This window comes from Bradyrhizobium sp. CER78, assembly GCF_029846235.1.
Lineage (GTDB): Bacteria > Pseudomonadota > Alphaproteobacteria > Rhizobiales > Xanthobacteraceae > Bradyrhizobium.
In genome coordinates, this window is the sequence record NZ_JARVWP010000008.1 from 283,725 (window position 1) to 381,669 (window position 97,945).

General features: G+C 65.3%; 95 protein-coding genes. 50 read left to right on the forward strand and 45 right to left on the reverse strand.

The genetic code is table 11. The features are described 5' to 3' along the window. Positions 1–49: 49 nt before the first annotated feature. A complete protein-coding gene (locus QDT69_RS19795) occupies positions 50–445 on the reverse strand; it encodes a response regulator (RefSeq protein WP_016844467.1) in 396 nt (131 codons plus the stop codon). Between the two features lie 214 nt (positions 446–659). Here QDT69_RS19795 and QDT69_RS19800 point away from each other — a divergent pair, with 214 nt between their 5' ends. The 8 genes from QDT69_RS19800 (at position 660) to arfB (ending at position 10,642) form a co-directional block, all read left to right on the forward strand. Next, entirely contained in the window at positions 660–1,643 is a 984-nt protein-coding gene (locus QDT69_RS19800; protein WP_279708136.1) for a bifunctional riboflavin kinase/FAD synthetase, read from the forward strand. A gap of 17 nt (positions 1,644–1,660) precedes the next feature. Then, positions 1,661–2,197, forward strand: a complete 537-nt coding sequence (locus QDT69_RS19805) for a sugar O-acetyltransferase (RefSeq protein WP_279708230.1) — start codon at positions 1,661–1,663, stop codon at positions 2,195–2,197. A gap of 447 nt (positions 2,198–2,644) precedes the next feature. Beyond that, positions 2,645–5,659, forward strand: coding sequence for an isoleucine--tRNA ligase (gene ileS, locus QDT69_RS19810; protein WP_279708137.1), 3,015 nt, complete (start codon positions 2,645–2,647; stop codon positions 5,657–5,659). Continuing rightward, positions 5,632–6,153 carry a signal peptidase II gene (gene lspA / locus QDT69_RS19815; RefSeq protein ID WP_279708139.1) on the forward strand — a complete coding sequence of 174 codons (522 nt, stop codon included), beginning with the start codon at positions 5,632–5,634 and terminating at the stop codon, positions 6,151–6,153. Before ileS ends, lspA begins: the two co-directional genes overlap by 28 nt. A gap of 100 nt (positions 6,154–6,253) precedes the next feature. Beyond that, positions 6,254–6,985, forward strand: coding sequence for a hypothetical protein (locus QDT69_RS19820; protein WP_279708140.1), 732 nt, complete (start codon positions 6,254–6,256; stop codon positions 6,983–6,985). Positions 6,986–7,140: 155 nt separating this feature from the next. After that, a complete protein-coding gene (locus tag QDT69_RS19825; RefSeq protein ID WP_279708141.1) occupies positions 7,141–8,529 on the forward strand; it encodes a pitrilysin family protein in 1,389 nt (462 codons plus the stop codon). 26 nt (positions 8,530–8,555) lie between these two features. Further along, entirely contained in the window at positions 8,556–9,890 is a 1,335-nt protein-coding gene (locus QDT69_RS19830; protein WP_279708231.1) for a pitrilysin family protein, read from the forward strand. Between the two features lie 332 nt (positions 9,891–10,222). Next, positions 10,223–10,642 (forward strand): alternative ribosome rescue aminoacyl-tRNA hydrolase ArfB, encoded by a 420-nt coding sequence (arfB, locus tag QDT69_RS19835; protein WP_279708142.1) that lies wholly within the window; start codon positions 10,223–10,225, stop codon positions 10,640–10,642. Positions 10,643–10,823: 181 nt separating this feature from the next. Here arfB and QDT69_RS19840 read toward each other — a convergent pair whose 3' ends face one another. Beyond that, positions 10,824–11,135, reverse strand: a complete 312-nt coding sequence (locus tag QDT69_RS19840) for a hypothetical protein (RefSeq protein WP_279708143.1) — start codon at positions 11,133–11,135, stop codon at positions 10,824–10,826. 402 nt (positions 11,136–11,537) lie between these two features. Between QDT69_RS19840 and QDT69_RS19845 the strand changes: the two genes are divergently transcribed. The 4 genes from QDT69_RS19845 to QDT69_RS19860 are packed head-to-tail and all read left to right on the forward strand — an operon-like array spanning position 11,538 to position 14,428. After that, positions 11,538–11,858, forward strand: coding sequence for a c-type cytochrome (locus QDT69_RS19845; RefSeq protein WP_279708144.1), 321 nt, complete (start codon positions 11,538–11,540; stop codon positions 11,856–11,858). Continuing rightward, entirely contained in the window at positions 11,859–12,254 is a 396-nt protein-coding gene (locus QDT69_RS19850; protein WP_279708145.1) for a VOC family protein, read from the forward strand. It begins immediately after the preceding gene. A gap of 32 nt (positions 12,255–12,286) precedes the next feature. Continuing rightward, on the forward strand, positions 12,287–12,835 hold the full coding sequence (locus tag QDT69_RS19855; protein WP_279708146.1) for a gluconate 2-dehydrogenase subunit 3 family protein: 549 nt from the start codon (positions 12,287–12,289) through the stop codon (positions 12,833–12,835). Between the two features lie 24 nt (positions 12,836–12,859). Next, positions 12,860–14,428 (forward strand): GMC family oxidoreductase, encoded by a 1,569-nt coding sequence (locus QDT69_RS19860; RefSeq protein ID WP_279708147.1) that lies wholly within the window; start codon positions 12,860–12,862, stop codon positions 14,426–14,428. A 71-nt stretch (positions 14,429–14,499) separates the two neighbouring features. Here the strand turns inward: QDT69_RS19860 and QDT69_RS19865 are convergent, their stop codons facing one another. Further along, the gene (locus tag QDT69_RS19865; protein WP_279708148.1) at positions 14,500–14,811 is read right to left on the reverse strand and encodes a ribbon-helix-helix domain-containing protein; all 312 of its coding nucleotides are present in this window, start codon (positions 14,809–14,811) and stop codon (positions 14,500–14,502) included. Positions 14,812–15,037: 226 nt separating this feature from the next. Here QDT69_RS19865 and mutL point away from each other — a divergent pair, with 226 nt between their 5' ends. Continuing rightward, on the forward strand, positions 15,038–16,855 hold the full coding sequence (gene mutL / locus QDT69_RS19870) for a DNA mismatch repair endonuclease MutL (RefSeq protein WP_279708149.1): 1,818 nt from the start codon (positions 15,038–15,040) through the stop codon (positions 16,853–16,855). Between the two features lie 137 nt (positions 16,856–16,992). Here the strand turns inward: mutL and QDT69_RS19875 are convergent, their stop codons facing one another. The 3 genes from QDT69_RS19875 to QDT69_RS19885 form a co-directional block, all read right to left on the reverse strand. Next, a complete protein-coding gene (locus QDT69_RS19875; protein ID WP_279708150.1) occupies positions 16,993–17,568 on the reverse strand; it encodes a hypothetical protein in 576 nt (191 codons plus the stop codon). A gap of 77 nt (positions 17,569–17,645) precedes the next feature. Continuing rightward, positions 17,646–18,203, reverse strand: coding sequence for a 16S rRNA (guanine(966)-N(2))-methyltransferase RsmD (gene rsmD, locus QDT69_RS19880; protein ID WP_279708151.1), 558 nt, complete (start codon positions 18,201–18,203; stop codon positions 17,646–17,648). Positions 18,204–18,209: 6 nt separating this feature from the next. Then, on the reverse strand, positions 18,210–20,237 hold the full coding sequence (locus tag QDT69_RS19885; RefSeq protein ID WP_279708152.1) for a pseudouridine synthase: 2,028 nt from the start codon (positions 20,235–20,237) through the stop codon (positions 18,210–18,212). 131 nt (positions 20,238–20,368) lie between these two features. Between QDT69_RS19885 and QDT69_RS19890 the strand changes: the two genes are divergently transcribed. Continuing rightward, entirely contained in the window at positions 20,369–20,827 is a 459-nt protein-coding gene (locus QDT69_RS19890; RefSeq protein ID WP_279708232.1) for a nucleoside deaminase, read from the forward strand. A 138-nt stretch (positions 20,828–20,965) separates the two neighbouring features. On the opposite strand, the gene QDT69_RS19895 is transcribed toward QDT69_RS19890, so the two are convergent. Further along, the gene (locus QDT69_RS19895) at positions 20,966–21,871 is read right to left on the reverse strand and encodes an alpha/beta hydrolase (protein WP_279708153.1); all 906 of its coding nucleotides are present in this window, start codon (positions 21,869–21,871) and stop codon (positions 20,966–20,968) included. A 115-nt stretch (positions 21,872–21,986) separates the two neighbouring features. Here QDT69_RS19895 and QDT69_RS19900 point away from each other — a divergent pair, with 115 nt between their 5' ends. Beyond that, positions 21,987–23,219, forward strand: coding sequence for an acyl-CoA dehydrogenase family protein (locus tag QDT69_RS19900; RefSeq protein WP_279708155.1), 1,233 nt, complete (start codon positions 21,987–21,989; stop codon positions 23,217–23,219). A 122-nt stretch (positions 23,220–23,341) separates the two neighbouring features. Here the strand turns inward: QDT69_RS19900 and purD are convergent, their stop codons facing one another. Beyond that, positions 23,342–24,619: a phosphoribosylamine--glycine ligase gene (gene purD, locus QDT69_RS19905; protein ID WP_279708156.1), complete on the reverse strand. Its 1,278-nt coding sequence runs from the start codon at positions 24,617–24,619 to the stop codon at positions 23,342–23,344. 166 nt (positions 24,620–24,785) lie between these two features. Between purD and xseA the strand changes: the two genes are divergently transcribed. Then, a complete protein-coding gene (gene xseA / locus QDT69_RS19910; protein WP_279708157.1) occupies positions 24,786–26,402 on the forward strand; it encodes an exodeoxyribonuclease VII large subunit in 1,617 nt (538 codons plus the stop codon). On the opposite strand, the gene QDT69_RS19915 is transcribed toward xseA, so the two are convergent. Beyond that, positions 26,399–27,229 carry a dienelactone hydrolase family protein gene (locus QDT69_RS19915; RefSeq protein ID WP_279708233.1) on the reverse strand — a complete coding sequence of 277 codons (831 nt, stop codon included), beginning with the start codon at positions 27,227–27,229 and terminating at the stop codon, positions 26,399–26,401. The genes xseA and QDT69_RS19915 overlap by 4 nt on opposite strands. A 202-nt stretch (positions 27,230–27,431) precedes the next feature. Between QDT69_RS19915 and QDT69_RS19920 the strand changes: the two genes are divergently transcribed. Next, the gene (locus QDT69_RS19920; protein ID WP_279708158.1) at positions 27,432–27,659 is read left to right on the forward strand and encodes a DUF2093 domain-containing protein; all 228 of its coding nucleotides are present in this window, start codon (positions 27,432–27,434) and stop codon (positions 27,657–27,659) included. 14 nt (positions 27,660–27,673) lie between these two features. Here the strand turns inward: QDT69_RS19920 and lpxK are convergent, their stop codons facing one another. The 6 genes from lpxK to QDT69_RS19950 form a co-directional block, all read right to left on the reverse strand. Continuing rightward, positions 27,674–28,696, reverse strand: a complete 1,023-nt coding sequence (gene lpxK / locus QDT69_RS19925) for a tetraacyldisaccharide 4'-kinase (RefSeq protein WP_279708159.1) — start codon at positions 28,694–28,696, stop codon at positions 27,674–27,676. Next, positions 28,689–30,023 carry a 3-deoxy-D-manno-octulosonic acid transferase gene (locus QDT69_RS19930; RefSeq protein ID WP_279708160.1) on the reverse strand — a complete coding sequence of 445 codons (1,335 nt, stop codon included), beginning with the start codon at positions 30,021–30,023 and terminating at the stop codon, positions 28,689–28,691. Before QDT69_RS19930 ends, lpxK begins: the two co-directional genes overlap by 8 nt. After that, entirely contained in the window at positions 29,986–30,699 is a 714-nt protein-coding gene (locus tag QDT69_RS19935; RefSeq protein ID WP_279708161.1) for a lysophospholipid acyltransferase family protein, read from the reverse strand. Before QDT69_RS19935 ends, QDT69_RS19930 begins: the two co-directional genes overlap by 38 nt. Continuing rightward, a complete protein-coding gene (locus tag QDT69_RS19940) occupies positions 30,696–30,944 on the reverse strand; it encodes a DUF4170 domain-containing protein (RefSeq protein WP_050628541.1) in 249 nt (82 codons plus the stop codon). The genes QDT69_RS19935 and QDT69_RS19940 overlap by 4 nt, the downstream gene beginning before the upstream one ends. A gap of 160 nt (positions 30,945–31,104) precedes the next feature. Continuing rightward, on the reverse strand, positions 31,105–31,914 hold the full coding sequence (locus QDT69_RS19945; protein WP_279708162.1) for a 3'(2'),5'-bisphosphate nucleotidase CysQ: 810 nt from the start codon (positions 31,912–31,914) through the stop codon (positions 31,105–31,107). Then, positions 31,901–33,289, reverse strand: coding sequence for a TldD/PmbA family protein (locus tag QDT69_RS19950; protein WP_279708163.1), 1,389 nt, complete (start codon positions 33,287–33,289; stop codon positions 31,901–31,903). The genes QDT69_RS19945 and QDT69_RS19950 overlap by 14 nt, the downstream gene beginning before the upstream one ends. 276 nt (positions 33,290–33,565) lie before the next feature. On the opposite strand from QDT69_RS19950, the gene QDT69_RS19955 reads away from it, so the two are divergent. Further along, positions 33,566–34,090 (forward strand): DUF6101 family protein, encoded by a 525-nt coding sequence (locus tag QDT69_RS19955; protein ID WP_279708164.1) that lies wholly within the window; start codon positions 33,566–33,568, stop codon positions 34,088–34,090. Between the two features lie 553 nt (positions 34,091–34,643). Here the strand turns inward: QDT69_RS19955 and ubiA are convergent. Together ubiA and QDT69_RS19965 are read right to left on the reverse strand one after the other, a co-directional pair. Next, the gene (gene ubiA, locus QDT69_RS19960; RefSeq protein WP_279708165.1) at positions 34,644–35,576 is read right to left on the reverse strand and encodes a 4-hydroxybenzoate octaprenyltransferase; all 933 of its coding nucleotides are present in this window, start codon (positions 35,574–35,576) and stop codon (positions 34,644–34,646) included. Positions 35,577–35,586: 10 nt separating this feature from the next. Beyond that, the gene (locus QDT69_RS19965) at positions 35,587–36,318 is read right to left on the reverse strand and encodes a hypothetical protein (RefSeq protein WP_279708166.1); all 732 of its coding nucleotides are present in this window, start codon (positions 36,316–36,318) and stop codon (positions 35,587–35,589) included. Between the two features lie 487 nt (positions 36,319–36,805). On the opposite strand from QDT69_RS19965, the gene QDT69_RS19970 reads away from it, so the two are divergent. The 6 genes from QDT69_RS19970 (at position 36,806) to QDT69_RS19995 (ending at position 43,167) form a co-directional block, all read left to right on the forward strand. After that, a complete protein-coding gene (locus QDT69_RS19970) occupies positions 36,806–37,603 on the forward strand; it encodes a 16S rRNA (uracil(1498)-N(3))-methyltransferase (protein WP_279708167.1) in 798 nt (265 codons plus the stop codon). Between the two features lie 373 nt (positions 37,604–37,976). After that, positions 37,977–39,155, forward strand: coding sequence for an ATP phosphoribosyltransferase regulatory subunit (locus QDT69_RS19975; protein WP_279708168.1), 1,179 nt, complete (start codon positions 37,977–37,979; stop codon positions 39,153–39,155). Further along, positions 39,152–40,129, forward strand: coding sequence for an ATP phosphoribosyltransferase (hisG, locus tag QDT69_RS19980; protein ID WP_279708169.1), 978 nt, complete (start codon positions 39,152–39,154; stop codon positions 40,127–40,129). The genes QDT69_RS19975 and hisG overlap by 4 nt, the downstream gene beginning before the upstream one ends. 163 nt (positions 40,130–40,292) lie before the next feature. After that, complete coding sequence (locus QDT69_RS19985; RefSeq protein ID WP_279708170.1) at positions 40,293–41,339, forward strand: glycosyltransferase family 2 protein; 1,047 nt, start codon at positions 40,293–40,295, stop codon at positions 41,337–41,339. Further along, positions 41,336–42,178 (forward strand): ChbG/HpnK family deacetylase, encoded by an 843-nt coding sequence (locus tag QDT69_RS19990; RefSeq protein ID WP_279708171.1) that lies wholly within the window; start codon positions 41,336–41,338, stop codon positions 42,176–42,178. The genes QDT69_RS19985 and QDT69_RS19990 overlap by 4 nt, the downstream gene beginning before the upstream one ends. A 146-nt stretch (positions 42,179–42,324) precedes the next feature. Continuing rightward, positions 42,325–43,167 carry a DUF2076 domain-containing protein gene (locus tag QDT69_RS19995; RefSeq protein ID WP_279708172.1) on the forward strand — a complete coding sequence of 281 codons (843 nt, stop codon included), beginning with the start codon at positions 42,325–42,327 and terminating at the stop codon, positions 43,165–43,167. Between the two features lie 152 nt (positions 43,168–43,319). On the opposite strand, the gene QDT69_RS20000 is transcribed toward QDT69_RS19995, so the two are convergent. Together QDT69_RS20000 and QDT69_RS20005 are read right to left on the reverse strand one after the other, a co-directional pair. Continuing rightward, the gene (locus QDT69_RS20000) at positions 43,320–44,129 is read right to left on the reverse strand and encodes a L,D-transpeptidase (RefSeq protein WP_279708173.1); all 810 of its coding nucleotides are present in this window, start codon (positions 44,127–44,129) and stop codon (positions 43,320–43,322) included. Positions 44,130–44,198: 69 nt separating this feature from the next. Then, complete coding sequence (locus tag QDT69_RS20005) at positions 44,199–44,456, reverse strand: hypothetical protein (RefSeq protein WP_279708174.1); 258 nt, start codon at positions 44,454–44,456, stop codon at positions 44,199–44,201. Between QDT69_RS20005 and QDT69_RS20010 the strand changes: the two genes are divergently transcribed. After that, positions 44,440–45,216, forward strand: coding sequence for a protein phosphatase CheZ (locus QDT69_RS20010; RefSeq protein ID WP_279708175.1), 777 nt, complete (start codon positions 44,440–44,442; stop codon positions 45,214–45,216). The genes QDT69_RS20005 and QDT69_RS20010 overlap by 17 nt on opposite strands. Before the next feature lie 409 nt (positions 45,217–45,625). On the opposite strand, the gene QDT69_RS20015 is transcribed toward QDT69_RS20010, so the two are convergent. Then, positions 45,626–46,141, reverse strand: a complete 516-nt coding sequence (locus QDT69_RS20015) for a hypothetical protein (RefSeq protein ID WP_279708176.1) — start codon at positions 46,139–46,141, stop codon at positions 45,626–45,628. A gap of 318 nt (positions 46,142–46,459) precedes the next feature. On the opposite strand from QDT69_RS20015, the gene QDT69_RS20020 reads away from it, so the two are divergent. From QDT69_RS20020 to QDT69_RS20030, 3 genes are all read left to right on the forward strand, one after another. Further along, positions 46,460–46,756 carry a co-chaperone GroES gene (locus tag QDT69_RS20020; protein WP_018269780.1) on the forward strand — a complete coding sequence of 99 codons (297 nt, stop codon included), beginning with the start codon at positions 46,460–46,462 and terminating at the stop codon, positions 46,754–46,756. Between the two features lie 162 nt (positions 46,757–46,918). Continuing rightward, the gene (gene groL / locus QDT69_RS20025; protein ID WP_050628570.1) at positions 46,919–48,562 is read left to right on the forward strand and encodes a chaperonin GroEL; all 1,644 of its coding nucleotides are present in this window, start codon (positions 46,919–46,921) and stop codon (positions 48,560–48,562) included. 94 nt (positions 48,563–48,656) lie between these two features. After that, the gene (locus tag QDT69_RS20030; RefSeq protein WP_279708177.1) at positions 48,657–48,947 is read left to right on the forward strand and encodes a hypothetical protein; all 291 of its coding nucleotides are present in this window, start codon (positions 48,657–48,659) and stop codon (positions 48,945–48,947) included. A 116-nt stretch (positions 48,948–49,063) separates the two neighbouring features. On the opposite strand, the gene QDT69_RS20035 is transcribed toward QDT69_RS20030, so the two are convergent. After that, on the reverse strand, positions 49,064–49,432 hold the full coding sequence (locus QDT69_RS20035; protein WP_279708178.1) for an antibiotic biosynthesis monooxygenase: 369 nt from the start codon (positions 49,430–49,432) through the stop codon (positions 49,064–49,066). Between the two features lie 97 nt (positions 49,433–49,529). Here QDT69_RS20035 and QDT69_RS20040 point away from each other — a divergent pair, with 97 nt between their 5' ends. Together QDT69_RS20040 and QDT69_RS20045 are read left to right on the forward strand one after the other, a co-directional pair. Then, a complete protein-coding gene (locus QDT69_RS20040; protein ID WP_279708179.1) occupies positions 49,530–50,006 on the forward strand; it encodes a MarR family winged helix-turn-helix transcriptional regulator in 477 nt (158 codons plus the stop codon). A 151-nt stretch (positions 50,007–50,157) separates the two neighbouring features. Next, on the forward strand, positions 50,158–51,357 hold the full coding sequence (locus QDT69_RS20045) for a hypothetical protein (RefSeq protein ID WP_279708180.1): 1,200 nt from the start codon (positions 50,158–50,160) through the stop codon (positions 51,355–51,357). Here the strand turns inward: QDT69_RS20045 and QDT69_RS20050 are convergent. Continuing rightward, a complete protein-coding gene (locus QDT69_RS20050) occupies positions 51,314–51,574 on the reverse strand; it encodes a hypothetical protein (RefSeq protein WP_279708181.1) in 261 nt (86 codons plus the stop codon). The genes QDT69_RS20045 and QDT69_RS20050 overlap by 44 nt on opposite strands. Before the next feature lie 248 nt (positions 51,575–51,822). On the opposite strand from QDT69_RS20050, the gene QDT69_RS20055 reads away from it, so the two are divergent. Continuing rightward, positions 51,823–52,287 carry an ester cyclase gene (locus QDT69_RS20055; protein ID WP_279708182.1) on the forward strand — a complete coding sequence of 155 codons (465 nt, stop codon included), beginning with the start codon at positions 51,823–51,825 and terminating at the stop codon, positions 52,285–52,287. A gap of 84 nt (positions 52,288–52,371) precedes the next feature. On the opposite strand, the gene QDT69_RS20060 is transcribed toward QDT69_RS20055, so the two are convergent. Beyond that, positions 52,372–52,851, reverse strand: a complete 480-nt coding sequence (locus QDT69_RS20060; RefSeq protein WP_279708183.1) for a PaaI family thioesterase — start codon at positions 52,849–52,851, stop codon at positions 52,372–52,374. Next, entirely contained in the window at positions 52,791–53,519 is a 729-nt protein-coding gene (locus QDT69_RS20065; RefSeq protein WP_347952050.1) for an Ada metal-binding domain-containing protein, read from the reverse strand. The genes QDT69_RS20060 and QDT69_RS20065 overlap by 61 nt, the downstream gene beginning before the upstream one ends. Before the next feature lie 178 nt (positions 53,520–53,697). On the opposite strand from QDT69_RS20065, the gene QDT69_RS20070 reads away from it, so the two are divergent. Beyond that, positions 53,698–54,375 carry a hypothetical protein gene (locus QDT69_RS20070; protein WP_279708184.1) on the forward strand — a complete coding sequence of 226 codons (678 nt, stop codon included), beginning with the start codon at positions 53,698–53,700 and terminating at the stop codon, positions 54,373–54,375. A gap of 28 nt (positions 54,376–54,403) precedes the next feature. Here QDT69_RS20070 and QDT69_RS20075 read toward each other — a convergent pair whose 3' ends face one another. Both QDT69_RS20075 and QDT69_RS20080 read right to left on the reverse strand, forming a co-directional pair. Then, complete coding sequence (locus QDT69_RS20075) at positions 54,404–54,820, reverse strand: META domain-containing protein (protein WP_279708185.1); 417 nt, start codon at positions 54,818–54,820, stop codon at positions 54,404–54,406. A gap of 147 nt (positions 54,821–54,967) precedes the next feature. Next, the gene (locus tag QDT69_RS20080) at positions 54,968–56,638 is read right to left on the reverse strand and encodes an L-lactate permease (protein ID WP_279708186.1); all 1,671 of its coding nucleotides are present in this window, start codon (positions 56,636–56,638) and stop codon (positions 54,968–54,970) included. Positions 56,639–56,947: 309 nt separating this feature from the next. Between QDT69_RS20080 and QDT69_RS20085 the strand changes: the two genes are divergently transcribed. Further along, entirely contained in the window at positions 56,948–58,690 is a 1,743-nt protein-coding gene (locus QDT69_RS20085; protein ID WP_279708187.1) for an ABC transporter ATP-binding protein/permease, read from the forward strand. A gap of 247 nt (positions 58,691–58,937) precedes the next feature. Here QDT69_RS20085 and QDT69_RS20090 read toward each other — a convergent pair whose 3' ends face one another. The 5 genes from QDT69_RS20090 to QDT69_RS20110 form a co-directional block, all read right to left on the reverse strand. Further along, a complete protein-coding gene (locus QDT69_RS20090) occupies positions 58,938–59,927 on the reverse strand; it encodes a TorF family putative porin (protein ID WP_279708188.1) in 990 nt (329 codons plus the stop codon). A gap of 382 nt (positions 59,928–60,309) precedes the next feature. Further along, the gene (locus tag QDT69_RS20095; RefSeq protein ID WP_279708189.1) at positions 60,310–60,681 is read right to left on the reverse strand and encodes a histone; all 372 of its coding nucleotides are present in this window, start codon (positions 60,679–60,681) and stop codon (positions 60,310–60,312) included. A gap of 243 nt (positions 60,682–60,924) precedes the next feature. Next, the gene (gene glcF / locus QDT69_RS20100) at positions 60,925–62,241 is read right to left on the reverse strand and encodes a glycolate oxidase subunit GlcF (RefSeq protein WP_279708190.1); all 1,317 of its coding nucleotides are present in this window, start codon (positions 62,239–62,241) and stop codon (positions 60,925–60,927) included. Beyond that, complete coding sequence (locus QDT69_RS20105; protein ID WP_279708191.1) at positions 62,238–63,476, reverse strand: FAD-binding protein; 1,239 nt, start codon at positions 63,474–63,476, stop codon at positions 62,238–62,240. The genes glcF and QDT69_RS20105 overlap by 4 nt, the downstream gene beginning before the upstream one ends. 32 nt (positions 63,477–63,508) lie before the next feature. Beyond that, positions 63,509–64,198, reverse strand: a complete 690-nt coding sequence (locus tag QDT69_RS20110) for a helix-turn-helix transcriptional regulator (protein WP_279708192.1) — start codon at positions 64,196–64,198, stop codon at positions 63,509–63,511. Between the two features lie 186 nt (positions 64,199–64,384). On the opposite strand from QDT69_RS20110, the gene QDT69_RS20115 reads away from it, so the two are divergent. Continuing rightward, entirely contained in the window at positions 64,385–64,870 is a 486-nt protein-coding gene (locus QDT69_RS20115; protein WP_279708193.1) for an antibiotic biosynthesis monooxygenase, read from the forward strand. A 47-nt stretch (positions 64,871–64,917) separates the two neighbouring features. On the opposite strand, the gene QDT69_RS20120 is transcribed toward QDT69_RS20115, so the two are convergent. Together QDT69_RS20120 and QDT69_RS20125 are read right to left on the reverse strand one after the other, a co-directional pair. Then, the gene (locus tag QDT69_RS20120; RefSeq protein ID WP_279708194.1) at positions 64,918–66,087 is read right to left on the reverse strand and encodes an acyltransferase; all 1,170 of its coding nucleotides are present in this window, start codon (positions 66,085–66,087) and stop codon (positions 64,918–64,920) included. A 185-nt stretch (positions 66,088–66,272) separates the two neighbouring features. Further along, positions 66,273–67,766: an FAD-linked oxidase C-terminal domain-containing protein gene (locus tag QDT69_RS20125; protein ID WP_279708195.1), complete on the reverse strand. Its 1,494-nt coding sequence runs from the start codon at positions 67,764–67,766 to the stop codon at positions 66,273–66,275. A gap of 247 nt (positions 67,767–68,013) precedes the next feature. Here QDT69_RS20125 and cycA point away from each other — a divergent pair, with 247 nt between their 5' ends. Beyond that, positions 68,014–68,409, forward strand: a complete 396-nt coding sequence (gene cycA / locus QDT69_RS20130) for a cytochrome c-550 CycA (protein ID WP_279708196.1) — start codon at positions 68,014–68,016, stop codon at positions 68,407–68,409. Between the two features lie 60 nt (positions 68,410–68,469). Here cycA and poxB read toward each other — a convergent pair whose 3' ends face one another. Together poxB and QDT69_RS20140 are read right to left on the reverse strand one after the other, a co-directional pair. Then, positions 68,470–70,206 (reverse strand): ubiquinone-dependent pyruvate dehydrogenase, encoded by a 1,737-nt coding sequence (gene poxB, locus QDT69_RS20135; protein ID WP_279708197.1) that lies wholly within the window; start codon positions 70,204–70,206, stop codon positions 68,470–68,472. Between the two features lie 83 nt (positions 70,207–70,289). After that, a complete protein-coding gene (locus tag QDT69_RS20140) occupies positions 70,290–71,279 on the reverse strand; it encodes an alpha/beta hydrolase (RefSeq protein ID WP_279708198.1) in 990 nt (329 codons plus the stop codon). A gap of 390 nt (positions 71,280–71,669) precedes the next feature. Between QDT69_RS20140 and QDT69_RS20145 the strand changes: the two genes are divergently transcribed. Beyond that, positions 71,670–71,846: a hypothetical protein gene (locus QDT69_RS20145; RefSeq protein WP_021080994.1), complete on the forward strand. Its 177-nt coding sequence runs from the start codon at positions 71,670–71,672 to the stop codon at positions 71,844–71,846. A 96-nt stretch (positions 71,847–71,942) separates the two neighbouring features. On the opposite strand, the gene QDT69_RS20150 is transcribed toward QDT69_RS20145, so the two are convergent. Together QDT69_RS20150 and ykgO are read right to left on the reverse strand one after the other, a co-directional pair. Beyond that, complete coding sequence (locus tag QDT69_RS20150) at positions 71,943–72,533, reverse strand: tetratricopeptide repeat protein (protein WP_279708235.1); 591 nt, start codon at positions 72,531–72,533, stop codon at positions 71,943–71,945. Between the two features lie 171 nt (positions 72,534–72,704). Further along, positions 72,705–72,830, reverse strand: a complete 126-nt coding sequence (ykgO, locus tag QDT69_RS20155) for a type B 50S ribosomal protein L36 (protein ID WP_002718645.1) — start codon at positions 72,828–72,830, stop codon at positions 72,705–72,707. A gap of 493 nt (positions 72,831–73,323) precedes the next feature. Here ykgO and QDT69_RS20160 point away from each other — a divergent pair, with 493 nt between their 5' ends. From QDT69_RS20160 to QDT69_RS20175, 4 genes are read left to right on the forward strand one after another with little or no spacing between them, the layout of a single operon-like run. Beyond that, positions 73,324–74,208 (forward strand): amidohydrolase family protein, encoded by an 885-nt coding sequence (locus QDT69_RS20160; protein ID WP_279708200.1) that lies wholly within the window; start codon positions 73,324–73,326, stop codon positions 74,206–74,208. Between the two features lie 36 nt (positions 74,209–74,244). After that, on the forward strand, positions 74,245–75,087 hold the full coding sequence (locus QDT69_RS20165) for a dienelactone hydrolase family protein (RefSeq protein ID WP_279708201.1): 843 nt from the start codon (positions 74,245–74,247) through the stop codon (positions 75,085–75,087). After that, entirely contained in the window at positions 75,084–75,827 is a 744-nt protein-coding gene (locus tag QDT69_RS20170; RefSeq protein WP_279708202.1) for a haloacid dehalogenase type II, read from the forward strand. The genes QDT69_RS20165 and QDT69_RS20170 overlap by 4 nt, the downstream gene beginning before the upstream one ends. 20 nt (positions 75,828–75,847) lie before the next feature. Then, positions 75,848–76,315, forward strand: coding sequence for a YbaK/EbsC family protein (locus QDT69_RS20175; protein ID WP_279708203.1), 468 nt, complete (start codon positions 75,848–75,850; stop codon positions 76,313–76,315). A 56-nt stretch (positions 76,316–76,371) separates the two neighbouring features. Here QDT69_RS20175 and QDT69_RS20180 read toward each other — a convergent pair whose 3' ends face one another. The 4 genes from QDT69_RS20180 to QDT69_RS20195 all read right to left on the reverse strand — a co-directional run bounded on the left by QDT69_RS20180 (position 76,372) and on the right by QDT69_RS20195 (position 80,614). Next, positions 76,372–76,746: a hypothetical protein gene (locus QDT69_RS20180; protein WP_279708204.1), complete on the reverse strand. Its 375-nt coding sequence runs from the start codon at positions 76,744–76,746 to the stop codon at positions 76,372–76,374. A 151-nt stretch (positions 76,747–76,897) separates the two neighbouring features. Further along, positions 76,898–77,044, reverse strand: coding sequence for a hypothetical protein (locus QDT69_RS20185; RefSeq protein ID WP_279708205.1), 147 nt, complete (start codon positions 77,042–77,044; stop codon positions 76,898–76,900). Positions 77,045–77,047: 3 nt separating this feature from the next. Next, entirely contained in the window at positions 77,048–79,495 is a 2,448-nt protein-coding gene (locus QDT69_RS20190; protein ID WP_279708206.1) for a hypothetical protein, read from the reverse strand. A gap of 204 nt (positions 79,496–79,699) precedes the next feature. After that, positions 79,700–80,614, reverse strand: coding sequence for a LysR family transcriptional regulator (locus QDT69_RS20195; RefSeq protein WP_050422831.1), 915 nt, complete (start codon positions 80,612–80,614; stop codon positions 79,700–79,702). Between the two features lie 125 nt (positions 80,615–80,739). On the opposite strand from QDT69_RS20195, the gene QDT69_RS20200 reads away from it, so the two are divergent. The 3 genes from QDT69_RS20200 (at position 80,740) to QDT69_RS20210 (ending at position 83,271) form a co-directional block, all read left to right on the forward strand. Further along, positions 80,740–81,438: a pirin family protein gene (locus QDT69_RS20200; RefSeq protein ID WP_279708207.1), complete on the forward strand. Its 699-nt coding sequence runs from the start codon at positions 80,740–80,742 to the stop codon at positions 81,436–81,438. A gap of 91 nt (positions 81,439–81,529) precedes the next feature. Beyond that, positions 81,530–82,129: an NAD(P)H:quinone oxidoreductase gene (wrbA, locus tag QDT69_RS20205; protein ID WP_279708208.1), complete on the forward strand. Its 600-nt coding sequence runs from the start codon at positions 81,530–81,532 to the stop codon at positions 82,127–82,129. Positions 82,130–82,323: 194 nt separating this feature from the next. After that, entirely contained in the window at positions 82,324–83,271 is a 948-nt protein-coding gene (locus QDT69_RS20210; protein WP_279708209.1) for a DUF5996 family protein, read from the forward strand. A 20-nt stretch (positions 83,272–83,291) separates the two neighbouring features. Here the strand turns inward: QDT69_RS20210 and QDT69_RS20215 are convergent, their stop codons facing one another. Both QDT69_RS20215 and QDT69_RS20220 read right to left on the reverse strand, forming a co-directional pair. After that, entirely contained in the window at positions 83,292–84,482 is a 1,191-nt protein-coding gene (locus QDT69_RS20215) for a GNAT family N-acetyltransferase (RefSeq protein ID WP_279708210.1), read from the reverse strand. A 27-nt stretch (positions 84,483–84,509) separates the two neighbouring features. Beyond that, positions 84,510–85,457, reverse strand: coding sequence for a cupin-like domain-containing protein (locus tag QDT69_RS20220; RefSeq protein WP_279708211.1), 948 nt, complete (start codon positions 85,455–85,457; stop codon positions 84,510–84,512). A gap of 242 nt (positions 85,458–85,699) precedes the next feature. On the opposite strand from QDT69_RS20220, the gene QDT69_RS20225 reads away from it, so the two are divergent. Together QDT69_RS20225 and QDT69_RS20230 are read left to right on the forward strand one after the other, a co-directional pair. After that, positions 85,700–86,809: a cellulase family glycosylhydrolase gene (locus QDT69_RS20225; protein ID WP_279708212.1), complete on the forward strand. Its 1,110-nt coding sequence runs from the start codon at positions 85,700–85,702 to the stop codon at positions 86,807–86,809. A 94-nt stretch (positions 86,810–86,903) separates the two neighbouring features. Continuing rightward, the gene (locus QDT69_RS20230; protein ID WP_279708213.1) at positions 86,904–88,406 is read left to right on the forward strand and encodes a hypothetical protein; all 1,503 of its coding nucleotides are present in this window, start codon (positions 86,904–86,906) and stop codon (positions 88,404–88,406) included. Positions 88,407–88,468: 62 nt separating this feature from the next. Here the strand turns inward: QDT69_RS20230 and QDT69_RS20235 are convergent, their stop codons facing one another. Continuing rightward, on the reverse strand, positions 88,469–89,068 hold the full coding sequence (locus tag QDT69_RS20235; protein ID WP_279708214.1) for a DUF1080 domain-containing protein: 600 nt from the start codon (positions 89,066–89,068) through the stop codon (positions 88,469–88,471). A 218-nt stretch (positions 89,069–89,286) separates the two neighbouring features. On the opposite strand from QDT69_RS20235, the gene QDT69_RS20240 reads away from it, so the two are divergent. Together QDT69_RS20240 and QDT69_RS20245 are read left to right on the forward strand one after the other, a co-directional pair. Further along, a complete protein-coding gene (locus QDT69_RS20240) occupies positions 89,287–89,757 on the forward strand; it encodes a cupin domain-containing protein (RefSeq protein ID WP_279708215.1) in 471 nt (156 codons plus the stop codon). Between the two features lie 68 nt (positions 89,758–89,825). Next, positions 89,826–90,167, forward strand: a complete 342-nt coding sequence (locus tag QDT69_RS20245) for a hypothetical protein (RefSeq protein ID WP_146986789.1) — start codon at positions 89,826–89,828, stop codon at positions 90,165–90,167. Here the strand turns inward: QDT69_RS20245 and QDT69_RS20250 are convergent. After that, positions 90,141–94,256 (reverse strand): GAF domain-containing protein, encoded by a 4,116-nt coding sequence (locus tag QDT69_RS20250; protein WP_279708216.1) that lies wholly within the window; start codon positions 94,254–94,256, stop codon positions 90,141–90,143. The two genes, QDT69_RS20245 and QDT69_RS20250, sit on opposite strands and share 27 nt — an antisense overlap. A gap of 401 nt (positions 94,257–94,657) precedes the next feature. Between QDT69_RS20250 and QDT69_RS20255 the strand changes: the two genes are divergently transcribed. Genes QDT69_RS20255 through QDT69_RS20265 form a run of 3 tightly spaced genes read left to right on the forward strand, consistent with a single transcriptional unit; the run spans position 94,658 to position 97,909 of the window. Next, positions 94,658–95,710, forward strand: coding sequence for an Ldh family oxidoreductase (locus QDT69_RS20255; RefSeq protein WP_279708217.1), 1,053 nt, complete (start codon positions 94,658–94,660; stop codon positions 95,708–95,710). 24 nt (positions 95,711–95,734) lie between these two features. Next, positions 95,735–97,099 (forward strand): LLM class flavin-dependent oxidoreductase, encoded by a 1,365-nt coding sequence (locus QDT69_RS20260; RefSeq protein ID WP_279708218.1) that lies wholly within the window; start codon positions 95,735–95,737, stop codon positions 97,097–97,099. 12 nt (positions 97,100–97,111) lie between these two features. Further along, positions 97,112–97,909, forward strand: a complete 798-nt coding sequence (locus QDT69_RS20265) for a fumarylacetoacetate hydrolase family protein (RefSeq protein ID WP_279708219.1) — start codon at positions 97,112–97,114, stop codon at positions 97,907–97,909. Positions 97,910–97,945 lie beyond the last annotated feature (36 nt).

Sequence of the window (97,945 nt, forward strand, 5' to 3'; positions counted from 1 at the left end):
CGCTGACGCGCTATGAGATGAGGACGAGTTGTGATGCGATGAACGGCGCTTACGCCGTCGCCATGTCCGGGAAGACCGCCTCGATCTTGGTCTTCAGCGTCGCCGCGTTGAACGGCTTGACGATATAGTTGTTCACGCCGGCCTTCTTGGCCGCGATCACGTTCTCGGTCTTGGATTCCGCCGTGATCATGATGAAGGGCGTGGTCGCGAGATTAGGATCGGCGCGGACTTCCTTGAGCAGGTCGTAGCCGGTCATCGGCTCCATATTCCAGTCGGAAATCACCAGGCCGTACTTCTTGCCGCGCATCTTGTTGAGCGCCGCGGAGCCGTCGGAGGCATCGTCGATATTTTCGAATCCAAGCTGCTTGAGAAGATTCCGGATGATGCGGATCATGGTGCTGTAATCATCAACCACCAGAACCGGCATGGACAAATCAACCGCCATCTTTTCCCCCAAAACGCCTGACGCAACTTGGCTTCTGCACGAACGCAGCTTTCCGGCAACGAGTAACAGCAGGCGTTAAACAGCGCGTTAACCGGCTGAATCCGGATTGTTACGGATTTGACGCGATTTTCGGCAAGCTTGACTTCCACGCCGCCGCCGCGTCACGGTCCGGCCCGCAACAATCATGCTTAAGAATCCTTGAAGAATACCTGACATGAGCACCGGCTTTACCGTTATCCGCGACAACACCCCCGAAAGCGCCATCCCGAAGGGCGCCGTGGTCGCGATGGGAAATTTCGACGGCGTCCATCTTGGTCACCGCGCCGTGATCGGTGCGGCGCTGGCGATGGGCAAAGCGCACGGCGTGCCCGCGCTCGCCGTGACCTTCGAGCCGCATCCGCGCAAATTCTTCAGCCCGAACACCCCGCAATTCCGCCTCACGGACGAGACCAACAAGCTGCGGCTGCTCGCGGCGACCGGCCTCGCCGGTGCCGTCGTCATGACGTTCGACAAGGCGCGTGCCGGGACCACGGCGCAGGATTTCATTCACCATGACCTGATCCGCCGGCTCGGCATCAGCGGCATCGCGGTCGGCTACGACTTCCATTTCGGCAAGGGCCGGGTCGGCTCGCCGAGCCTGCTCGTCAGCGAAGCGCCGCGGCTCGGCATCGAGGTCGATGTGCAGGCGCATGTCGACATCGAGGAGCGGCCGGTCTCCTCCAGCGCGATCCGCATGGCGCTCGCCGAGGGCGAGGTCACCGATGCCACCACGATGCTGGGCGGGCCGTGGTTCGTCACCGGCAAGGTGATCCACGGCGAGAAGCGCGGCCGCGACCTCGGCTACCCCACCGCCAATATCCGCCTCGACAAGCATTGCGGCCTGAAGCACGGCATCTATGCGGTGCGGGTCGGCAAGGCACAGGGCAACGACACGGTGCGGTTCGACGGCGTCGCAAGCTTCGGGCGCCGGCCGACCTTCGACAACGGCGCGCCGCTGCTCGAAGTGTTCCTGTTCGACTTCAAGGGCGATCTGTACGACACGGTCCTCGATGTCGCATTCATCGGTTTCATTCGCGAAGAGCTGAAATTCGACACCATCGAGGCGTTGATACGCCAGATGGATGACGACAGCGCCAAGGCGCGCGCGCAACTCGCCGCCGCGCCGGACGCGTTCCCGCAGCTCGGAGCGATTGGTTGAAGACAGAAAAAGAGAAAATGCTGGCGGGCGAGCTCTATCGCCCGGATGCGGAGCTTGCCGCCGACCATACCGCGGCGGAACGTTGGATGGCGCGCTACAACAGATCGGGCGCGTCCTCCGCGGGCGAGTTGCACGCGCTGCTCGCCGAGCGCTTCCGAAAGGTCGGCAAGGGCGCCGTGATCCGCCCGCCGTTCTTCTGCGACTACGGCAGCAATATCAGCCTCGGCGACGGCGTGTTCCTCAACTTCAACTGCGTCATCCTCGACGTGGTCACGGTCGTGATCGGCGATCGCACCCAGATCGGGCCCGCGGTGCAGATCTATACCGCCGACCACCCGCGCGATGCCGAAACCCGGCGCGCCGGGCTGGAATTCGGTCGCCCGATCCGGATCGGCAGCGACGTCTGGATCGGCGGCGGCGCCATCATCCTGCCCGGCGTCACGATCGGCGACGGCGCCCTGGTCGGCGCCGGCAGCGTGGTGACGCGGGACGTCGCAGCCGGCACCATCGTGGCCGGAAATCCGGCCCGGCGGCGGCTGCCTGGCGCAGGATGAGGTTAGGTTAGATCAGTTTGACCGCGGGTTCGGTCCACCTCTCCCCGGCGGGGAGAGGTCGGCGCACCCGGATCGGCGCTTTGCGCCGTCCGAGCACAGGCTCCGCGCCGGGTGAGGGCTCTCGTTCCCTCGATAGACCGCAACCCCTCACCCGATTTGCTGCGCAAATCGACCTCTCCCGAGGGAGAGGTGGCACCTCCGCCGCCGCTCCAGCTCAACCTATCTCGCTCCAGGGGCGGTCCCCCGGAACGGTCCGCCGGCCACCGGGGGCTTTGCGATTTGCCCGCTTGGCTGCTATGGAAACCCCATGTTTTCGCGGCGCATCATACGGATTAGCGGCCCGGCTTCCGCCTGAGCCTGAAGGCTCGGCGCAAGACCGGGACTTTCGCCGTTTTCACCCGCGATTGATCGCGTATCCGCGCCCGCACCTGCCAAATCAGAGCTTTCATGTCCGACAAGCCGCAAAAGACCGACGCCAAAAAGACTGACACCAGGGACTATTCCAAGACCCTTTACCTGCCACAGACGGAATTCCCGATGCGCGCCGGCCTGCCCCAGCGCGAGCCGGAAATCCTGAAATACTGGAACGAGATCGGCCTCTACACCAAGCTGCGCCAGGAAGCCGAGGGCCGCGCCAAATTCGTGCTCCATGACGGCCCGCCCTACGCCAACGGCAACATCCATATCGGGCACGCGCTGAACAAGATCCTCAAGGACGTCGTGACCAAGAGCCAGCAGATGCTCGGCTTCGACTCCAACTACGTGCCGGGCTGGGACTGCCACGGCCTGCCGATCGAATGGAAGATCGAGGAGGAGAACTACCGCTCCAAGGGCAAGCCGAAGCCCGACTTCCGCGACTCTGCCGCGATGGTCGCGTTCCGCCGGGAATGCCGCGCCTATGCGACGCACTGGATCAACGTGCAGCGCGAGGAGTTCAAGCGGCTCGGCATCATCGGCGACTGGGATCATCCCTACCAGACGATGAGCTATCCGGCCGAGGCGCAGATTGCCCGCGAGCTGATGAAGTTCGCCGCCAACGGCACGCTGTATCGCGGCTCCAAGCCGGTGATGTGGAGCGTGGTCGAGAAGACCGCGCTGGCCGAAGCCGAGGTCGAATACGAGGACTACACCTCCGACATGGTGTGGGTGAAATTCCCGGTCACCTCGCCGGCGCATGGCGCGCTCGCCAATGCCTCGGTCGTGATCTGGACGACCACGCCGTGGACGCTGCCCGGCAACCGTGCGATCTCGTTCTCGCCGAAGATCGCCTACGGCCTCTACAAGGTGACGGATGCGCCCGCGGACAATTGGGCGAAGACCGGCGATCTGCTGATCCTGGCCGATGCGCTCGCCGCCGAGGTGTTCAAGCAGGCGCGCGTCACCTCCTATGAGAAGGTCCGCGATATCCCCGGCGACACGCTCGACGCCGTGGAATGCGCGCATCCGTTGAAGGGCTTTGGCGGCGGCTACGAATTCATCGTGCCGCTGCTATCGGGCGAGCATGTCACCGACGACACCGGCACGGGCTTCGTGCACACCGCACCGAGCCACGGCCGCGAGGACTTCGACGTCTGGACGGCCAACACCCGCGAGCTCGATGCGCGCGGCATCCCGACCGCGATCCCCTACACCGTCGACGAGAACGGCGCCTACACCGCGCAGGCGCCGGGCTTCACGGGAAAACGCGTGCTCAACGACAAGGGAGAGAAGGGCGATGCCAACGAGGCCGTGATCAAGGCGCTGATCGAGTCCGGCAAGCTGCTGGCGCGCGGCCGCCTCAAGCACCAATATCCGCATTCCTGGCGCTCCAAGAAGCCGGTGATCTTCCGCAACACCCCGCAATGGTTCATCGCGATGGACAAGCCCATCGCGATGAACGGCCATGCCAAGAAGGGCGACACGCTGCGCGCCCGCGCGCTGCACGCGATCTCGGTCACGCAATGGGTGCCGCCGGCCGGCGAGAACCGCATCAACGGTATGATCGCCAACCGTCCAGACTGGGTGATCTCGCGGCAGCGCGCCTGGGGCGTGCCGATCGCCGTGTTCGTGCGCGAGAACGCCGACGGCTCGGCCGAGATCCTGCAGGACGAGGTGGTCAACCAGCGCATCACCGAGGCGTTCATGGAGGAAGGCGCCGACGCCTGGTACATGGACGGCGCCCGCGAGCGCTTCCTCGGGAGCCGCGCGTCCGAGAACTGGAAGAAGGTCGACGACATCTGCGACGTCTGGTTCGATTCCGGCTCCACCCACGCCTTCGTGTTGGAGGACCGCCAGAACTTCCCGCAGCTCGGCAACATCGTCCGCAAGGTCGACGGCGGCAACGACACCGTGATGTATCTCGAAGGCTCGGACCAGCATCGCGGCTGGTTCCACTCCTCGCTGCTGGAAAGCGCCGGCACGCGCGGCCGCGCGCCTTACGACATCGTGCTGACCCACGGCTTCACGCTCGACGAGAACGGCCGCAAGATGTCGAAGTCGCTCGGCAACACGGTCGAGCCGCAGAAGGTGATCAAGGATTCCGGCGCGGATATCCTGCGCCTGTGGGTCTGCGCCACCGACTATGCCGACGACCAGCGCATCGGTCCGGAGATCCTGAAGAACACCATCGAGACCTATCGCAAGCTGCGCAACTCGATCCGCTGGATGCTCGGCACACTGCATCACTTCAAGCAAGCTGAGAAGGTCGCCTTCGCCGAGATGCCCGAGCTCGAGCGGCTGATGCTGCACGAGCTGGCCGGCCATACCGAGACCATCCGCAAGGCCTATGCCGCGTTCGACTACAAGACTGTGGTCGCAACGCTCGCCGCCTTCATGAACTCCGAGCTGTCGGCGTTCTACTTCGATATCCGCAAGGACACGCTGTATTGCGATCCGCCGTCCTCGCTGGCGCGCAAGGCGGCGCTGACGACAATCGACCTGCTGTGCGACGCGATCCTGAAATGGCTGGCGCCGATCCTGAGCTTCACCACAGACGAAGCCTGGCGGATGTACCGGCCGAACGCCGAGCCTTCGGTGCACCTCACGCTGTTCCCCGAGGGCCTCGAGCAGTTCCGCAACGATGCCCTCGCCGCGAAGTGGGACACGATCCGCAACGTCCGCCGCGTCGTCACCGGTGCGCTCGAGCTCGAACGCGCCGCCAAGCGGATCGGCTCCTCGCTCGAGGCATCGCCGGTGATCTACATCGCCGACCGCGAGATGCTGGCCACGCTGTTCGACATCGATCTCGCCGAAGTCTGCATCACCTCGAACTACGAGGTGCGCGAGGGCGAGGCGCCGGCGAACGCCTTCCGCCTCGATGCCGTGCCCGGCGTTGCCGTGGTGGTCGAGAAGGCGGTCGGCACCAAATGCGCCCGTTCGTGGAAGATCCTTCCGACGGTCGGCGAGGATCCTGAGTATCCCGACGTCTCGCCGCGCGATGCGCAGGCGCTGCGCGAATGGAAGGCGCTGGGGGTCACGGCTTGAATTCGCCCGTTCGCGCCGGCGTGCTGGCGGCGATCATCACCCTGATCGCCGACCAGGCCTCCAAGCTCTGGCTGCTCCATGTCCTCGACATCGCGCACCACGCCCCGGTGACGGTGACGCCGTTCTTCGACCTGGTGCTGGCCTGGAATCCCGGCATCAGTTTCGGCTGGTTCCAGAGCGAGACCCCGGCCGCCCAGATCCTGCTGATGGTGATCAAGGCCGCCGCCGTGATCGCGCTGGCGATCTGGATGGCGCGGTCGCGGACCTGGCTTGCGACGCTGTCGCTCGGCCTGATCATCGGCGGCGCCATCGGGAACGGGATCGACCGCTTCGCCTATGGCGCCGTGGTCGATTTCGCCCTGTTTCACGTCGAGATCGTCGGAAAAACCTATAATTGGTATATCTTCAACCTCGCCGACGTGGCGATCGTTGCTGGCGTGGCGGCCCTATTGTATGATTCCGTCGTGGGGACCCCCGCCGTAAAAGCGCCCTGATCCCGGCCGATACGAGCCGATCGGCGGTCGACCTGCACCCAGCGGAACTGAGCGGTAAGCCAGTGATCGCTCTGGCGAATTTTGAGATGGGAATAGCGCGATGCGCAACACCAAAGCCCGCGGAAATCTGATGGAGACCTCCCAGCTGTCGCTGCTGCGCGGCCTGCGTCTGGCGTTCGTTGTGGCCGGGATCGGCCTCGTGATGACCGCTGGCCCGGTGCGCGCCGGCGACGATGAAGATGACGGCGATGACGGCCTGACCTTCGAAGAGCGGATCATCGACAATCTAATGACCGGGCTCGGCGCCAAGAGCGCCGCCAGCAAGGGCATCGACTACCGCGAGCGCTCGCCGCTGGTGGTGCCGCCGAAGCTCGACCTGCCGCCGCCCGCCTCGACCACGCAGGTCAACGCGCCGAACTGGCCGAAGGACCCTGATATCGCCGCCCGCAAGGCCGCCATCGCGGCGCGCAAGAAAGAGGTCAAGAAGGAGCCGTGGCAGTCGGCGGTGGCGCTCACGCCGGCCGAGATCGAGGCCGGCCGCAAGCAGCAGACCGCCACCGAAGGCCGCAAGGAGCCGCTCGAGCCCGGCACGAACACCAATCCGTCGCTGATGCCGAGCCAGCTTGGTTACACCGGCGGTCTGCTCGGCATGTTCAAGGGCAACAGCAGCGAGTCCAAGCCGTTCAAGGGCGAGCCGACGCGCGAATCGCTGACCGAGCCGCCTCCGGGCTACCAGACGCCGTCTTCGGGCTTTGCCTATGGCACCGGCCCGATGCAGCCGGTGGCGAAGGAAGGCCAGTACGACGTCATGACCGGAAAACCGGTGCAGTGATCGCTTGGCCTCGGCGAACGAAGGCTGACATGGGCAAAGCTTAATGCGGGTGGACGTCCGTCTCTCCGCTTCGTGACGACGGGCACGGGAACGACCGTGTACGATGGCTTGCTTTCGCGCCCCGGCCGCATGTCCGGGCTTTCATAAGGACCGTGATGCGCTCTCGCCGATCGATTGCCCTGTTCGCCGCCGCATTTGTTTCAACGATCCCGCTGTCGGCGACCGGCCTCCGCGCCCAGACCACCGTCACCTCGGAACGCCCTGCCAGCTTCACGCTCGACAACGGCCTGCAGGTCGTGGTGATCCCCGATCACCGCACGCCGGTCGTGACGCAGATGATCTGGTACAAGGTCGGCTCCGCCGACGAGACGCCCGGCAAGTCGGGCCTCGCACATTTCCTCGAGCATCTGATGTTCAAGGGCACCGCCAAGCACCCGGCCGGCGAGTTCTCGCAGACCGTGCTGCGCGTCGGCGGCAACGAGAACGCCTTCACCTCCAACGACTACACCGGCTACTTCCAGCGCGTACCGCGCGAGCAGCTGCCCACCATGATGGAGTTCGAGGCCGACCGCATGACCGGCCTGATCCTGAAGGACGAGAACGTGCTGCCCGAGCGCGACGTCGTGCTCGAGGAGTTCAACATGCGGGTTGCCAACAACCCGGATGCCCGGCTCACCGAGCAGATCATGGCCGCGCTCTATCTCAACCATCCCTACGGCCGGCCGGTGATCGGTTGGCACCAGGAAATCGAGAAGCTCGACCGCGAGGATGCGCTCGCCTTCTACCGCCGCTTCTACGCGCCGAACAACGCGATCCTGGTCATCGCAGGCGATGTCGACGTCAAGGATATCCGCCCGCTGGTCGAGAAGAATTTCGGCCCGATCCCGGCGCAGAAGGCAATCGCCGAGAAGCGCGTCCGACCGCAGGAGCCGACACCGGCCGCCCCGCGCACCGTGACGCTGTCCGATCCGCGCGTCGAGCAGCCGAACCTGCGCCGCTACTATCTGGTGCCGTCGGCAACGACAGGGGCGGCCGGCGAGAGCCAGGCGCTCGACGTGCTGGCGCAATTGATGGGCGGCGGCGCCAACTCCTACCTCTATCGCTCGCTGGTGATCGACAAGGGCCTCGCGATCTCGACCGGCGCCGGCTATCAGGGCACCGCGCTCGATCCGTCGCAATTCTCGATCGCGGTGACGCCGAAGCCGGGCGTCGAGTTCGCCCAGATCGAGGACGCGATCGACAAGGTGATCGCCGACCTCGCGCAGAACCCCGCGCGCGCCGAGGATCTCGAACGGGTCAAGACCCAGCTCATCGCCGAGGCGATCTACGCCCAGGACAACCAGGCGACGCTGGCACGCTGGTACGGCGGCGCGCTGACCACCGGGCTCAGCATCGACGACATAAGAAGCTGGCCGGAACGGATTAGCGCCGTCACCGCCGAGCAGGTGCGCGCAGCAGCAGCCACCTGGCTCGACAAGAAGCGGTCGGTGACCGGCTATCTGATCAAGGATACTGCGCCGAAACGCGAGGAGAAGCGCTCGTGACCTATTCCCTCACCCGCCGCGCGGCGCTGATCGGCGGCGCCTGCGCCGCGCTGCTGACGCTGACGTCGGTGCCCTCGCAGGCCGCGGCCAAGATCCAGCGGCTGGTATCGCCCGGCGGCATCGAGGCCTGGTTCGTGCAGGACGCGACCGTGCCGCTGATCGCGATGGAATATTCCTTCGGCGGCGGCGCCAGCCAGGATCCGCCCGGCAAGTCCGGCGTCGGCAATCTGGTCGCCGACCTGCTCGACGAGGGCTCCGGCGATCTCGATTCCAAGACCTATCACGAACGGCTCGAGCGCCGCGCCATCGAGCTCAGCTTCCAGTCCAACCGCGATCAGTTCCGCGGTTCGCTGCGCATGCTCAAGGACAACAAGGACGAAGCCTACGACCTGTTGCGGATGGCGCTGAGCTCGCCGCGGTTCGAGCCGAAGGACGTCGAACGCATCCGCGCCCAGGTGATCTCGAACCTGCGCCGCGAATCGACCAATCCGTCCTCGCTGTCCGGCCGCAAGTTCCTCGAGCTCGCTTTCGGCGATCATCCCTATGGCAGGCCGGCGACCGGCACGCTCGAGAGCGTGCCCACCATCGAGATCTCCGATCTGAAGGACTATGTCCGCCGCATCATCGCCAAGGATACGCTGCGGATCGCCGTTGTCGGCGACGTCGACGCCGACACGCTCGGCAAGCTGCTCGACAAGACCTTTGGCGACCTGCCCGCCAAGGCCGAATTGACGCCGGTTCCCGACGTCGTGGCGACCAAGCCGCCGCAGCGCGCCTTTGTCCCGCTCGACGTGCCGCAGACCATCGTCACCTTCGGCGGCCCCGGCATCAACAGGCACGACCCTGATTTCATGGCCGCCTATGTGGTGAACCACATTCTCGGCGGCGGCGGGCTGTCGTCGCGGCTCTACAAGGAAGTGCGCGAGAAGCGCGGGCTGGCTTACTCGATCTATGAGGCGCTGCTCTGGATGGATCACTCCGCGCTGTTCATCGGCAACACCGGCACCCGCGCCGACCGTGCCGGCGAGACCATCGATGCGATCGAGGCGGAGGTCCGCCGCATCGCCGAGCAGGGTCCGACGCAGCAGGAACTCGACGAGGCGAAGTCCTATCTGAAGGGCTCGCAGATGCTGGCGCTCGACACCTCCTCCAAGCTCGCGCAGGCGATGCTGCAATACCAGCTCGACAAGCTGCCGATCGATTACATCGAGAAGCGCAGCGCCATCGTCGATGCGGTGACGCTCGACGACGTCAAGCGGGTCTCCAACCGGCTGTGGGGCAATGGCTTGCTCACCGTGATCGTCGGCCGCGCCCCGCAAGCCGCCGCGCAGCCGGTGTCGGCGCCGCCGAAGGCGAACTGAGGCGCTTCAGCGCGCCCCTACTTCATACACCACCGTCGTGGCCCCCCTCTCCCCACCCTCCCCCGCAAGGGGGGAGGGAGCCTGATGGGCGTGCTCACCTCACATGTATCCTCACCTAGATCGCGCAGATCGCGTCGAACGCTGACGTTTCGATTGTCAGGGACGCGCAAGCAGTAGGGCTCCCTCCCCCCTTGCGGGGGAGGGTTGGGGAGAGGGGTGAGCCGCGAGCTCAGACCGTAGACATCACAAGCGCTGCATCCACGCACCCCGAGCACACGCAACACAAACCCGCTATCCTGCGGCCGCCGATTCTTCCCTCCACGGGTGATGTCATGCTGCGGGTGTCCCGCGACCTTACGATCGACGAGAACGACATTGAGATCGTCTTTGTCCGCGCCTCCGGTCCGGGCGGGCAGAACGTCAACAAGGTCTCGACCGCAGCCCAGCTCCGCTTCGACACGACGAAGATTGCACTGCCGCCGGACGCGGCGCAGCGGCTGGCGCGGCTCGCCGGAAGCCGCATGACCAAGGACGGCGTGATCGTGATCCAGGCGTTCCGCTTCCGCACCCAGGAGCGCAATCGCGCAGACGCAATCGAGCGGCTGCTCGATATGCTCAGGGAAGCGATGGTGCGGCCGACACCGCGGCGGCCGACCAAGCCGACGCTCGGCTCCAAGCAACGCCGGCTCGAAGGCAAGAAGCGCCGCAGCGACATCAAGGCCGGCCGCGGCACGCGCCGCTTCGACGACTAGAGCGTCTTCGAGCGAAGCGCTCCAGCGAACGCCGGACACAGCGCACGCGCGGCGCTGCATCCGGGATCGATCATCGCGGCACTTGAGCAGACAAACGCGGGAAATGCGTTTGCGCGGAGATCATCGTCAAACAAGAAGCCGAAGCGCGCTAGACTAGCGCCTCAGCACATCTCATCGCGCCTTAGTACTTCTTGGTTCCCGGCGCCATCTCGGAACCGCCGGACTTCGGCGTCGTCGCGTGGCCGCTGCTGCTGCCGACCGTTCCCTTGTTGCCTGACTTGGCAGTGGCGCCGCCCTTCTGGCTCGGCGTCGGCTGCGCCGCCATTTCCTCATCGCCGCTGCCGGACATGCCGCCGCCCTGCTGCATCGTTCCTGCGCCCGGCGCGCCGCCGCGAAGCTGGGTGTTGGGTGTAGCCGCTCCCTGTGCCAGGACGGGGCCGGCCATCGCGGCCGAGATGGCAAGGGCGAGCACGCTGGTTTTTGCAAACGTCATCATTTCTCCTGGACTTTGATTGACGATGGAAGGAGCGACGCAGGTCGTGCGCCGTTTGCAGCGCCGACCCTAAAACCCCATCGCGCAAGACTGAATTTCCGCAAACGGCGCACACGCAATGCAAGCTGCGTCGTGTGGTGATCGTGCAGGGATTTCGCGGTCATTTTGCGGATTTGTCGTCCGCATATGCGGCAGCGACCGGTTCCGCGCCAAACCGCTGCCCAGCTTTGTTCTGCTGTGAAACAGCCCGCTACTACCAACGGCGGATTTCAGCCTCCTACAGTCACGGCACAGAGGGCGGTGATGTATATGACAAAGCTGCGCGCAGGGTGGGCTGCAGGATGGACGTCGGCGCTGGGATTTTGCAGCGCAATGCTTGCAGTGCAAATTGCGGCTGCGCAAATGCCCCTGCCCGCCGCCAAGCCGCCCGACGGGGCGACGCTGTTCAAGCAGCAATGCGCGACCTGCCACACCTCAAACGCGACAGATCCCGTCCGGCAAGGACCGTCGCTCTACAAGGTCGTCGGCCGCCATGCCGGCAAGGCTGACGGCTTCAAATATTCCGCAGGTCTAGCCAAGGCAGATTTCGTCTGGGACGACGCCAGGCTCGATGCCTGGCTGACCAATCCGCAAGAGGTGATCCCCGGCAGCGTGATGGCCTATCGACAGGCCAAGCCGGAAACCCGCGCCATGATCATCGCCTATCTGAAGGAGCTGAACTGAATGGCGAAACCCGTGCATTCGATGATCCGCGTGTTCGACGAGGCCAGGGCGCTCGACTTCTATCATCGCGCGTTCGGCCTCGAGATCGCGGACAATCTGCGCTTTCCCGATTTCGCGCTGATCTATCTGCGCCATCCGTCCTCGCCATTCGAGGTCGAGCTCACGGTCAATTTCGATCGCAAGGAGCCCTACGCGCTCGGCGATGGCTACGGCCATCTCGCCGTCGTCGTCGATGACGTCGATGCCGAGCACGCGCGCTTCGAGAAGGAGAAGCTGTCGCCCGGGCCGCTGCGCGACTTCAAGCATGACGGCCGGACGTTGGCTCGCTTCTTCTTCGTCACCGATCCCGACGGCTACAAGATCGAGGTGATCCAGCGCGGCGGGCGCTTTGGCTAATCCAATTACAAAAAATGTCTACGGAGGAAACCATGAGAGAAATCGATCGACGCAGCAAATATGACCGGCGTGTCTTTCTCAAAGGCGCGGCCGCCACCGCACCCGCCGTCGCGATCGCGACATCGACCGGGCTCGGCATCACCGATGCCTGGGCTGAAGGTGCCTCGACGCTGACGCCAGCGACCATGAAGACGCTCTTGAAGATGGCGCGCGACATCTATCCGCACGATTTCCTCGGCGACAGCTATTACATCACCGCGGTCAAGCCGTGGGACGACAAGGCCGCCAAGGACCCGGCGGTCAAATCGCTGATCAATGACGGCGTCGCGCGGCTCGATGCGGAGGCAAACGACCGCCACAAGATGCCCTATGCGGAGGTCGCCTGGGAGAACGATCGCGTCGCGCTGCTGCAACGGATCGAGACCAGCGCATTCTTCCAGAAAATCCGCGGCGATCTGATCGCCTCGCTCTACAACAACAAGGAGGTCTGGCCGCGGTTCGGCTACGAGGGCTCCTCCGCCGAGCATGGCGGCTACATCAAGCGCGGCTTCGCCGACATCGATTGGTTGCCGAAGGTTTGAACCGACAACGCCAAGGAGGAAGCCATGGCAAAATTCGATCTGAATGACAGCGGCGTTGTCGTGATCGTCGGCTCCGGCGCCGGCGGCGGAACGCTCGGCAATGAACTGGCGCAGAAGGGCATCAAGGTCGTGATCCTGGAAGCCGGCCCGCGCATCGAGAACCAGGATTTCATCAACGATGAATGGGACAGCTTCAGCCAGCTCGCCTGGTCCGACGCGCGCACCACCTCGGGCACCTGGCGCGTGCACAAGGACTTTCCCAGCATTCCAGCTTGGATCGTGAAGGCGGTCGGCGGCTCCACCGTGCACTGGGCCGGCGCCTCGCTGCGCTTCGACGAGCACGAGTTCAAGATCAAGTCGGCTTACGGCAATATCCCCGGCGCCAATCTGCTGGACTGGCCGATCACGCTCGCCGAGATGGAGCCGTATTACGCCAAGGCCGAGAACAAGATGGGCGTCACCCGCACCAACGGGATTCCGGGACTGCCCGGTAACAATAACTTCAAGGTGATGGAGGCCGGTGCCAAGAAGCTCGGCTACAAGGAGGTTCATACCGGGCGGATGGCGATCAACAGCGAGCCGCGCGACGGCCGCGGCTCCTGCCAGCAGATCGGCTTCTGCTTCCAGGGCTGCAAGTCGGGCGCCAAATGGTCGACGCTCTACACCGAGATCCCGAAGGGCGAGGCCACCGGCAATCTCGAGGTGCGCCCCGGCAGCATGGTGATCAAGATCGAGCATGATCAATCCGGCAAGGTGACCGGCGTGGTCTATGCCGATGAGACCGGCGCGATGCAGCGTCAGAAGGCCCGCGTGGTCGCAGTCGCCGGCAACTCCATCGAGAGCCCGCGGCTATTGCTCAACAGCGCGTCCAGCATGTTCCCGGATGGCCTTGCCAACTCATCCGGCCAGGTCGGTCGCAATTATTTGCGGCACATGACCGGCAGCGTGTATGCGACCTTCGAGAAGTCGGTGCACATGTATCGCGGCACCACGATGGCCGGCATCATCCGCGACGAGGCGAAGAACGATCCGAAGCGCGGCTTCGTCGGCGGCTACGAGATGGAAACGCTGTCGCTCGGCCTGCCCTTCATGGCCGCGTTCCTCAATCCCGGCGCCTGGGGCCGCAGCTTCACCAGCGCCATGGAAGGCTATCCGCGGATGGCCGGCATGTGGCTGGTCGGCGAGGACCTGCCGCAGGAGACCAACCGCGTCACGCTGGATCCGAACGTCAAGGACAAGTTCGGCATGCCGGTCGCGAGCGTGCATTTCGACGACCACCCGAACGACGTCGCGATGCGCGATCACGCCTACAAGCAGGGCGCCGCGGTCTATGAGGCGGTCGGCGCCACTGTGACCTATCCGACGCCGCCCTATCCATCGACCCACAACATGGGCACCAACCGGATGAGCGAGAAGCCGCGCGACGGCGTGGTCAACAAGTTCGGCCAGACCCACGACATCAAGAACCTGTTCGTCTCCGACGGCAGCCAGTTCACATCAGGTGCGGCGTGCAATCCGACGCTGACGATCGTGTCGCTGGCGATCCGCCAGGCCGACAGCATCGCCGGCGCGATGCAACGCAAGGAAATCTAGGTCCCTCAAACTGAAGCGGCCTTGTCCTCCCCGGACAAGGCCGCTCTTTTCTGCGCGATGCGTCCGAAAGCCTACTCCGCGGCGTCGAGGATCGGCTGGCCCTGGAATTCGGGAACTGCCGCTGCGCTCTGCGAGCGATAAATCAAACAGCAGCACCGCAACAGCGATGCGAAATTATTGACCTCGCCATGATGGTCGAGCACTTCGCCATACAGCGTGGTGACGAACTTGGCGACACTCATCCCCTCCTTGGCGGCGATCTCCTCCAGCGTGTCCCAGAACGACATCTCCAGCCGGATCGAGGTGCAATGGCCGCCGATCCGCAGCGACCGGGTCTGCGATTCATAATTGCGCTGCGGCTGGTGCGAGAACAAATGGCACATGGCTATCCTCCCGATCGGATTATAATTTTTCTAAACGATATACCCGCCCGTAGAGCCCCACAATCGCCACGTAGGACGTAGCCGGCGCACACGCGAAGGTGAGCGTCTTCAAGGCGATAGGCCGGCTCCATCCCCAGCTAAAGGCAGCCATTCGCGGACCGGCCCATGCATTTGGCCGGCGAGCCGACTAGAATGCCGCCCAACCTCGAATCCGATTACGCAGTCCATGCCCGTCCGCCAGCTTCCCGAACAGCTCGTCAACCGCATCGCCGCCGGCGAGGTGGTCGAACGCCCTGCGAGCGTGGTCAAGGAACTGGTCGAGAACGCGATCGACGCCGGTGCGAGCCGGATCGACGTCTTCACCGACGGCGGCGGGCGGCGCCGGATCGGCATCACCGACGACGGCGGCGGCATGACGCGGTCGGACCTTGCGCTCGCGGTCGACCGCCACGCCACCTCCAAGCTCGACGACGAAGACCTGTTGCGCATCCGCACGCTCGGGTTCCGCGGCGAGGCGCTGCCGTCGATCGGCGCGGTCGCCAAGCTCGGCATCACCACGCGTCATGCCAGCGAGCCGCATGCCTGGTCGCTCTCGGTCGAGGGCGGCGAGAAGTCGGAGATCATGCCGGCCGCGCTCGGCCAGGGCACCCGCGTCGAGGTCAACGAGCTTTTCTATGCCACGCCGGCGCGGCTGAAATTCCTCAAGACCGACCGCACCGAGGCGGAGGCGATCCGCGAGGTGGTGCGGCGCCTCGGCATGGCACGCCCCGACATCGCCTTCACGCTGGCGGGCGAAGAACGGGCGCCTGTCACCTGGGCCGCGGCGCTGCCCGGCGCGGCCGGCCGGTTGACGCGGCTCGGCGATATACTTGGGGCGGACTTTCGCGCCAGCGCGATCGAGGTGCGATCCGAGCGCGAGGGCGTCGTGGTCGAGGGTTTCGCCGCCGCGCCGTCGCTGACCCGCGCCAATGCGCTCGGACAATATCTGTTCGTCAACGGCCGCCCGGTGCGCGACAAGCTGATCCTCGGCGCGGTGCGCGCGGCCTATTCCGACTATCTGCCGCGCGACCGCCATCCCGTGGTGGCGCTGTTCGTGACCTGCGACCCGCAGGAGGTCGACGCCAATGTGCATCCGGCCAAGACCGAGGTGCGCTTCCGCAATGCCGGCCTGGTGCGCGCGCTGATCGTGCATGCGCTCAAGGACGGTCTCGCCCGCGAAGGCCGGCGCACCGCGGCCAACACCGCCGACGGCTCGACATTGCAGGCGTTCCGTCCGGCCTTCACGCCGCCACGCCCAACCAATTGGGACTGGCGCAGTTCGCCGTCCTATCCGGCTGGTCCGATGCGCGGTTTCGAGAGCGCCGCAGCGACGGCCTTCGCCGAGCCCAGACAGGCCGCCTTCGACGTCGGCGCGCCGACCGCCGATGTGCGCTTCGAGGCTGCACCCGCGCCCGATCTGCTCGACCGTCCGCTCGGCGCGGCGCGCACCCAGATCCACGAGACCTACATCGTCTCGCAGACCCGCGACGGCCTCATCGTGGTCGACCAGCACGCCGCGCATGAACGCATTGTCTATGAGAGGCTGAAGGCCTCGCTGGCGAAGAACGGCGTGCAGCGGCAGATCTTGCTGATCCCCGAGATCGTCGAGCTTGATGAGGCGACCGTCGAGAAGCTGCTCGATCGCGCCGAGGAGCTGTGCTCGTTCGGGCTCGCGATCGAATCCTTCGGCCCCGGCGCGGTCGCGGTGCGCGAGACGCCATCGCTGCTCGGCAAGGCCAATGCGGCCGGCCTGCTCCGCGACCTTGCCGAGCATATGGCTGAGTGGGACGAGGCGCTGCCGCTGGAGCGGCGGCTGATGCATGTCGCCGCCACGATGGCCTGTCACGGCTCGGTCCGCGCCGGCAGGCGCCTCAAGCCGGAAGAGATGAACGCGCTGCTGCGCGAGATGGAAGACACGCCGAACTCCGGCCAGTGCAACCACGGCCGGCCGACCTATGTCGAGTTGAAGCTGAGCGATATCGAGAAGCTGTTCGGGCGGCGGTAGGTGCCGCACACACAACTGTCATCGCCCGGCTTGACCGGGCGATCCAGTACGCCGCGGCCTCTCAGCTCAAGCATGGACGTCTCTGGAATACTGGATCACCCGCTTTCGCGGGTGATGACAGTAAGCCTGCGAATATCCTACCGCGCGAACACTTCGAGCGCAGTGCGCAGCTGCGCGATCCATTCATCGCCGTCCTTGAATCCGCCTGCCGCGATGCGGGCGCAGACCTGATCGAGATCGTTGCCGCCGGCCGTACGCTTGCCGACGTGCCGCACGATCGCGGAGTAGCCATCCACCAGCAGCACGAGACCGGGCGCGTTCGCCGCGCCGTACTGTCCGCGCGCATCGCCGAACAGCCGTGACGCCTCGTCGTATCGGCCGAGCGCCAGGTCAAAGGCGCCGACCAGCCAGATACCGGTTGCGACACGCATTGGCCCCAACTCGAGCCTCTCGACGAGACGCAGCGAGCGCTCCGCGAGCTCGCGCGCCGCCAGCAGATGATCCGGGTCGATCGGCCTGTCCGAAACGCTCCAGCCCGGCCAGCAATCCGCCGCCGCGTTGAACGTCAACCGCTGCGCCACCTTCAGCGCTTCGGTCCGGTCACTGTCCGGCGATCCAGGATGGCGCTCGATCTCGTCGGCGGCGTCGCGGGCCGCCGCGAGCAGCGCGGCGTCATCGCCCGTGCCGCGCAACGCCTTGACGCGCGTCTCCAATTGATTTGCGAGCATTGCAAGAGTGACGGTCATGCATTCAGCATAACGTCGTCAAATGACGCCGGCGCTGGTGCGCCCTACACTTTTTCGCGAAGGAAGACGAATTCGGTATCGTCGTAAGCCCGCCGCTCGATTTCCTCAAAACCGTTCGGCACCGCGAACGCCGCGGACTTTGCCTCCTCCACCACGAGCAGCGCGCCCGGGGTCAGCCAGCCGCCATTGCGCAGCGAGGCCAGCGCCTTGTCGGCGAGGCCCTTGCCATAGGGCGGATCGAGAAACACCAGCGAGAACGGCTCGACCGGATGCGCCGGCCCGAGGTCGGTGGCATCGCGGCGATAGACCTTGGTGGTCCCGCCGAGGCCGAGCGACTCGACATTGTTACGCAGCAGCGCCCGCGCCTCGGCGCCATTGTCGACGAACAGCGTGAATTTCGCGCCACGCGAGGCCGCCTCAATGCCGAGCGCGCCGGTGCCGGCAAACAGATCGAGCACGCGGGCGTCCTCGATCGGATTATCGTAGGCGTGCACCAGGATGTTGAACACGGACTCGCGCAGGCGGTCCGCGGTCGGCCGGATCTCGCGCCCCGAGGGCGACGCGAGATTGCGGCCCTTCAGCCTGCCCCCGACGACACGCATCGACGTTTACTCGTCCTGCGGCTTGAGATCGCGCTTGCCATGATAGCCGCGCTTGGGGCGGCGCGGCGGGCCGTAGCCGTTGGCCTCGTCCTCGTTCCGGGCGCGGGCTTCCTCGCTGCCGGTGCGCTGCACCAGCACGCGGCGGCCCTTGCGATCGTTGATGGTTTCGCGCTTGGCTTTCGGCTTCTTCGCGGGCGCATCGTCGCTAGCGTCACGCTGCTCCGGCCGCGTGAAGTCGGCACCTGCGATCTTGGCGATCTTCTCGCCGAGCTGTTCGCGCAGCACCCGCGTCTTGACCTCCTCGACCTTGCCCTCTTCGAGCTCGGCGAGCTGGAACGGGCCGTAGGAGATCCGGATCAGGCGGTTCACCTCCAGGCCAAGATGCGCCATCACGTTGCGCACCTCGCGGTTCTTGCCCTCGCGGATCGCGAACACCACCCAGACGTTGGAGCTCTGGTCGCGCTCCAGCGTCGCATCGATCGGCCCGTATTTGACGCCGTCGACCTCGACGCCGTCCTTGAGCTGGTCGAGCTGGGCCTGCGTCACCTCGCCATGCGCGCGCACGCGATAGCGGCGCAGCCATCCGGTGTCGGGATGCTCCAGCGTCCGCGCCAGCCCGCCGTCGTTGGTGAGCAGCAACAGGCCCTCGGTGTTGAAGTCGAGCCGGCCGATCGAGATCAGCCGCGGCAGGCCCTCGGGCAGATTGTCGAACACGGTCGGCCGCCCCTCGGGGTCGGCATGCGTCGTCATCAGCCCGCGCGGCTTGTGATACATGAACAGCCGCGTCCGCTCGCGCGGCGGCAACGGCTTGCCGTCGACCGCCACGATATCGTTGTCGGTGATATCCAGCGCCGGCGAGTTGATCACGCGTCCGTTGACGGTGACGCGCCCCTGCGTGACGATCTCCTCGGCATCGCGGCGCGAGGCAAGGCCGGCGCGCGCCAGCACCTTGGCGATGCGTTCGCCTGATTTCTTCGGCTTCGGCTCGGGACGCTCGCGGCGATCGTCATAGGAGCGCTCGCGATAGGCACCGCGGCCGCCGAACGCCGGGCGCTTCGTGAAGATCCTGCTGTCGTCCTCATTGTCGCGGCGCGGACGGTCGGAGAAACGGCCCTCACTGCGCGGATGCTCCTGCCAGTCGGTGCGGCCTTCGGGACGCTCGCGCCGGCGGCTGTCGCGGCGATCGCCACCGTCCTCCTCGCGGCCCCAGCGCGGCCGGCTGAACTTCGGACGATCGCCGTGCTCGCGATCGTCGCGCGATCGCGAAAAGCGCGGGCGCTCGTCACCGCCACGGTCGTCGCGCGGTTTGCGCTCGCGCTTCTGCCAGGGCTTCTCATCGCCACGGTCGCGGCCCTCGAAGTCGCGGTCGCGCTTGAAGCGCGGCCGGTCGCCGAAATCGCGGCGCGGTGCATCGCCATCCTCGCGGCGGCGGAACGGGCGGCCCTCACCCTTGTCGCGGAACGAGCCCTTGTCGCGATCGCCACGCGAAAACTTCCGGTCGTCGAACTTGCGCTCGGCGCGTTCGCCGCGCGGCGCATAGGTTCGCTTCTCGCCGTCGCGCTCGCCGCGCGGCGTATAGGGACGCTTCTCGCGATCGCCATAGGACCGCTTTTCACCGAACTTGCGATCGGATGACCGGCCCTCCGACCGCGGACCACGCTGCGGACGATCGCCTGCGTCGAAATCGCGGCGCTCGCCGCGCGGCTTGAACGGGCGCTTGCCGCCCTCGCCATCGCGCGCCGGCCGATCGCGGAACGGCCGGTCGCCACGGGGACGATCGTCACGGCTGAATCTGGGCTTGTCGCCGAAATCGCGGCGCGGCGGACGGTCTTCGCGGTCGCCGCGATAGGGCCGCTTCTCGCCATCGCCCTTGCCGGCGAAGTCCTTGCCGGCAAAGCCGCGCTTGGCGAACTTCTTGTCCGGCCCACGCGCGGCTCCGGAGCGGCCTTTGCCGCCGCCGGCGCGGCCCTGGCCGCCGCCGGGCCGATCACGCCGGCCGCGGGAATCGTTGTGTTTGTCGCTATCGCGGGGCATGAATGTTCTCGCCTGGGCGTTCAATTGGGGTGCAAGGGCCAACCGGTCGTGCGCGCCCCGTTGGCAGCGCGCTTGACGCAAAACCGGCATCCACTTTTGCTGAAGGCGAAGCTACTAGCAGGTTTCTTCGGATGATACGAGGCATGTCGGCCCCTTCTTTCATGGATTTGGCGCTGAAAACCGCCGAAAATGCCGGAAAATCGGGCGAAGTTCCGATCGGATGCGTCATTGTGCGGGGCTATGAGGTGATCGCCACCGCCGGCAACCGGACATTGACCGACCGCGACCCCACGGCGCACGCCGAGATTCTGGCGATCCGGCAGGCCGCCGAGGCCATCGGCAGCGAGCGGCTGGTCGACTGCGACCTCTATGTCACGCTGGAGCCCTGCACCATGTGCGCCGGCGCGATCTCCTTCGCCCGCATCCGCCGGCTCTATTACGGCGCCGCCGACCCCAAGGGCGGCGCGGTCGAGTCCGGCGTGCGGTTCTTCGCGCAGCCGACTTGCCACCATGTGCCGGAAATCTATGGCGCGGTGGGAGAGACCGAGGCGGCGACGCTGCTGCGCGAGTTCTTCAGGGAGCGCCGCTGACGAACACGGAATACAAACCCGTCATCCTGAGGAGCGCGCTCTTGCGCGCGTCTCGAAGGATCGACGGCCACCGGCCGGGCCGTGCATCCTTCGAGACGCGCGTTCCGCGCTCCTCAGGATGACGGGTCCAGGTTGCGGCTACCCCGCCAGGAAGAACTCCCGCAGCAGCTTCGCGGTCGCGTCCGGCGCCTCCTCGGGCAGGAAATGCCCCGACGCCACCGGCGCGCCACTGACATTGGTGGCCCAATTCTTCCAGGTGTCGAGCGGTGTCGTTGCCGCGCTGGCAACGCCGGCATCGCCCCACAGCGCCAGCATCGGGATCGTAATCTTCTTGCCGGCGTCGACGTCGGCCTTGTCGATCTCGTAGTCGGCATAGGCGCCGGCGCGGTAGTCCTCGCACATCGCGTGGATGCGGGCGGGATCGCGGAACGGCGCGAGGTAATGTTCGAGCGCGCGCGGATCGATCGCCTCCAGCGTCTTGGTCCTGGTCTGGCTCGCCATCTTCTCCTTGAGGAAGAATTCGCCGTTGTTGGAGATCAGCGTCTCCGGCAACGGATAGGGCTGCGCCAGGAACGCCCAGTGGTAGATCTTCAGCGCCGACAGCCGATTGAGCTTCTGCCAATAGTCATAAGTCGGCGCGATATCGAGCACCGCGAGCTTCGACAGCCGGCCGGGATGATCGAGTGCCAACCGATACGACACGCGGCCGCCGCGGTCGTGACCGGCGAGCGCGAAATGTACATGCCCGAGCTGCTCCATGGCCTCGACCAGGGTCTTCGCCCAGGCGCGCTTAGTGTAGGGCGTGTGATCCTTGTCGCTATCGGGCATGTCGGACCAGCCATAGCCCGGCAGGTCGGCGATGATCAGCGTGAACTTATCGTCAAGTTTCGGCGCAACGGTGTGCCACATCACATGCGTCGACGAGAAGCCGTGCAGCAGCAGCAATGGCGGCCCCTTGCCGCCGACGCGGGCGAAGATGCGGCCCTGCGAGGTGTTGATCCATTTCGACTCATAGCCGGGAAAAAGATCAGCGAGATCAGGCATCGGTAGCTCCTCCCGGCCGCGTGCGCCGTGCTTCAAACTTTGTTCGGCGTTGCCGCTGGCCTGGTTTATGCCATCCTGAGGTCCTGCCAACAACAACACGAAACGAGGAAGTGCCATGTCGATCGATTTCGAGATTCCCGCCGAGGCCAAGGCGATCCGCGAGAAGGTGCGCAAATTCGTGCACGACGAGTGCATTCCGGCGGAAAAGGAACTCGACACCAAGCCGCTTGCCGAGGTGCTGGGACCGCTGCGGAAGAAGGCCCGCGCGCAGGGCCTGTGGTGCCCCTTCGTGCCGAAGGAGTATGGCGGTATGGGCCTCGGCCCGCTGGCCAACGCGCTGGTGCAGATGGAGCTCGGCGAGAGCATGCTCGGCGCGCTCTCGATGAACACCCAGGGGCCGGACGATGCCTCGATGATGACGATCCTGGCGCACGGCACCGAGTACCAGAAGGAGAAATTCCTCAAGCCCCTCTTGAACGGCGAGAAGCGCATCTGCTTCTCGATGACGGAAAAGGCCGCCGGCGCCGATGCCACGGGCATGCAGACCACAGCGGTGAAGGACGGCAATGAGAACTACATCCTCAACGGCGAGAAATGGTTCTCCTCATCGGCGAGCGTCGCCGACCTCGCGCTTGTCATGGCGAAGACCGATCCGAACGCGCCGCGTCACAAGCAATATTCGACCTTCATCGTCGAGCTGCCCAATCCCGGCTACCGCATCAAGCGCAACGTCGCCAACATGGCGATCGAGGGACCGCATGACGACGTGATCCACGGCGGCCACTCCGAGATCGAGATCAAGGATCTGAAGGTGCCGGCCGACAATCTGCTCGGCGGCGAAGGCAACGGCTTCAACATGGGCCAACACCGCCTCGCCTACGGCCGGCTGCGCCACGGCATGCACAATGTCGCCAAGGCGCAGCGCGCGCTCGACTTGGCGGCAGCGCACGTCACCAAGCGCTCGACCTTCGGCCAGCTATTGGCCGATCGCCAGGCGGTGCAGTTCATGCTCGCCGACTGCGCGAGCGAGCTCTATATCGGCCGGCTGATGCTGCTGCACATCGCCTACAAGGCCGAGAAGGGCCTCGATATCCGCCAGGAGAACTCGATCGCCAAGATCTTTCACGCCCACATGGTGCACAAGGTGATCGACACCGCGATCCAGCTGCACGGTGCACTCGGCTTCAGCCAGGATACGCCGCTGGCGAAATGGTACACCCAGGTGCGCTCGCAGCGGCTGGTCGACGGCCCGGACGAGGTGCACAAGTGGAAGATCGGCAAGAACGTCATCAAGGCGTTCCGCGAACACGGCACCACGGCCAGCGCGGCGGGCGGGGATTTGCTGTAGCTCACGTCGTCATTCCGGGGCGGCGCAACGCGCCGAACCCGGAATCTCGAGGTATTGAGAGAAGCACCTACAACATCGAGATTCCGGATCGACGCGCGGTGCGCGTCGTCCGGAATGACGCGCTAGCCCTTCTCCGCCTCCACCGCCTGCCAGGCGATGTCGCGGCGGCAGAATCCTTCCGGCCATTTGATGCGATCGACGGCCTGATAGGCGCGGTCGCGCGCGGCGGTGACCGTCTTGCCCATCGCACAGACGTTCAGCACCCGCCCGCCATTGGCGAGAATTGCGCCGTCCTTCGCCACCGTGCCGGCGTGGAAGATCTCGACGCCCTCGACCTTGGCGGCGTCATCGAGCCCGTCAATGCGCGTGCCCTTGATGTAGTCGCCGGGATAGCCCTTGGCCGCCATGACAACCGTCAGCGCCGGGTCCGGGTACCAGCGCAGATCGAAATTCTTCAATTGCCCGTCGATTGAGGCGAGCAGCGCCGGCACGATGTCCGACATCATCCGCAGCATCACCACCTGGCACTCCGGATCGCCGAACCGGACATTGTATTCGAACAGCTTTGGGCCCTGCGCGGTCAGCATCACGCCGGCATAGAGCACGCCCTTGAACGGGATGCCGCGGCTCTTCATCCCGGCCACCGTCGGCAGGATGATCCGCATCATGATCTGGTCGTGGACCTCGGGCGTCACGAACGGCGTCGGCGAATAGGCGCCCATGCCGCCCGTGTTCGGCCCCTTGTCGTGATCGAACACCCGCTTGTGGTCCTGCGCGGTCGCGAGCGGAATCGCGGTCTCGCCGTCGCACAGCGCGAAGAAGCTGATCTCGCGGCCCGAGAGGAATTCCTCGATCACGACCTCGGCGCCGGCCGAGCCGAACGCGCCCTCGAACATCATCGCAATGGCGGCTTCGGCCTCGGGCAGCGTCTGGGCCACCACGACACCCTTGCCGGCGGCGAGCCCGTCGGCCTTGACGACGATCGGCGCGCCTTGGGTGCGGACATAGGCCACCGCGTCCTTCGCGTTGTCGAAGCGGCGATAGGCGCCGGTCGGAATGCTGAACTCGCTGCACAGGTCCTTCGTGAAGCCTTTCGAACCTTCGAGCTGGGCGGCCTGCTTGCTCGGCCCGAACGCCTTGATGCCTTCAGCGGCGAGATCGTCGACGATGCCGGCGGCGAGCGGCGTCTCCGGTCCGACCACCACCAGATCGACCGCGTTGCGCCGGCAGAATTCGATCACCGCGGCATGGTCGGCGACATCGAGCGCGACGCACTCGGCCTCGCGCGCGATCCCGGCATTGCCCGGCGCGCACCAGAGTTTCGTCACCAGCGGGGATGCGGCGATCTTCCACGCCAGCGCATGTTCGCGGCCGCCGGAACCGAGCAGGAGGATGTTCATCAGGTGTCGCCGATCAGAGGGGTTGTAACGCCGTTTGGTCCGGTTTAGCACGCTCGCCGACCGCGGCAACACGCGGTTCGATCAGATGTGGATATGTGATTCGGCGCTTGAAACGAGCCGTCCGGACCTTGCACACGGGGTCGAAAACCCCGATTCTATAGACCAGATGACCGCTGCTCCGAATCTCGTCAACGCGCCCGAATTCACCGTCTCGGAACTCTCCTCCGCCCTGAAGCGGACGGTGGAGGACCGGTTCGGCCATGTCCGCGTCCGCGGCGAGATCTCCGGCTTTCGCGGCCCGCACTCCTCCGGCCACTGCTATTTCGCGCTGAAGGACGAGAGCGCCAAGATCGAGGCGGTGATCTGGAAGTTCGCCCATGCCCGGATGCGCTTCAAGCCGCAGGAAGGGCTCGAGGTCATCGCCACCGGCAAGCTGACCACCTATCCGAATTCCTCGAAGTACCAGATCGTCATCGACTCGCTGGAGCCGGCCGGCGTCGGCGCACTGATGGCGCTGATGGAGGAGCGCAAGAAGAAGCTCGCGGCCGAAGGCCTGTTCGACGAGGCCCGCAAGCAGCTGTTGCCCTGGCTGCCCGAGGTGATCGGCGTCGTCACCTCGCCGACCGGCGCGGTGATCCGCGACATCCTGCACCGGCTGGAGGACCGCTTTCCCCGCCGCGTGCTGGTCTGGCCGGTCAAGGTGCAGGGCGACGGCTCGGCCGAGCAGGTCGCGGCCGCGATCCGCGGCTTCAACGCGCTGCCGGAGGGCGGCCGGATCCCGCGGCCCGATCTGTTGATCGTCGCGCGCGGCGGCGGCTCGCTGGAGGACCTGTGGTCGTTCAACGAGGAGATCGTGGTCCGCGCAGCGTCCGAGAGCCACATCCCGCTGATCTCGGCGGTCGGCCACGAGACCGATATCACGCTGATAGACTTCGTCGCCGACAAGCGCGCGCCGACGCCGACCGCGGCCGCCGAAATGGCGGTGCCGGTGCGGAGCGAGTTGTTCGTCGAGGTTCAGGCGCTCGCCCGCCGCACCATGGTGTGCTGGCAGCGCGCCCAGGAGGCCCGCCGCACCGAGCTCCGTGCCGCGGCACGGGCGCTGCCCGCGGCGAACGAACTGCTGGCGATCCCGCGGCAGCGGCTCGATCATCTCGCAGCCGGGCTGCCGCGCGCCCTGAAGGCCAATACGCACGCGCATTTCCGCCGCTTTGCCGCGTCGAGCTCGCGCCTCACCATCGGCGTGCTGCGCGGCCAGGTCGCGCATGCAAGGCAGCGGCTCACCGCATCCGGCGAGCGCATCACGCTGTCGGCGCGCGCGCTGCTGCATCGCAGGCGCGAGCGCTTCAGCGGGCTCGAGATCCGGCTCAAGGCCTCGAAGCTCGCCAATGCCAAGGCGCAGCGCAACGCGATCGCCCGCGATCTCGAGCGCACCCACCGCCTCGCCGAGCGCGCCCGCCGCGCGCTGCTGACGACGATGCAACGGCTCGAAGCGCGGGTCGCCCATCGCAGCCAGCTGCTATCGGCGCTGTCCTATCGCGGCGTGCTGGCGCGCGGCTTCGCGCTGGTGCGCGACGCGCAGGGACACGCGCTCCATTCCGCCGCGGCGGTCGGCCCCAGCGCCGACGTGTCGATCGAGTTCGCCGATGGCCGCGTCGCCGCCACCACGAATGCCGATCAGCCCGCGGCGACGGCGACGCCCGAGAGCCAACCGAAGCCGCGCGAGGCGAAACCGGCGGCGCCGAAGCGCGTCACCAAGCCGGTCGATCAGGGCAGCTTGTTTTAGCGCGACAGCCACTCCGCGACCTGTTTCTGCGCGTCCTTGCGCGCATCCGCATCGGTGCCGATATGGCCGCGCTCGGCGATCTCGGCGTCGGAGGCTGCGACCACATGCAGCGGCAGGTTAGCACGGTCGAAATCGTGATAGGCTTCGGGATAGACCACGATCCGCGCCAGCGCGCTGCGGCCGCGCGCGCCGTCGACCATCTGGTGGCAGGCCGATGATGAGGCGACATCGTCGCGCGCGCCGATCAGAACCAGCGTCGGCACCCGCGCGCTCCAGCCGAGGCCGAACGAGGTGCGGCAATCCGGATAGAACGCGACGGCCGAGCGGAAGTCCGGCTCGCCATTGCGCGACCACACCTGCGGCCGCACCGCCCACAGCAAGGCGGCCGCGCCGTTGCCCCAGCCGATCAGGCTGATGCGGCTCTTCGCCACCCATTTCTGCTGCACCAGCCACTGCCTCGCGGCGTTGATATCCGCAACCCGGGCACGGCGAGTCTGGACCTGATGCTCCTTGATGCGGCACTGCGGACCAAGCCCGCGCGAGCCGTAACTGTCCGGCAGCAGCACCGCATGCCCTGATGTGAGCAGCTGCTCGGCCCAATCGCGGTAGCGCGGCAGCACGGCCTCGGAACGGCCGGCGAGACCGCCGCAGCCATGCAGCGCCATCACCGTCGGGAACGGGCCGTCGCCATCGGGCCGGTAGAGCTGCGCGTGCAGCGTGACGTTACCTTCGGGAATCTCGACCTGACGCGGGGCCGGCAGCGGCGCCGCGGCCGCGGCCGGCACGGCAAGCATCGCGAGGCACATGAAAACTGACTTGAGGCGCATCCGATCCGGCCGGCTCGTCATGGCGCTGCAAAACACAGCGGACCACATCCGCAACGCTACCATGCGCTTTCGCCGCCAAATCATCACAAGTCGGTGGTTTAACGGGCGGACATGACACCCTATCTGTGATAGACGGCTTCATGAACATTAAGGCTGCCTCATCGGAGGCGCCTTTTTCAGAGGTAAGGCGGAGAGCTCAAACGTGCTGAACAAGTTCGGTCCCTCGGGCCATGGCGAAGCGCAGGTGCAATATCTCGACGGCGATTTCCGCGTGGTCTCGCCCGGCACCTTTGTGCGTTGTGCCATCACCGACGTCCGGATTCCGCTCGACGAGCTGAAGTACTGGAGCGTCGACCTGCAGGAGGCCTACGCCACGCCGACCGCCGTGCTGCAGCGCCACCATCCCGGCGTGCTCAAGCCGCAGGCCTGAGCTCAGGGCTGGGTTCATCTCCGCAACCTCCTGTCCCGCGCCTTGAACAGCTGATCGATCACGAAGCGCCGCAGCGCGGCAGCATCGTCGAATTGCATCCTCACTGCGAACGGCACGATCGCCTGTGCCGAGGCCGGCACCCCGTCCGGACCGCGCAACCGCGTCAGATCCTTTTCCGTCGTCACCAGCGTCAGCCCATCGCTTCGCGCGTCGGCCGCGAGCTGTTCGATCTCGTCCGCCGTGAAGGCGTGGTGATCGGGGAAAGCTCGGCTGCGCACGACGTCGACGCCGCTCGAACGCAGCGTATTGAAGAAGCGCGCGGGATCACCGATGCCGGCAAAGGCGAGCGTACGCGCGCCGCGCAGCGCCGCCAGTGAAGCCTGATCCGGCTTCAGACGCGCAGACAACACCGGCTTGCCACGCGATGCGAGATCGCCCGCGAACTTTGCTGCCGCGTTCCCCTCGCCGACCACGATCAGTGCGTCGGTTCGCGCGAGCTGCGGCGACAGCGGTGCGCGCAACGGGCCTGCCGGAATGACGCGGCCATTGCCGACGCCGCGCGTGCCGTCGATCACGATCAGGCAGGTGTCCTTGACCACGGATGGATTCTGGAATCCGTCATCCATCAGAATCACGCTCGCATCCTGCGCGCGCGCCAGCGCGAGGCCCGCGGCGCGGTCGCGCGACACCACGACCGGCAAGGTCGCCGCCATCATCAGCGGTTCGTCGCCGACATCGGCCGCCGTGTGGCTATTACGATCGACCTTGACCGGTCCGGCAAGCCTGCCGCCATAGCCGCGGCTGAGCACCACCGGCCGCTCGCCGAGCTCCTGCAGCAGCTTTGCGAGCGCCAGCACCGTCGGCGTCTTGCCAGCGCCGCCGACATGATAGTTGCCGACGCAAATCACGGGAATGCCGGCATCGGCGCCGGGTTGCCGCATCCGCCGCGCGGCGACCGCGCCGTACAGCGCGGCAAGGGGGCTCAACAGAGATGCGATCCGAGACGACGGCCGGTGCCAGAAGGCCGGCTCACGCATTGGCCGCTCCCATCTCGAGCCGCAACTGCAACAGATAAGGCTCGAGAGCGTTCACCGTGCGCTGCAGCGCACCACCGAGCTGTTCGACGACGCGCTCGGAGGCGGCGAGCGACGCATCACGCGACGCGGGATCGGCGAGAAACTGGCCGAGCTGCTTGACCAGCGCGTCCCGGTCGTCGGCGCGCCGCGCGCCGCCGCTACGATCGAGCGCCTCATAGACATCGGTGAAATTGAACACGTGCGGGCCGTGCACGATGGCAGCGCCAAGCTTGATCGCCTCGATCGGATTCTGGCCGCCATGCTCGACCAGCGAGCCGCCCATGAACACGATCGGCGCGAGGCGGTAGAACAGGCCGAGCTCGCCCATCGTATCGGCGACGTAGATATCTGTTGTCGCGACCGGCAGGTCCTCATGCGAGCGCAGGCCGGGACGCAGCCCGGCATCCGTCACGAGTTGTGCGACTGCCTCACCGCGATGGGCATGCCGCGGCACGATCACCGTGAGCAGCCCGGGGAAGAATTTGGCGAGCGATTTGTGCGCCTCGATCAGGATCTCTTCCTCGCCGGGATGGGTCGATGCGGCGACCACGATCGCGCGGCCGCGCGTCACCGACATCAGCCGCTCCAGCTTGGCCGGATCGGCCGGCGGCGCGGCGACGTCGAGCTTGAGGTTGCCGGTGACGACGACGTTGGGGCTGCCGAGCGCGGCAAAGCGTTCGGCGTCGGTCTTCGACTGCGCGAGGCAGATGTCGAACCGTCCGAGCAGCGCGCCGATGGTGTTGGAGACCCGGCGCCAGCGCGGGAACGAGCGCTGCGACATCCGTCCGTTGATCAGGACCATCGGCAGCCGCCGCGCGGCGCTCGACAGGATCAGGTTCGGCCACAAATCGGACTCGATGAACAGCGCCAGCGACGGACGCCAGTGATCGAGGAAGCGCGCGACATAGCGCGGCGAGTCATACGGCACGTATTGATGGATCACGTCGGGCGGAAAACGCTTGGCGACGATCGCGGCCGAGGTCACCGTCCCCGAGGTGAGCAGGATGCGCAGATTGAGCGCGCGCAGCCGTTCGATCAGCCCCACCGCCGCCAGCACCTCGCCGACGCTGGCGCCGTGAATCCACACCAGCGGGCCCTGCGGCCTGGTGTCGGCGCTGACGCCACGCCGCTCGCCGACGCGTTCGGGATCTTCCTTGCCGAGCTTGAGCCGCCGCTTGATCAGCGCAGGCGCGAGCGGCACCATCGCGGACGACAGCTTGCGGTAGACGCGCAACGTCATCGGTAGCGAGCTAGCCAAGCGTTGCCTCCGGCCGCCCGACCGCTGCATAAGCGCGCCGGGTCGCTTCGTTGAGCAAATTCTCCACGTGCTGCCGAAGCTTTTCCATCGTCGCGGCGTCGGCATCCGGCGGCACATAGACCGGCTCAATACCTACCACTGCGCCGCGCCCGAATGGCAAATTGATGGTGGTCGAATCCCAGTTTTTCAACCGGATGAATCGGCTGGTGACCATCGCAAAGGGGACGATCGGCCGGCCGGTTTCCCGCGCCAGCATGATGGCCCCGAGACCGGCCACCCGCGCCCGCTTCGGCACGTCGGCCGTGGTCGCCATGTTACAGCCGTCCTCCAGCGCCCGCACCATCTCGAGGAAGGCCCCGACGCCGCCCTTGCGATGGAACGCGCCGGAATGGTCGCCGGAACCTCTGATGGTGCCGATGCCGAGCCGCTCCACCGCGAGGGCGTTGAACTCGCCATCGCGGTGGCGGGAGATCAGGACCTTGGCGCGGTAACTTGCCTTGGTCTTGATGAACGGCGTCATGAAGTGCTGGCCGTGCCAGAACACGAAGATCGCCGGCATCAGGGGCTCGACGATCGCGTAGACGTCAGACGGCTGATAGATGAAGCGGTTGGTGTACCAGACCAGCCGCAGATATTCGGCCGCAAGCACACCCAGCGCGCGCTGCACGAAGCCGCTGCGCAGCAGATCGCGAAGAAGTCGTTTCAATGGGAATGCTTTGTGTCCTGCTCAGGATCGAGCAACCGGTGGAGGTGAACGACGAAATAGCGCATCTGGGCGTTGTCCACCGTCGCTTGCGCCTTCGCCTTCCAGGCCGCATAGGCGGTCGCGTAGTTCGGGTAGACGCCGACGATCTCGACTTCGTCCAGATTCTTGAAGGTGTTGTGCTCGAGATCGGTCAACTCGCCGCCGATAACGAGGTGAAGCAGCTGCGGCTGGGCATTGTCTGACATGATGGTGGCTTTCCTAACGAGATGCCCGGCAAAGAACTGAAGTCGTGGTCGTCACAGGTCGTGTCGTCGCAAGTCTGGTCGTCACAAGTCTGGTCGTCACAGGTCTGTCGTAACAAGTCTGGTTGTCACAATCGGAAGCGCGGAGCGGATCGGCGAGGCCTCACGGCAACGGACGGCTGCGAAAATGCTCGACAATGCGTGCATGACGTTCGCGTCCTGCTGCCACTAGCACCCCATGCGTCACCTCCCGGCGATTGTACTCAATCGCTTCCCCCGAGAGCGCGGTCATCTTACCACCCGCTTCCTGCACGATCAAATTCGCGGCGGCAAGATCCCAGTCGCGGCTTTGCCCGCCCGCGAAGGCCGCGTCAAGTCGACCTTGTGCTACGCGGCACAACCGCAACGCCAGCGATCCGATCCGCGGAAACAGCGTGATCTCGTCCGGCGTCGGGCTGAGCCGCTGCACCAGCGGTTTCGGTCCGGCCATGCGGGGAAAATTGAAATCGGTGCCTGTGGTCGCGTGCACGGCGGCGTCGTTCAGGGTTGCGCCCTGCCCGCGGGCGGCGAAGAAGAATTCCTCGCTCACCGGCGCATACACCGCCGCGAGCACCGGAGATGCGTTTTCAACCAGCGCCACACTGACGCACCAATCCTCGCGCCCGGCGAGATAGGCGCGGGTGCCGTCGATCGGATCGACGATCCAGGTGAAGCGCTTGCCGAGCCTGCTCTCGCTATCGGCGCTCTCCTCCGACAGCCAGCCATAGGCAGGCGTTGCCGAACGCAGCTGCTGCTCCAAGAGATCGTTGACCGCAATGTCGGCCTCGGAGACCGGCGAGGACGCGCCCTTGATCCAGTTCTTCAATTCGGTGCGGAACAGCGACAATGCGAGCCGGCCCGCTTCCTGCACCGATCTGGTCAGCAAGGCGGCATCGCGCGCCTTGGTCCAATCGTCCGTATCAGCGTCCGCCAAGCGTCAGACCCTCGATGCGCAGCGTCGGCGAATTGACGCCGTAGCGGAACTCCAGATCGTTGGCGGCGACCAGCGACTTGAACATCGGCAGCAGATGGCCGGCGATGGTCACTTCGCTGACCGGATAGGTGATCTCACCATTTTCGATCCAGAAGCCGGACGCGCCTCGGCTGTAATCGCCGGTCACGCCGTTGACGCCGGAGCCGATCAGGTCGGTGACATAGAAGCCCTGCTTGATGTCGGAGATCAGCTCCTTCGGCGTCACCGCACCGGGCTCGAGATGCAGATTGTATGTTCCCGGCGACGGCGAGGACGAGACGCCGCGATGCGCATGCCCTGTCGTGACCAGGCCGAGCTCGCGCGCGGTCGCGGAGTCCAGCACCCAAGTGGTCAGCACGCCTTCGTCGATCAGCGCGATCTTCTTTACCTTGACGCCCTCGGCATCGAAGGTCTGCGAGCGCAGGCCACGCACGCGCAAGGGATCGTCGATGATGCGGATGTCCTTGGAGAACAGCTGTTCGCCGAGCTTGTCCTTCAGGAAGCTGGTCTTGCGCGCGATCGAGGCGCCGTTGATGGCGCCGACCAGATGACCGACGATCGAGCCGGCAACCCGCGGATCGAACACCACAGGCACCTTGCAGGTCTCGACCTTGCGCGGGTTCGACCGCGCCACCGCGCGCTCGCCGGCCTTGCGGCCAACGGTCGTGGGTGAATCGAGATCGGAGGCATGCGGCGCGCTGGTGAAGTCGTAGTCGCGCTCCATGCCGGTGCCCTCGCCGGAAATCGCCGTCGTCGAGATGCCGTGGCTGGAGCGCAGATAAGAACCGTGGAAACCGGTCGACGTCACCAGCACCATGCCGCCGATGCCGGTCGAGGCCGACGCACCGCCGGACTTGGTGACGCCCTTGACCGCGAGCGCCGCAGCCTCGGCCGCGATGGCGCGCTGCTCAAGCTCGGCCGTGGTCGGAACATTGCGGTCGAGCAGATCGAGGTCGGGGAAATCATGCGCATGGAGCGCGGGATCGGCCAGGCCGACATATTTGTCGTCCGGCGCCACGCGCGCCATCGCGACCGCCCGTTCGGCGAGCTTTGCGATCCCGTCGCCGGTGACATCATTGGTCGACACCACGGCCTGGCGCTGGCCGACGAACACCCGCAGGCCCACATCATCGCCCTCGGAGCGCTCGGTTTCCTCGACCCGGCCATCGCGCACCTCGACGCCTTGCGAGACGCCGCGCACCGCGATGGCATCGGCGGCGTCGGCGCCCGCGCGCTTGGCGGCATCGACCAGGCGCTGCGCGAGGTCGCTGAGCGCGGATTGGTCGAACAGATCGGAGGTATCACCGTGTCGCGATGCAGATGGTGAAGAGTTCACGAACGAATTCCTGCGGATTGAGGGGGGCCCGGAACGAAGTCGACAGACCTAACCAGATGTGCCGGATTCACAGGGATTTCAAGCACTTTGCACCGGCAGGCAACAAAGATTTGAGTGATCGGTGCAAGGCTTCGTCAATCATGCGGGCCAACCTCTTGTCAATCATGGCGCCAGGTGAGGAGCGATTAACCAGGCTTTTTAAGCTGAAACGGCAATCGGTCGGCTAGGCTCTCACACATCGACCGGGAACATAATCCCGGCGGGGAGACTAGAGCTTTGAGGCGTCAAACACCAACAAGCGGAATCAATTCCGCCGGGTCGAGCTGCGCAATGCGGCTCGACCCACTTTCCCTTCCGCTCAGCTTCCACGCGCAGGATGCGCGCGCGGACGGCGGCATGCGGCAGGTCGAGCTTCATCGCGAACATGTCGTGCTACGCCGCGCCGTCCTCGGCATGCGGATGGCGGTCAATGTCCGCGTCAGCGATTTCCTCGGCGTCGCGCTGCGCGGCATCGACGACGCGCAGATGCTGGTGCTGGTGCACCGCGATCCCGCGCTCTCCATTCCGCTCGGCTCCAGTTCGGATGCCGATGAAATCACCTCCGCCTGGCAGATGTGGAGCGACATCTTCCGTTTGCCGCAACTGAGCGAGCCGGCACCGCGGACGCCTTCGGCGCGCCGCCGCCGCCGCAACGCGATCCGCGCGCGCCGCCCGAAATTCCTGGTCCGCCGCCGCGCCGGATTCCGTCTCAACGAAGCCAGCGTGCATCGCGACGAGCGCGAGATCATCGCGCGGGATTAGTCTCACCGTCTCACGCTCCATCTACCTCACCATCGGTGTCGTCCTGGCGAAAGCCAGGACCCAACCACCGAGTTTGATTGTGAACGGGATCGTGGCCCCGGCGTCGCGCAACGATGGGCAGCTGGGGTAATGGGTCCTGGCTTTCGCCAGGACGACGCTGGTGGATGGTTCTCGCTTCATCGTCTCACACCACGCGATTCACAGCACTCGATGTCATCACCCGCGAAAGTGGGTGATCCAGTATTCCAGAGACAGCAGTGATTGAGCCGAGAAGCCGCGGCGTACTGGATCGCCCGGTCCCGTCTCCGCCAAGGCTTCGACGAGGCCATGCATCCCAGGCGCGCCGAAGCTTTAGCGGAGGCGGCGAGCCGGGCGATGGACAGTTGAGGGTGGGGACGCAGCGTCGCATGCTCGCGTGAGGGACGCACCACCATCGCTCGTCATTCCGGGGCAGCCCGTAGGGCTGAGCCCGGAATCCATCACGCCACAGAACAAGTGGGGGAATGGATTCCGGGCTCGACGCTTCGCGTCGCCCCGGAATGACGAGAGCGTGCTACCCCGCCCGCATCACCGCATCGACGACCAGGCTCGCGAACAGGATGAAGCCGGCGTCGCGGTTGGATTTGAAGATGCGCAGGCAGAGCGCGCCGTCGCTGGTGTCGAGACGACGGACCTGCCAGCCAAGATGCAGCGCGAACGCCGCAAGGCCGATCCAGGCCGGCCAGCGTGCGCCTGCCAGCGCGAACGCCACGCCGATCAAGAACACGGCGAGACCATAGAAAATCACCAGCGCGCGATGGGTGCGCGCGCCGAACAGGCGCGCGGTGGATTTGACGCCGATCAGCGCATCATCCTCGGCATCCTGATGGGCGTAGATGGTGTCGTAGGCGATCACCCAGGCGATCGATCCGGCGTAGAGCGCGATCGCGGTCAGATCGATGCGTTCGAGCGTCACCGCAAATCCCATCAGCGCGCCGTAGGAGAAGGCGAGGCCGAGCACGACCTGCGGCCACCAGGTGATCCGCTTCATGAATGGGTAGATCGCGACGATCACCAGCGAGGCGATGCCGGTCATGACCGCGAAGCGGTTGAACTGCAGCAGCACGAGAAGCCCGATCAGCGCCTGCAGCACCATGAAGATCACGGCCTGCGTCACCGTCACCTGCCCGGCCGGGATCGGCCTCGACCGCGTGCGCTCGACCCTGGCGTCGAGATCGCGGTCGGTGATGTCGTTCCAGGTGCAGCCGGCGCCGCGCATCACGAAGGCGCCGATGAAGAACAGCAGGACTGTGAGCGGGAGCGAGCGAACATCATGCGCGACGCCGGCGGCGAGCGCCGCCGACCACCAGCATGGCATCAACAGCAGCCAGGAGCCGATCGGCCGATCGTAGCGCGCAAGCCGCAGATAGGGCCGCGACCAGACCGGCGCGTGCGTATCCACCCAGTTGCCTGTGGAGTCGGCAACGCGGGCGGATACGTCGCTCATCTGCGATCCATCATCGGGTCAGAACGTTGCCGTTCAGGGTGTCGAAGGTGCTGCCGCCCTTCTTGGTCGGGGTCGCTTCCGGCAGCGAGGCGGACGAGCCGAGCACGTCGCTGAGCGACGGCCCCGCGGGCCCGCGCGGCTGCGCCGCCGCCTGCTCAGCGACGTTGCAGACCTTCTTCAGCAGCGCTTCGGTATTCTTGTGACCGTCCTTGAGCTGGTTGGAGACCTGTGGCGGAATTCCGCACTTCGTCGCGTTGGTGTCGACGTACTTGATCATCTTGACTTCAGCCTGGCTGTAATTGCCGATCAGCTTGCAGGCCTCTTGCGGGCTGGCGTGCCGGTCGCTCGCCGCCTTGATCGCCTTGCCGCGCTTCTCGGTCTCTTCGCGCAGCGGCACGAAATCCTTCATGCAGGCGTCACCGGGACCCCCGCCACCACCGGCCCCCGGCGGAGGCGGTGGGGATGACAGACCGCCGCCGGCGATCGGAGCTGCACCATTGGACGGAAATGCCGACGGCGTAGCGCCGACCCTGGCCGCCGGCGCGCCGTTGACTGGCGGGAACGCAGGATCCGAAGCGGTGCCTGCCCGGCTCGGCCGCGCGCCGTTCACCGGCGGGAACGCGGGGTCGTTGACGGTGCCGGCCTGGCCAGGGAGCGGAGCCGGAAAAGCGCTCTGGGCAGCGGCCTGCCCCACGGACAGGGCGGTCGCAGCAACGGTCAGCACGATCAGTCGGCGGATCATCGAGGGTGTTTCTCCGGCAAAAGGTCCAGGCAACCCCAGCGCAACGAAAACGAAGCAACGAAATTTGGGGGCGTTTTACGATTCCTGTGAGCCCTTAACAACCCGTGGATTTGGGCGACAGCGCGGCGTAGGGCCACACCGGCCACATTAAATTGTTCCCGGATTCTAAGCCTTTAGGCTACGAACGGCGGTAAAACAGGCTTCAAATCTGCCTGAACAGGATTTTCGGGTCATGCGTCGCTTTGAATTTGCGCCCGCACCGACCGAACGACAAAAGGGGCCGCGTGCAAGCGACCCCTCGGACTTCAAAATGACTTGGTGACAGAAGCAATGTATCGACGCTTTCTTTCTACCCGGCCGGCGAGTTCATGGCGAGTCCGCGGGATTACGGTGTCGTTCAGTTTGGTAAACTTGCCGAGCTGCAGTGAAGCCGCCGCAGCGCTGGTGAACGATGTCCGTCAGGGAATTTGAAGATCCTCCCCGAAACATGCCCGAACACGATTTTCGCAGCCCCCGTCTGTTCGTCGATGCGCCGCTTGGCGCCGGTGCAACCGTTTCGCTCGAACGCGACCAGAGCAATTATCTCGGCAACGTGCTGCGGCTTGGCTCCGGCGACACCGTCCTGGTGTTCAACGGGCGCGACGGCGAATGGCGCGCGGCGATTTCCGGCCGCAAGCGCGCCGATACGCTGACGATCACGGCGCAGACCCGCGCGCAGGATCGCCTGCCCGACGTCGCCTATGTGTTCGCGCCGCTGAAGCATGCGCGGCTCGACTACATGGTGCAGAAGGCCGTCGAGATGGGCGCCGCGCGGCTGGTGCCGGTGCTGACCCGCTTCACCCAGGTATCGCGGGTCAATGGCGAACGGATGCGCGCCAACGTGGTCGAGGCCGCCGAGCAATGCGGCATCATCTCGCTTGCCGAGGTCGCCGATCCCCTTCCGCTCGAGCGCTTCCTCGCCGGCCGCGACCAGGCGCGGTTATTGGTGTTCTGCGACGAGGCGGCCGATGTCGAAAACCCGGTGCAGGCGTTGCAGGCGGCGAAGGCTGCGAATGCCGGGATCGATGTCCTGGTCGGCCCCGAAGGCGGCTTTGCCGAGGAGGAACGCGCGCTGCTGCTGCGCCAGCCCACCATCCTCCGCCTCGCACTCGGCCCGCGCATCCTGCGCGCCGACACCGCCGCCGTCGCCGCGCTGGCGCTGGTGCAGGCAGCGCTCGGGGATTGGCGTGGCAGTGATGGACGCACCAGCGGACGGGTTCCCTCCCCCCTTGCGGGGGAGGGTTAGGGAGAGGGGTGCCGCTTGCTCCGTCGTGTGACGGTTCGCGCGGATTCACGCTCGCGACGTTCGCGCGACAACGGCTGGATTGCGGAGAGCCATAAAAATCTCGACCGCTGGAGCCCGGGGCTTACCCCTCTCCCCGCCCCTCCCCCGCAAGGGGGAGGGAGCCTGAGAGGCGTGCTCACCTCACTCGCAATTCGGCGCGCCCGGCCCCTAGCCAAGCCGTCGCAAAATCGTTAACGAACCCAATCATTAAGCCACTTGGCTGATCTTTGGCTGATCCCTGTCGTAACCATGGATCGGCCATGCTAAGGGCTCCGCCAACACCACCTATGGAACCGGCCTCGAAACGCGATTGCGGGGCGAATTGGACCTCGAGATGACCGAAGCTGCCGCACCACGATCCGCCGCCGGATCCGCCCCAGGGGCAGCTTCCTGGGCGGATGCGCTGCTGGCCTCGTTCGCGCAGGCCGGTTACGTCAGGTCCGAACCCGCGATTCTGCAGCCGGCCGAGCCGTTCCTCGACCTCTCCGGCGAAGACATCCGCAAGAGCCTGTATCTGACGACCGACCCGAGCGGCGAAGAGCTCTGCCTGCGCCCGGACCTCACGATCCCGGTGGCGCGCGACTACCTCGCCTCGCCTCGCGCCGGCCAACCTGCCGGCTTCAGCTATCTCGGCCCGGTGTTCCGCTATCGCGGCGGCGCGCCGAGCCAGTTCCTGCAGGCCGGCATCGAATCCTTCGGACGGCAGGACCGCGCCGCGGCCGACGCCGAGATGCTGGCGCTGGCGCTGGAGGCGACCACCGCGTTCGGGCTGACGGACGTCGAGATCCGCACCGGCGACGTCGCGCTGTTCAACGCGCTGATCGATGCGCTGGAGCTCTACCCGGTGTGGCGGCGCCGCCTGATCAAGGATTTCAACCGCAAGGTCTCGCTGACCGACGACATCGAGCAGCTGACACTCTCGACCGCGCCGGGCCGCAACGAATATGAGGGCGTGCTCGCGGCGCTCGCCGGCTCCGACCGCAAGGCGGCGCTGGCGCTGGTCACCGACCTGATGTCGATCGCCGGCACCACCAATGTCGGCGGACGCACGGTCGCTGAGATCGCCGACCGCTTCCTCGAGCAATCGACCTTGAAGGCCGGCGCGCTGCCGCGCGATGCGGTCGCCACCATCAAGCGCTTCCTGTCGATCGCGGGCGATCCCGACGACGCGGTCGCGCAGCTGCGGGCGCTGGCCTCGGACGCCAAGCTCAACCTCACTGCTGCGATCGACCAGTTCGAGAGCCGGGTCGGCTTCATGGCCGCGCGCGGCATCGACATCAAGAAGACGCGGTTCTCCACCGCATTCGGCCGCGGCCTCGACTACTACACCGGCTTCGAATTCGAGCTGCACGCCAAGGGTAACGGCAGCGAGCCGCTGGTCGCGGGCGGCCGCTATGACGGGCTGATGTCGCAGCTCGGATCGGCCAATCCGATCCCCGCGGTCGGTTTCTCGGTCTGGATCGAGGCGATGACCCGGCATGGCAAGGCCGCCGGCCGCGGAGCCACCCAATGAGCACGCCCTTCGTTGTCGCCGTTCCGTCCAAGGGACGCCTGCAGGAAAACGCGGAAAGCTTCTTCGCCCGCGCCGGGCTGACCCTGTCGAAGGCCGGCGGCGCGCGCGACTATCGCGGCACCATCGCCGGCGTCGACAATGTCGAGATCGCCTATTTGTCGGCGAGCGAGATCGCGGCCAATCTGGCGCGCGGCACGGTGCATCTCGGCGTCACCGGCGAGGACCTGGTGCGCGAGAGCATTCCGGATCCCGACAAGCGCGTGCTGATGATCGAAGGCCTCGGCTTCGGCTATGCCAATGTCGTGGTCGCGGTGCCGCAGGCCTGGATCGACGTCCGCACCATGGCCGACCTCGACGACGTCGCCGGCGGCTTCCGCGAGCAGCACAATCACCGCATGCGGGTTGCGACCAAATACATCAACCTGACGCGCGGCTTCTTTGCGAGGCACGGCGTCGGCGACTACCGCATCGTCGAGAGCGCCGGTGCGACCGAAGGCGCGCCCGCGGCCGGCACCGCCGAATTGATCGTCGACATCACCACGACAGGCGCAACGCTCGCCGCCAACGGGCTCAAGGTGCTCGACGACGGCGTGATGCTGCGCAGCCAGGCCAATTTGGTGGCTTCGAAGGATGCCGACTGGTCGACCGGCGCCCGCGAGACCGCGCGCGTGATCCTCGACCACATCGCCGCGCGGGCCCGCGCAGCCAAGTACCGCGAGGTCCGCACCCGCTTTGCCGGCTGCAACGACGCGCTGCTGTCCGAGGCGCATCAGCGCTTCGGCGTGGTCGCCCCGTTCGGCGGGCCGACCTCGTCGGGCATGCTTACGCTGCACTGCCCACCGGGCAAGCTCTACGCGCTCGGCAGCTTCCTGCGCGAGCACGGCGCTGAAACCGTCTCGGTGGTGTCGCTGGACTATGTGTTCGACCGCGAGAATCCGCTGTTCGCCAAGCTCGAGGCGTTCCTGCGACAATGAGTCGGCCCGGCCGTTCATCTTGGCGACAGGCGGCCGCCGGTACCATATTGTGTTCATGATCGCTCGTTGTGACGCGTTTTTCTTGCCGCGAAGGCGAACCCCACCCCGCATCAAGCGCGGGGCAGGCTTCGCCCGAAAACGCTCTTGTTCTGGAACCTGACCGATGATGCTGGGCTCTGACGTTTCCAGCCTGACCACGACCGCCAAGACCGCTGCCGCGCAGGGTCTGTCGATCGTCGTGCCCGTCTACAACGAGGCCGCCGGGCTCAGTGCGCTGCACCAACGGCTGATCGACCTTGCAAGGTCGCTGCGCGCTCGCTACGGCCTCGCCTGCGAAGTGGTCTATGTCGACGACGGCAGCGCGGACGATACGCTTGCGATCGCGCGCGGCCTGCCCGCCGATGGGCTCGACCTGCAGGTGGTGTCGCTGTCGCGCAATTTCGGCAAGGAGGCGGCGCTGATGGCCGGCCTCGACCACGCCCGCCGCGGCGCGGTGCTGTTCATGGATGGCGACGGCCAGCATCCGCCCACGCTGGTCGAGCAACTGGTCGCGCATTGGATCGATGACGGCTACGACGTGGTCTACACGGCGAAGGCGCATCGCGACAATGAATCGGCGGCGCGGCGGCTTGCCGTGCGCGGCTTCTACGCGCTGATCAACTGGGGCGCGCGGCAGCAGATCCCCGAGGATGCCGGCGACTTCCGCCTGCTGTCGCCGCGTGCGGCGGCGGCCTTGCGGCAATTGCCGGAGCGCAACCGCTTCTTCAAGGGCCTCGCCAGCTGGATCGGCTTCAAGCAGATCCGCGTCGACTACGAGCCGGCGCCGCGTGCGCATGGCGTCACCACCTTCAATGCGGGACGGCTGATCGGCCTCTCGATCGAAGGCCTGACCTCGTTCTCGGTGGCGCCGCTGCGCTTCGCCAGCCTGCTCGGCGCGCTGCTCGCAGGCGCCGCCTTCCTGTTCGGCCTCTCGATCCTTTGGGAAGTCTTGACCACCGGCAAGCAGGTCCCCGGCTATCCGTCGCTGATGATCGGCGTGATGACGATCGGCGGCGTGCAGCTGATCATGATCGGCATCGTCGGCGAATATATCGGCAAGATCCTCTCCGAGCTGAAAGCCCGGCCGATCTACTTCGTCGCCGAGCATACCGAGAAGCACGCCGACGGCGGCGCGACGCAAGATGCCTCCGAGCGGACCGCCGCCGAATGAGCGAAATTGCGCCGCGTCGGATCTGGCTGTGCGCTGACGATTATGGCTTGAGTGACGGCGTCAACCGCGCGATCCGCGATCTGATCGAGCGCGGCCGCCTCAATGCGGCGTCGGTGATGATGGTGACGCCGGCGATCGGCCGCGAGGCTGCGGCCGCATTGCAGGAATCGGTCGCGAAAAGCCCGCGCTGCGCGATCGGGCTGCACGTCACGCTGACCGCGCCGTTCCGGCCGCTGACCATGCATTTCCGTCCACTCGACGGCGACATGTTCCTGCCGTTCCCACGGCTGTTGCGCGCCGGGCTGATGCACCGGCTCGACGCCGAGCTGGTTCATGCCGAGGTGCTGGCGCAGCTCGACGCCTTCCACGACCTGTTCGGGCGCGCGCCCGATTTCGTCGACGGCCACCAGCACGCGCAGCTGTTCCCGCAGGTGCGCGACGGCTTCCTGCGCGCTGTGAAGGAACGCGCGCCGGACGCCTGGGTGCGGCAGTGCGGCCGCGAAGATCCTCTGGCGCGTCAGCTGGCGGCGCCGAAGGCACTGGTGCTCAACGTGCTCAGCACCCAGTTCCGGATCAAGGCGCAGCGATCCGGCCTGCGCTTCAACCCGGCCTTCGCCGGCGCCTATGATTTTACACGCGAGAACGATTTCGCGGCGCTGATGCGCGGCTTTCTCGACGGCCTGCCGGAGGACGGGCTGGTGATGTGCCATCCCGGTTTCGTCGATGAAACACTGAAGAACCTCGATCCGCTGACGACGCAGCGCGAGACCGAGCATGCCTATCTCGCCAGTGACGATTTCCCGGCGCTGCTGGGCCTGAATAAAGTTACACTCGAATAAAGTTACACGAGCCTGACAAGGTTCATAAAGAAACCTGCGGTCGTATTGTCGCATACATAAATTTAATTCTGGGCCCCACTCCTTGCGCCACAAAGCCCGTCCTACATCAGCCGCGCGCCGATTCGATCGACGCGATGGAGAACGCCATGACACCGCAAGAACGCCAATTGATCGACGATCTCTTCGACCGGCTCGCCAAGCTGGAGAATGCCCCGCGCGACAGCGAGGCCATGTCCGCGATCATGCAGGGCCTGCGCAACGCGCCGAATGCGGTCTACGCGCTGGTGCAGACCGCGCTGGTGCAGGACGAGGCGCTGAAGCGCGCCCATGATCGGATCCAGGAGCTCGAGGCTGCGGTCAGCCAGCAGCAGCCCGCACAGCAGCTGGGCGGCGGTTTCCTCGATTCGATGCGCGATGCGATCTTCGGCCAGGGACAAGGCCAGCCGCACGGCTCGGTGCCGCCGGTGCGCGCGCCCGACATGGGCAACCGCGATCCGGGCGGCAGCCGCCCGGTCTGGAACTCGGGCCAGGCGATCCAGCAGGCGGGTGGCGGCTATGGCCAGCCGCCGCAGCAATACAATCAGCCCCAATACAACCAGCCCTATGGCGGCCCGCCGGCCTTCGGCGGCGGCGCGCCCGGCAGCGGTGGCGGCTCGTTCCTCGGCACTGCGGCGGCGGCCGCGGCCGGCGTGGTCGGCGGCGGGCTGCTGCTCTCCAGCATCCGCGGCATGATGGGTGGCGGTCACCAGTCGCTGGCCGATGCCGGCAGCCTCACTGGTGGTTCGCGTCCCTGGGGCGGCGACCAGTCGTCGAGCGATCTCGCCCGTGACGCCGGGATCAACGATGTCAGTTCGTCCGGTCGCGACAGTGATTACGGCTCGCGCGCCGGCGCGTTCGACCAGGCGCAGGCCGACCGGGACAGTGACGATGATCAAGATGCCGACGACTTCGATGACAACGGCGGCGACGACAACAGCGATTACGCGTAAACGCGGTCGCTGGAACAACAACGGCCGCTCCAATCGAGCGGCCGTTTAGTTTGATCAATCGTAGCCCGGATGAAGCGAAGCGCAATCCGGGGCAGGTCTATCCGCGATGAAGTCCGTCCCGGATTTCGCTTCACTGCATCCGGGCTACAATCTTACATCACGACGACCTTGGCGCCGACATTGACGCGGCCGTAGAGATCGATCACGTCCTCGTTGCGCATCCGGATGCAGCCGGACGAGACGTTGGTGCCAATCGTCCAGGGCTCGTTGGAGCCGTGGATGCGATAGAGCGAGGAGCCGAGATACATCGCGCGGGCGCCGAGCGGATTCTCCGGGCCGCCTTCCATGTGCCGCGGCAGGTCGGGACGGCGCGCCAGCATTTCCGGCGGCGGCGTCCAGGCCGGCCACTCCTTCTTGGCCGAGATCGTCTTGGTGCCGGCCCAGGTGAAGCCGGGCCGTCCGACGCCGATGCCGTAGCGCAGCGCGCGGCCGTCGCCCTGCACCAGATAGAGGAACTTGTTCGGCGTATCGACGACGATGGTGCCGGCGCCTTCCTTGCCGTGATAGTCGACCAGCTGCTTTTCATATTGCGGATCGAACGGACGCTGGGTCGGATCACCTGCCGCCTCTTGCTGCTGACGGATCATCTGCTGCTGCGGATCCATCGGCGGCAGCCCCCGGCGATTGCCGTAATAGGCTGGCTGCTGCTGATACATCGGCTGCGGCGCATAACCCTGCGACGATGGCGCATCGCCGAACAGGAATTCGATGAAGCCGCCGCCCATGTTGGAGCGTTGCGGCTGCACATAGGCGGTGCGCATCGGCGGCTGCGGTGCGCCCTGGTTGGCGTAGATCACGGCGGGCTCGGGCTGAGCCGACGCATCGATCGCCATGGCGGAATGGGGAATTGCAATAAGAGAAGACGCGCCGGCGAGCAGCGCAAGCGTGGTTTTCCTGAACATCGACGTACTCTGTACTGGTTTCGTCGTGACGTGATGCGCGAGGGCGCCGACTTGCGCCGTTGCACGTGGTCAATAAGCAATGAAAACCGCATCGGTTTGGTAAACGGAACGGCCGTTTGGATTCACCACGTCGGCAATGCGGCGCGGTTTTGCCCGGTAGCGTTTATTTTGCGTGAACGCAGCAGCGACATGGTTAATCGGCGGTATCGCGGCGGTCGCATGCTGTCGATGCAAACTGTTCCCGCGTGAACCTGACGTTAAATCCGCACTGTCTAGAACGGACTGCAGTGAAGGGGCGGGAATGAAAATCATGTCAGTGAAGCGCAAGCGTTTTCGTGTCGAGCAGGCGATGGGTGAGGTTGTGATGCCGGAGCCGGAAGTGACCGGTGGCGCCGACCTCGGTCCGATGCATCGCGAGATCATGGCCGAGCTTCGCTCGATCCGCTCCCAGATGGCCGCAGCACCGGCACAGCGCAACGGCGACAGCGTCGATGCCGCAGTTGCCCGCGAAGTCGCCGAAACGCAGGCGCTGCTCGAGACCTACCGCGCGCAGGTCGAACAGTGCGAGAAGCTCAAGGTCGAGCTCGACCTGATCCATGACGCGATCAGCCGCACCAAGCGCGAGATCGCCGTGCTGCACGGCAAGAGCTTCAACGGCGAGGAGATGGCCAAGGTCAATGGCGAGCTCGGCGCCGTGGTCGGCGGCACCGAACAGGCCACCCAGCAGATCCTCGAAGCGGTCGAGGCGATCGACCAGGCCGCGACCGCGCTCGCCAACAATGTCACGCCCGACCAGCAGAAGCGGCTCAGCGAAGACATCCAGGAGCGCGTGGTCTCGATCTTCGAGGCCTGCAACTTCCAGGACCTCACCGGCCAGCGCATCAGCAAGGTGATGCAGACGATGAAGTTCATCGAACAGCACATCAACGAGATGATGAACATCTGGGGCGGCGTCGACGCTATCAAGACCCACTCCCCGCCGATCGTCGACACCCGCGAGGGCGATGCCCGCCTGCTCAACGGCCCGAAGCTCGACGGCGACGCCGGCCATGCCTCGCAGGACGACATCGACGCGATGTTCAACTGAGCGATCGTCACATTACGAAAAACGCCGGCCCTCGGGCCGGCGTTTTTGTTTGGGCGGCAGTCCATCCTCGTCATTGCGAGCGAAGCGAAGCAATCCATCGTTCCGAAAAGGCGGCGGCATGGATTGCTTCGTCGCTTCGCTCCTCGCAATGACGGTGGATCTTCCCTTCTCCCCTTGTAGGAGAAGGTGGCATAGGCGGCCTTCCGGCCGCCGTTCTTAGAACGCCGATGCTTCGCATCGGCTATGGCGCCGGATGAGGGGTTGTCGCCGCATACTCAAATCGCGAGAGGGTCACTCGCGGAGAGATACCCCTCACCCGAGTTGCATCTGGCGATGCAATTCGACCTCTCCCACAAGGGGAGAGGTGCACCACTCGCGTGGCACTATCCGATGCTGAACAGCTGAGCCGTTACGCCCGCGGGGCGCAGCGGACGTAGACCATGTTGCCGTAGCGGGTGGCGGCGTCCTTGTCGACGAAGCGGGTGATCAGGACCCTTCCGTCGAACGAGATGATCTCGCGATCCTGCTCGCCGGGCACAGGTCCGGGCGGACCGATATAGTTCTTGCCGCTCGGGGAACCCTTCAGCCGCAATTCCTGCGGGGTGGCCTGGTCGGCCAGATGCATGATGACGCCGCCGTTCTGGCCGGCGCCGATCACGTAAGGCTGCTTGCACTGGCCGCGCGCGGCGGCCTCGGTGCGGGCGCGGTCGGCGGGATTCTGGAACGACGCGAGACCCCAGCGGCCGACGATCTCGTCGGGGCGGATGCTCGCCGGCATTTCCGGGGCGACCCCCGGTTCGGGCGCCGGCTCGGGGTTCGATGACAACGACGGCAGGCTCATGCTGCCGCACGCCCCCAAGAGTGTCGTCAGCGCCGAAACGGCCGCGAACCGTGCGACCAATCGCGCGTTGAGTGACCTGATCATATGTATCCCCCGACAATGTCCCGGCCGCACCCGTCCTGCAGCCAAGCGTAAAACTTAAGACGGAGCAATGACGTCTGACAAAATTACGTCATCGCTACGATTTGGTTTCTGGTCCACCATCCTATATTGGCCTCACCAAGGCCTTAACCCGTTTGCTTGACAGAAACTGCGCCAAGCCATATTTCCCGGCGCACAATTAGCACTCTCGCACCACGATTGCTAAATGCGTCGGGCGTCCTGCCCTGCGCCGACCGGGCCGGCATTCAACGCCGGTCCCGATGAACCGGACCTGAAACCGAGCCTCCAAGAGGGAACGTCATGGCTAAATCCACCTTCCGCCCACTGCATGACCGCGTCGTGGTCAAGCGTATCGATGCCGAGGAGAAGTCCAAGGGCGGCATCATCATTCCGGACTCGGCCAAGGAGAAGCCGTCGCAGGGCGAGATCGTCGCCGTCGGCCCCGGTGGCCGCGACGAAGCCGGCAAGCTGATTCCGATCGACCTCAAGGTCGGCGACCGCGTGCTGTTCGGCAAATGGTCGGGCACCGAGGTCAAGCTCGACAACCAGGAGCTCCTGATCATGAAGGAGTCCGACATCATGGGCGTGCTGGCCTGATCACACCTCTCTCCGTCACCCTGAGGAGGCAGCGCAGCTGCCGTCTCGAAGGGTGAGCCCCCACAACTCATCCTTCGAGACGCGGGCCAAGGCCCGCTCATCGAGCAATAACGGCAAAGGCCGTTATGCAAGGGATGACGCCTTTTCCAGGAGTTCAAATCAATGGCTGCCAAGGACGTAAAATTCGCCGGAGACGCCCGCGACCGCATGCTGCGCGGTGTCGACGTGCTCGCCAACGCCGTGAAGGTGACGCTCGGCCCGAAGGGCCGCAACGTCGTCATCGAGAAGAGTTTTGGCGCACCCCGCATCACCAAGGACGGCGTCACCGTCGCCAAGGAGATCGAGCTTGACGACAAGTTCGAGAACATGGGCGCGCAGATGCTGCGCGAAGTCGCTTCCAAGACCAACGACACCGCCGGTGACGGCACCACAACCGCCACCGTGCTGGCGCAGGCCATCGTCCGCGAGGGCGCCAAGTCGGTCGCCGCCGGCATGAACCCGATGGACCTCAAGCGCGGCATCGACACCGCGGTCGCCGCCGTGATCAAGGACATCGAGAAGCGCGCCAAGCCGGTCGCCTCCTCGTCGGAAGTCGCCCAGGTCGGCACCATCTCGGCCAATGGCGATGCCGCAATCGGCAAGATGATCGCGCAGGCGATGCAGAAGGTCGGCAACGAGGGCGTGATCACCGTCGAGGAGAACAAGTCGCTCGAGACCGAGGTCGACATCGTCGAGGGCATGAAGTTCGACCGCGGCTATCTCTCGCCCTACTTCATCACCAATGCCGAGAAGATGACCGCCGAGCTCGAGGATGCCTACATCCTGCTGCACGAGAAGAAGCTGTCCGGCCTGCAGTCGATGCTGCCGGTGCTGGAAGCCGTGGTGCAGTCCGGCCGTCCGCTCCTGATCCTCGCCGAAGACGTCGAGGGCGAGGCGCTGGCGACGCTGGTCGTCAACCGCCTGCGCGGCGGCCTCAAGGTCGCCGCCGTCAAGGCGCCGGGCTTCGGCGATCGCCGCAAGGCGATGCTGGAGGACATCGCGATCCTGACCGGCGGTCAGCTGATCTCCGACGACCTCGGCATGAAGCTCGAGAACGTCACGGTGAACATGCTCGGCCGCGCCGGCAAGATCGTGATCGACAAGGAGAACACCACGATCGTCAAGGGCGCCGGCAAGAAGAAGGACATCGACGCCCGCGTTGGCCAGATCAAGGCGCAGATCGAGGAAACCACCTCGGACTACGACCGTGAGAAGCTGCAGGAGCGCCTCGCCAAGCTCGCCGGCGGCGTTGCGGTGATCAAGGTCGGCGGCGCGACCGAGGTCGAGGTCAAGGAGAAGAAGGACCGTGTCGAGGACGCGCTGAACGCGACCCGCGCCGCGGTGCAGGAAGGCATCGTGCCGGGCGGCGGTGTCGCACTGCTGCGCGCCAAGAAGGCGGTCGGCCGTCTCACCAACCCGAATGCCGACGTCCAGGCCGGCATCAACATCGTGCTCAAGGCGCTCGAGGCTCCGGTTCGCCAGATCTCGGAGAACGCCGGTGTCGAGGGCTCGATCGTGGTCGGCAAGATCCTCGAGAACAAGTCGGAGACCTTCGGCTTCGACGCCCAGACCGAGGACTATGTCGACATGGTCGACAAGGGCATCATCGACCCCGCCAAGGTGGTGCGTACCGCCCTGCAGGATGCCTCCTCCGTGGCCGGCCTGCTGGTAACCACCGAAGCCATGGTCGCCGAAGTGCCGAAGGATGCGGCGCCGGCGATGCCGGGCGGCGGCATGGGTGGAATGGGCGGCATGGGCGGCTTCTAAGCCCCCTCCGCACATCCGCATCGCAATCGAAGGCCGCCTCCGGGCGGCCTTCTTTTTTGCGATTTGATCACGATCGAGATGTAAGGACGATCCGATGTCCCGCGACGCCAAATCATTGACGACAACGCTCGCACTGTTCTATGCGATCGGCGCGGTGCTCGCATTGGGCGCCTATGCCCAGGACCGAGTCGATGACTTTGCCGTCGTCTTGACGTTCTGGTTCAAGCAGACGCTGACGTTCGCCGTTCTCGGCGCAGGCTATGGCCTCTATTACGTCATCTTCGGTTCGATCGGTCATCGTCCAAAGGCGCCCCTGCGATTTCTCGACATCGCCTTTCTGACCGGTGTCGCCACGCTCGCTGTTCTCATGGCGATCCACAATTGAGCGATTTTGGCCTGATCGTAGGGCGGATTAGCGAAGCGTAATCCGCCGAGATCTCGCGCGTGATCGGCGGATTGCGCCTTCGGCTAATCCGCCCTACCGGCTAATTCGACGGCACGCTATGCGACGCAGATGTCGGCCACCGCGACCTTCTGGAACAGATGCGGCGATGCCACCGCCGAGGCCGGATAGGCCGAGAGCTTGGCCCTGAACTCCGGGTTCATGAAGGCGGCGCGGAAGGCGGCGGTGGATTCCCACACCGCGTAATTCAGATAGGCCGGGCTGTCGCCGAGCGCGCGGTGCAGCTGGGTCGAGATCAAGCCGGGCTGCCGCTTCATGATGGCGGCATCGTCCTGCCAAGCCCTGAGGAAGGTGTCCTCGTCAGCCGCATCGAGCGTGAAGAGGTTGACGAGCACGACGTTGGTGGCCTCGACCGCGAGCTGGCGGTCGATTGGGAATGCGGGGTCCAGGGGGCGCATATGCGGCATGGCTTGCTCCGTTGATATGGTGCTATGATGTCATTTCGATCAGATGGATACACATCAATATTGACATCACGATGTCAATATACACCTATGATGACAAATGCCCCAAACCAAGCGAACGCCGGCGGGTGAAGCCCTGAGCGGCCTGATTCTCGACCTGTTCAGGCTCAACAGCCTGCTGTTCACGTCAGGCGACCGGCTGGTGGCGGGGCTCGGGCTGACCAGTGCCCGCTGGCAGATCCTCGGCGCCATCGTCACCGCCGAACGCCCGCAACCGGTCGCGTGGCTGGCGCGCGACCTCGGCGCTGCCAGGCAGAACGTGCAGCGCATCGTCAACGACCTCGAACGGGACGGGCTCGTCACATTCGAGACCAATCCGCATCACCGCCGCGCCCAGCTCGTCGTGCTGACCGACAAGGGACGCCAGGCCTTCGATGCCGCCATGCGCCTGCAACTGCCCTGGGTGAACAATCTCGCGGACGGACTTTCGCTGAAGGATATCGAAACCATGGCCCACGTCGTCACGACGCTGCGCGGCCGGCTGGAGAACGGCGAGGAACCTGCCGAACGCGGATGATGCACGGCACATCTGCATTCGTCATGACAGTGCCAAAGGTCAGTTCGGTCCAAACGCGACAGCCGCCGTCACGCGGCCTTCTTTTTTGCGCAATGACACGGAGGTTTGCTAGTTACGACGGAACCGATTCTGCCCTTCGAGGACTCATCGTATGCGCGCGCTCCCGCTCCTGCTGCTCGGTCTTGCCGTCGCCTCGGCGCCTGCCCTCGCCCAGATGAAGCTGCAAACGAAGCCGGCGGCCGGTGGCGGCCCCGAGACGCGCTATTTCACCGCGATCGACGGCCTGATGGACGGCAACGCCGACGTCGTGCTGAAGGAAACCCGCCAGGGCAAGACCGTGACCGCGGCGGTGCTCGACGTCTGCTATCCCGCCGACAAGAGCTCCGACCGCAAGGACCGCTTCGTCGCCACCCTCACCGTCAACGGCCAGACCCTGTCCGGCAGCACCCAGAGCGTCGCCGACAAGCAGCCGGTCACCATCAAGCTGAACCGCAAGCAGACCGGCGACAGTTTTGAGTTCCGCGGCCAGATCACGATCGGCCAGACCGTGACCGAGGTCGCCTCGACGGATAATTCCGATCTCAGCGAGAAGGAATTCCAGGACAACCAGGCCACCGAGGACGGCATCACGCCGCAGCCGAAGGACTTCACCGACGTCTCGCCGGAATCGATCGGCGTGCGCGTGAAGCTCGATGCGGCGGCGGACTTCCTCAAGAGCCTGAAGGGCGAGGCTGTCGAGATCGGCACCTCCAGCCTTTCGGTGACCTGCGATGCGATGCGCTCCGGCGAGCAGACCATCAATCTCACCGTCGATCCCGAGCACGCCAGCGCGCTGCTCGCGAAGGTGAAAGCAGCGCCCGGCGTCACGGCGGCCGGCTGGACCAGCGGCGTGGTCGAGATGGACCGCACCATCCGCTTCGCGGCCGCCGACTGGCGCGACGGCGACAAGGTCAACAAGGACAAGCTCGCAACCGCGATCGCGGGCGTGCTGGCGAAGACACTTGCCGCAAAGCCGGCCTCCGCGACATGGAATGCGAACACCGGCAAGCTCAAGCTGGTGCTGAAGCGGCCAAGCTCCATCTACCCTGCGCTCGGCCTCACCCAGAACTACGAGGTCACCGCCCTCGTCTCGCCCGACAAGCCCGGCAGCTCCGACAAGCTGATGCTGTGGGTCTCGAGCCCCACCGTCTCGACATCGGACGACAGCGCCGGCGCCAAGCTGAATCTGTCGGACGATTCCAGCAGCGACGAGGAAGGCAGCGAGGCCAAGGACGACAACGGCGCGATCGACGCACTGCTCAAGGAGTTCAAGGGCCAGCGCTGGGACGCCGACAAGTCGGTGTGGAGGTAACGCCGGCACTCTCCTTCGGTGAGGCCGCCCTCGTCTTCAGCGGCACGACGTTGTCGCGCGCCGGCTTCGGGGTGGCGTCCGGACCGGACTGAAGCATTCCGTCGCTCCTGACGAACAATTCGGAACGAGGCTCGATCGCGGCGCGATCGAGCAGCGCCCGCAATTCGGGACGAAGCCCGTCGCCGCTCAGCACGGCGATCGCATCGAAGTTGCGCACGATGATCTCCCGTGTGATCGCGAAGATGGTCTCGCGCGCGTATCGTGCGAACCACCCGCTTTCCGATTCCGCGACGATGGTCGAGAAGCGGCGCTAAGCGCCATATCGACCAAGCGGAATCTCGTCTCGAACGCGGTCGCGCGCCCGATCTGAAATCGGGTGGCTCGATAGGCGCCTGCGAATGTTCACTGCGCGCATCGACACAACGCCGGCCGCGATACCGGCAACGCGCAAATGGAGACGAAGAGATGTCAGAGGAAAACAAGAACGTCGTGGGCCGGTGGTTCAAGGAGTTCTGGGGCAATCCCTGGAATCCGCGCGTCATCAACGAGCTCGCCACGGCCGACATTGTCGTGCACTACCCGATGCACGAACCGAAGAAGGGCCGCGCCGCGGTGACGAAATTCATGACCGAGTTTCGCGAGGCGTTTCCGGATCTGAATTTCTGGGGCGTCGGCGATCTCGTCGCGGAAGGCGACCTCGTCGTCGGCCGTTGGGAAGGCGGCGGCACCCACACCGGACCCGCATTCAACGACTTCCGGCTCGGCTCGCTGCCCGCAGCCTCCGGCCGCAAGATGACGTTCGCCGGCACGACCGTGCTGCGCGTGCAGGACGGACGGATCGCCGAAGAGCTCGGACAGGAAGACGCGATCACCGCCATGCTTCAGCTCGGGCTCATTCGCTTGCCCGAACACGCTGGCTACTCGGGCTGACCCAGTCCGCGCAGCTCGCTCTGGCTGAACCGGCATCGCGTCCCTCGATGCGATGTCGGCGCAGTCCCTCCGCGGCGGTCCGCGCTAGGCCGGGAAGATCAGGCACGTCGTCGTGCCATGCGCAAGCAGCCGTCCCTTCGCGTCGGTGACCCTGCCTTCGGCGGTGCCGACGCGGCGGCCGCAATTGAGCACATGGCCCTCGGCCCGGATCGGCCCGGTGTCCGGCGTGATCGGACGCAGCAGCGAGATCTTGAACTCGAGCGTGGTCTGGCTGGTGCCGGCGTCGAGCGTCGACTGCACCGCAAGGCCCATGCAGCTGTCGAGCAGCGTGGCGGTGAGCCCGCCATGCACGGTGCCGGCCGGGTTGAGATGCGCGTCGGTCGGCAGCAGCGTGACGACGACGCGGCCGTGCTCGGCCTCAGTGACGTCATAGTCGAGCGTCCGCGCGATGGTGTTGAGCGGCAAGTCGCCAGAGGCGAGCCCCTGGACGAAGTCGAGGCCGCTCATCCCGAGTTTCTGTTCGGCACTGACGGTGCCGTAGCTCTTGCCGTAGCTCTTGGCCATTGCTGGTCTCCGTTGGGTTGCATCGTGACGCCTGGCGGCCGTTTCCGTCGCAGCGAGGCGGGCGAGCGGCCGTAGAGTTTTGCGAAGGCGGCGTTCATGCGCCTTGCGCTGGAGAAGCCGGCGCGCTGCGCCACCTGCGCGAGCGGAAGATCGCCGCCGTCGATCAGGCACTTGGCGCGCTGCACGCGCCGTGACAGCGCGACCTGCAGCGGCGAGGCATCGAGATGCGAAGCGAACAGGCGCGACAGATGCCGCGCGCCGATGCCGAGCCGATCGGCCAGCGCGGCGACGTTGCCGTGGTCGAGCGCGCCGTCCTCGATCAGCGCCAGCGCGCGCTCGACGGTGGTCCTGGTGCCCTTCCACGCCGGACAGAATGGCGCCGCCTCGGGACGGCAGCGCAGGCAAGGCCGGAAGCCGGCGCGCTCGGCGGAGGCGGCACTGCCATAGAACCGCACATTGCGGGCGAGCGGCGTGCGCGCGGGGCATACCGGGCGGCAATAGACGCCGGTGGTCTTGACCGCCACGAACACGATGCCGTCCCAGGCCGGGTCGCGGCGTTGAAAGGCTGCGTATTGTGCGGCGAAATCGAGCATGCGTCCGCTATAGCCGCGGCCGCGCACCGCGACGACCCGCTTTGCGGAGACGACGTCCGGAAACGACCGCCGCATGCGGGGCGCCGAACCAAGGCTGCACAAGACTTCATAGCGCCCGTACTCATGCGTGCCCTGTCAATTTACGGGGGCCTGCGACCAAAAGACTTCGTGCTGCCGCAGTTCGGTCACCGAAAATTAAGGCTCGATTTAGTTTCGAGGATCATCCTTTGCGTCACCGAACACAGGTCACGCCATGCAAGACCGCGAGCCGATCAACCCTGAGAGCATCTGGCCGACAGATGTGACGGAGGGTCATTCGCCGGCGCAGACGGCGGACCTCTGGGACGTCTCAAACGAGAACCACGACGCCGCCCTGCTGCTGCGGGAGCCGTTCGCCGACCGCATCGGCACCGCGCTGCTGGCCGCCACCGCTCTCGCCGCAAGCTTCGTCCTTGGATGGACCGGCGGCGCCAACTGGCACGACTTCGCAAGCCCCGCCCCCGTCCCGGTGGCCCAGAAGGAAGCGCCCGCCCCGCACGTTGCGGAGGCACCGCCGAGCCGCAGAAGCGAGAGCCCGCGGCGGACCACGTCGAATGCCGAGCCATCGGTCACCGGCAGCATTCCGAAGACCACTCCCGCCGGCCCTCGCCCCCAAGTGCTGGGGGCCGCGCCGACGACGCTCGGCGCGCAAGCCGCCATGCTCGGATCGAAGCCGCAGCTGGCAGCGGGACCGGAGACGCGGCCGAGCACGATTCCCGGATGGTCGGTGGTCGAGGTCCGCGACGGCACCGCCGTGCTCGAGGGCCCGGAGGGCGTCAAGATAGCCGCGCGCGGCGACGTTGTCCCCGGCCTTGGCCGGGTCGATTCCATCGTGCGCTGGGGCAACCGCTGGATCGTCGCCACCGCGAGCGGATTGGTCGCGACGCCCTGAATGCCCACGCCGACGCGATCGACCGCGCTTAGTTGCCGTTGATCAGGAAGCGCAGCGACTTGCTTCCTGAGAAGATCACCTCTTCATTGTGCCGCCGCCAGCTCGTCATGTCGCCGAGCGCCGCCAGCAGATCCTTGTCGGCCTGCGCCCGCTCCGGCGAGCAGCTGCGGTTCTCCATCGCGCCAGGAACGAACACGATGGTGTTGCCGGCAACCGAGAACTGGCCCTTGCCGCCATCGCACCAGAGCTCGAGGATCACCTCGCCATTGTCACCGATCTCGATCGAGGGGATCCGCTTGGAGCCCGGCATGCGCGCGGCGTCGAGCGTCATCACGTCGCCGAACGGGAATCCTTCCTGAGCCTTGGCCGGAATCGCGACGAAAGCCGCAGCAGCCAGCACCAATGCGGCCATGCCGCCGTTCAGAATCCGCTTCATCGAGACCATGCCATTCCCAGCAATTGCGACGCCGTCCTTCTATGGGACGAGGCCGCGATTGGCCAGCTTGGCCGCGCGAGAAAAAGTGCTTGAAAATGCAAAATCCCCGCGGGCTCTCACCCACGGGGATCTTCGTTCGGGCGACGCCTCGCCGCGTTATTTCAAGACCAGCTCCGTGAACGGATACACATAGGCCTGCAGGGTCACGAACAGGCCGACCAGACACGCCAGCACGATCGAGTGCAGGAACACGTAGCGCAGGATCGAACCCTCGTGGCCGTACCAGTTGGTGGCGGTCGAGGCGACCACGATCGATTGCGCGTCGATCATCTTGCCCATCACGCCGCCCGAGGAGTTCGCCGCCGCCATCAGGATCGGCGGCAGGCCGAGCTGCTCGGAGGTGATCTTCTGCAGATTGCCGAACAGCACGTTGGAGGCGGTATCCGATCCGGTCAGCGCCACGCCCAGCCAGCCGAGCAAGGTGCCGAAGAAGGGATACAGCACGCCGGTCGCCGCAAAGGCGAGACCGAGCGTGGCGTCGACGCCGGAGAGCCGGGTCAGCGTGCCGATCGCCAGCATCGCCGAGATCGTGATCAGCGAGATCGCGCAGAGGCGGATGGTGCGGCCATACTCGGCGATCAGCTTGAGCGGCGAGAAGCCCATCAACAGACCCGAGATGATCGCGGCGATCAGCATGCCGGTGCCGGTGAACGACAGGTAGGTGAAGCTGAACACCGCGCCTTCCGCCGTCGGCTTGGCGGCCACCGGCGGCACCTTGAAGATCAGCTTGTCGAGCTCGGGGACCGCATAGTTCCAGGTGAAGTTGGCGTTGGCCCAGGTCTTGAAGGCGCCATTGCCCCAGATCAGCATCAGGATGCAGACGATGATCCACGGCAGCAGCGCGCTCCACAATTCGCTTTGGGTCAGCGGCGTCTTGTCGAGCGGCGGGGCGGAAGCCATCGTCGCCGCCGATTCATCGCGGCCGCGCAGTTTCGGCGACAGCCAGAGCTGCTGCGGCTGCCAGACCTTCAGGAACAGGATCAGCGCGCCCATCGAGATCAGCGAGGCGCCGATGTCGACGATCCAGGGATTGATGTGGTTCGAGATCACGTATTGCGGGACCGCAAACGACACGCCGGTGACCAGGATCGCGGGCCACACTTCCTTCATGCCGCGCCAGCCCGCGAACGCCCACACCACCCAGAACGGCACGATCAGCGAGAACAGCGGCAGCTGGCGCCCGACCATGGCGCCGAGGATGTAGGGATCCAGCCCTGTGACCGAGGCAAGGCCCTGGATCGGCGTGCCCAGTGCACCGAAGGCAACCGGGGCGGTGTTGGCGATCAGCGACAGGCCGGAGGCCGCGAGCGGCGAGAAGCCGAGCCCGATCAGCACCGCGCCGGTGATCGCGACCGGCGTGCCGAAGCCCGAGGCGCCCTCGAAGAAGGCGCCGAACGAGAACGCGATCAGCAGCAGCTGCAGGCGGCGATCCTCGGTGACACCGCCGACCGCGCGCTTGAGCAGCTCGAACTTCCCGCACCTCACCGTGACCTGGTAGAGGAAGATGACGTTGAGCACGATCCAGCCGATCGGGAAGAACCCGGTGATGACGCCGAGCAGCGTGGCGCGGATCGACATGCCGGCCGGCATCGTGAAGACGAAGATCGTGATCAGGTTGGTCACGATCACGGCGATGATGGCGGCGATATGCGCCTTCACCTTGCCGCTGGCGATCAGGACCAGCAGCGTGACCACGGGAACCGCGGCGGCGACGGTCGACAGCCCCGCATTGCCCAGCGGATTATAGATTTGATTCCAGGTGTTCATCTCGGGATCCTTCCCACATTTTTATGCAGCGCGCCGGCATCGGTGTGGCCAGACGCGCTGATGCGATTGCGGGAGTCCGTCGGAAAAGTCGTAGCCCCGGCTCGCGAATGAACGATCGGTAAGGATCGCTCACATCCTCGCGAAAAATCGAAGGTCCCCCGCCCCTCGCCGTTGTCGTCATGCTAGGGTTGACTCGATCGCCGGGACAAGCCAACGCTTGCATGCCAGACCTACGACTTTAGTCGAGGATCGCCCTGATTGTCCCGATTCTTCAGGCCTTTGCGGCCCCTTCCCTGGAGACGATAATCTGTGAAAAACATTCGCTCGACGCTCGCGACGGTGTGGCGCATCGCCTCGCCCTATTTCAACTCCGATGACAAATGGGCAGGCCGGGGACTGTTGGCCGCGGTGATCATCATCGAGCTTGCCAGCGTCTTTCTCACGGTGCTGTTCAACCGCTGGAACAATGTTTTCTACAACGCGCTGCAGGAGCGCGATCAGGCGGTCTTCACCTATCAGATCGGCTATTTCTGCGTGCTCGCGGCGTTCTGGATCGCGCTGAAAGTCTACCAGCTCTATCTCAATCAATGGCTGCAGATCCGCTGGCGGCGCTGGATGACCACCCGTTATCTCGGCGGCTGGCTGCACGATGCCAACCACTACCGCATGCAGCTGCTCGGCGATGCCGCCGACAACCCGGACCAGCGTATCGCCGACGACACCCAGCGCTTCGTCGAACAGACCCTGACGCTCGGAATCGGATTGTTGAGCTCCGTGGTGACGCTTGCGTCCTTCGTGGTCATCCTGTGGGGCCTGTCCAATCAGGCGCCGCTGCATCTGTTCGGCAACGACATCGCGCTTCCCGGCTATCTGGTCTGGGGCGCGCTGATCTACGCGATCCTCGGAACAACCTTGACCCATTTGATCGGCCGGCCATTGGTCGACCTGAACTTCCGGCAGCAGCGGTTCGAAGCCGATTTCCGCTTCAACCTGGTGCGCACGCGCGAGAACGCCGAGCAGATCGCCCTGCTTGAGGGTGAGCCGGCCGAGCGCACGCGGTTGCTCAATCGTTTCGGGTTCGTGGTCGGGAACTGGCTCGACATCATGCAGCGAACCAAGAAGCTGACCGCCTTCACCGCGACCTATTCGCAAGCCGCCGTGATCTTCCCCTACGTGCTGATCGCGCCGGCCTATTTCGCCAACAAGATCCAGCTCGGCGGCATGATGCAGACCGCCTCCGCCTTCAGCAGCGTGCAGGAGTCACTGTCCTTCTTCATCACGGCCTACCGGACGCTGGCCGAATGGCAATCGGTGGTCGCACGACTTGATGGCTTCGAGAGCTCGATCCGCGGCGGCGATGCGCTCGCGCAGCGGCAGGACATCATCCACGTCAAACCCGCCGGCGGCCGCGGCGTCGAGCTCGACGATCTCGTGATCACCCTGCCCGACGGCAAGCCGTTGCTCGCGGCTGACGGTTTCAGCCTTACCGGCAACGCACGCACCCTGGTCACCGGCCCCTCGGGCGCCGGCAAGTCGACGTTGTTCCGCGCCATCGCCGGCATCTGGCCGTTCGGCAAGGGCGCGATCAATGTCCCCCCCGGTGCCACGTTGATGATGCTGCCGCAACGTCCCTATCTGCCGATCGGGTCGCTGCACGACGCCGTGGTCTATCCGAGCGAGGCCACGCAATTCGACGCGGGGCGGGTGCGCGAGGTCGTCAGCGCCGTCGGACTGCCGCAGCTCGCGGCACGGCTCGCCGAAGAGGCGCACTGGAACCGGATGCTGTCGCTCGGCGAGCAACAGCGGCTCGGCATCGCCCGCGCACTGCTGCATGCACCGCAATTCCTGTTCCTGGACGAGGCGACCGCCTCGCTCGACGAGCCCTCGGAAGCCGCGCTCTACCGGCTGATCGCCGAGAGGCTGCCCGACACCACGGTGGTGTCGATCGGCCATCGCTCGACGCTCGATGCATTCCACCAGCGCAACGTCGCGCTGGTCCGTGACGGCGAGCGCTTCACCTTGCGCGATAGGGTCGAGGCTCCGGCGTCGTAGGCTAGCGGAGTCAGGGCCAAGGGTGCGGGTCACCTCTCCCTTGGGAGAGGTCGATTTACGCAGCAAATCGGGTGAGGGGTCACGGTCTATCGAAAGGGCAAGAACCCTCACCCGGCACTTCGCGCCGACCTCTCCCCGGCGGGGAGAGGTGAGATCGAAGCTGCGGCACCGGCCGCCGAAAACCAAGCCGCCAAAACAAAAGAGGCGGCAGATTGCTCTGCCGCCCCTCGATCCCCGGAAGAGGAGATTACTTCAGGTTGGACATCGCGGTCAGGTCGACCGAGAGCTTGGCGATACCAGCCGCGCCGCACCAGTTGGAGCCGGTGCCGCCCGGATTGATCGGGGTGACGTTGGTGGTGCCGCCCGCGGTGTAGTCGCTGGTGAAGGCGCTGCAGTTACCCTTCGACATGTCGGTGTCGGAGTAGCGCAGATCGAGCGTGAACACCTTGTAGGTGAAGCCGATGCCGATGTTCCAGGTGTTGTAGTCGGCATACTTGATGCCGTTCGGGAACGCCGGGACGCCGTAGAAGCTGTCGGAGGTGCCGAGCCACTGCCGGCCGAACTCACCCGACACGTACATGCCGACGCCGCTGGTGCCGAACAGGGTGCTGGGCGCGGTGTACTTGCCGATGATCGAGGAGTAGTTGCCCCAGGCGCCGGTGTTGAGGAAGTTCGGCGAGTAGTATTCGTTGATCGTGAACGCCCAGTTGTCGTTGATGGTCCAGGTCGCCTTGCCGTAGACTTCGAAGAACGAGACGTCCTTCTTCATGACGTTGCCGTTCGGCAGGAAGTTGGTGGCGCACTCCGCGCTGAGCGGCTTGCCGGCGGTGTCGAACGGCGCGCCGAAGTAGCAGGTTCCACCCGGATACAGGTAACCCCAGACGCCGATGTCGAAGGCGAAGGCGCCGAAGGTCGGGCGGATACCGCCGTAGACGTCGACTTCAGCCGCAGCGCGGTTGGCGAAGGAGATGCTTTCGGTCGAGGTGCCGATGTAGAGCTGCAGGTCCTTGTTGACGTTGTAGCGCGGCTCGAAATAGGCGGTGACCGACGGATTGTGGTTCGACTGGGTGACGCCGCGGAAGATGTAGTCATTCATGATGCCGGCGCCGAAGGCGATATCCCAAGGATCGAAGGGAGCCGGCGGCGGCGCCTTGACGGCCTTCACCGCCATGTCAGCTGCCATTGCCGAGCTCGAAATCATTGCTAGCGCCGTTGCTAACAAAGCCAGTTTCTTCATGACGATCCCCATCTACTTTTCCAGACAGCCCAGCTCCGGTGGCCCCCAGGGCGCGCGATAACGGACTGCAACACAATCGCGTGTGCTCAATTTGAAACGCGCCCCCATTTTGGAGAAGGCAAAAAGACATGCATCTGCCGACTTTTTAGGCGTTCTGGCAGTCGCGCCACAGTTGGTTGGCGAGTGTTGCATTTACACCACAATACTGAGGCCTCCCGTTCCGGTTGAATGACCCCCTCAGCCGGAACCGAGCAACGTTTCGACACGCTGCGGGCGGCATCGATGCGAATCGCCCGATCCGCAAAACTACGGACCGCCGATACGGAAAAAGCCGCAGCGGCGTCCGCTGCGGCTTCGATCAGGTGAACCAATGCAGGTTCGGTTAGTGGTGCTCGCCGTCGGAGGTGCCCCAGCTCGGCTCTTGGCTCGGCGTGGCCCAACTCTGGGCCGGCTGCGGCGCAGGTTCGGGCGCCGGCGGTGCTGCGACCGGGGCAGCCGGCTTCGGCGCGGCGGCCTTCTTCGGAGCGCTCTTCTTGGCAGCTTTCTTCGCAGCCTTCTTGGGTGCGGCCTTCTTCGGAGCAGCCTTCTTCGCGGCTTTCTTCGCAGCCTTCTTGGCTGACTTCTTCGCCGATTTCTTTGCAGACTTCTTCGCGGCCTTCTTGGCCGACTTCTTCGCTGACTTCTTCTTAGCCGCTACCGCCTTCTTGGCCTTTTTGGCCTTCTTGCTTTTCTTCACCTTCTTCGACTTCGCCATCGTGGTCCTCCTGTTGCCGCTATGTGAGTCCGCCGGGCGTATTGAAGTGATCGCTTGCCGGACGTTGGCTGCACCTCGGGGAGAGGCACCCTCCACTTCGCTTGTCGGGCATGATGGCCGCGCGATCGCTTCGCGTCTGTGGCTGAGGAAGCGCCGGTCCTTCACATTGCTCCAGACACATTGCGTCAGAGACGTTGCGTCGGGACAAGGCTGAGGTCCGGATCATGCTCGAGTGGCAGTCGATCAATTCAATCCTGGCCGGGGACCTCCTGTCGCCCAATCGAGAAGCTCAATCGTGTGCACCACAGGAACTGACGTACCGCCGGCAATCTGAACCATGCACCCAATATTGCCCGCGGCGATCATGTCCGGTTTGACAAGCGCAATATTGGCGACCTTGCGATCGCGCAATCTGCTCGCAATGTCGGGCTGGAGAATGTTGTAGGTCCCCGCCGAACCGCAACACAAATGGCTCTCGGGCACATCTTTCACCACGAATCCATTCTTGGAAAGCAATTCTTTCGGAAGTTGAGTGATTTTCTGTCCATGCTGCAACGAACAAGCCGAGTGATAGGCGACGGTGACGTCGCCCTTCTGCGTTGAAGGCGCGAGCTCGAGAGTGCTGAGATACTCGGTGATATCCTTCGCCAGCGCCGAGATTCGCTGCGCCGGCTCGGCGAATGTTTTGTCCTCGCGCAGCAGGTAGCCGTAGTCTTTGACAACTGTCCCACAGCCCGAGGTCGTCACCAGAATGGCGTCGAGCCCGTTCTGGTCCGCTTCCCTTTGCCACACCGTGATGTTGGCCCGTGCGCGCGCCAGCGCATCGCCGTCCTGTCCCATGTGATGGGTCAACGCCCCGCAGCATTGCTCGTCCCTGACCAGCACCACTTCGACGCCGTGCCGGGTCAGCACGTTGATGGCGGCCTGATTGATCCGCGGCGCCAGCACCTGCTGGGCGCAGCCCTGCAGCAGCGCGACCCTGCCGCGCCGCCGGCCGGTCGCCGCAAACACGGTTCCCGCTGCCGGTCCCGGCTGCGGCAGGCCGCGCGGTGCCAGCGCCAGCATCGCCTTGATCCGCCGCAGCAGGCCGGGGCTCGACGCACCGACCGACGGCGTCGGCAGCAGCGCGGCGAACGGACGGGCGAGCCCGGCTAGGATCATGCTGATCCGGAACAGGCCCGGTCGCGGCAGCACCAGGGCGAGCACCGACCGCAGCATCCGCTCCGTCAGCGGCCGCTGATAATCCCGCTCGATCCTGACCCGGGCCTGGTCGACGAGGTGCATGTAATTCACGCCCGACGGACAGGTGGTCATGCAGGCGAGGCACGACAGGCAACGGTCGATATGCTTGACCACCTCCGCCGTCGGCGGCTTGTCCTTCTCCAGCATCTCCTTGATCAAATAGATGCGGCCGCGCGGGCTATCGAGCTCGTCGCCGAGCAGCACATAGGTCGGGCAGGTCGCGGTGCAGAAGCCGCAATGCACGCAGGCGCGCAGGATCTTGTCGGCTTCCTGGATGTCGGGATCGGCAAGTTGCGCCAGTGTAAACTCGGTCTTCATGCAGCCCCGCTTCGATTCATCCGGCCGCGGTTGAGCACCGACCGTGGATCAAAGCTCGCCCGCACTCGTTCGCCGAGCGCGGCAAGCCCGGCCGGTTGCGGCTGGAACACATCGACCGCACGGCGCACGTCCTCGGTTGCACGGAGCAGGGTGGCGTGTCCGCCGATCGCCTCGACCTGGCCGCGGACCAGGGTGGCCTGCGCATCGGCACTCGGCGGCACCGCGGCCCAGATCAGCCCGCCGCCCCAGTCATAGATCACGTCGCCGCCGGTCGAGCGCGCCAGCGCCTGGCCCAGCGCGCCGCCCGAGGCCGGCGGGCAAACGATGCGCCACACCGGCCAGGCCCCAAGCGTACCGTTTGCCGCGAACGGCGCCACGTCGCGCAGCGCGCTCCAGATCGCAACCGAGGCATCGTCAGCAAGGCTGTCGACCGTTCCATAGGATGACAGTGTCTGGCTCAGCGAGGCGGCCCGATGTGCCGCCGAGGCCGAGATGCCCTCGAGCCGCACCAGCGTGACCGGCTGGCCGGAGGCCGCGAGGCCGGCGAGCGCCCCGGTCCCGGACCGCAGCACTGAGCCGGGCAGGTGCGCCGCGCCCGAGACGTCGAAGGGCGACCCCAGTGCGGCCGTCATCGCCTTGTTGGCCGTGACGTCGTCGAGACCGCGCAGCACCAGCGTGCGTTCGGCTTCCGGCTTCGGCATGACCTTCAGCGTCACCTCGGTCATGACCGCGAGCGTGCCCCAGGACCCGGTGAGCAGCTTGCAGAGGTCGTAGCCGGTGACGTTCTTCACCACCCGTCCACCGGTCTTGAAACCGTCGCCGAACCCGGACACCGCATGCGCCCCGAGCAGATGATCCCTGATGCCGCCGGCCTTGATGCGACGCGGACCGGCAAGGCCGGCACCGATCATGCCGCCGATCGTGCCTGCGCCCGCGGCGCCGAGCAGCACGGACGTGTCCATCGGCTCAAAGGCGAATTGCTGGTTCTTGGCATCGATCAGGGATTGTACGTCGGCGAGCGGCGCGCCGGCCTCGACGGTGATGATCAGCTCGTTCGGCTCATAGGCGCTGACCGCGTTCAGCACCGAGACGTCGAGCACCGCGTTGGTCGGCATCGGATAGCCGATGGCGCGCTTCGATCCATGACCGATGACCTCGAGCGGCTGCTCGCTGGCAACAGCCGCGCGCACCACCTCTTCGACATCCTTGATGTCTCTGACTTTGAGCGTTTCCACCCGCTAGGCGGTATCGAAATTCGGCTCCGAAATCAAATGCGCGCGCCGAACAGGTCCCTGAATGCGACGAGCCCGGCCTCGGTGATCTCGACGGAACGGCCCTGCGGCCGGCGCCGTATCCAGTCGCGCTGCATCGCGAGGTCGGCAACCGCAGCCCCTGCCCGCCCGGCCAGATGCGGACGCCGCTCGCTCCAATCGAGACAGGGCCGGCACAACTGCCGCCGGCTTCGTGTCGGCGATCGCAGGTCGATGCCGAGATCACGGAGAAATGCGCGGCCCGACGTGGTCAGCTCGCCGGCTTCCTGGTCGAGGCGGAGGTGGCCGTGTTCCCGCATCGCGTCGGTGACCGCGACGCCGAGCTCGCCGGCAAGGTGGTCGTAGCAGGTCCGGGCGCGGCGCATCTCCGCATCGATCCACGGCGGCGGCCGGGACGGATGCGGATCAATCGCCGCGACCGTCATCATCCCCTCGAGCATCTGCGCAATCAGCGGGGTGGCCAGCCGGTAGAGGCGGCACGGACCGCGCCGCTCGACCTTGAGCAGCGCACGCTCGACCAGCCGCGCCAGATGCCAGCTCGCGGTCTGCGGCGTGACGCCTGCGACCCGCGCCAGCTCGCTCGCAGTCTGCGCGCGTCCGTCCATCAGGCGCGACAGGATGCCGGCGCGGCCGGGATCGGCGATCAGGGCGGCGAGTTCCGCAAGCTCGGGTGCGATGGTCTGCATGGCCAGCTCCTGTCCAAGTCATCCATTTGTCGCACGCCGCACCTCCACAACGCTTCGATCATGATCGAAATGTTCACGACATCGACACTTCGATCGCCACCTAACCGAGTTCAACGAGCGATCCACTATCTCTCGCCTTGCGGTTCGGCCGGCACGACGGTTGGCGCAAATCATCTGGAGGCGATCATGAAGCGTTCGGAACTTCCCACCACGACGATGATGCTCACCCGACGATCGGCCATCGGCTCGTTCGCAGCGATCATGACGATCGCCGGCGTCTCGCCCTGGGCCGGATCGCAGGCTCGATCGGAGCAGAACAACGGAGGACTACCAATGAAGCACTATGCGATGAGCACGAGAACCATCAGCGATGCGATCAACACATCAGGCCTTCTGGTCGTCGCGCAGTGGGAAGCCAGGGAAGGCCAGGCCGACAAGGTCGCGGCAATCCTCGACAGCTTCCTGCCCGAGGCGCAGAAGGACCCCGGCACCAAGCTGTTCCTGATCGGCCGCGGCAAGGACAATCCGGCGCAGTTCCTGTTCTACGAATTGTTCCAGGACGAGGCGGCGTTCAAGGCGCATGCGGAGAGCGCCTACTTCAAGACCTACATCGCGGAGCAGGCGCTGCCGCTGCTGGCCAAGCGCGAGCGGACGCAATACGCGCTGCTGTGAGCAACTTCGCCGCGGGGGGATGCAAATCCTTCCCGCGGCGGCGCAGGTCAGATCGATGCGCTGCTGTTGCCAAGCCTTGCGTGCAGCTCGACCCGCTCGGGCGGCTTGCGCCAAAAGCCGACGATCGCAATCCGCGACAGCACCGCGGCCTCGAACGTCTCGACCTGGCCGCGGAGCCGCAGCGCCTGTTTCTCGACGAGATGCCAGGACGCGACGGCGACGCCGAAGGCGAGCGGCAGGCTGATCAGGATGTTCAGATACCAGTGCTGGACCGGCGGGCCGAACGAGGCAACGCATTGCTGGATCACGAAGCCATAGAGGTAGAGCCCGTAGGAGTAATCGCCTGACGATACGATCCAGCTCCGCCGCGGATTCATCAGGCCGAGATAGCATGCGACGTAGGCGGCCGGCACCGGCGCCAGCGCGTCGCCGCGTCCGGTCGCCATGCCGGCGGCGCAGGCCACCAGCGCCAGCAGGCAGACGGTACGGTTGAACGGCACCTTGTCGCGCCAGAGGTAGAAGCCGACGCCGGCAAGGAAGCAGAACACCAGAAGATGCGGGCGCAGCTGGATCGGCACCTCGTCCCAGCGGTAGATGTCGTAGCTCACCAGCGCGACCTGAACGACCACCAGGAACACAAGGTAGGCCACCCTGTTGAAGCAGATCGTGGTCACCGCGAGCAGCGCCAGGACGACGTAGCACCACAATTCGTACGGCACCGTCCAGAGCTGGGCATTCACCACGTCCGGCAGCGGATTGTGCAGGAAGACGCCCGGCAGCTCGTAATGGATGTCGCCGACGATGTTGAGAAAATAGGCGTGGAATTTCGGGTCGGCGACATACTGCGCCAACGGCAGTTCGGTGAAGACCGAACCGATGATGATGGCCGACAGCGTCGTCTCGACCGCGAGCGCGGGCCCGATCCGAAGCACGCGCAGGCCGAGGAAGGAAATCAGGCTCTTGCAGCGCTGCAGGCTCGCCGTCACCAGAAAGCCGCTCAGGGAGAAGAACAGCGCCAGGATCATCGCGATGCCGATGCGAAGCGTGCTCTGGATCTCCAGCGCCCGGCCGAGCCCGAGCGTCACGTTCGCGCCGTGCAGGCAGATGATCGTCGATGCCAGCGCGATCCGCATGTAGTCGAAACCTGCGGGCCGATTGCGCGAAAGCGCCAGCTGATCGGCAAGGCTCGGCATCGATGTGTTGGCGAAGACATGCATCTCGGGAAATTACCCGGGAACAGCTGAAGGCCGTGTAAATGGTGCCGTCTGCAATTGCGGCGACGCGCGACGGCAGCCTGACCGCCGGCCACGGCGATCGCGGCAAGCAGCGGTTAAGGTTATCGGAGGGCTAAGACAACCCGAAGAATTGTATCGATCGACGACCGTTGCCGGGCGACGAGGCCCTAGAATCGCGGGATATCCGGAAAGGCCAGCTTGCCGGCGTGGACATGGACGCGGCCGAGCTCGGCGCAACGATGCAGCGTCGGAAACACCTTGCCGGGGTTGAGCAGCCCCTCGGCATCGAAGGCGCATTTGAGCCGCTGCTGCTGGTTGAGGTCGATCTCGGTGAACATCTCCGGCATCAGGTCGCGCTTCTCGATGCCGACGCCATGCTCGCCGGTGAGCACGCCGCCGAGCTCGACGCAGCAGCGCAGGATGTCGGCGCCGAACGCCTCGGCTTTCTCGATCTCGCCCGGCTTGTTGGCATCGTAGAGGATCAAGGGATGCAGATTGCCGTCGCCGGCGTGGAACACATTGGCGACGCCGAGGCCGTATTTCTCCGAGAGTTCGCGGATCCGTGCCAGCGCCTTCGGCAGCGCGCCGCGCGGGATGGTGCCGTCCATGCAGAGATAGTCGGGCGAGATGCGCCCGACCGCGGGGAATGCGGCCTTGCGGCCGGCCCAGAACAAATTGCGCTCGGCCTCCGAATTGGAGATCTGCAGCGTCACCGAGCCGCAGCCCTTGGCGATGCTCTCGACCCGCGCGATCAGCTCATCGACCTCGATCTGGGGACCATCGAGCTCGATGATCAAAAGCGCCTCGACATCGAGCGGGTAGCCGGCATGAACGAAGGCCTCCGCAGCGTGGATCGCGGGCTTGTCCATCATCTCCATGCCGCCCGGGATGATGCCGGCGCCGATGATCCGCGCCACGCATTCGCCGGCCGCCTCGACTTCGGCGAAGCCGACCATCAGCGCGCGCGCCGTCTCCGGCTTCTGCAGGATGCGCACCGTGATCTCGGTGATGACGCCGAGCAGGCCCTCCGAGCCGGTGATGATGCCCATCAGATCGTAGCCGGCATTCTCGGCCGACTTGCCGCCAATGCGCAGGATCTCGCCCGACATCAGCACGATCTCGCAGCCCAGCACGTTGTTGGTGGTCATGCCGTATTTCAGGCAATGCACGCCGCCGGAATTCTCCGCGACATTGCCGCCGATCGAGCAGGCGATCTGCGACGACGGATCGGGCGCATAGTAGAAGCCGGCATGGGCGACCGCCTGGCTGATCGCAAGGTTGGTGACGCCGGGCTCGGTGACGACGACGCGGTTGTCGAAGTCAATCTCGCGAATCCGCTTGAACTTGCCGAGGCCCAGCAGCACGCCGTCGGCGAGCGGCAACGCGCCGCCGGACAGCGAGGTGCCGGAGCCGCGCGGCACCACCTTGATGCCCTGGCCCTGGCAATATTTGAGGACCTTTGCGACCTGCTCGGTGGTATCGGGCAGCACCACGACCATCGGCGGCTGCCGATAGGCGGTCAGGCCGTCGGATTCATAGGCCAGCATCTCGGCGGCGCTGTCGATCACGCCCTCGCCCGGGACGATGGCGCGCAAGGCGGCCACGATTTCGGCGCGGCGAGCAAGCACGGCCTGGTCGGCCGCCGGCATCATGATGGACATTGCTGTTCCCTCGGCGGGCGTTTGCCCTTTGCCGATTTGTTACGACAAATCAATCAGGTCTGCACCTGTTTCAGTCGCCTTGTTCCAGTCACCGGCCGAAGGTCGGATTGCCCTGCCCCGCAATGACGAGTTCTCTCTCGGACAAGCGGGCGGTCATGAAACCTGTCAAAGTTTCGTGGCTTGTCCTGTCCAAGCCGGACATGCCACAAACGATCACTACCCACCGGGACGAAACGAAGAGAACCCCATGAACCTAAAGACCTTGAGCGCGCTGGCGGTCGTCACATCGCTGGCCACAGCGTCCTCCGCGCTGGCGCAGGATGCCGCCGCCGGCAAGACCTCGTTCAACAAATGCCTCGCCTGCCACGCGATCGGCGAAGGCGCCAAGAACAAGGTCGGCCCCGAGCTCAACGGCCTCGACGGCCGCCGCTCCGGCACCGCGCCGGACTACAACTATTCCGATGCCAACAAGAATTCCGGCATCACCTGGAACAAGGAGCAGTTCCTCGAATACATCAAGGATCCGAAGGCCAAGATCCCCGGCACCAAGATGGCGTTCGCCGGCATCAAGAACGAGACCGAAGCCCAGAACGTTTGGGCCTACATCTCGTCCTTCGACAAGGACGGCAAGCAGAAGCAGTAATCGGCGGTATCGGACGGCGTCCGCCCTGTGCACCAGCCAGGGCGGACGTTTTTGTTGCGTTCAACGCGGCAACAGATTGGTCTTGGCGAGATCGACCACCTCGTCGCCGCGGCCGCTCATCACGGCGCGCAGCACCCACAGGCTGAAGCCCTTCACCTGTTCCAGCGTAATGGTCGGCGGCATCGACAATTCCTGCGTCGCGGTCACGACATCGAGCACGGCCGGGCCGTCATGCGCGAGCACGTCGCGGATCGCACCTTCGAGCTCGCCGGGATCCTCCACCCTGACGCCGTGAATGCCCATGGCGCGGGCCATCGCTGCAAAATCCGGATTCTTTAGATCGACCCCGGTCTCGATGAAGCCGGCGGCCTTCATCTCCAGCGCGACGAAGCCGAGCACGCTGTTGTTGAAGATCACGACCTTCACCGGTAGCCTGGCCTGAGTCAGCGTGATCAGATCCCCCATCAGCATCGCGAAGCCGCCGTCGCCGGACATCGACACCACCTGCCGTCCCGGCTGCGCCGCCTGCGCGCCGATCGCATGCGCCATCGCATTGGCCATCGAGCCATGGACCCAGGAGCCGATCAGCCGGCGGCGGCCGTTCATCTTCAGATAACGCGCGGCCCAGATCGTCGGTGTGCCGACATCGGCGGTGAACACCGCGTCCTCGGTGGCCTGCTCGCTGAGCAGCCGCGCCAGATATTGCGGATGGATCGGCTTCTGGCCCGGCTTGCCGCGGGCCAGATCGTCGAGCCCGGCGCGGGCGTCCTTGTAATGCGCGAGGCTGGCGTCGAGAAACTTGCGATCGGTCTTCGGGTTGAGCTTCGGCAACAGCGCGGCGATGGTCTCGCCGACATCGCCGACGATGCCGAGATCAAGCTTGCAGCGGCGGCCGAGATTTTCCGGGCGGAGATCGACCTGGGCGATGCTGATGCCGCTCGGGAAGAACTGCTTGTAGGGGAAGTCGGTGCCCAGCATCAGCAGCACATCGCAGCCGTGCATCGCGGCATAGCCGGAGGAGAAGCCGATGAAGCCGGTCATGCCGACGTCGTAGGGATTGTCGTATTCGACATATTCCTTGCCGCCGAGCGCGTGCACGATCGGGCTCTTCAGCGTCTCGGCGAGCTTGAGCAGGCCGTCATGCGCGCCGGCGCAGCCACGGCCGCAGAACAGCGTGACGCGCTTCGCGCCATTGAGCAGCCCGGCCAGCGCGTTCAATTCGGCATCGGCCGGACGCACCACCGGCATCGGCGGCAGCAGGCCCGCATTCGGTGCGATGTCGCGCTTCGGCGCCGGCCGCATCGCGACGTCGCCCGGCAGCACCAGGACGGCAACGCCGCGCTTGCCGATCGCGGCGCGGATCGCGTTCTCCAGCATGTAGGGCAGCTGCGCCGGATCCGACACCAGCTCGCAATAATGGCTGCATTCGCGGAACAGGTCCTGCGGATGGGTCTCCTGGAAATAGCCGCCGCCGATCTCGGCGGATGGAATCTGGGCCGCGATCGCCAGCACCGGCGTGCGGCTGCGATGCGCGTCGAACAGGCCATTGATGAGGTGCAGATTGCCCGGGCCGCAGGAGCCCGCGCACACTGCGAGATCGCCGGTGATCTGGGATTCGGCGGCGGCGGCGAACGCCGCCACCTCCTCATGGCGCACATGCAGCCAGTCGATCGTGCCGCGCTTGCGCAGGGCCTCGGTCAAGCCGTTGAGGCTGTCGCCGACCACACCGTAGATGCGCTTCACGCCGGCCTGGGCAAGGGTTTCGGCGATGAGGTCGGCGATGTTGTCGATCCGCATGAGAGACGTCCTTTGGGTGAGATCTGAAGAACCGCACCGCCGCATGATGTTCGGCACGATGGACCCGCGCAAGCCTTGGCCGATCACAGATTCGCGGGGGCGTTCTTGCCCTTTGTTGCTATCGATAGAACCAACTTGCAGACCATCGCCTCGATCTCGGACACCACGAGATCGGACGCGGCGTACTGCACCATGTGGCCGACGCCGGGCAGCACGATGAGCTTTGCCTGTGGCACTGTGGCTGCGAGCAGCCGCGAATGGATGCCGGTCGTGACCGTCTTGTCGACGTCGCCCGAAATGATTGACAGTGGCGCCCTGATCTCCGCATAGCGCGGCGCCTGCTCGACCACGGCGGCCTTCAGCGAGACGAGGTCGCGCGCGTTGGCGATGAACTCGCGCGGGCGCAGCAGGAGCAAGGTCGCGCTGTCACGGACGAAATCGTCAGGCATCGGCTGCGGCGCGAATACACCGCTCGCGCCCGAATTGGCCACAAGATAGCCGAGCGGCAGCGTGATCGTATGCGCAAGCAACGGCCCGATCAGCGGCGTCGAGATCACGTCGTTGTAGCGGCCGGCGCCGCCTCGCCAGGGATAGGCGACCGGGGCGAGCAGGACGAGGCCCGCAACGCGCTCCGGGTGATCGAGCGCAATGCGCAGTGCGAGCGCGCCGGCCCAGGAATGCGCCACCACGATCGCGCGGTCGACGCCGATCCTGGTCAGCGCCTCCACGATCATCCGGCCCTGGACCTCAGGCGTCGAATCCGCGACGTGCTCGCGCGGGCTCCAGCCATGCCCCGGCCGGTCGATCAGGATCACCCGGCGCGTCCTGGCGATGCGCTCGCCGAGCGGCTGCATCGCGCGGAGATTGGAGCTTGCGCCGTGCAGCATCACGACCGGCGGCCCCGCGGCATCGCGCGGGCCGAGCTCGACCACATGCAGCCGCGCGCCGGCCACGTCGACCATGCGGCCCTGTGGCGGAAAGGCGCGCTGGATCAGCGCCACGCCGATTTGCGTTGCCAGGGCCAGCACCAGGGCCAGTCCGGCGGCCGCCAGCACGATGATCGCGGTCAACATCGAGAGGGTCCGGGATGTGTTGGGTACCTGAAGGGAGTTGGGTATCTGAAGCGTGCTGGCCACCCCGAAACTACGGAGTAGCCGAAATCAGGTTTTGCCCAGTGCCGGATTTGAACCCTGCCCGGGCCCGCTCTGGTTCGGAAAGCCAATGTCGATTTTCCGGGCTCCGGCCGGGGCACAGAGTTGTCCACAATGCGCCCAGCCTGTGGATAGCGGGTTCATACCTGCGTCATTAGTAATTTCATAGATTGAAGGTGGCAATTTCGCCATCAGACGCGAGGCTTCATCGAAACCGGGACGCTACCTGGGTGCTTCTAGGGCTTATACACTGAATCCACAGGAACCCGCGTCCGCACGACGAGTTCAACGGGAAGTAATCGGAGGAGTACCATGATTTCCGACCCTAGCGATGCGGCCATCGACCAGATCGTGGCGAGTTGCAATGGCGACCTGCGCGGCGCCCTGAAGGCGTTGTTGCTCGTGAATGAGCACCTGGAGGCGGAGCTTCAGCAATTCTACGCTGCCGTAGCCCAGGACAACGCGTCCCGCGGCAAGTTCCTGCACTAGTCTCCTGCGCCGGACCGTATCGCGAGCAAGCATCGAGCTCGCGCTGACGTGCCCATTCGCGTCCATCGGACCGCGATCGCGATCAATCGTAGGCAATCAGATGTCGCGGCCTTCGACCTTCTCGGTCAGCTGCTTGACGATCTGCGGCACCTTCTCGAGGTAAGGGTCGACAGCCAGTGCCTTGCGGAAGGCGTCCAGCGCGCGCTTGTCGTCGCCCATGTCCTGCATGATCATGCCGACACCCGCCAGCGCGCCGAAATGGCGGGGCTCACGGGTCAGCACCTGTTGCAGATCTCCCAACGAACGGACGTAGTCGTTCTTCAGGTAATAGATCGTCGCGCGCCGGTTCCAGGCCTCGACATAGTCGGGCCGCAGCTTGATCACGGCATCCAGCAGTTTCAGCGCGACATCGACATTCTGCGCGTCGAGCGCGGCCTTGGCGCGCACCATCAGCAGCGCGGCGGTATCGCTCGGGGTTTGCAGCCACAGCGCCCAGATCCGCGCCTCGACGTGGCGGGCGCTGTCCTCATCGGGCGCGGCCTTCAGCGCGCCGAACAGGAAATCCAGCCCGCGGGTGCGGTCGGCCGGAACCTTCGGCAGTTTGGTCGGCGCTTCCGGCAGTTTCTTCTGGGCCTTCGGCGGCGGGATCACCCGCGGATCGTCCTGCGCGACGGCTGCAACGGGCATGGCCAGAAGCGCGGCGATCAGGATCGCCAGCCGGCGGTTGGTCGGGCCAAAGAAGTTTAATCCCATCGCCGAAGTCTAGACGCACAAAGCCGCACTGCAAAGCAGCGCGGCCTCAAAGACCTGTGAAGGATTGCAAGCAGCCGGTGATCCCAGCGGGATCGACTGCTCGGATCAACCCTGGCGCGCCTTGAAGCGGCGCTGGACCTTGTTGATCACGTAGACGCGGCCCTTGCGGCGGACCAGACGGTTGTTGCGATGGCGGCCGCGCAGCGACTTCAGCGAGTTACGGACCTTCATGGGACAATCCTGTTACTTCGAAAGGCCCGTGTTGGAGGCCGTACCTGATCAATGCCAATGCTTGGGGCAAGCCAATATCCGGGCAAGCCAATCGTTGGCCAAATGGGATTTATCCCGACAAGCGGCCAGACCGCGCGGGACGGCCGCGTTCTAAGCCATCGGACCGTTAAATGTCAACGGAGATGGGCCGATTTTCGGCCATATCCCGGCCTGGATCCTACGTCGGCCGCACGCCCATGCCATTGAGATCGCTTCGGAAACGGCGGCCGCAACGATTGTCGCGCCGTGGCCCGTGCCGCCGGCATTCCCCGACGGCTGCCGCAAGAGCGGCGAATCGTGCTTGCGGGCCGAGCCCGAACCGATCCTTACGGACTTTCCCGGCCGAACCGGGATCAGTCAGCAATCGCACGCTCATCCGCCAGACCGCTTGCGAAAATCGTTATATCATATAATTATTTTCCATCACTAACAAACACGCCGCCGGGGAAGCCGAATGCCCAAGCTCAAACTGCCTGACATCGAGAAAGTCGTCGCGATCGACATCCACACCCATGCCGAGGAGCCGTGCGGCATGCATGGCGACGACGGCTATGACGATTTCCAGGCGCAGATGGCCGACTATTTCAAGTCGCCGCACAAGCATCCGCCGACCGTGCCGGAGACCGCCGCCTACTACCGGTCGAAGAACATCGCCGCCGTGATCTTTCCGGTCGATGCCGAACGCGAGACCGGCTTCCGCCGCTATAACAATCTCGAAATGCTCGAGGTCGCATCCGATCATCTCGATGTGCTGATCCCGTTCGTCTCGATCGATCCGCACAAGGGCAAGCTCGGCGTCCGCGAGGCGAAGCGGCTGATCGAGGACTACGGCGTCCGCGGCTTCAAATTCCACCCGACCATGCAGGGCTTCTACGCCAACGACCGCATGGCCTATCCGCTCTATGAGGCGATCAATGACGGCGGCGCGATCGCGCTGTTTCATACCGGCCAGACCGGCGTCGGCTCCGGCATGCCGGGCGGCATGGGGATGCGGCTGAAATATTCCAACCCGATGTACATGGACGACGTCGCGGCTGACTTCCCCGACCTCAAGATCATCCTCGCGCATCCCTCCTTCCCCTGGCAGGAAGAGGCGCTGTCGGTCGCGACCCACAAGCCGAACGTCTATATCGACCTCTCCGGCTGGTCGCCGAAATATTTCCCGCCGATCCTGGTGCGCTACATCAACTCGATCCTGCAGGACAAGATGCTGTTCGGCTCCGACTGGCCTGTGATCACGCCGGACCGCTGGCTCGCCGATTTCGCCAAGCTCGACATTCGCGAGGAGATCCGACCCAAGGTGCTGAAGGCCAACGCGCGGAAGATTTTGGGCATCTGAGGGAGTATTGTCGGCGGCAAGCTTCGGGGGTGGTTCATGACCAGCTTCACCGGACTTGCCGCATCCCTCGCCGTGCTTCTGATCGGAAGCGCAGGGCCGGACTATGCGGCTGGCGCGGGGCAGCCGCCCGCCTTCGTCGAATTCGAGACTCCGCTTGCAAACGCGCAACCGCTGCAAGGCTATCTGCGATTGCCGGACGGACCAGGCCCCTCACCCGCGGTCGTGCTGCTGCATGGCTGCAGCGGGTTCTTCAAACAACTCGACGAGCGTTGGGGCAGGCTGTTGGCGGCCTGGGGTTATGTCACGCTCACGGTCGACCGATTCGGACCGCGCGGCATCACCAGCGCCTGCACGAGCGGGCCGCCGGCCGCGACCGTCCATGACGCCTATCGCGCGCTGAGTTTCCTGGCACGGCAATCGTCCGTCGACCCTGCCCGCGTCGCGGTGGTCGGGTTCTCGCAAGGCGCCGAGCTTGCGCTGTTCTCGGTGGAGCGCGGGGCGATCGAACGTAACGCGACTGAGAAATTCCGTGCCGCCGTGGCGTTCTACCCGCCTTGCCTCAGCATCAAGGGTGACATGACGGTGCCGACGCTGATCATGGTCGGCGAACTCGACGATTGGACGCCGGCCAGGGAATGCCGGAGCTTGGCCGAAGGCCGCGACGACTACGGAATCTCGCGCCGGAAGGACACGGGGTATCCGATCAAACTCATCGTCTATCCCGGCGCCTATCATGATTTCGACGTGCCTGCTTTTGGCACGCCCCGGACGCAGCTCGGTCATCACCTCGAATTCAACGCGGCGGCCCGCGACCAATCCGTCGACGCCTTGCGGAAATTCCTGTATTCGACGATCGGCGGGCAAGAGAGACCACAATGACAATCAACGCAATCGTCTTCGACGCCTATGGCACGCTCTACGACGTGCAGTCGGTGGCCGACGTCACCGAGGATGCATTCCCCGGCTATGGCGACATCATCACGCAGATCTGGCGCATCAAGCAGCTCGAATATTCCTGGCTGCGCACGCTGATGCGGCGCTACCAGGATTTCGCCGTCGCAACCCGCGATTCCCTCGCCTACACGCTGCGCTGCCTCGGCCTGCAATATGACGAAGCAATCTTTGGGCGCATCATCGACAAGTATCAGCATCTCGCGCTGTATCCGGATGCCGTCGCCGCGCTCGAGGCGATGAAGGACAAGAAGCTCGCGATCCTCTCCAACGGCAGCCCTGAGATGCTGAACGCGCTGGTGCGCAATTCGGGGCTCGACCGGCTGCTCGATGCGACCATCAGCGTCGATGCCCACAAGATGTTCAAGCCGGCGCCGGAGGCCTACACGCTGATCGAAGAGGTGCTGAAGGTGCCGCCGGCGGAGGTCTTGTTCATCTCCTCCAATCCGTGGGACGCCTGCGGCGCCAAGGCGTTCGGACTCAATGTCGCCTGGATCGAGCGGGTGACGCCGGCAGCGATGGCGCTGGCTTGCGTCGAGAGCGAGACGATCGCCCCATTGACGATGTTCAAGGCGCTGCGTACCCAGATGGACGAGCTCGGCGTCGTGCCCGATCACCGGATTCACGGCCTCTCCGAGCTTCCTGCCCTGGTGTCTGCCAGATCCTGACTAGCAAGGTCCTGAACTTCATGAGCATCGAGTCCGTCCGCGCCTTCTTCGCCGAGAAGGCGCCCGAAATCACCGTGATCGAATCCACCACAAGCTCCGCGACCGTCGTGCTGGCGGCGGAGGCCTATGGCGTCGAGCCGGCGCGGATCGCCAAGACGCTGAGCCTGCGGGTCGGCGACCGCGTGGTGCTGATCGTCGCCGCCGGAACGTCGCGGATGGACAACAAGAAGGTGAAGGCAGCCTTCGGCGGCAAGCCGAAGATGCTCGGCCTCGACGAGGTCGCCGACATCACCGGCCATGAGGTCGGCGGCGTCTGCCCGTTCGGGCTGAAGACGCCGCTGCCGGTCTATTGCGATGTCTCGCTGAAGGCATTCGACGTCGTGGTGCCGGCCGCCGGCTCGACCCACAGCGCGGTGCGCATCACGCCCCACAGGATGGCGGAGCTGACCGCGGCCGAGTGGGTCGATGTTTGCGAAGTCAGGGCCTAAGGATTCTTGACGCGTCTTCTTGACGCGAACCGGTATCCACTTCGCTCGAAAACGCTCTAGTCCTCATCATCGCCGGGCGCCGGCCGCGGCGGCGCAACCGGCGCCGGCTGGATCTGCTGTGGTGCGCGTGGCCGTTGCTGCAACTGCGGGCGCTGCTGCGGCGCGCGCCCCTGGGTTTGCGGCTGCTGCGTGCTTGCATTGGACTCGAATACGGCACGACAGCCGCTGGAGAGTTGCGGCGTGTTCTGCCGCAGGCAGGCGACGATCCGGTTGGTGTCGGGAATCTGATCGCCACAGAGCCGCCACACATCCGGTGTGCACGCCATCTGCTGTTCCCATGTTCCGCGATACTCCTGCGACAACGCAGGCGTTGCGGCGGCGAGGCCGCCGATCGCGATCGCTACGCTCAGGACAATCCGCTGCGTCTTCATGCCCAGTGCCCTCGTTCGACATGATTGATCCGCGCACGCGCGAGTTCCGCGCGGCAATTTGCTTCAGGCTGGCAAATGAATGCGGCCAAGGATCGTTGCAAGGAACGACCTTGCAGACAACTAAATGTGAAGGCGAATGGACCTGAGTTCCCTATTCGACCTTGCCGATCTTCACGCGCGCGCTGTCGTCTGCAACAAATTTTGAAAACTCCGGTGCAGCCACCTGTACGCGAACTGCGGCGCCGAAGGTCTCGATCAGCTTCGACGCCGCTACGACATCGGCCGTCGCCGCGCGCATATCTTAGCGCTTGCGCGACGCCTTGCGTGTCTTTGCGACCGACCGCTTCCTGACTGCGCCGCGCTTGGTCGCGGTCTTCTTGCTGGCAGCTGCGCGGCGGGCCGGTGCGGCCGCAGCCGGACGCTTGCGCACCACGGCCATCGCCACAGCCTTCTTGGGCGCTCTCCTGGCAGTACTCTTGGTTGGCTTCTTCCCTGCTTTCTTCGCGGCTGGCGGGCGCGCGCGGCGTGCAATTGTCGCACTGCGGCGCCGTGCTCCGCCTCCGCCGACCGGCACGATATGGTCGTTGGCATCCAGCGTGAGCTGCTGGAGCGGATATGCCGGCAGGAAGCTCGGATCGTTGTAGAGCTTGCTCAGGCTGCCCTGATCGAACTTGCCGCCCTGCCCGCGATCTTCACCCGCACCGGCACGCCAGGCCGCTTCCCAGACTCGCGCAAGCGTCTTGGCGCCGTCCTGCATGCAGGCCGCGGTGGCGTCCTTCAGCTTCGACCACATTGCGTCGACCTGGCCGCTCCCCATGTGCGAATTGAACAGGTTGACGATCGTCATCGGCGGCAATCGCTTCACGGTGCGCTGCATCAGCGCGACCACGGCGACGGCGGCATCGCGACCGGTCGGCGTTGCACCCGGCGCGATCTCCGCGACGTCGCTGGCCTTCGCGTCGGGGATCATCTTGATGAGATCCTTGCCGTAGCGACCGATCATCGTGGTCTCGTACACGCTGTGCACCTTGGCGTGCTTCTTGTCGTTCGGATCAAGACCATGATGGAATTGCGAGATGTGCAGCGGCTGGCAGGCATCGCCGATGTAATGCGCGACGATGCCCGCAGCGCAGACGAACTCCAGCTTCTTGTTGGCGGCGGCGTATTCGACCATCTCGTCGAAGATCTGCCAGACCCGGAACGGCAGCGCGCCGCGCCGGTCCTCGCCGATTCCGTCGTAATAGTCGTTCCAGACTTTTGGATCGACGTTGCGCGTCGATTCGGCGCAGAGATCGAGCAACGTCTTGCCGTCCTTGCCCGGCTTGTCCATGTCGGCGAAATGGTTGCTTTCGTCGGTGTGCCGGGTGAAGCGCCAGACGAGGTCAGCGACGTCGGCCAGCGGCGCGAACGTGCCGTGCTGATACGGCTTGAGGTCGGCAAGCAGCTTGTCGTCGAGGCCGATATTGTCGGAATTGGCATCCATCATGGCCGAGAGCTTGGGAAGCTTCGCATCGATCAGGCCGGTCGCGTAGGCGCCGATCTTGACGTGTCCCCATTCGCCCCAATACTCGGTGTGGCCGGCATTCCAGTCGCCGATCAACTCGACATCGAGCTCGCGGCACAGCGTCGCCATGCAGATGCCGAGCGCGACCTGCATCGGGACCTTGCCGCCTGACCCGAACAATTCCTGGCCGCCCCATTCGAGCGCCAGAGGGCTGAGGATGCGCGCGCCGCCGGCGTTCTTCTTGGCGTCCGGATCGTCGAGGAACCAGACCGTGCCGGAATCGCCGGGATAGTTGTTGAGCGGCGTGTCACCGTCGCGCGGACCGATCACGAAATCGCTGACATATTCCATGCCACCCACGGTCTTGTAGCGATAGAACAGGCCGATGATCTTGCCCTTCATCAATCCGCTGGTCGCACCGAAGGCGATCAGCGGCTGGTTGATGATCTCGAGGCGGAAAGTGCCGACATTGAGATCGACGACGTCGCCGACCTGGCCGACGCCGTAGATCTGCGCGGTCCAGCCCTTGACGTCATCGACGCGGATCAATCCGGCATCGAGATTGGCCACCACGCGCGAACCGGGCCAGCCGGGATAGACGTCGCTGAAGGCGCGCTTGCCGAGTTGCAGCGCATCGCTGACGCCGAGACGGCGGTCGGTGTTCTTGAAGCCGGCGAAGATCTCGCGTCCTGCCGCGCCGACCACGTGGCGGTTGGAGAGTGCGAACACGGTCTCGCCATTGGTGACGAGACAGCCGATCGAGCCGCGGTGGATCTTGCCCTGGATCATGGTCTGGACCGGGAAGCCGCCGCCAACCAGATCGCTCTTGAACACCGGCGGGTCGACGATGCCGGGGCTGCCCTCGTTGGGATCGACCTTGACGACGCAGGTGGGCACGACGCGGCCGTCCGGCAGATACAGGAATGGAGGCACCAGTTGGTCCTGCTTCTCCGGATGGTTCTTCAACTCGGACCGCTTCATCCAGTCCCGCACGAAGACGAGAATGCACGGCCACGACCAGTCCTTGACCGACGAATTGAACAGCGTGCGCGGTCCGAGTGCCTGCGGCTTGGAATGGTGCCGCCGTTCCGTCGCGTTGCGGTCGCTGTCGCGGATCAGATAGCGGCCGATCGCGGTGGCGTAGACCGATTGCAGATGGGCCAGATGCACATGATAGGCCTCGCGGGCATCGAGCAGATCCTTCACCGACAATGACGTGAAGTCATGCTTGGTCAGATCAATCATCTGGTTCCTCCGAAAATGTGCTTTGCGGCAACAGGTTCAGGATGAAGAGATAGACGATCGCGCCTGCCCACGATCATGGGTTAGTTCACACAATCTATACAATTTAAAAGGGATGACACGAATGTGACGGCGCGCGGCCTTTGGCCTCGCCCGCGCCAGCGCTTCCGCCGCGTGCGCTCCGTTATTTTCGCTGCGCGCGGCCCTCTACTTGCGCTGCGCGCGGCCCTTGGCGAAATGCTTGGCGAGAAAATCCGCCAGCACCTCGACGCGCGCGGGACGCGGGCCGCCGGGCGGGGTGACGAGATGCACGGCGCCCTCGGGCTGCTTCCAGCCCTTCAGGATCACCTCGACCTCGCCGCGCGCGATTGCATCGCCGACGATGAAGTCGGGCAGATCGGCGATGCCGAGGCCGGCAATCAGCGCGGGCATCACGGCCTCGCCATTGTTGACGCGCAGCTGTCCGGCGGGACGGACGCTCGCCTGCTCGCCCGACGCGTTGGTGTAGTGCCAGACGCCCTGGGTCGAGAGGTAGGCGTAGCCGAAGCATTTGTGCTCGGCGAGGTGCATCGGATGGGTCGGCCGGCCGTTGCGCTTCAGGTAGGACGGCGCCGCCACGGTGTAGCGCGGCATGCCGCACAGCCGCCGCGCGATCAACGAGGAATCCGGCAGCCGCGCGATGCGCAGGCCGGCATCAAAGCCTTCGCCGATCAGATCGACCGTCGCGTCGCTGAGATGCAGGTCGATCGCGACCTCCGGATAGGCCTCCATGAATTCCGGCAGCAGCGGCGCCACGGTCTTGATGCCGAAGCTCATCGGCACCGCGAGCCGCACCAGGCCGCGCGGCGTGGTCGATTGCGCCAGCGCCTCGTTCTCGGCGGCCTCGCCGTCGGCCAATAGCCGCGCGGCGCGCTCCGACAATTTCTGGCCGGCATCGGTCAGCGCCAGCCGCCGCGAAGTGCGGTTGAACAGCCGCGCGCCGAGCCGCTCCTCGAGCCGGCTGACCGCCTTCGAGACCGTGGCCTTGGACAGCGAAAGCTCGGTCGCGGCGGCCGCAAACGACCGCAATTCCACGACTTTTGCGAAGATCGCGAGCGCCTCGAAGTCCGGCAGTTTCGACATGGCAGCAGCCCCGATAGCTCAATTTGGAAACAATGAGTTTCAATAGTTTCTATTTCTATACCACGGCCGGAGGCATATCCAAGGGGTCAACGAGATCGAAACCAACGCATCGAACGGAGTAAACCATGATCGAACTGAAACCATTCGCAAAGCTCGGCGGCGCCGACCACGGCTGGCTGAAGGCCAAGCACCACTTCTCGTTTGCGAGCTACTACGATCCCGCCAATGTCAGCCACGGCGCGCTGCGGGTGTGGAACGACGACGAGATCGCGCCCAATTCCGGCTTCCCGGCGCATCCGCATGCCAACATGGAGATCATCACCTATGTTCGCGAAGGCGCGATCACGCACCAGGACTCGCTCGGCAACAAGGGACGCACCGAAGCCGGCGACGTGCAGGTGATGAGCGCCGGCAGCGGCATCCGTCACTCCGAGTACAATCTGGAGCCGTCCAAGACCAAGATCTTCCAGATCTGGATCGAGCCGACGACGCAGGGCGGTCAGCCGACCTGGGGATCGAAGCCGTTCCCGAAGGCGAACCGCTCGGGCAAGCTCGTCACCATCGCCTCCGGCATCGACGGCGACGAGGACGCGCTGCCGATCCGGGCCAACGCGCGGGTGCTCGCCACCACGCTGAAGGCCGGCGAAAGCGCGGAATACGCCGCCGACAAGGCCCGTCACCTCTATCTGGTGCCGGCGGCCGGCAGCATCGAAGTCAACGGCGTGCGCGTCAATGCGCGCGACGGCGCTGCGATCCGCGATGAAGCTACGCTGAAGATCACCGCGCTCGAGGATGCCGAGCTCGTGCTGGTCGACGCGGCCTGATCAACTTCACCCTCCTGCAAGCGCGGACAGACGTCCGCGCTTGCTCCCCCCTCTAAACATCTCCCCTATCCAACCCCAAAAGGAGGCCATCATGGCCAAGGTTCTCGTTCTCTATTACTCCGCCTACGGTCACATCGAAGCGATGGCGAATGCCGTTGCGGAAGGTGCCCGCGAAGCCGGCGCCACCGTCGACATCAAGCGCGTGCCCGAGCTCGTGCCGGCCGAGGTCGCGAAAGCCTCGTACTACAAGCTCGACCAGGCCGCGCCGATCGCCACAATCGATGATCTCGCGAACTACGACGCAATCATCGTTGGCACCGGCACCCGCTTCGGCCGCATGGCCTCGCAGATGGCCAACTTCCTCGACCAGGCCGGCGGGCTCTGGGCCAGGGGCGCGCTGAACGGCAAGGTCGGCGCCGCCTTCACCTCGAGCGCGACCCAGCATGGCGGGCAGGAGACGACGCTGTTCTCGATCATCACCAACCTTTTGCATTTCGGCATGACGGTAGTCGGCCTCAACTACGGCTTTGCCGGCCAGATGAAGCTCGACGAGGTCACTGGCGGAGCGCCCTATGGCGCGACCACCATCACCGGCGGCGACGGCAGCCGCCAGCCGAGCGAGAACGAACTCGCCGGCGCCCGCTATCAGGGCCGCGCGGTCGCGGAGGCCGCCAGGAAACTACACGGCTAAACTGCACGGCTAAGCTGCACGGCTAAGCTTTACGGCTGGGTTTCACGGCTGGCTGAATGGCCACGCGATAGGGCGGCACTCCCTGGCGATTGCCGCCCTGTCTGCATTTTTGGAAGCAACGGTTCCCGAGATCATCGGGACCATTTTCGTGATATGCCGCAAGACTTCCTGTCGGCGCAGCCAAGAGGTTTGCCATGACCAACACACAGAAGACCCGCTGGCCGGAACTGCCGACCGCGGCGTGGCGCGACAGCTGTGCCACGCTCCAGCTCTTGACCCAGATCGCCGGCAAGATCCGGCTGACGAAGTCACCTTGGCTCAATCACTCCTGGCACGTCACGCTCTATGTCACGGCCCGCGGGCTGACGACCTCGCCGATCCCCGACGGCGACCGCACCTTCCAGATCGACTTCGACTTGATCGATCACAAGCTCCGCATCTCGACCAGCGACGGCACCGAGCGGCAATTCGCGCTGGCCGGTCAATCGGTCGCGAGCTTCTACGCGGCGACCATGACCAATCTGAAGGGCCTAGGGATCGACGTCGTCATCGACGAGATGCCGAACGAAGTCACCGACCCGATCCCGTTTTCGCAGGATACGCAGCATGCCTCGTATGACGCGGATGCGGTGCGCCGGTTTCACCAGATCCTCGTGAACTGCGATCGCGTGTTCAAGCAATTCCGGACCGGCTTTCTCGGCAAGGCGAGCCCGGTGCATTTCTTCTGGGGCAGCTTCGATCTCGCGGTGACGCGCTTTTCCGGCAGAACGGCGCCGCAACATCCCGGCGGCGTGCCCCATTTGCCCGACGCGGTGGCACACGAGGCCTATTCGCACGAGGTCAGCAGCGCCGGCTTCTGGCCGGGCGGCGGCGCAATCGATTATCCCGCATTCTATTCCTACGCCTATCCGGAACCCGCGGGCTATCGCAGCACGGCGGTGCGACCCGGCGCGGCATTCTTCAGCGAGGCACTTGGCGAATTCATCCTGCCTTACGACGCCGTGCGGCTGGCCGCAGACCCGGACAAGGCGCTGCTCGAATTCCTGCAATCGAGCTATGAGGCAGCGGCCATCAACGCGAACTGGGACCGCGCTGCGCTGGAATGCGCGCCGGGCCGGCCGGGCGTCGTCAGGGCGGCCTGAAGCGCGATGAGAGCAGCGGCCTAGTCGTCCTCGCGCGACGGCGTCGCCTTGCCCAGCGCCTGCTTCAGCCGCGCCGACAGCTTTGGATAATGACGCAGCGCGAGTACGGCGCGGTCGCGCAGCGCGTAAGGCTGCCCGCGCCAGCTCAGGGCGGCACCAAGATCGACCAGCGGCGTGCGCTGCGGTCCGAACCGCCGCTTGTAGCTGTAATTGCCGATCGAGAAATCGAACTCGCGCACGCCGTCCTTGTGCAGCGCTGCGATGGTGCGGTCGATGATCAGCCGGCCCGGCGAACATGCCGACCATTTCTCGCCCGCATTGCTGATCCGGAGCATGACGTAACGTGAGCCGGTGCGGATACCAAGCAGCGTCGCCACCACTTCATCGCGGGTCGCAAGTGCGGTCATCACCGCAAAGCCCAGACCGGCGCCTTCGCGTACGAGGTCGCGATAGAAGGCGGTGCAGTCCGCATTGCCGAGCGCGTAATTGAGCCCGAGACCGCTCAGCCGCGCGCCCTGCTGCACTTCCGTGACGGACAGCAGGTCCACCGCCTCGTCGGTATCCGCGGCGACCTTGAAGACGGCGGACCGCTCACGCGTGAACACACGCCAGCTCCGTCCCAGCTCCTTGCGAACCTTGCGGTTCAACTCGTAACGCCAGGCGTTGTGGTCGTCGCCGATGGTCAACAGATTGCCGTTGACGACCGACGGCCCGATGCCGTCGAGCAGCGCCAGCGGATTGGATCGCGTCGCGAGCCTGACCGGCATCTTGCGAAAACGAATGAGATCGGCCCCGCCACGCGAACTGCGCAGCGCGGCCTGCAGATCGCGCCAGAACTGCCATGCGGCGACCTCGTCGCGCGGCGCCGCCGGGCCGAGCAACGGCGCATTGAAATCGGTGAGGTTGAGGTCGGCGAATTCGACGATGCCGAGGCCCCCCTGCCGGCGGCGGATCAGCGGCAGCAGCGCAGCCCGCTCGCCGGTCGCGGCATCGCTGACGACGGCGATCAGCGGCTCGACGCCGTCGGTCGATGCGAACGCGCGGTACCACGACGCATACCATTGCGGATGCTGGAACGCGGTGAGCGGCTCGAACGCGCCCCAGCGGGCGGCGGCCTGCGCCCAATCGAAAACCAGTTCGACGCGATAGCCGACCGCATACGAAGCGACCTGCGCCCCGAATTTCTCAACCGCTGTCGTCAACACTGTCATTCCAGCACTCGCAACCGGCAAGTTCGCTTACGCTGCCACCAACGCCGCCTTGGGCAGATCGACGATCTTGCCGAGATCGCTCTCGTCGAGGCGGAAGTCGATCGCGCGCCGCACGGTGCGTTCGCGCTTCACCCGTTTGCCGTCGCGCAGCAGCTTCTGCATCACCTGCTTGGCGAAGAAGACCGGGCCGCGGATGCTGCGGCTGCGCGGCGCGTAGCCGAAGCGATGCCGCAGCATGCCGTTGGCGAGATGCAGGATCTGGGTGCGGCGGATGTCGTCGTTCACATAGGAGAGCGTCATCGAGATGTTGACGGTGTCGAGGTTCTCGACGCGGTGCGGCGCATTGAGCGGCCAGATCAGCATCTGGCCGGGTTCGAGATCGATCACCTGCGCATGCCAGTCGTACCAGGGCTCGTAGGGGATATCGACCTCGACGTCGAACAGCGCGATGTTCTCCAGATGCTCGGGCCGGATGAACGGCTGCGTGGTGGGATAGATGTAGACGCGCTTGCGTCCGGCGATCTGGACCAGGCCCTGCCCCGGCAGATCGGCGTGGTAATAGACCTGCGCATCGGGCGAGGAAATCAGGATGCCGGCCTGATGGGTCGGCGTGTCGAAGCCGGGAACCCTCGCCGCGATCTCGCCGAACATCCGCTCGATCATGTCGCGGTAGCGGCGATCGATCGCGGTGACGTTGCGCAGGTTCAGCCACAGGCCGCCGCGCGAAATCGCCTCGATCACCTGATGGCCGCGCAGCCTGCCGATCTCGCCCTCGCGCCAGACCCGGCTCGATCCCTTGGCGCCGGTCTTGACCAGGCTGTAACGCTCACGCGGATAGTGCTCAATCAGCTTCGCGAGATCGTCCATCGAGAATGCCGGCTGCTGGTGCATGGTATGCTCGAGCCGGATCGGCCGACGGCTCCAGAGCCTGGAATGGTTGTCATCCCAATTCGTGAAGATCCTGCCTGTCGTCATGGTCGCGCTCCTGGCAGCTGCGCCATTTTGCTTCAACCGATGTCCCGTTCCGGGACGAGCGGGCTGCTCTTGCGCAGGGATTGGCAAGAACGGTGCCGTCGCGTATGCGCGCGGGGTTACGCAACGCTAATGTCTCGCCGATATGGCTAACCGCGACGTTTCCGGAGCCGGCCGCCATGGCCGGCAGGACCGAATGACTGAACCACGTCGCCGCTGCAACATGATCGCGAGTTGATCGTCCAATGGCCCGGCTATCGTCGATCCCCGTTGTTTTCGCCGCCGCATCCATTCTGCTGTCCGTCGCCGCGCGGGCCTGCCCTGCCTTGATGGAGGGCGTTCCCGCGGATCGGCTCGAGGCCTTGTCGCGCGGCGTCAATGCCGACGGCTGGATCGCTGATCCGCGGTCGGCGCCGCCGCGCGGCCTGCTGCTCGAGCTGCGCAAGGCCGGCCTGACCCACATCCGGCTGCCTGTGCCCGCCGACTTCATCATGCCGCGCTTCGCTACGCAGGCAGACATCGACGCCCGCCTGCAAACCGTCGATAGCGCGCTGAAGACCCTGCTCGGGCTCGGCTATGTCGTGTCGATCGACCTGCATTCGGGCCGGCACTTCAACCCGCTGCACAAGGACGATCCTCCCGGCGCGATGACCGAAATGAAAAGCGCCTGGCGCGAGCTGGCGCGTGTCATGCAGCGCTATCCTTCCGATCGGGTCTTTGCGGAACTCCTGAACGAGCCGGAGGTCGATGCCGCGCAATGGCAAGGCGAAGTCCGGGAGCTGGCCGGCTTCATTCGCCAAATGCTGCAGCAGACCACGCTGATCACGGGTCCGGTCAATTGGCAGCGCGCGGATTCGTTGCCCGGCTTCACGCCGCTCGACGATCCGAACGTCGTCTATGCCATCCACTTCTACGATCCGATGGTGTTCACCCATCAGGCCCATTGGGATCCGAACGAGCCGCTCCATGATGTCGTCGGATTGCCCTATCCCGCCCGCGCCGACGATCCCAGGGTCCAACAGCTGCGGGAGCAGCTGACCGTGCTGAACAGGCCCAAAGCGCTGGCGATGGTCGACCGCGCCATGCCCGACCGCGGCATCGACAAGTGGCTCGAACCCGCGGTCGCGTGGCAGCAGCAGTATTCGCGCCCGATCATCATCAACGAGTTCGGGGTGCTCAAGGCCGGCGCGCCGCGCGACAGCCGGTTGCGCTGGCTCGCCGGCGTCACGGCTTACGCCCGGCAGCAATGCTGGGGCTGGACACATTGGGAAATGTCACAGGGCTTTGGCCTGGCCGACGCCGTCACCGGCAAGGCCGACCAAGGGGTGCTCAAGGCGCTGCTCGGAACCCGCTAACGCGGTCTGGTTAACCCGTTTTTACACAATGCGGGGCTAGATCGACGATGCGGTGTAGCGTGCCCACACGTCCGGTCATCTTAGGTCAGAGCCTGTGCAAGCAGAGATAGCCCCGCGGCCGCTGTTGGCCGGCGACTTGCTTCCGGCGCTCGGCATCGCCGTGGCATCGATCGCCTTCGCGCCAATCATGCAGGCGGCCAACGCCGGGCTTGCGATCGTCGTCGAAAGCCTGATCGGCTGCGCCATCGTGCTCGCGGCGCCGGCCTACGCGCCGTCGATCGCCGTCTTCATCATCTTCTTCCAGAACCTGTTCGTCTCGATCCTGTCATCCTACATGACGACCGAGCAGGAGATGGATTTCGTCAAGGGCTACAATTTCCTGATCTGCGCGGTCATGTGGCTGGTGACGCTGGCGCTGTATGTGCTGCGCGAGCGCGAGCATTCAACTGACGTCGACCGGATCATGAAATGGGGGCTGATGACCCTCGCGGTCGTGACCGGATATTTCCTGCTCGGCGCCACGCAGGATCCGCATGCGGCCCTCGTCTATCTGCGCAACATTGCGTTTCCGATCTTTCTATTTCAGCTGTCACTGCTGACCGCCGCAAGCTTCGAGATCCGCGTCACGCCGTTCCTGGTCGCCGTCGCCGCGCTGCTGATCGTCTGCGGATATGTCGAACTGATGTTCCGCGATTTCTGGCTCACCATCACCAATGGCTACACGTTCTGGCACTTCGACGAGCTGAAGGCGACCCGCTCCGGAGCCTGGGAGGCCGAGATGCGCCAAACCGGCAACGTCCCGGTGGATCTGATCGACCGCTTCCGCTTCAGCTTTCTCAACAGCCCGCTGTTCGAGGACCTCGGTCTGTCGTCGATGATGCGCATCTTCGGACCGAACATGAGCCCGATCAGCTTCGGCTACGGGATCGCCTTCTCGATCCTGTTCCTGTTCGCGGTCGGATATCGCTGGCTGGCGCTGGCCGCGATTCCGCTGCTGATCTGCTGCAGCGTGAAGGGCGCGCTCATCCTGGTCGTCTTCGTAGCCCTGGCCTGGACGGCAACCTGGCTGTTCGGTGCGACCATCACCTTAACCATCGCGCTGGTCGGGCTCGCGGGTTACGCGATCGCGGCGATCTATATCGGCCTCCAGATCGGCGACTTCCACGTGATCGGCTTCATGGGCGGCTGGGACGGATTCCGGCATAACCCGATCGGCCGCGGGCTCGGCGTCGGCGGCAATCTTTCCGAAGGCTACTTCTCAATCGACTGGAACGCCGCGCAGGCGGCCGGCACCATGGACGGCGCGGTGGAAAGCGCGGTCGGCGTGCTGCTCTACCAGATGGGCATCGGCGCAATGGTGCCGCTCGGCTTTTTCTTTGCGATGGCGCTGAAGGCCTGGCGCCTCTACGCCTCGTCCGGAATCCTCATCCAGGGGCTCGCCGCGTTCGGCACGATGGTCGTGCTGGTGAACGGCATCTTCCAGGAAGAGGCGCTGTTTGCGCCGCCGGCTCTCGGGCTGTTGCTGTGCCTGACCGGGCTCGTGATCGGCCATCATTTGCGCACGCAAGGCGACGATCCAAAGGCCGCCGGCCGATAGCGTGCGCCGCGCGGCAGAAAGCCCGGCCGCGGCGCGACCGGGCTCCTCTCGACCTTGCGCCGTCAGAGCGGCTTGATCTGCACCTTGCGGAACTTGACCACGCCCGAACCATACTGAAGCGCGATGTAGCCGCTGGCGTGCTTGGAGTCCTGCGCGTCGACGGTCTTCTGGCCGTTCAGGGTCACGACGAAGTGCGGCCCCTGCGCCGTGATCTCGTAGACATTCCACTTGCCGGCCGCCTTCGGCATCGGATCGACCTTGCCGACGTCGACGATCGCGCCGGTGCCGTAGGTCGGGTCCGGCCGCTTGTCGAAGATATTGACCTCGTAGCAGACCTTGGAATCGATCGTCTTGTTGCCTTCGCAGCGGATGAAGACGCCGCTATTGGCGTCCTCGTCGGTCCAGAACTCGGCGCGGATCTGGAAGTCCTTGTATTGGGTCTTGCTGACGAGATAGGAGAGATCCTTGCCGTCGAGCTTGTCGGCGACCAGCGCGCCGTCCTTCATGGCCCAATTGGCCTTGCCGACTTCGTCCCAGTCGCCCTTCTTGGTGCTGTCGAGCAGCGTGACCCAGCCGTCGTCCCCCGATGCGCTGGTGGAGAATTGCAGCGCGGCCGCACCGATCACGAGTCCCGCCGCCAGTATCGACAGATGCTTCTTCAAGGTTGTCCTCCCGTCTTTTGGTTGGCGCGCAACCTATCATTGTCAGCACCGACGTAAATGCGTTTTTGATATTGCACTGCGTTGTGTCACGCGCCGCTGACGCAATCTTGAGGTCAGACATGCATGGACGCGTCTTGTCCGGCGGAAGCGAGAGCCATTAGCATCATGCGACATACGGGCGCAGCAGTTGCCCGAGGACACGGAACTCGGAGGATACCATGTCGGCGTCGAACCGGTCCTGGCGATACCTGATGATGCCGCTGGTGTTTGCCGGCACGCTGAGCGTCAGCTCCGCGGCCGAGCTCAATCCGGCCGCGGTCACCTACAAACTGCCGGACCAGATTCCCTGGAGCCCGGTCGATGCGCGCGGCGCGCAGAATGCCGTCGTGGTCGGCGATCCGTCGAAACCGGGCTTCTACATGGTCTACACCAAATGGACCAAGGGCAATCACTTCAGCCGTCCGCACTTCCATCCCAACGACCGCTACATCGTCGTGCTGAAAGGCACCTGGTGGGTCGGCTCGGGTCCGAAGTTCGATCCCGATCACGGCACGGTGGCGATGCCGGCCGGAAGCTTCGTCACCCATTTCGGCAAGCAGGTGCATTGGGACGGCGCCAAGGACGAGGATGCCGTGCTGCTGATCATGGGCGAAGGCCCGGCCACCGCGACGGAAGTGGAGCAGAAATAGCGCCGCCGATAGCCGCGTTGCGCGGGGTGGGGGCGATGCTATCATCGCAGCCCGAGGAAGGGCTTTCTATGCATCCCGCCGCCAAGCTGCAATTTGCCCGCATCGCCGACGAGTTCGCGCGATGGCGCGCCATTCCAGAACCGGAACGGCCGCCGGCGCCGGCGTGGTGGTGGGGACCGGCATTCGAGTTGCGCGATGCCGTCGGCCCGCTGCCATCGAACTGGTGCCGTCAGCTCCGCCTGCCTGACGGCGCGAGCTTCGCCGACGGCACGCGCGTGCTGCGCCAGACGCTGGCCGGCCAGACTACATTGCCCTGGCCCTATGATTTCTCGCGCAAGGTCGCATCCACCGATTCCGACGTCCGCGACCTGCCGGTGCAGCCGTCAGACGACAGCGCGTTTCCGCCCTAGATCCGGCCCGGCCTCACTGATCGCCTCACCGTCCAGCGACGGCTGCAACGGCGGCGACGTCAGCACCGGCGATGCCTTCAACAGCTCGGCGAGATCGCGCGGCGGCAGCGGCCGGCTGAACAGGAAGCCCTGCATCTCGTCGCAGGCATGCGCGCGCAGGAACTCCTGCTGCTCGGAGGTCTCGACGCCTTCGGCCACGATGGTCATGCCGAGCGCCTTGCCCATGCTGATGATCGCCTGCGCGATCGCGACGTCCTCGGAATCATCGGGCAGGTCGCGCACGAAGGAGCGATCGATCTTGATCGTGTCGATCGGGAACTGCTTCATCAGCGACATCGACGAATAGCCGGTGCCGAAATCGTCGATCGCGAGGCGAATACCGCGGTTCTGGATCGCGTCGAGCACGCGGACCGCACGCGTCACGTTGCGCATCACCATGCTCTCGGTGACCTCGAGCTGCAGCAGCGCCGGCGACATGCCGCTCGCCGCCAGCGCCTCGTCGATGTCGTCGAGCAGATGCGGATCGCCGAACTGCCGCGGCGAGAGGTTGACCGCCATCGTCACCGCCTTGAGGCCGCGGTGCTGCCACGCCATGTTCTGCGCGCAGGCTTCCTTCAGCACCCAGCGGCCGATCGGCACGATCAGCCCGATCTCCTCGGCGAGCGGAATGAACTGCCCCGGCGACACCTTGCCGAGCTCGGGATGGGTCCAGCGCAGCAACGCCTCGACACCGCTGATCTCACCGCTCGCCATGTCGACCTTGGGCTGATAGTCGAGCGAGAACTGCTCACGCTCCAGCGCGCGGCGCAGCGCGCTTTCCATGGTCAGACGCTCGATCGACTGCGCCCTGACTTCGTTGGAGAAGAAACGGAAGCCGTTCTTGCCGTCTTCCTTGGCAAGATACATCGCCATGTCGGCGTTCTTGGTGAGCGTCTGCACGTCGGAGCCGTCGGCGGGATACATCGCAATCCCGATCGAGGCCGTGGTGTGGCACTCGTGCCCGCTGATCGTCAGCGGCTGGCTCAGCGAAATCAGGAGATCGCCGGCAATGCGCTCGACGTCGCTCCGTTCGGCTGTTTCCTCCAGGATGACCACGAACTCGTCGCCGCCGAGCCGCGCCACCACGTCGCTCGCGCGGAGCGATCCGCGCAACCGCTCAGCGATCGCCACCAGCAGCATGTCGCCGGCGTCGTGGCCGAGCGAGTCGTTGATGATCTTGAAGCGGTCGAGATCGATGAACAGCACCGCGACCTGCCGGCGATGGCGATCCGCCGCCGAGATCGCATGACGCAGCATCTCATTGAACGTCTCGCGGTTCGGCAGGTTGGTCAGGCTGTCGTGCGAGGCAAGATATTCGATCCGCTCGTCGGCCTTGTGCTTCTCGTCGGCGCGATCGAAGCTTTCGAGCGCGAACGCCAGATTGTCGGCGAGCCGCTGCAACAGCTCGGCGAACTCCGGTGTGAAGGTGTCCTTCTCGATCGCGACGAAGATCATGACGCCGACCACCCGTCCGCTGACGATCAAGGGGAACGAGGCGCCGGACTTTGTCCCGTCGAGGCGGGCCCGCTCGTGGAAAGCGGCGGTCTCGGTATCGGCAAAATAGTCGTTGATGATGCAGGCCTTGCCCGACCGGAACGCCCTGCCGCAGGCGCCGCGCCCCTCCGGGTGCGCCTCGTTGACCGAGAGCGTCACCTGGCTTGCGCCCTCAGCTGCAGGGCCCGCGATCGCGACGATCCGGAGATAATCGCTGCCGGGCTGCGCCAGCGCGATGGTGGTCGACGTGAATTTGCCGCCGGTCGCGGCCGCCTCGCTGACCAGTTGATACAATTCAGTGCGGGACTTCGCCCGCATGATCGCCTCGTTGGTCGCACTCAGCGCCGCGAACATCCGCGACAGCCGCTCCTTCTGCTCGTCGGCCCGCGCCTTCTCGTCGGCGCGGTCGAAATTGGCCAGCGCAAACGACACGTTCTCGGCGAGCCGCTGCAACAGCGCCATCATCTCCGGACTGAAGGTGCCGAATTCGCTGGAGAGGAACACCAGCGCACCGATCGCCTCGCCGTTCTTGAGCAACGGCAGGGCCGCGCCGGACTTGCTGCCACTGTCGCGAACGACCGGATAGACATGCGATTCAGGGCCGAAATCGCTGAGATAATCGTTGCTGATACAGGGCCTGCGGGTACGGATCGCAACGCCGGTCAGCGTCTGTCCCTCCGGACGCGTCGCATCGGCCGACAACTGGACTTCGCGGGCCCGGACACGGTCGGGACCGGAAGCCGCCACGTTATCCAGGAAGACCTCGCCCGGGCGCACCAGGCGGATCGTAGCCGAGATAAACTGACCGCCGACCGCGGCGGCATCGCAGACCAGATCGAACAGCTCGCTGCGGGATTTCGCCCGCATGATCGCTTCGTTGGTCGCGCTCAGCGCCGCGAACATCCGCCTCAGCCGTTCCTTCTGCTCCTCGGTCCGCGCCTTCTCGTCGGCGCGATCGAAACTGCCGAGCGCATAGGAGACGTTGTCGGCGAGCCGTTGCAGGAGCTCGGCGAACTCGGCCGAGAAGGTGTTGCGCTTGGCGGAGATGAACAGCATCACGCCGACCGGCTCGTCGTCGACGATCAACGGAAATGCTGCGCCCGACCGCGCATCCTCGCGGTCGATGACGTCGCGGAACGGGCTGTTGGCGACATCGCCCATGAAATCGTTGTTGATGCAGGCGCGCCGGGAGCGGAACGCCCTGCCGCAGACGCCGCGTCCTTCGGGCCGCGCCTCGCTGCGCGAGACGTTGAGGCGGCGTGCATTCTCGGCGGTCGGTCCTGCGACCGCCATCATCTCCATGAAATCGTCGCCAGGCTTCGCGATCAGAATGCTGGTCGAGTTGAACCCGCCGCCATGCGCCGCCGCGGCGCAGACCAGCTCGAACATCTCGAGCCGCGACCGCGCCCGCATGATCGCCTCGTTGGTCGCGCTCAGCGCCGCGAACATCCGCGACAGCCGCTCGCGTTCGGCGTCGGCCCTGGCCTTCTCGGTGGCGCGGCCGAACGTGTCGAGCGCAACCGAGACGTTCTCGGCGATACCCGCCAGCAGCGCGATGATCTCTTCGTCACGGGCCCAGGAATTGCCGGTGAAGAAGATCAGGACTCCGATGCTCCTGCCGAACCGGGTGAGCGGCAGCGCGACGCAGGCCATCAGGCCACTGCCACCGGCCTGCTTCTGGGAGGGGCTCGCCGATATCGGGATATCGTGTTCGACGCACGGCCGTTGGGTGCGGAACGCCTCGCCGCAGATCCCCTTGCCGTAGAGATTGTCCGGATCGGTCGAGAAACGCGTCTGCGTGATCAGGTCGATCGCCTCGCCAGTGCCGGCGACGGGCTCCAGCCAGTGCGTGTCAGGCTCGGCCAGCAGCACCACGGTAGCGAAGGATTTGCCGCTGAACACCGCAGCATCGCACACCCGTTGATAGAGATCGTGCTCGGTCTTGGCGCGAAGGATGGCCTCGTTGGTTGCGCTGATTGCGCCGAACATGCGGTTCAGCCTGCGCATCGCCCGCTCGCCGCTCTTGCGTGACGCCTCATGGTCGAAATTGTCGAGCGCGTAGGACACGTTCGCCGCGATGCGCTTCAGCAGCGAGACGATCTCCTCGCCGAGCGAGTCGACCTCGCGCCGGGTCACCATGAAGACGCCGACGCTGCGCCCGCCGCAGACTAGCGGCATCGCCGCCGCCGCGCCGACGCCGGCCGCCGCGAGGCCGCTGCGCCAGGCCGCCGAACGGGCGTCGTTGATATAGTCGTTGCTGACACTGGCGCTCTGATCGCGGAACGCGTGGCCGGCGACGCCCTCCCCTTCCGGGGTGTTGGCGATCGCGGAGATCCTGATGCTGCGCAGACGCGCGACATCGTCGCCGCAACCGGCTGCGAATGTCAGCAGACCGGTATCCGGCTCCAGCAAAAAGACAGTCGTGGCCAGGAAGCTCCCGCTCGAGAACGCGGCTTCGCAGACCTTTCCGTACAGTTCTTCTGGTGATTTCGCGTACAGGATCGCTTCGTTGGTGGCATTCAACGCCGCGAATGTACGTCCGATGCTCGACTGCACGATTCCTGAAGGCCCCGGGGCCACCCCCTTCAATCTGGGGCGGAAGATTGCCCGCGATAGGCCTAAGTGGTGGTTAGCGTATCGGGCAAGTTGCACGACAAAGTAAACGGCTGACGAACGCGGACGGCCGTTTTCCGGGATATTACGGACGCCGGTGTGCCAGCCTGAGGCGGAGGATTGCGGGGCCCGGATCCCGAGCCCGCCTCGGCGTCCGAGCCGCCAAATTCCGCATCGCGACCGCGCCCGTTCCACTCGGTGAAATCCTGGCCGCCAGCACCCTGCTGGCGGTATGGCGGACCGGATTTTCTGCCCTTGCTCGCACCTCGGCGCTTTGAGAGCATGACACCGACAACAGCAAGCAAGACCCGCGCATCACGCGGGCCGACCGCGAGGAAAATCCCATGCCGATCGTCCAGGCCGACCGTCTCACGCGCATCGGCGCGGCGCTTCTGAAGGGCGCCGGCGCATCGGAGGAGGAGGCGAGCGCAGTCGCCTCCGGCTGTGTCAACGCCAACCTCGCCGGCCATGACTCCCACGGCGTGATCGCGATCCCGACCTACATCGACCGCATCAAGGCCGGCCATATCGTCCCCGGCGCGAAATGGACCGTCGTGCAGGAGACGCCGACCACGACCGTGATCGACGGTCATTGGGGATTCGGCTTCCACGTCAACGCCAAGGCGATGGAGATGACCATCAACAAGGCGAAGACCGCCAATGTCGCGGCCTGCACCGTGTTCCGGCAGAGCCATGTCGGGCGCCTGGCGCATTATCCGATGATGGCGATGCGCGAGGGCATGATCGGGATCGCGGCCGCGGATTCCGGCCGCTCGCCGAAGCATGTCGCCCCGTTCGGCGGCCGCGAGGCCCGGCTCGGCACCAACCCGCTGTCGATCGCGGTGCCGTCGGATCTCGAGGCGCCGTTCTATCTCGACATGGCGACCTCGGCGGTTGCGGCCGGCAAGATCCAGCTCGCGGTGGCGCGCGGCGAAAGCATCCCGAAGGGCTGGATCATCGACGCCGAGGGGCGCGACACCACCGACCCCAGGGACTATCGCAAGGGCGGCGCGCTGCTGCCGCTCGGGGGCAGCGAAGGCTACAAGGGCTCGGGCCTTGCCGCGATGGTCGAGGTGCTGTGCGGCCTGCTGACCGGCCTCGGTTTCGGCGTCGAGCCGACCGGCCGTCACAACGACGGCTGCTTCATGGCTGTCTTCAACGTCGCCGCATTCCGCCCGCTCAAGGATTTCAGGCGCGAAGTCGCCGACTTCGCCCGCTATCTGAAATCGACGCCGCCCTCGGAAGGGAGCCGCGGCGTGTTCTATCCGGGCGAGATCGAACATCTGCGCGAAGTCGAGCGGCGCAAGAACGGCATCGAGATCGAGGATGCGACCTGGGACAAGCTGAAGGCGCTCGCCGCCGACTACAAGCTGACCGACCAGCTCGATCTTCGCTGAACCATCCGAGCACAGGAGAACGACATGACACGGCAAATGGCGCTGGTTGGCTTTTTGCAGGCGCAGAACTGCACCAACCTGCCGAGTTCCTGGCGCCACCCGGAGTCGCGCGACGACTCAATGTCGGCGGATTACTACCAGGAGATCGCGCGCATCCTGGAGCGCGGCAAGTTCCACATGGCGTTCTTCGACGATCGTCTGGCAATGCCCGACCGCTACGGCAACGATCATGCCCACACCGTCGAATACGGCATCCGCTGCGTGAAGATGGACCCGATCGTTGTGCTGACCACGATGGGCATGGTCACCACCAAGCTCGGCCTCGCCTCGACCGCGTCCACTACCTATTTCGAGCCGTTCGACGTCGCCCGCCGCTTTGCCACGCTCGACCTGATGACGAATGGCCGCGCCGCCTGGAACGTGGTGACGTCGGTCAATGACGGCGAAGCGCTCAACATGGGCCGCGAGCAGCATCTCGAGCACGATCTCCGCTACGACCGTGCCGACGAGTTCATGGAGGTGGTGCTCGGCCACTGGGACGCCTGGGAAGACGGCTCGCTGGTGATCGATAAGAAATCCGGCCGCTTCGCCGATCCGAGCAAGGTGAAGCGGCTCGACCACAAGGGTCCGTTCTTCACCTCACGTGGGCCGTTCACGGTGCCGCGCTCGGCGCAGGGCCATCCCGTCGTGATCCAGGCCGGCGCCTCCGGCCGCGGCCAGCGCTTTGCCGGCCGCTGGGGCGAGGTGATCTTCACTGCGGCGCGCAACCTTGCCAATGCCAAGCAGGGCTATGACGCGATCCGCGGTGAAGCCGCCAAGGCCGGCCGCGACCCCGACCAGATGTTCCTCTGCAACCTGATCACGCCGGTCACCGGCGCGACCAAGGCCGAGGCCGAGGACCGGATGGCGGTGATCCAGAAACTGCCGCTCGAGATCGACGCGCTGTCGCTGCTCGCCGAAGGCCTCAACTTCGATTTCGGCGCCAAGGGGATCGACGAGCCGCTTACGACCGAGGAGCTGCAGGGCATGCAAGGCATGCTCGGCATCCGCGACGGCGTGCTGCGCACCTCCGGCAAGACCAATCCCTCGACCCGCGACTTCATCACCTTCTCCGGCCGCGGCCAGGTGCAGGACGCGATGGTCGGCGGCCCCAAGGAGATCGCCGACCGGCTGGAGGAAATGTTCGTCAATCGCGGCTGCGACGGCTTCGTGGTCGCGGCGAGCTACGTGCCGGGCTCCTATGCCGACTTCGTCAACCACGTGGTGCCGGAGTTGCAGAAGCGCGGGCTCTTTCAAAAAGATTACGCCGGCACGACGCTGCGGGAAAATCTCGGGCTGAAGCGCCCGGCGGCCGGCGCCTGGAAGACCCGCGCGCAGGCCGCGGAATAGAAGGACATCATCATGCGTTGGCTGAAATTCACCGCCGCGGGCAATACCGCAAGCACTACTTCTTGGGGCCTCGTCGAGGGCGACATTGTCACCACCGTCAACGGCGATCCGTTCGGCGAATGGAGCAAGACCGCGAAGACCCACGCCTTGAAGGACGTCAAGATCGAGCTGCCGCTGATCCCGCGCACCTTCTACTGCGTCGGGTTGAATTATCTGAAGCACCTCAAGGAAGCCGCCGACAAGGCCGGCACCGTGCCGAACGTTCCCGACCGGCCCGAGATCGGCTACCGCGCGCAGAACGCGCTGATCGCCCATGACGAAGATGTCGTGATCCCCGCAAGCGCGACCGAGAAGATCCATTACGAGGGCGAGCTCGTCGTTGTGATCGGCAAAAAGGCAAAACACCTGACCGAAGCCAATGCGATGGACTGCGTGTTCGGATACACGATCGGCAACGATGTGTCCGAGCGCAGCTGGCAGAAGGCCGATCGCGGGCTGTGGCGCGCCAAGAACGCCGACACCTTCAAGCCGATGGGCCCGTGGATCGAGACCGACGTCGACCTCGACCGCATGGAGACCGCGATCCGCGTCAACGGCAAGGAGACCGGCCGCTTCCGTACCAACGAGATGATCTTCGGCATCGTGCCGTTCCTGGTCGAGCTCAGCAAATACTTCACGCTGTCGCCCGGCGACGTGATCTGGATGGGCACCGACGGCGCTTCGCCTGACTTGAAAGACGGCGACGTGGTGGAGATCGACATCACCGGCATCGGGACCTTGCGGAACAGGTTCGTGAAAGAGAAGGTTTGAGGCGGGAGGTCTAGCGGGCGCGCGCCTCATCATCGT

Coding starts and splice junctions, on each gene's coding strand:
- QDT69_RS19795 (WP_016844467.1), bottom strand. CDS start 445: ATGGCGGTTGATTTGTCCATGCCGGTTCTGGTGGTTGATGATTACAGC.
- QDT69_RS19800 (WP_279708136.1), top strand. CDS start 660: ATGAGCACCGGCTTTACCGTTATCCGCGACAACACCCCCGAAAGCGCC.
- QDT69_RS19805 (WP_279708230.1), top strand. CDS start 1,661: ATGCTGGCGGGCGAGCTCTATCGCCCGGATGCGGAGCTTGCCGCCGAC.
- ileS (WP_279708137.1), top strand. CDS start 2,645: ATGTCCGACAAGCCGCAAAAGACCGACGCCAAAAAGACTGACACCAGG.
- lspA (WP_279708139.1), top strand. CDS start 5,632: ATGGAAGGCGCTGGGGGTCACGGCTTGAATTCGCCCGTTCGCGCCGGC.
- QDT69_RS19820 (WP_279708140.1), top strand. CDS start 6,254: ATGCGCAACACCAAAGCCCGCGGAAATCTGATGGAGACCTCCCAGCTG.
- QDT69_RS19825 (WP_279708141.1), top strand. CDS start 7,141: ATGCGCTCTCGCCGATCGATTGCCCTGTTCGCCGCCGCATTTGTTTCA.
- arfB (WP_279708142.1), top strand. CDS start 10,223: ATGCTGCGGGTGTCCCGCGACCTTACGATCGACGAGAACGACATTGAG.
- QDT69_RS19840 (WP_279708143.1), bottom strand. CDS start 11,135: ATGACGTTTGCAAAAACCAGCGTGCTCGCCCTTGCCATCTCGGCCGCG.
- QDT69_RS19845 (WP_279708144.1), top strand. CDS start 11,538: ATGCCCCTGCCCGCCGCCAAGCCGCCCGACGGGGCGACGCTGTTCAAG.
- QDT69_RS19850 (WP_279708145.1), top strand. CDS start 11,859: ATGGCGAAACCCGTGCATTCGATGATCCGCGTGTTCGACGAGGCCAGG.
- QDT69_RS19855 (WP_279708146.1), top strand. CDS start 12,287: ATGAGAGAAATCGATCGACGCAGCAAATATGACCGGCGTGTCTTTCTC.
- QDT69_RS19860 (WP_279708147.1), top strand. CDS start 12,860: ATGGCAAAATTCGATCTGAATGACAGCGGCGTTGTCGTGATCGTCGGC.
- QDT69_RS19865 (WP_279708148.1), bottom strand. CDS start 14,811: ATGTGCCATTTGTTCTCGCACCAGCCGCAGCGCAATTATGAATCGCAG.
- mutL (WP_279708149.1), top strand. CDS start 15,038: ATGCCCGTCCGCCAGCTTCCCGAACAGCTCGTCAACCGCATCGCCGCC.
- rsmD (WP_279708151.1), bottom strand. CDS start 18,203: ATGCGTGTCGTCGGGGGCAGGCTGAAGGGCCGCAATCTCGCGTCGCCC.
- QDT69_RS19885 (WP_279708152.1), bottom strand. CDS start 20,237: ATGCCCCGCGATAGCGACAAACACAACGATTCCCGCGGCCGGCGTGAT.
- QDT69_RS19890 (WP_279708232.1), top strand. CDS start 20,369: ATGATACGAGGCATGTCGGCCCCTTCTTTCATGGATTTGGCGCTGAAA.
- QDT69_RS19895 (WP_279708153.1), bottom strand. CDS start 21,871: ATGCCTGATCTCGCTGATCTTTTTCCCGGCTATGAGTCGAAATGGATC.
- QDT69_RS19900 (WP_279708155.1), top strand. CDS start 21,987: ATGTCGATCGATTTCGAGATTCCCGCCGAGGCCAAGGCGATCCGCGAG.
- purD (WP_279708156.1), bottom strand. CDS start 24,619: ATGAACATCCTCCTGCTCGGTTCCGGCGGCCGCGAACATGCGCTGGCG.
- xseA (WP_279708157.1), top strand. CDS start 24,786: ATGACCGCTGCTCCGAATCTCGTCAACGCGCCCGAATTCACCGTCTCG.
- QDT69_RS19915 (WP_279708233.1), bottom strand. CDS start 27,229: ATGCGCCTCAAGTCAGTTTTCATGTGCCTCGCGATGCTTGCCGTGCCG.
- lpxK (WP_279708159.1), bottom strand. CDS start 28,696: ATGCGTGAGCCGGCCTTCTGGCACCGGCCGTCGTCTCGGATCGCATCT.
- QDT69_RS19930 (WP_279708160.1), bottom strand. CDS start 30,023: ATGCAGCGGTCGGGCGGCCGGAGGCAACGCTTGGCTAGCTCGCTACCG.
- QDT69_RS19940 (WP_050628541.1), bottom strand. CDS start 30,944: ATGTCAGACAATGCCCAGCCGCAGCTGCTTCACCTCGTTATCGGCGGC.
- ubiA (WP_279708165.1), bottom strand. CDS start 35,576: ATGAGCGACGTATCCGCCCGCGTTGCCGACTCCACAGGCAACTGGGTG.
- QDT69_RS19965 (WP_279708166.1), bottom strand. CDS start 36,318: ATGATCCGCCGACTGATCGTGCTGACCGTTGCTGCGACCGCCCTGTCC.
- QDT69_RS19970 (WP_279708167.1), top strand. CDS start 36,806: ATGCCCGAACACGATTTTCGCAGCCCCCGTCTGTTCGTCGATGCGCCG.
- QDT69_RS19975 (WP_279708168.1), top strand. CDS start 37,977: ATGACCGAAGCTGCCGCACCACGATCCGCCGCCGGATCCGCCCCAGGG.
- hisG (WP_279708169.1), top strand. CDS start 39,152: ATGAGCACGCCCTTCGTTGTCGCCGTTCCGTCCAAGGGACGCCTGCAG.
- QDT69_RS19985 (WP_279708170.1), top strand. CDS start 40,293: ATGATGCTGGGCTCTGACGTTTCCAGCCTGACCACGACCGCCAAGACC.
- QDT69_RS19990 (WP_279708171.1), top strand. CDS start 41,336: ATGAGCGAAATTGCGCCGCGTCGGATCTGGCTGTGCGCTGACGATTAT.
- QDT69_RS19995 (WP_279708172.1), top strand. CDS start 42,325: ATGACACCGCAAGAACGCCAATTGATCGACGATCTCTTCGACCGGCTC.
- QDT69_RS20000 (WP_279708173.1), bottom strand. CDS start 44,129: ATGTTCAGGAAAACCACGCTTGCGCTGCTCGCCGGCGCGTCTTCTCTT.
- QDT69_RS20010 (WP_279708175.1), top strand. CDS start 44,440: ATGTCAGTGAAGCGCAAGCGTTTTCGTGTCGAGCAGGCGATGGGTGAG.
- QDT69_RS20015 (WP_279708176.1), bottom strand. CDS start 46,141: ATGATCAGGTCACTCAACGCGCGATTGGTCGCACGGTTCGCGGCCGTT.
- QDT69_RS20020 (WP_018269780.1), top strand. CDS start 46,460: ATGGCTAAATCCACCTTCCGCCCACTGCATGACCGCGTCGTGGTCAAG.
- groL (WP_050628570.1), top strand. CDS start 46,919: ATGGCTGCCAAGGACGTAAAATTCGCCGGAGACGCCCGCGACCGCATG.
- QDT69_RS20030 (WP_279708177.1), top strand. CDS start 48,657: ATGTCCCGCGACGCCAAATCATTGACGACAACGCTCGCACTGTTCTAT.
- QDT69_RS20035 (WP_279708178.1), bottom strand. CDS start 49,432: ATGCCGCATATGCGCCCCCTGGACCCCGCATTCCCAATCGACCGCCAG.
- QDT69_RS20040 (WP_279708179.1), top strand. CDS start 49,530: ATGCCCCAAACCAAGCGAACGCCGGCGGGTGAAGCCCTGAGCGGCCTG.
- QDT69_RS20045 (WP_279708180.1), top strand. CDS start 50,158: ATGCGCGCGCTCCCGCTCCTGCTGCTCGGTCTTGCCGTCGCCTCGGCG.
- QDT69_RS20055 (WP_279708182.1), top strand. CDS start 51,823: ATGTCAGAGGAAAACAAGAACGTCGTGGGCCGGTGGTTCAAGGAGTTC.
- QDT69_RS20060 (WP_279708183.1), bottom strand. CDS start 52,851: ATGGCCAAGAGCTACGGCAAGAGCTACGGCACCGTCAGTGCCGAACAG.
- QDT69_RS20065 (WP_347952050.1), bottom strand. CDS start 53,519: ATGCGGCGGTCGTTTCCGGACGTCGTCTCCGCAAAGCGGGTCGTCGCG.
- QDT69_RS20070 (WP_279708184.1), top strand. CDS start 53,698: ATGCAAGACCGCGAGCCGATCAACCCTGAGAGCATCTGGCCGACAGAT.
- QDT69_RS20075 (WP_279708185.1), bottom strand. CDS start 54,820: ATGGTCTCGATGAAGCGGATTCTGAACGGCGGCATGGCCGCATTGGTG.
- QDT69_RS20080 (WP_279708186.1), bottom strand. CDS start 56,638: ATGAACACCTGGAATCAAATCTATAATCCGCTGGGCAATGCGGGGCTG.
- QDT69_RS20090 (WP_279708188.1), bottom strand. CDS start 59,927: ATGAAGAAACTGGCTTTGTTAGCAACGGCGCTAGCAATGATTTCGAGC.
- QDT69_RS20095 (WP_279708189.1), bottom strand. CDS start 60,681: ATGGCGAAGTCGAAGAAGGTGAAGAAAAGCAAGAAGGCCAAAAAGGCC.
- glcF (WP_279708190.1), bottom strand. CDS start 62,241: ATGAAGACCGAGTTTACACTGGCGCAACTTGCCGATCCCGACATCCAG.
- QDT69_RS20110 (WP_279708192.1), bottom strand. CDS start 64,198: ATGCAGACCATCGCACCCGAGCTTGCGGAACTCGCCGCCCTGATCGCC.
- QDT69_RS20115 (WP_279708193.1), top strand. CDS start 64,385: ATGAAGCGTTCGGAACTTCCCACCACGACGATGATGCTCACCCGACGA.
- QDT69_RS20120 (WP_279708194.1), bottom strand. CDS start 66,087: ATGCATGTCTTCGCCAACACATCGATGCCGAGCCTTGCCGATCAGCTG.
- QDT69_RS20125 (WP_279708195.1), bottom strand. CDS start 67,766: ATGTCCATCATGATGCCGGCGGCCGACCAGGCCGTGCTTGCTCGCCGC.
- cycA (WP_279708196.1), top strand. CDS start 68,014: ATGAACCTAAAGACCTTGAGCGCGCTGGCGGTCGTCACATCGCTGGCC.
- poxB (WP_279708197.1), bottom strand. CDS start 70,206: ATGCGGATCGACAACATCGCCGACCTCATCGCCGAAACCCTTGCCCAG.
- QDT69_RS20140 (WP_279708198.1), bottom strand. CDS start 71,279: ATGTTGACCGCGATCATCGTGCTGGCGGCCGCCGGACTGGCCCTGGTG.
- QDT69_RS20145 (WP_021080994.1), top strand. CDS start 71,670: ATGATTTCCGACCCTAGCGATGCGGCCATCGACCAGATCGTGGCGAGT.
- QDT69_RS20150 (WP_279708235.1), bottom strand. CDS start 72,533: ATGCCCGTTGCAGCCGTCGCGCAGGACGATCCGCGGGTGATCCCGCCG.
- ykgO (WP_002718645.1), bottom strand. CDS start 72,830: ATGAAGGTCCGTAACTCGCTGAAGTCGCTGCGCGGCCGCCATCGCAAC.
- QDT69_RS20160 (WP_279708200.1), top strand. CDS start 73,324: ATGCCCAAGCTCAAACTGCCTGACATCGAGAAAGTCGTCGCGATCGAC.
- QDT69_RS20165 (WP_279708201.1), top strand. CDS start 74,245: ATGACCAGCTTCACCGGACTTGCCGCATCCCTCGCCGTGCTTCTGATC.
- QDT69_RS20170 (WP_279708202.1), top strand. CDS start 75,084: ATGACAATCAACGCAATCGTCTTCGACGCCTATGGCACGCTCTACGAC.
- QDT69_RS20175 (WP_279708203.1), top strand. CDS start 75,848: ATGAGCATCGAGTCCGTCCGCGCCTTCTTCGCCGAGAAGGCGCCCGAA.
- QDT69_RS20180 (WP_279708204.1), bottom strand. CDS start 76,746: ATGAAGACGCAGCGGATTGTCCTGAGCGTAGCGATCGCGATCGGCGGC.
- QDT69_RS20185 (WP_279708205.1), bottom strand. CDS start 77,044: ATGCGCGCGGCGACGGCCGATGTCGTAGCGGCGTCGAAGCTGATCGAG.
- QDT69_RS20190 (WP_279708206.1), bottom strand. CDS start 79,495: ATGATTGATCTGACCAAGCATGACTTCACGTCATTGTCGGTGAAGGAT.
- QDT69_RS20195 (WP_050422831.1), bottom strand. CDS start 80,614: ATGTCGAAACTGCCGGACTTCGAGGCGCTCGCGATCTTCGCAAAAGTC.
- QDT69_RS20200 (WP_279708207.1), top strand. CDS start 80,740: ATGATCGAACTGAAACCATTCGCAAAGCTCGGCGGCGCCGACCACGGC.
- wrbA (WP_279708208.1), top strand. CDS start 81,530: ATGGCCAAGGTTCTCGTTCTCTATTACTCCGCCTACGGTCACATCGAA.
- QDT69_RS20210 (WP_279708209.1), top strand. CDS start 82,324: ATGACCAACACACAGAAGACCCGCTGGCCGGAACTGCCGACCGCGGCG.
- QDT69_RS20215 (WP_279708210.1), bottom strand. CDS start 84,482: ATGACAGTGTTGACGACAGCGGTTGAGAAATTCGGGGCGCAGGTCGCT.
- QDT69_RS20220 (WP_279708211.1), bottom strand. CDS start 85,457: ATGACGACAGGCAGGATCTTCACGAATTGGGATGACAACCATTCCAGG.
- QDT69_RS20225 (WP_279708212.1), top strand. CDS start 85,700: ATGGCCCGGCTATCGTCGATCCCCGTTGTTTTCGCCGCCGCATCCATT.
- QDT69_RS20240 (WP_279708215.1), top strand. CDS start 89,287: ATGTCGGCGTCGAACCGGTCCTGGCGATACCTGATGATGCCGCTGGTG.
- QDT69_RS20245 (WP_146986789.1), top strand. CDS start 89,826: ATGCATCCCGCCGCCAAGCTGCAATTTGCCCGCATCGCCGACGAGTTC.
- QDT69_RS20255 (WP_279708217.1), top strand. CDS start 94,658: ATGCCGATCGTCCAGGCCGACCGTCTCACGCGCATCGGCGCGGCGCTT.
- QDT69_RS20260 (WP_279708218.1), top strand. CDS start 95,735: ATGACACGGCAAATGGCGCTGGTTGGCTTTTTGCAGGCGCAGAACTGC.
- QDT69_RS20265 (WP_279708219.1), top strand. CDS start 97,112: ATGCGTTGGCTGAAATTCACCGCCGCGGGCAATACCGCAAGCACTACT.